Genomic DNA, 115343 nt, shown 5'->3' on the forward strand with positions numbered 1-115343 from the left:
GAGTCGGTGGCTAAATTATTGATAGCCGGGGTTTGTTTGATTGGCATAGCGTTGTTCTGGGCCCAGTTTTTCCCGCTGGCAAAAAAATTATGGACAAGCACATTTACCCTGCTTACCATCGGTATCGATCTGGTGATCATCGGTGTGCTGATCTATGCCATCGAAATAAAGAACATTAAACGTGGTACCAATTTTTTCCTGGTTTTCGGCCGGAATTCCTTGGCCATATACCTGTTGTCGGAGCTGTTGTTTACCGTAATTTCGACTGTTTGGGTAAAGCCAAACCTCAGCTTTTACGACTGGGTGAACCAGGCATTTTATCAGCCGCTTTTCCCCGGGGCGTTTGGTACGTTAGTTTTTGCCCTGTGCTATATGATGCTTTGCTGGCTGGTAGGTTATGTAATGGATAAAAGAAAGATCTATATCAAAATATAAGTTTACGTATGTTTAAAATGCCCCTAGTAGCAAAAAAGATCGCCGGACTGCTGTTGCTATCACTTGTTTTAATTTCCAATACAAAAGCGCAAAACAAGTCGAATTTATCGTATGTAAATCCATTCATCGGCACTACCAAAAGCGGTGTACTCACGCATTGGGGTGGCGATGGTGGTACCTACCCAGGTGCGGTTGCACCGTCGGGTTTTATCCAGATTAGTCCAGAAACGCGGATTACCGGTGCAAGAGGGTATAATTATGTCGATTCAGCTATTTATTATTTCAGCTGTTTGGGGCATCATAGTGGTTTTCCCGAAGGCTCATCGGGTCGTTTGTTTGTTATGCCGGTTGGCGCAGATCAGGCTTTTGAACCAGGCGTATATAAAAATCGTTTTTCGCATCGGAATGAGATAGCACGACCAGGGTATTACCGGGTAAAATTTACCGATAATAACATTGTCACCGAAGCAAGCACTTCTACCAGAACAGGAATATTGCGTTTTACATTTCCCGCTAAAACAAAAGCACAGGTTTATATAGGGAATGCAGGCGATATTGCCATTGTTTCGGGAAAAGTCATACACGGCTTAGCGTTGAATACAGTGATCAATTTTAGCGAAGCTTTTACCGATAAAAAACCAGTAAGGGATGGTTATCTGTTTACTTTTAAAACCGCAGCCACCTCAAAGGTTATTGAGTTAAGGTTGAGCACGTCAACAGTGAATTTTAAGAGTGCTCAAAATAATATCAATAAGGAAATAGCTCAGCTCAGTTTTAAAGCCTTTGCCGCATGTACAGCCAGTGATTGGAGTAAACAATTATCTACCGTTGATATTACGGATAGCAGCGAAAACAATAAGACCGTCTTTTACACTGCTCTTTATCATTCGCTATTGATTCCCTGGGTAATTTCTGATGTGGATGGTAATTATCGTGGTGAAGATGGCGCTGTGCATCACACTTCAGGTAAGTTTGAGTATGGTGGATTTTCTCCCTGGGACACCTTCAGGTCATTGCATCCTTTGCTAAGCTTGCTGTATCCTGAAAAACAAAATGATATTATTTTATCCATGTTGGATATTTACAAGCAAACTGGTCATTTGCCTACAGAGAGTATGACGGGTAACCACGCTATCCCCATTATTGTGGACGCTTATTTAAAAGGTATTAACGGTTTTGACAAGACATTGGCTTATAAAGCTATGAAAAGCAATATCGTCGATTCTCCTTTTGTGCAAAAGGATATGAGCATCTATCACCGTTTAGGTTATGTGCCGTATACCAATTCAGAATCAGTTACGCGTACAGTAGAATATGCTTATGACGACTGGGCGCTATCACAGTACGCTAAAGAGGTGGCGCATAATGATGCAGATTACCGGCTTTTACAACAACGAGGGTTTAATTACCGCAACCTGTTTCATCCTGATGACTTGTTTATGCTGCCGCGATCAGGAAATGATTTTAAGTTGAACCCGGGAATGTCTGGTTACAAAGAAGGCGACAAGTGGGTATATTCCTATTTTGTACCTCACAATGCCAAGGACCTGGTTAACCTGATGGGGGGCAATAATGCCTTTGCCAATAGTTTAGATTCCGCTTTAAGGAATGATGTGATATTATTTGATAATGAAACGATTATACATGTTCCTTATTTGTTTAATGCAGCCGGTAGACCAGATCTTACGCAGGCATGGTGCAGAAACATCATGCTATCCCGATACAAAAATAGGCCCGATGGTTTACCCGGCAATGATGATTTGGGGGCAATGTCAAGCGCCTATGTATTTAATGCAATTGGGATATTTCCCGTAAATCCGGGCAAGGCAGCATATGCTATTGGCGCACCTTTGTTTCAATCTGCAACCCTGCATTTGGTAAATCATAAAGCATGGAAGATTGAGGCTAAAAATCAATCGGCAGTAAACAAATATGTAAGCTCATTAACGGTTAATGATAAGGCATACGAACAATTGGTTTTGCTCCATACAACTATCGCTAATGGTGGAGTAATGCAGTTTACGATGAACGAAAAGCTGCAAAAATGGCCTGCCGATAAAGATCCCATCATATTATCGGAGACTAAAACGGCATCAGATATAAAACTGACTGGCTATAGTTTGCAAAAAAACAGCGTAGAGCCGAATGCACAGTTATGGCTGCGGTTTACGGCGCAAAATAGGGGCTCTGCGGGTACAGAGAATATGAGGATATATGCTGATGGAAAGATCATCGCCAGCAAAAACTATCTTATTCCGCAGGGAAGCACTGTTACTGATTCTATCAGCTGCAGATTATACAGGTTAGGAAAAACAAGAGTGAGCCTGAATGAGGCAGGCGATAATATTGTTGAAGTTATTGAGCCAGGACAACCGGTACAACATCGTTTTGAAATATCGGGAATTGACACCAGGCCATTAATACACCGTGACAGCCAGCAGCAGATCAGTTACACAATTAAAAACCTGACTGGCAGGGATCAGTCCTTTTCTATCCCTGTAAAGTTGAACGACTCTCTTTTGTATACCGATCATGTGCAACTCGCTCCGGGGGAAAGTAGGATTCAGAATCATTATTTCAAAGATAAAGTAAATGGTGTTAAATATTTATCAATCAATAATATATCATCGATATATAAAGTATTTGATGATGATAAGGGTTCGCTGTTACTTGATCTTTCACTCGTTTCAAAAGATAATGATCAGCTTATTCCGGATCATTCAGGATTTAAGAACAATGCGCGTATTATTCAATCCAAATCCCTGGAAATTGGAAAAGGAAAAAGATTATTGTTGGGTGATGATCGCTTCGTAGAAGTGCCCAACGCACCGAGCCTGGATAAGCTGGAACAAACCATGACCATGATGACCTGGGTTTATCCCGAAGGAAAAGAAACCGGATTGGTAGATATGCTTACCAAAGGCGATACGCACGTTTTGCAAATGAACGATAACAAAACATTAACCTTTTTTGCCGGTGGCTGGGGGCGCGGTGATTGCACCGTAAGCGTTCCGGCAAACTGGAAACAAAACTGGCACCATATAGCCGGTGTTTGTAATGGTAATGTGCTGTTTCTCTATATCGATGGCAAACTGACAGGCACCTCAACAGTGGAAGGCCCTGTGAATCTGTCGGTAGCTAATAAATGGCAAATAGGGCGCAACGAAGAGTTTCCGTCAGAAAGAATATTTCATGGGTATATGGACGGGATCAAAGTTTTTGCCCAGCCGCTTTCAGCTGCGGAGATCCAGGAAATTTTTAGTAAGGAACAGAGCAATTATGAAAGCCAGCCTGGAAACTAAATCTATTTAAGCTGATACCGGGACTTCTGCTTGTTTTGACATATACTTTCTTAATTTCCTGATCGGGAAATAAGTAAAGATGATAGAATATGCAGCCGCCAGCGAACCGTCCAGATAGGCCATTATAGGTCCGTTGAATTTATAATGCGAAGGCAAACTTACTTGTGCTATTAGCATTACCGCTAAAACAATGAGCAATGTACCAACACCATTGATGATGGCTGTTTGCATGGCAAATTTATTCTTATTCAGATCATCGCTGATGGTTAAATCAAGCGCTCCCTGTTCAACCGCCAGTATCGTTTTCTTGAGGATGTCCAGACTAAGTATAAAGGGTAAAAATAACGACATGGGCAGCGTAAGTCGTGCCATGCTTTGTTCGCCTTCAAACAGATGCGTGTAGCCTAATTTAGCGAAGCTGGCATAGGCAATAATGGTATTGAAGAAAATATTAGGAATGATGTATTGCAGCAGTTTTTTTTGTACAAACCGTCGTAAAGTAGTTTTTTGTATTGGTTTTTCAGGCATGTGATAATTGCTGTAAATTGGCAAACATTAGTTCCATCGCGGCAGCTTTTATTTTTAAAGCTTCTGCCTCGTCAAGGAAATTATCGTTTGACATAAAGGTGAAATCCATCCTGTTTTTAAAAGTGGTTGCCACCAATGTATTCGGGTTGCGCCAGGGGAAAGCAACCGTTGGGCTATAAATAGTTTCTACTTCAAATGAGTTGTATTTCTCAGGAATAGTTAGTCTGCCCATGTTTGACAGGGTAACATCATGAGATCCATCTGTAGTTTTTAAAAAACCAATCATTCTTTTTACTGTTTTTTGCATGTATTCGCCCATCCATAACATTTCATAAGCGTTCATGGTTTCAATTTTGGCCGTCAGATCGGTTTTTATTTTACGTGCCTGTTCCCAAAAGCCTTTGTCTGGATTTTTATCAAGGGTAAGCTCCACAATGGGCGCGAAGGCAAACATGGTATCCGATTTTATGGCAGGGATGAAGCGCCTGATATCTACCGGACTGATCACCTTGCCACGGGCTTTAGCGCCTCTTACCTTCTGAAATGCCTGGAGAAAAGCCACACATAAAACCGCATGTACCGTTGTACCCGCATTTTTAGCAGTTTCGGCTATAGCGAGGGTTTGTTCTTCATCCAGTTTCCAGTGGATGGCATAGTTTCGGCCGGCTCCAAATTTGTTCCGGGTACGTTTAAGCAAAAAGAATAGTCTACCCAAAAATGAGTATATCCGGCCTTTGCGTTTGTTTTTGGCGATGTCAAAGCTTTCGGGCATTAATTCCTGTACCGAATTGAACGACGTATAAGCTTCCAATTCCTGTTCCGGCTTATCCAGTAAGCTCAGGATCTCACCAAGTAAAGCTGCACAGGTGCCTCCATCGCAAACACAATGCGGCATCACCAGTAAAAGCTCTGATACTAATGCCGATCTTAACCAAACTACCCTGGCTAATGGCACGTTGTCGGCATCAAATAATTTATACCATTCCGTTTCTGATTCTTTTAGCCAATCATCATCTGTAAGTCGCTCGGTGATGCGTACCGGGATCGACCGTACGTGCTCATTGGTAATAAAGTAGGGGCCGCCTTCCTGCTCTTCGTCTATGCGTACCCGTAACAGCGGGTGCTTTTGTTGAACTTTTGCCAGGGCAGTATGCAAGTTCTCGGGATTAATTCTCCCGGCTATTTTGACTGCAAATACACAATTAAGCGGCGTAGAGGCATCTACGTGCATAATTCTTTCCACCATCATTAGTTTTCTTTTCATGCTACGGCCACCGCTATGTTTCCAATCTGTTCTTTGATCATTGCTATTATTTTATCTTTTATAGCTAGAGCATCTTCATAAGGAATAAACCCTTCGCTGGCAATAAATGAAAAGTCCATCTGGCCGCGATAGGTGGAGGTTACCATGGTAGTGGTGTTACCCAGTGGACCGATCACAGCCGGACTGAATATAGTTTCCAGTTCAAACGAGCGGTATTGATGCGGGATGTCAATTTTTCCGAGATTAGAGAACATGCAGTCGTTAGTAGACTTTCCATTCTTTAATAAATTGGTGAAATTATCCATCGCGGAGTGTGCTGATTCCATCATCATCATGGTAGCATAGGGATCAAGCTTGGCCGATTTTTGGTCAACATCCTTTTGCATGGCTTTAATATTATCTAAAAAATCCAGACCTGCATGTGCCGAAACTACGATCATCAAACCAAATGCAAATAGCTGATCTTTTTTAATCTCCGGCGCAAATCTACGGATATCAACCGGGCAGGATACCTTATTATGCGCCTGGTCTTTTCTTACCTGCTTAAAGGCTTCCAATAATACTCCGCAAAGCATGGTATTCACCGTAATGCCTGCCGATTTGCAATAAGCGATCAGCTCTTTACTGGTTACTTCATCAAATTTCCAATGGATCAGATAATCCCTTTTCCGGTCGATGCCGTTTTTCTTTACCGGTATCAGCTTCAGTGCTACAGCAGCAAGGCCGCCAATTAACTTAGCTTTTAGCTGTTTTGTTTTGTTATTTAAAATAGCTGATGGAATAATATCTTCCACACCTTTTATCGGATCTTCTTTGCCGATATCAGCACCTGGATCATCCAAAAGTTGCAGCAATTCGGCTAATATGCTCATGGCCGAACCGCCATCGCATAAACAATGGTGGATGGTGATGATCATATCAGATATTGTCTCATCCTTTATCCATACCAGGCGTAAAAGAGGACCTTTAGCTGTATCAAATGGAGTAAGCAACTCCCTGTGCGATTCTATTTGCCAATCATTATCACTTAACCGGTTTACCGTTCTTACCGGGATATTAACCGGTTTTGTTTCATCAATAACAAACCAGGGCCTTTGTTTATCATCATCTTGCACAAAAGCATTTAACCAGGGATGTTTTTCCTGTATTTTTCCTAAGGCATATTGCAGGTCGGCCTCTGCAAAAACGCCGCGTAGTCTAAACGGTATAACGCCATTAAAAGGCAGCGTACCGTCGCCATGCAACATTCTTTCGCCGAATAGTAGTTTTCTTCTCATGCCACACTAAGTTCTTCTGTTGTTCCCGTTAATGTCGAAATAGTTTCCATCATTTTATCCTTAATAGCCATTGCGTCCTCATAAGTCAGGCTTCCTTCATTACTGATGAACGAAAAATCCATCTCTCCGCCATAAGTTGTTGTCGTAAACGCAGTGGCATGCCCTTCAGGTACCATCACTGATGGACTAAATATGGTTTCCACCTCAAAATGTTTATAATGTTGCTGAATGTCCAGCTTGCCCAGATTAGAAAACATACAATCCTTATTGGCTTTCTGGTTACGTAAAAATCTGATTATTTTACGCAATGACCCGTGTGCGGCTTCTAATAACATAATGAGCTTATACGGATCAAGTTTAGTCATTTTGTGTTCGATATCATTTTGCATGGCCCGTGCGTTACTGAAAAAATCAAGCCCCGGAAAAGCTGTTACCAGTATCATTAAAGGAAAGGCAAAGATGTTGTTCTTTTTTATCTGCGGGTTAAAATTGCGTATATCAACGGGGCACATGATCTTGTTAAGCGCTTTTTTAGGCAGAACCTGCTTAAAGGAATCTAAAAGAATAGCACACATAATAGTGTTTACCTTAATATTTTCGGTTTTGCAGCAGGTCAGTAAGGCTGAGCTTAATTCTTTATCAAGTCGCCAATGGATCAGGAAATCTCTTTTTTTCTCTACTGGTTTGTCTTTAGCTGGTATGAGCGACAAGGCTATGGAAGCCATACCAAACAGCAACTTGGCCATAAACTGGTGTATCTTATTATTCAGCATCGCCGGTGGAACAATATCGCCAATATCAGCTATAGGAACCTCGACAGCTATAGGAGCATCAGGATCATCCAAAAATTGTAAAAATTCTTCGAGCATAACCAATGCCGAACGGCCATCAAAAAGACAATGGTGCATCACCAGCAAAAGCTCTGAAACCGGTTTGCCCTTGATCCATACCAGGCGCATCAGCGGCTCCTGGTAACTGTTAAAGGGTACCGACCACTCTTTTACCGATTCTGTTTGCCAATCATCCTTATTTATACGTTCCATAATACGTATGGGGATATTAACCGGGCGTTCGTCATCAACTACAAACCAGGGCTCTCCGTTTTTGTCATTTTGTACCACTGCATTCAGCATGGCATGTGTTTTTTGCAAACTTACCAGCGCCAGCCGGATGTCTGTTTCTGAAAAATTACCGCGTACTCGTACCGGTAAAAGTGCGTTAAATACATAGTTCCCATCTCCATGCATAACGCGTTCGATCAAAAGTAACTTTCTTCTCATAGGCAATAAATAGGTCAAAGGTTTAGGTTGGTTGGTAGTTAGTTCAAAGGCGCCAGGACAGATTCTGCGGCGGCAAAATCTTCCAATAGCTGTACGGCCTTATCATTACCACCGGCGGCTACAAAGGTTTCATTTACCTTTATGGCAGCCTCCCGATATTTTGGATTTTGTAATAGCTCAAAAACGGTATCGCGCAGATCAGCTATACGCAAACGTTTGTACCGTATGCTTACACCTGCACCTGAATTCTCGATCAGTTTAGCGGTGTGAAAATGATCATACGCGATAGGGGTGATCAGCATAGGCAGTCCGTTGATAAACGTATCATTTACGGTGTTGAAACCACCATGGCAGATCACCGCATCCATATGCGGCATCAACTCTGTTTGAGGTACAAAACCGTTTACGATAAAGTTATCGGGCCATACCTCAAAAATATCAGGATTGGTGGCGGCTACTATGGTTACCGGCTGATCTGCAAAAGCGGTTATCAGTTTTTGGAAAAATTCTTTACGGATATCAACCAGTAACGTACCTAATGACACAAATACTTTTGGCGTTGTAGCCTTTGCCAGCCTTTCCCAATCAAAAGCGGCATTGTTGGGTCTGCCTTTTACAGGGCCAACAAATTTCATATGCGGTGATACTTCATCAAAGCCAGCGAAGGCCTGCGAAGTGAATACCATATTCAATTTATGTGAGTGAATAACGATCTCATCGCCATAAACACCAAACTCCTGCTGTAAGCCTTTTACCAGGTTTTGCTGCCATTCAAAAATTTTAGGCGCGCTGTTAGCGGTATCGCCCATCACATCCGGTGGTACAGGTGTGGTGGTTACCGATGGGATACCTTTGATGTGGGCACACAGAGCGCCTGCAAAGGTGATACAATCGTTAATGATCACATCGGGTTTCCAGGCATCCACAAAATTGCTTAGCCCCGGCATCATGATACGGGCAAAGGGTACATAAGTTTCTTCCAAAGCCAGTTTCATCACCTCCGGGCCCGAACAGGCCGGGCCATCATCCTGGCGTTTCAGGATACGGTTTATTTCATCCAGGTGCTCTTCTAACTCAGCCGCGGGATATATAAACTGTCCGCCAGCAGGGATATGTTTATCGGCGAGCGGTGTAATACCCAGCCATTTTACTTCATGACCGCGGGCAATAAGACTTGCACCAATACTTAATGTTGGACTGATATGCCCGAAAAATGGTGGAACAACAAATAAAAACTTTGCCATGGTAGATTGATGATATCGTTAGTTTTTTAATACTTCTAAACTTTGTTTTGACGCGATCTGTTCCAGCAGATCGGCCGCGGTTGCTGTGCCGCCAGCCTCCAGGAATGATTGTTTGATCACTTCTGCCGATTCTTTATAAGCAGGGTTATTCAACACGGTATTAACGGCTTCTTTCAAATGATGGGCCTTAAAGCGATTAAAATTTAAGCGCTCACCTGCACCAGTGCGCACCACGCGACCAGCCACATGTGATTGATCATAGGCAATAGGAATCACCACCATCGGTAAGCCATTTGACAGCGTTTCGCAAACGGTATTATGACCACCGTGACAAACTACAGCATCTAAATGAGGCAGCAGATCAAGCTGAGGTACATGGCGTTGCACAATAAAGTTGGCAGGCCATTGCTCAAACAGGTCGGGATCAGAAACCACCACTGCGGTAATATCCTCGTTACCAAAAGCTTCGATCACTTTGGTAAAGAAGCTCTTTTTATGCTCGTGGTCAAAAGTAGTGCCGATGCTGATCAGTATTTTAGGATTGTTGCTTTCTTTCAACTTATCCCAATCAAATGCTGTTTTGGTAGCCGGGCGATTGATCACCGGGCCGGTAAAACGGAAGTTTGGCGTTAGTTCCATATCGCCAAAAAAGGCCTGTGACGTTAATACCATGGTCAACAGGTCAGAACAAACTATGGGGGTTTCAGCTTCAACGCCAAATTCCCGCTGTAAACCTATAACCTGGTTCATTTCCCACTCATGCACTTTAGGCAGTTCCTCCATTACTTTGATAGCAGCAGGTGCAGTTACCGATGTGGCATAGGGCAGCCCTTTATTAGTAGCGGCAATAGCACCCGCGAACATTTGGTGATCGGTAATAACCAGGTCTGGTTCAAATTGGTCGAGCAAATGGATAATGCCATCATAGCTATGACGGTTAAGCGGGATCAATACTTCCTCGTACAGGAATTTAAGACTATCAATCCCGTAAACTATTTTTTTGGTGATGATATCCAGGTATTGTTCGCTTTCGCGTTTCTGTTCGTCGTTTTCGTCGTAACTGATGTGTAGCAGCTCGCCGCCTTCCGGAAGCCTGGCAGCCAATGATTCGTCGAGGGTTATCCAGCCAACTTGGTGGCCGCGTTCCAGTAAAACAGCGCCCATGCTTAAAGTAGGGTTGATATGCCCGGTTAAAGGAGGTACTATAAATACAAACTTCGCCATAGGTATAAGTTTTTCGCGGGTAAAGTTTAGTTCCTGAAAAATGTATTGATCATATTAGCGATCAATACAGGTTCTTGTATCGGTATGTTATGGTCACCAGGAACAGGGGTAAGTTCTGATGTTTTTATCTTCTCGTTCAGCTCTTTGCCGGTTTCCAGGCAGTTGGAATCCGCTCCGTAAAGCAACAGCGTATCCTTGTTCAAAAGTGATATCTCCTGCTCGTCCAAAAAATCTTTTTCGGCTATCATATCACTTTTGATACTGGTTTGGTAAAACAGGTATTCATACATGCGATGGTTACGTTCCATCTGACGTTTACCCATTTTTACTTTGGTAGTATCGGTGAAGTTCTCTACATAATGTTCCAAAAACTCGCGACTGTAATCGTCAATAATACCACGTGCTTTCTCATCCTTTGGATCTGGTGCTTCTATAACCACCAGCTTTTTTATTTTATCCGGAAAACGCAGCGCCATTTTCAGGGCGATCAATCCGCCAAAGCTATAGCCACCTAGATAAACTGAATCTAAATTCAAAGCTTCCATCAGGCCGTTCAGATCATCGGTCATGCTGTTGAGGTCGTAGCCGTGCAGGGTGCGTTCGCTCATACCATGGCTCTTCAGATCATACATCACCACGTGAAAATGCTCGGCCAAAATAGGGGCGATATTAAAATAATAAACAGACAGATTGCTGAACATACCATGAACCAACAACACGGTTTCGGCCGCGCCTTTGTTTAGCTCCTGGATATGCACATCCCTGTTATTTACTTTGATTACTGGCATTCGTAAATGTAATTGATGATCATACCTAAGTTCAGATTGATCAGTTGATCAAGATCCATGGATGACAGCCAGCCGGTAAAATCGATCTGGTCACCAAAATGGGCTTTAATTTTTTCGGAAAAAGACACAATCTCGATGCTGTCCATTTCAAGGTCTTTGGTGAACGAACTTTCGGTAGTGATATCCATTTCCTCCACAAATTCCTCACCTATAACTTCGGTGATGAATTGCTTCATCAGATCAAATATTTCTTCTTTGTTTAGTTTTCCTGTTGATGCTACTGTGTCCATCCGATTATGTAGTTTTTATGTTTTAATGTTTTGATATAAATGTCGTTGATGCGCAGTTCGTCGCCTTTGATCTCCTCAACCACGTAGGCTTTAGGATTGCCCTGCAGTCCTTTGCCCAGGTACTTGCCATAAGCCTCTTTGGCCACCCAGAAACGGGTTGCCCATTCGGCTTTATCCTTATCTTTTAACAGGGCTGTTTCTGCTTCGGTAAATACCATATCAAAAAAGCCAGTGCCTCGGTCTTCGATGGTTTCTATGTCGATACCTACAGGTTTATCATACTGGGCAATGCCCACGGCATCGGTACCTTTATGCGCAATGGATATGTGGATGCCATCAGCCAAACCGCCGCTTGGATAGGGTTTTCCCAGTTCATCCGCCTTTATTTCAAAGGTGATAGGGTAGCAGGCCTGTTGTTTTTGTTTATTAAGCAGATTACGCACGGCATCCTTTACCGCCACGCGACTGATCATCCAGATCTTGCGCTTGTTCGGCATTAGTGTATTGTGGTGTTTTTTCTCGTCCTGGTTGAAATAGCGTTTCAGGATAAAATCCCAGGATACCACGCGCGAGTAAGCCTGGTGGAACATAAATATACCCGGTGCTATTTCTTCCGATAAACGGTTATGCAATGGCGACATGGATACGTTCCACAGTGGTTCATCAATTTCCAACCGGCGGTTTTGCCAGCCCGAAATAATAGCCCAGATCTTGCCGTTACGTTTCATTACGAAATCGGCGGTGGCAAATTCATCATTTAGCTCGGTGAGTACGCAGGTACACTCAAACTGACCTTTCTGATCTTCCATCGGCTCAAAAAACTCGATCTCCTGAATTTTTACCGGGAACGCGATACGGTCTTTGGTCAGCGTTAATTGCAGCCATAAACCAAATAGTTGTCCGGCGTTATCCAGAAGGGAGCCTTTACCGGCATCGCCTTCAATAATACCGGTGATGCCTTTTTTGCCTACTGCTGTTAGGGAGCGAATACCCTGGTAACGCGGGCCATGAAACATGTGTGCATCATAGATCTGCTCGGCAGTACGTTGAATGTCCAGCAGTTCGCCTACATCAAAACGGCGTTCTGGTGCAGGGCTCAGTTCGCGAGCCAGTTGTACTTCGGCATTGGCAAATTTATCCAAGTCGAGATAAACACGTTGCTGATCTTTCCATTCGCCTTTAACGGTTTCGCGGAAAGGTTTCACTACGTTCATCCATTGGAACACCTTAATGTTCATGATCTTTTGCACCTGTTCGCCGGGTGATTGTTCAGCAGCTATTTCACCAAACATTTCAAATATCATGGTCATCGGTATCACCGGATCCATATCCTCAACGCAATGCCAGCCTTTTGGCTGACGCAGTAGGGAGTGATCTATCAGGTAAGGACAATTATCCAGACTTACATCCAACTGCTTCGAAAAAGGAACCCTTTTTGCAGGAGCATTAGTTGTTATTTGCGGCGGGGCTACAGGTGGTGGCGGTGCCTGGACAGGTATCGATGTTGTTGCTCTCGCTACAGGTTGTGCAGGTCTGTTCTGGAAAAGCTGTAGCATCTCGTTCTGTATGCTCACCATTTCGGCCACGTTTTCGCTAAAGGCCCGCATAATCGGATCGGCAACGTCAACCAGCATAGCTTCGTGATTTACCGGTACCTGTTGTTTAACCGGGGCAAGATTTTTAAGCCCGGTGAGGTTATGTACAATAGGTGAACCTAATTCCAGTTTGATACCTTTTGTTGTAGCGGGCGAAGAGGTCTTTTGATGACCCATAAAGTCCAACGCTACTTCTTTACCTTCCACAAACAAAGCCGCCAGTACCCTTTGCAGCTGGTTTAAGCCAGGGCGTGTAGGCACGTTTGATGCTATAGTACTAAAGCTTTGGCCTTTTAAAGTATCGTCAATAAAACCGATGAGGCCACCCGAGCCAACTTGTATAAAAACACGGGCGCCTTCACTATATAACTTTTCGGTAAGCTCACGGAAACGCACAGGCTTGATCAGGTGCTCGGCGCTCAGTTGCCTGATGGCTTCAAAACCTTCCGGATAAAGCTCCAATGTAGTAGCCGACCATAACGGTGTAGTCGTTTTGCGGAACTGCATGTTACGCATGCCGTCCAGTATCAGATCCAGTTTATCGGCCACAAAAGGGGAGTGGAATCCCGATTGAAATGGCAGTATCTGGTGAAATATCTGTTTCGCTTTTAATATCGGTACCAACTCATCCAACGCAGGTTTGCTGCCGCAAAGGATCACTTGTTGCGGGCAGTTATCGTTGGATAGGTATACATCTTTAATCCCGGCCATAATAGGCTCCAATTGATCGATACCGCAACCCACCGCTATAAAGCGCGAATCTTTTAGTTCGAATGTCTCCGGGTTCAATACATCCAGCAGTTCCAGTACGGAGCTTTCTTCGGCCAGTTCAGATGAACGTGCAGCCAGCCATTCGCCCAGGCTGTGCCCGGCGTTCATATCCGGTTTTACACCCAATTGTTTTAGGGCTGTATCCAGGATACTGCTTTTATTGAGTATGCCTAAGGCTTCACTCAAAAGGCCATCGGCTTTAGTGTCATTATCCGGTGCTATATTAAAATAATTGGCTACGGTAGTTACTTCACCACCTGCTAAACCGTCAAGGCCAGGAAATACAAAGGCTACCTTACCACCATCATTAAGCAGTGGAGCATTGGTATACCAGATATCCTGCTTGTTGCGCCATGGATTGTTTTTGGCGGCTATCTTGGTTGCTTTTTTTATTCTTTCGGGTGTTGGATCAAACAAGGCTATGCGGAAATTACCTTGTCCTTCGCTAAAATCTCCTGTTTCCAGGGCGGAGATCAATGCCTCGTGAGTTTCACGAGCCAACAACAATGCCTCGTCTTTTTTTGGAGCGTTAAAGCCTTCCAATACTACGTGTGCGTTGATACCACCAAAACCAAATGCGTTTACACCGGCAAATTTGGGCAAACCCGATGCCGACCAGCTACGGGATGCCTGCACCGGCGAAAACCGCGTTTTTTCCATCTGAGCCAATGGCGTTTCGCAATGCAGGGTTGGCGGCAAAGTATCATGATACAAAGCGAGGCAGGTTTTAATAAATCCCGCAATACCCGCGGCAGGCATGGCATGACCAATATTTGATTTTACCGAACCGATGCCTGCATTGGGCAGTTCGGGATGGTGACCAAAAAACTGGGCCAATGTTTGTAGTTCGGTTTTATCACCCAGCGGCGTGCCTGTACCGTGTGCTTCGATATAACCAATTTTATCTGTGGCTATACCTGCGTTTTCCCAAGCCTGCTCAATAGCTTTAAGCTGACCTTTTACCGCCGGACTCATCACGCTGGTGCCGCTGCCGTCGCTGCTTACACCAACGCCTTTGATCACGGCGTAAATTTTATCTTTATCGTTGATGGCATCTTCCAGGCGTTTTAATACCACAAAACCACAGCCTTCGCCAATGATCAGGCCATCGGCAGCTGCGTCAAAAGGTTTTATTTTTTCCTGGCGGGATAGTGCCCCCAGTTGCGAAAATATACTCCAGAATGCAGCATTTTGCCCGGTGTGTACACCACCGGCTATCACCATATCGCAACGACCACTGTTCAATTCCTGCACACCATGGTCAATAGCGATGAGCGAACTGGCACAAGCCGCGTCAAGCGTAAATGCCACGCCACCTAAATTTAAGCGGTTGGCCACAAGCGATGCTACCAGGTTGGGGATAAGCCCCATGGCGGTATCGGCGCTAAAACGCCCTTTACGCAACTGGAATTCCTGTTTTACTTTTTCTACTTCGGCATCGCCCAAACCGGGTAATATCTCTTTTAATAGCGAAGCGATCTGCTCACCGGTACGTACTATTTCAATGGCGCGGGTTGCACCGGGGCCGGTATAGTTACCTTTACCGATGATGATACCTGTTTTATCGAGCGTAACGTTTTTGGCAAATACGCCTGCATCTTCAAGAGCCTTGTATGCCAGATCGAGTGTTAGTAAATGATCTGGTTCTGTACCTTCAACAGCTACGGGGAGGATGCCAAAACGACGGGGATCAAACTCATAGTCGGGTATAAAGCCGCCGCGGTTACAGTAAAAACGATCTACAGCTGATGACTCTTTACTAAAATGCACCGGATCTATACGATCCGGTGGCACTATTTGAGTGGAATCAACTTTGTTAATTATATTTTGCCAGAAGGTTTCTACATCGCCCGCTCCCGGAAAAATGCATGACATCCCTATAACTGCTACATCGGTTTTCTTCATGTGTGGAATGGTTTGGCTGATGTATAATTACCAATTGTTGCCTGCCATAATTAATACCTGGCTTTCTTTGCCGTATTTTAATTCATTTAAAAATATCTCGCGACCATGTTGCAACGGTATCAACGCTATACCACGGCGTTCGTATTCTTTTTCAAGGGTTGGCGATACCATACCGGCACCTTTCCACGGGCCCCAGTTAATAGACATTACTTTACCATTGATGCGTTTGTTAAGCGCCCAGGCGTATTTGTCCAAAACGCTATTGGCAGCTGCATAATCTGTTTGTCCGCGGTTACCATAAACTGATGCAATGCTCGAGAACAGGATCACAAACTGTGTTTCGGGACGCAGCTGCTCTGCCAGGATACGCAATGGTTTCACTTTCGTGTCGAAAACACGGCCAAATGATTCAGGTGTTTTGCTTTGGAATAATTTATCTTCCAGTAAACCGGCACCGTGTACCACACCATCTATACGGCCATATATTTCATAAGTGTCATCAATAAAGCTGCTTAAACGTTGCTCGTCGCACAGGTCAAGTGATTTATATACTACGGTTGAACCACCTGCTTCCATTTGAGCGATGGTACGCATTACCTGGTTGTTTTTGTAAATGCGGGCCGTTTCCTGTTCAACTTCGGCAGGCTTTTTAATAGCCCCCTGTTTGATCACATAAGCGCGGATCTCATCTTTTGATTCCAGCGCATCTGCAGCGCTTTTAGCGGCTTTTCTTGGATCGGCAGAGCGGCCCACTAAGATGTAGGTACAAGGATAATCCTTAGCAAAATGAATCATCAGCTCGGAAGTAATACCCTGGGCTCCGCCAAATACGATCACTACCGATTTTTTATCCAGTTTAATATGTGACTCTTCCAAACCAGTGATCAACTGCGAAGGAATCAGCTCCATCACATGTCTTTGATGATCCTGATAAATCACTTCTGATGGTTTATCAGGGTTAAGGAGTTCTTTTAAAGTGATATCGGCTATTTCTTCCGCCGTCATCGGAGTGCCTAAGCTTACCACGCGGCATTTGGTGTCTTCGAACTCACGGTCGAGGCTTTTGAAAAAGCCTGGATAGCCCTGGTAACGTCTTAATAAGCTGATATCTTCAAATTCATTCAGATGCAACATGGTATCTGATATGATATAAACCCATTTTACGGTTTCAAAATCCAGTTTCTTGATCAATGCGAAATGGTCAATGATACCCACTGTTTTTTGTGAGGCAAACATATTGAGGATGATCAAACCCTGGTAGCCTTGTAGGTTTCCTCCGGCATATACAATGTCGGCTATTGCACCGCGTTGTTCCAGTAAATGTTTGATCTTGATGGCTTGTATGCCACCGTCGTCGGTGATGGCAAAGCGCTTACCTTTTATAACAGCATCTTCTGCGGTTGATGATTTAGTAGGGGTAAGCTCAAAACGCAGGCGTGATAATGTTTCATCAGTTGCTGTTTCTACGGCAGGCTCTTCTATGATCTTTTTGGCTTCGGTAACCAAACCGGTAGTTTCAGCTTCTATTTCAGCTATCCAGTTGGCCAAGCCGTTAAGCGTTTTAATAGCTGCCAGTTTTTCCATCATATCATCTGCTTGTTCATTAGCTTTGCCGAAGCCTATTTGCAACTTTAGGTCGCCAATGATCTCCATACGTTTGATAGAGTCGATACTCAGATCAGCTTCCATGTCCAGATCCATGCCCAGCATTTCCTGCGGATAGCCTGTTTTTTCGCTTACTACGGATAGTATTGCCGCTTTCAGATCCTCTAATGAAAATTTTGCCTTGGTGGTAGCCTGTACGTTTACTTCAATGTTAACTGTAGCAGGTGCGCTTGCAGTAGTTTGTGTCGTGTTTTCGTTTATCCAGCTTACCAAACCGCTTAAAGTTTTAATACCGGCCAGCTGCTCCATCATGGTATCTTCGCTTTTTTCGCTGTTACTAAACCCACCCAGTTCGGTGCGTAATGTACCGATGATCTCCACCCGTTTAATGGAGTCGATGCTCAGATCGGCTTCCAGGTCCATCTCCATACCCAGCATATCCTGCGGATAACCGGTTTTGTCGCTTACTACCTGTAGCAATACCTGTTTAACATCTTTTTGTACAGCGGCAACCGGTGCTGCAGCAGGTTGTGCTATAGCTTTTACTTCCTGTTTAACTTCAACAGGAGCTGCTACCGGGATAGATTGCTGAACATAGGCTTGTTGCTGGTATTGCTGCGGTGCCTGCTGGTAAGCCATCGGGCTACCTGGGTTTTGTCCTAAAAAGGACATCATTACATCTCTTTGTGCCTGTATCAGCATTTTCATGCTGTTCAGATATTCCTGCATCATCAATTCAGCACCTGAATTTACGATGGTGTGCGTTTCAGTTCGTACTTCGTTGTTTTTCATTTTAATAGGTTCAATGATAGGCAGGGCACCGTTTGCGGGCAGCTTTCCACTGGCAGGAATTGCTTGCTGACCATTTACGTACCAAACAGCAGCACTCTTTTTGTATAAAGCTGGTTCGTCCAGATTTAACAGTTTAGCGCCACGGCCTTCAAATAGTTTTTCGATATGGATGTTTCGGCCTGTAGCCATATAGTCGGCCAGCATGCAAAGCAGGTGGGTAAGTTTGTTGCGGCTGTTATCTTCTGCAAATAACAATACCTCGTCTTTACCCAGGCAGGCTTTAGTTAAGCCGGTTAATACTTTACCAGGGCCAACTTCAATAAATATCCGGGCACCTGCGGCGTACATTTGCTGTACTTCTTCTACAAATTTTACCGGTTTTACCAGGTGATCAGTCAGGCGTTCTTTTATTTCGTTTGCCTTAACAGGATATACTGCTGCGGTAGTGTTTGACCACACCGGTAAGCTCAGATCGTTAAAGTTTACGCCGGCAAGCACTTCGGTATACAGTTCTTTTGACCTGGCTACCAGGGGACTATGGAATGCGCAGGCAACTTCTAGTTTCCGGGCCGATATTTTTGCCGTTTTAAGTACCTCCATTAAATTTTGTATGGCAGGAGTAGTGCCTGCTAACACGCATTGTAACGGAGAGTTATAATTAACCGGGTAAATATCTTTTAATCCCGAAATGATCTTTTGTAATTCGTCCTGCGTAGCATTTACGGCTATCATGGCTCCGGCATCGCCATCAACAACGGCATCTAAAATAGATTGGGCACGTTTGGCGCTCAGTTTTACCAGTTCGTTTTCGTCAAAAGCACCGGCAAAACATAGTGCAGGTAATTCGCCGTAGCTGTGACCGGCAACCATATCGGGCTCAATGCCCATGGTTTTTAGGAAATTAGCTAAAGCCAGATCAACCATACCCAATAATGGTTGTGCCATACGGGTATCCTTAATGGCTTCTTTCTGTCCTTTGATTAACTCCGGATCGAAGGCTGCATTCGGGAACAATACTTTTTCATACTCAGGGTATTGTTTCAGCAAAGTGCGCATGGCCGGGAATACCACGAACAGGTCGCGAGCCATATTAATACGCTGGCTTCCCTGACCCGGGAACATGAACGCCACTTTACCTTCCTGTTTTTTAACAATATAAGTGTCCTTGCTTTCGATACCTGACAGGGCCAGTTCAACCTTCATCATCAGGTCGTCGGCGTTATCCGCTACAATACTCAGTTGTACGGGTTTTGCGTTGGTTGTCGCTAAACTAAAGGCAATGTCTCTCAGGTTGATATTGCCATTAATCTCCAGTAAAGCTTTTACTGAGTTTAGTTTTGTTTTGGCTTCATCGTAAGTATCACCACGGAAAACAAAAAGCTCCGAAGGCCATGAGGTTAATACCGGGTTTTCTGCCGATACGGGGTTGCTGCTTTCAATTACAGCATGGAAGTTGGTACCTCCAAAACCGAAAGCGCTTACACCTGCATAACGTTTATCATCCATCCATAAACCCGCTTCGGTATGGAAAGCGAATGGACTGGTTTCGGGATTATAAAACCCGTTTGGTGTTTTTAAATGTATGGTTGGTGGTTTTATACCATGATAAACTGCTAAAGAAGCTTTGATCAATCCGGCTAAACCAGCGGCGCATTTGGTGTGCCCGATCTGTGTTTTTACCGAACCGAGGTGTGTTTGGCCAGCAAGGGCGCCCGATTGGTTAAGCATATCAGTCAATGCGCTTAACTCGGTTTTGTCACCTACTACGGTTCCTGTACCATGTGCTTCAACCAACCCTAATAATGATGGGGTGATACCGGCTTGTTCATAAGCACGTTCCAATGCACGCACCTGACCGATCTTGCGCGGAGCGGTTAAGCCCAGCGCTTTGCCGTCGCTTGATCCGCCAACACCTTTGATCACCGCATAAACACGGTCACCATCGCGCAGGGCGTCTTCATGTCTTTTTAATACGATCATGGCCACACCTTCGCCTAAAGCTATACCATCAGCTTCGCCATCAAATGTAGCGCAACGGCCTTTGCGGGATAGGGCATGGGTGCTCGAGAACATCAGGTAATCATTGATACCATTGTGTAAATCGGCGCCACCGGCCAATACCATGTCTGATTTTTCCAAGAACAACTCCTGGCAAGCCAGATCAATAGCAGCTAATGACGACGCGCAAGCAGCATCTACTGTAAAGTTACGGCCACCAAAATCCATACGGTTGGTGATACGGCCAGAGATTACGTTGGCCAGGATACCCGGGAACGAATCCTCAGTAGTTTTTGGCAGGGCTGCGTCAACTTCTGCAGGGAGCTCGCCAAATACCTGTTTGTAATATCCTCTGAAACTATAGCTGTTAGCGAGGTCGTTACCACCTTCGGCACCGATAATCACAGAGATGTTATCACGATCAAAATTACCGCTGCCATAACCCGCATTCTCCATAGCTTGCTTGGCAACCAGCAAGGTTAACAACTGGGTTGGCTCAATGGCGGCCAATGATTGTGGTGGTATCCCAAATTCCAGTGGATCGAAATCGATCTTCGGAATAAAGCCGCCCCATTTGGAGTGCGACATATCGTCTGCGGTAGATGCAGGATCGTAATATAAGGCTTTATTCCAGCGCTCATCAGGCACTTCGGTAACACAATCTTTTCCTAAAATGATATTGCGCCAGTATTCTTCAATATTTTTTGCTTCAGGGAAGATACAGGCCATACCCACGATAGCCACATCAAGCGAGCGTTCGGTTGATTCTGGTGCTGCGGGTAAAGCGGCTTCCTGGATAAGTTGATAATTGTTTTCGGCAACATCCTGGTGCAGTTCCAGCAGGGAAATAACCTTGTTATGCATTACGGCCACCTGACCGATCATGTACATACCCAGGCTAAGCTGATCGGCTTCGTTGATGGTTACCAGTTCATCGCCGCGACGTTCAATGCCTTTGGCTGCAATGCGCAGCCTACCTACGTTAAGGCTTTCCAGTTTTTCCCAGATCTCTTTTTTATCGATACCGGCTTCCTGTAGTTTAGCTTTCTCTGTACTAAAGAAATCCGCGAATGCAGTGTTCAGGCAACGGGTCTCATGGCCCGGAGCTGTTTCCAGTAATACCGTATCTTTAGCCTGCAGCGCCTGTTCCTGAAATTTATCCTGAATGGCGCCAGTGATCACGGCTTCTTTAGTATATAAATAAGCGGTACCCATCAGCACACCTATTTTTACACCTTTGGCTGCTAATGGAGCTGCCATTACGGCGATAAAGGCCGTTGAAAATGCATCATGTATACCACCGGCAAAAAATACGCTGATCTCTTCGGGCTTGTCTTCTTTTAACAGGCGCTCAATTTGTTTTTCCCAAAGCACCATGCTGGATAGGGGGCCAACGTGACCACCGCACTCACGGCCTTCAAAAACAAAGCGACGGGCGCCTTCTTTCAAAAACATATCCAGCAGGGAAACTGAAGGGACATGTAAAAATGTTTTTATACCTGCTTTTTCAAGCGGTTTAGCCTGTGAGGGTCTTCCTCCTGCAATTAATACTACAGGTGGTTTTGCTTCCAGGATGTATTGCATTTGCTCGTCGCGCAGTTCCTGTGGCGCAAAACCGAGGATACCTACGCCCCAGGTTTTATTACCGGCGAGTTTCTTGGTATCCATCACCAGTTCCTTGGCGCGCGGGCCTTTTAATAATGACAGCGCAATGAATGATAAGGCGCCTGCTTCTGCAACAGCATCGGCAAAGGGAGCTACGTCGCTTACGCGGGTCATCGGGCCCTGGGCAATAGGGTAAGTGATATTGAGATCTTTGGCCAAAGCATTGTTTGGTCTGATCACGTTTAGGGCCCGTGCCTGGTTCAGGTGGCCATACATGGCTTCTTTGATACCAAATACAAGTTTGTTTAGTTTTTTGTAACGATTAACCAGATCGGTAGCCAGGGCAATGTCCTGACCCATCGGGATATAGCTTTTATCTACCTGGAGATCGTTGAAATAAGTTTTAAGATCATTATAGGTAGCATTCTCAGGCAGCGCGGGAGAGTTCGGACGAACCAGAACCCTGCAGTTGTCAATCAGTTTGGTTTCGGTACCGCTTAATTTGGTGCAAAGCTCTTTCAGCTCTTTTGGCGCAGAGCATTCCGGGAACAGAGCCAATTGACTATCGAGCACGATACCGGCTGCCCCTTGTGCGGATAATGCTGCCGCTGTATGTATACCAACACCACCTTGTACCCAAACCGGGATGTCTTTTACCTCCTGTATAACGCGCTGGAATAAGATGTATGATGATTCATAAGCCACATTACCGGCACCTTCGTTTCCTTTAATGATGATACCGGCAGCACCCTGGGCTTTAGCTTGTTTGGCAGAAGCCAGATCATTTACCTGATAAATAAGCTGAGTGTTTTTAGGTTGTTTGATCTTTACCCCGAATGGAGCTATGATCATGCTCACCTGCTCAGGGAGTTTGATATCGATGATGTCGGCTCCGGTAAAACAAACACCAAAATCGATTGAGCTACGGCTTACTAAGTTTTCAAGCGCTTCTTCGGCAAGGGTTTTATTGAGCCCGAGGCTCAATACAGGAAAAGCTCCCGCATGATGCAGATCAAGTGCAAGCGATACATCGGGTTTTTCGAAGGGGGTTAATCCAATTATTGCACGTTTTTTCATGATATAGGGTAGATAAAATGTTAAAATAGATGGCTATCTGCAAAAACTACCATACAAATCCCAGATGAGGATATAGAGAACACTAAATATTATGGCAGATGAAAATAATAAATCAATCTTATACTTTAATCAAAAAGTAATAATTTAACAACAAAGACATCTTAATCTTATTAATTATACAATAATACCACTATATTTTTATATTTATGCACAGTGAATACAATGAACAGAAAAAGAACAAAATGAAAAAATGGCCATTAAACATATGTTAACAAGCTAATATTATGCTGTTTATCATTGAGGTTAAATGATTTACTGTAAATAATAATGATAATTATTGGTTAAAAAATAGATTCTCTTGAGTTAAATATCTTTATAGAGTGTAGTTTTGATCAATTTGTTAATGTTTATTTAAAGCAGATTTTACTTTTGAATAATTGGCTTTGATTTTTAAAAATATCATATTAAAATATTGATATTCAGTTTTTTAAACTTGTGTAGGAAACTATTTATTCAACAAATGTTTGAGCATCAGGAGTTTCTGATATAAAGGCAGGTAAAGGTTTATAAAGGCTATTTGTGGTACTATTTGAAATTCATATTGCCTCTGGTGCTAAAAAAATAAACTAATGTGTAAGTATTTATTAAAATCCGATTAATGAAGAGGGATTTTAGAGCTATTAGCTCTGCTTTTTATTCTGATTTGGTGTTTTAAGTGATGTGGAATCGGGTTTTTATAATGGGCAAACTCCCCAATTCTGCTTCAGATCAAATATCCAGTAACAACAAAGGCCGCATTAAGCGGCCTTTGTTGTTACTGGATAGGAGGATTTGTTAGTTTACATCAAACCAAAGTTTGGTGGTGAGCACATCTGCACCCTGATCGGCTACGGCTGCTTTATAGCTTGTACCATTCAGTGTTTGCTCTGTTCCGGGGTAAATGAACCTTACCGGTATTTTACCATTCAGTGTGCCGGCAACAGCAGGCTGCAGCTGCGGGTAATCTAAACGGCGCCATTCGGCAAAGGCTTCCAGACCTTCGCCAAATAAGGCTATCCATTTTTGGTTACCTATAGACTTTTTATAATTAGAAGCATCATATTTAACCGCTGCCGAATTAATATAAGTGGCAATAGCGGCATTACTAATGCCATATTGCTGCAACGAAGCTGTAACTGCCTGCGTATAGAAATCTGCAGCGTTACCGGCTATAAAACCGCGTGCTACAGCTTCGGCCTGGTCAAACAATACCTCGGCATAACTGATGATCACTGCCGGAGCATGTGGTGCCCGGAAATAGGCTCCTGGTTTTGATGTTTTGGTAAAACCCAAACTGCTGGCATCACCAACCAGTAAACCATTGGGTATGCCCACATAAGTTTGCGGGGTGGCATCCTGGGTTGGAGTGGCATAAACAGGCAAACGCGGATCATTAAGCGCGAACAACTGATCAACTATAGTTTTACTGATCCGGTAATCATCGCGGGTATCAAACAAATTACTAATAGGGTTTTGGTTGGGCGAATCAACATAAACCAGTTGGGCTATCTCGCTGTTGGAACTGATATATCCGCTGCCTTCGGCCTGGATATCTGCCAATACCTGTTTTGCTTTATCAGGTTCACGATCGGCAATACGAAGTGCTATACGCAAGCGCAGCGAATTGGCGAACTTTTTCCAGGAAGTTATATTGCCACTGTATATCGCATCGCCTAAAATAGCCTTACCCGATGGATTAAGCGAGGTTTGTGCTGCTTTCAGATCATCAAGCAGGGCAAAATAAACGTCTCTTTGCGCATCATATGCCGGGGTAAGGTACTGGTCGATGTTGATAGATTGCTTATAAGGTACGTCGCCATACTGATCGGTCAACAAAGTAAATACCCATGAGCGTAATACCAAAGCAACACCTTTATAGTTGGGGTTGGCCTGGGCATCGGCCAGCTTAATAAGCTGGTTCAAGTTGATAACCCCTTTGGTATAAGCAGTTGCCCACAAACCTCCAAAAGAGGCATTGGTGAATATATAACGGTCTGGATCGGTGTATTGTATCTTGGCCCAGTGCTGCACAAAAAGCAGGCTGGAACCCATGTTGTCTTCAACGCCCCAATAGGTATCGGCCATATTTTTGATAACCCCTGTAAGCAGGTAATCAGGTTGTGGGTTTTGTGTAGCATTAGGATTCTGGTTTATTTTTACCAGCTCTTTTTTGCACGATGCCAGCGACAATAACAAGGCGCCGGATAATATGATGGATGTATATTTAAGTTTCATGATCATTAAAATTTAAGGTTAACATTAAAACCAATGTTGCGTACGGTTGGGAGAGTCAGATCTTCCAGACCTTGTCCGTTGCCTGTATTAAAAGCGGTTTCAGGGTCGATGTTTGGTGCATTTTTATGGATGATCAATAAGTTACGACCCACAACCGCGAAGGAGGCTCCCTGGAAACCAATACTTCTGGCCCATTTTTGCGGTACGGTATAGCCCAATTTTATTTCCCTTAATTTAATATAGGTAGCACTGTAAACAAATGGCTCGTCGGCATTGGTTAAGGATTTATAGTATGCTTGTGCCGGTAAAATGGTAGTGTTTTTACTGCCATCGGCCTTTACGCCATTGTAAATTATACCATCATTGTATACCGTTACGCCGGCTGGGGCATTGCCGTTTACCTGCACCGCGGTGCCTGATGTATTATTGCCCGGATAGTAATAGCTTATACCGCCATTAGCTGTACCACGGCCCGGCAGGGTAGATGCCAGGATGCCCGTATTGGTACCTGTTTGATTTGTTCCTGAGAAAATAGAACCACCAATGTGTGCATCTATCAAAACGCTTAAATTGATACCTTTATAAGTAAAGCTGTTATTGATGCTACCTAACCAGTTTGGTGTAAACTTGCCTAAGTATTGTATAGTGGGATTAATGGCAGGTGTTCCATCGGCATTTACAATTACCTGGCCGCTGGCATTACGCTGAAACGCGTTACCATAAATAGCGCCATAAGGTTGCCCAACCGCTGCCAGTACCTGTACAGTATTATCAGATCCTAAGATATAACTTTGCAGGCGACCTTCTTTATCCAGCGAAACCACTTTGCTCTTATTACGGGAGTAATTTACATTGATATCCCAGCTAAAATCTTTCAGTTTTACCGGTGTCAAACCTAATTGTACCTCTAAACCTTTGTTATTAATAGTACCGCCATTGATGAGTTTTTGATTATATCCCGTAGTTGGGCTCACATTAACTTTTAATATCTGGTTGTTACTATTGGTGTTGTAAACACTTGCATCTAAACGGATCCTGTCATTAAAAAAGCCCAGTTCAAAACCAGCTTCGGCCGAGGTGGTGGTTTCAGGCTTCAAATTAGGGTTCAGATCAACATTGTTTGCGCTTTGCTGCGGATTAGCATTAAATGGAGCAGTAAAATCATAAGTATTGATGAGCTGATACGGATCGGTCGCTTTGCCCACTTTTGACCATCCGCCGCGTAGTTTTAAGTAGCTTAATATATCGCTCTTAATATCCAGCGCTTCTGATAGCACCAAGCTACCATTAACAGAAGGATAAAAATAAGATAAGCTGGATGCCGGAAGGGTAGACGACCAGTCATTGCGGGCTGTAACGTTGATAAAAGCGTAATTTCTAAAACCGATTTGCCCCGAAGCAAAGTAGCTGTATGTTTTATATTTACTAAAAGTGTTTGATGATATGAGCGGATCACGGGAGTTGCTTAAAGTATACAAGCCGCTTACCGCTAATTTAGGCGCTTTCTGATCGTTATTCTCTAAGGAGTTGGCCCGGATGTTACCACCAATTAACGCGTCGAGCGAGAAATCGTCATTCAGCTTTTTGGTGTATTGCAACCTGCCTTCGGTATTGGTTTCAGAAAAATCATATGCATCTTCTTCGTATGAGCCGAATGGCGTACCATTGGTACCATAAGCTATCCTGATTTTACGGCGGTCATTATAATAATCGGTACCGGTACGGAAATTTGCCGACAGGCCATCGATAATTTTATAATTTAACTCCGCGCTACCAATAAAACGGTTGCGGGTTTGTCCCACTGTATTTTCATAAGCCTGGAAGTACGGGTTGCTGTAATAGCTGTTATTCCAGTTAAAAGTATTGCCATTGGCATCGCGGTAGTTTTTTAACTGGCTGATATCAACCTGACGACCAAACCAGGTAAACTGCAGCATGGTACTGGTAGCACGTTTGCCGCCGGCACCTGGTAAATTAGCGGCGTCATCCTTAATATAGTTGGCAATGGTTGTTAAAGTTAACTTGGGTGTAATTTTATAAGTGGCATTTAACAAGAATGAATTACGGCCTTGCTCGGTATTAGGAATTACGCCCGTTTGGTGCAGGTTGTTGTATGACAGTCGAAAATCATATTTATCGCCCGAACTGGCCAGTGATATACCATTATTAAGCGTAACACCAGTTAAAAAGAAATCTTTTACATTGTCAGGATGTGCTATAAAAGGTACGGGTGTGCCATTGGAGTTAAACTGTGGTATCAACTGACCATTCAAAGCCGGGCCCCAGCTTTCGTCAACACCATCATTAACGCCGCCGCCTTTACCATCCACATAGCTGAATTTACCATTGGAACCTTGTCCGTATTCGTTTTGATATTTAGGTAAACCCAATAAGTTGGAGAACGAAGTGTTGGAATTGATGGTAACACCCAGACCTTTGGCGCCTTTACCGGTTTTTGTTTTGATGAGGATAACACCGGCCGCGGCACGTGAACCATAAAGCGCTGCCGCGTTTGGCCCCTTGAGTACCGAAATGGATTCAATATCCTCGGAGTTAATATCCGAAATAGGGTTGGCAAAATCCCTTGAGCCACCTACACCTAATTGCTGGGTATTATCAACCGGCAAACCGTCAACCACAAACAGCGGTTGGTTATTTCCGGCTACTGAAGTTTCACCCCGGATAATGATACGTGATGATCCCATATCGCCCTGGCTGTTGGTTACGTTTACACCGGCTATTTTACCTGCCAGCGCATTTACCAGGTTGGTTTCCTTAGCTTCCGATATATCTTTTGATTTTAAACCCTGTACAGCATAACCCAGTGATTTTTTATCTTTTGAGATATTGAGCGCGGTTACCACAACCTCGTTCAAAGCGTTAGCCTGTTCATCCAGTATAATATGGAGCGATGTTTCGGTCCCGGTAACCGGTATTTCTTTAGTGGTAAAACCGATGTAAGTTATTCTGATCACATCATTCACTTTGGCGCTTAGGCTAAACCTGCCATCGCTGCTGGTTTGTACGCCGTTGGTTGTTCCTTTAACAGAAACACTTACGCCGGGTAAGGGGAGCCCGTCTGACTTGGCGGTCACCACCCCGCTTATTTTAACAGATTGCGCCGCAACCGTTTGGATGATGATAAAAGGCAATAGTATTGCCAGTAGTAGTTTGTAATTTTTAAACATGGTAATAGATTGTGAATGTTAACGATACCATACAGTATCCTGAAAATTAAAGGCTTAGCCATCCGCCGATCGGGTGATCAGGTGGTTTATGCCATTTCGTTAAACTGTAAAAGTTTTGATTGTTGGATTTTGCTGTGTTGTTGAAGATAAAAGCCTGACCGACCTAAACAACGCTGTAGTTTAACAGCAGCAACACTTGTTTTGCATAGATGACATAGGGGTAGAAGCAGATATTAAAGTGTAAATGTTCAAAATAGAAGTGTTGTTTAAAAGTATGTAATTTGTTTTCATGTGCTTTGTGATTGCTGGTTAAATCGATATAGCATGTTGTTATAGCAGAATCAGAGGATTCTTACTTTGTTATTTAGTTTACTGATGCCGTTTTATTGTTCACCAAAGCATCAACCGCTTTAACCATAGAAGCGAATTCCTGCTGATCATACAAGCGGGTGAGGTAAACGATGCGCCCATCACGATCGATCACCACATTACGGGTAACGCCGCTTTTCTTATTAGCAAACTTTCCAAAAATATTGGCTTCGGGATCAAGCGCCAGATCATAGGTAATCTTCATGTCCCGGTGAAATTTCTGTACTTTTTGCAGAGGCTCATCACGATCGACCCCAATTAATACCAGGCCTTTGTCTTTGTAAGCTTCCCAAATGTCTTTTTGTAAATGGGGCATTTCCTGGCGGCACACGCTGCACCAGCTGGCGGTAAATTGTAGTATCACTACTTTGCCGCGTAACTGTTTTAAGGTTGTTTTGGTACCGTTAGTGAGCACCAGTTCAAAATCATCCGGGGCCTGTTCGCCAACTTTTACCAGGTAACCACGGTCGATATTGGCAGAGTCAACAGCCTGAGCCGATTGCGCACGGGCTGCAATACCGGTAAACAGGAAGATAAAAACTATGAGTAAAAATTTGTTGTTCATTGAATTTATTAAATAGGGCCTGCTATAATTAAGCGAGCAATAAAAAAATAACATATTTCAATTAAACAGAAAGAATAGGAGAGGATAGCAGAACAGCCTATAGCTGTGAGTGTGTGGACATATCATTATCTTTTCTGCAAGTTATTGCAGATAGGAATTAGCACCTTTATAACAATCTGTACAGGTTGCTAAGACATCACAGGGCCTTTCCCTCAGTCTTTCTGGATAATTGGAAAATGAAATAAAGAACGATTTCGGGTGCAAACATATAAATAATTCTACTAATTCCATAGACTTTATATAAAATTGATAATTTTCGCTTATTTCTTACAATTTGGTGGCAAAAGGATAGGGGAGACTCCCCCCGGCATCGCTGCGCTCGCCGGCCCTCTCTTCGGCTTCGCCGGAAAGAGAGGGAAGAAATAGCAATCAAAACCATGTCATTGCGAGGAGGAACGACGAAGCAATCTCGTAGCTGTTTATACCGATAAGAACGCGATGAGATTGCCGCGCTGCGCTCGCAATGACATGGTTTTGATTTGGCGTATGATCGAGATTTTTGTTTGGTATGTCGTTACTGTCCCCTCAGGGTCTCTCACAGAGGACCCTGAGGTATAAAACTGGTTTAGAAACAACCTCAGGGGCATGGGAGAAGTCATCCTGAACTCGTTTCAGGATCCCACAGGACAGTTTAGCCAGCATGTTATAGCCCTTACTTGTGGGGTGCCGAAACAAGTTCGGCATGACTGGATTAATTTGCTCTATCCCCCAAATTAATATACCGTATATCAGGCAACGGCCCGGTTCTCTTGTTTAGGGAACCGGGCCGTTTTGTAAGGAGGAAACCAAATAAAAAACCGACCTTTTGGTATGTCGTTATTTGAATACCAATTATCTGCTACTTTTTAAAATTTTCAAAACCATTAAAAAGCGGATAGAAATTTGTTAAAATGGATTAGAATGAGATTTTTTCGATTGGCTTTTAGCCCTTTTTGCGCTGTTCTTGATCTGGAAAATGTTAAAATTCAAGATTTAAAAAGTTTTTGAAGCGAGGCATGCAATAAAACATGATCATCATCAAACAAAAAATCAGGAAAACGATTAAGTAAATATTTCAAACGTTTTTGAGAAATGTGATCTTAAAAATGAGAGATTTGTTTTGGATCTGTAAGCAGATCATTCACCAATTATACCTTCTGCAAACTATGCAATTAAAACGTAGCATTTATCTGTTAGGCTTACTAACTTTTGTTTACGCGGATAATTTCGCTCAAACCACAGCTCCTAAAAAACAACTGGATGAGGTTGATTACGTTGATCCGATAATTGGCACCTCTTTAAAAGGCTTTGCCAGGGATTTTGAGGCGGGCAATGGCGGTGGCGGTACTATGCCCTGCGTAAACGTACCCTTTGCCATGACCAATTTTGTAGCTCAAAGCCGTGAAAACAAAATGAGCTATATGGTTTACCACTACGAGGATAGCAAGGTTATTGGGTTCACGGCCACTCACCAGCCTACCGTTTGGATGGGTGATTACGGCTATGTTTCGGTGATGCCGCAAGTGGGTAAACTACGTGTTTTGCCCAAAGAGCGGGCGCTTACCTATAAACACACCGATGAAGTTGCCAAACCGTATTACTATTCGGTAAAGCTAAAGGCGACTGGCGCAGACAAGATCAAGGCCGAAATAGCGGGCGCCAATACCTCTGGCATGTTCCGGTTTACGTTCCCCAAGGCCGATCAGGCGCATATCATTATACAAGGTATCAACCTGAATCCCGAGCTTAAAGACTGGGCCAATGACTATACCGTGCGGTTAAAAAAGCTGAAAGGCTATGTACATGTAGATACCGTGAATAACGAAATAACAGGCTATAACCCCGACAGGCAATCGGCTCAGTTAGGTCCTGAGCTGAAGAATTTTAAGGGGTATTTTGTGATCAAATTTAACAAGCAGATCAAAAAATACGGAACCTGGGATAAACAGGTGATCAATAAAGGCAGTCATGAGCAGTACGGTACCCGCATGGGTGCATTCATATCATTCCGCACCAAGGCCAATGACGAGGTGCGGGTTGTGGTAGCCACTTCATTTATCAGTATTGACCAGGCCCGCGAAAACCTTAAAAAAGAGATCCCCGACTGGGATTTTGACCGGGTAGTGAAAAACACGCGCGACCAATGGCAACAGGCCTTAAAAGTTATACAGCTAAGCGGCGTGAGCAAAGATCAGCGGACGATATTTTATACCGCCTTATTTCATACTATGCTGTTTCCAAGACAATTTTCGGAGTATGGCAAATATTACAGTGCTTTTGACGATAAGGTGCATCATGGTACATCTTATAACGATTACTCCTTGTGGGATACCTTCAGGGCGCTGCACCCACTGTTAACGCTTACCCAGCCGCAGCGGGTTGACGGTATAGTGCAATCGCTGCTGCAGATGTACCAGGAGGGCGGCTGGATGCCCATGTGGCCAAATCCAACCTACACTAATATTATGATTGGTACCCACGGTGATGCTGTTGTGGCCGATGCCTATGTAAAAGGTTTCCGCGGATTTGATACTAAACTAGCCTACGATGCGCTGCATAAAGACTCATACGATGCTCCAGATGGCGATACCCACAAACGCTGGGGAGACCGTGATCTGTGGACAAGCTTTGAAGCCCGTGGCGGTCTCACCAACTATCACAAATTGGGATATGTACCAGTGGATAAAACACGGGAGTCAGTTTCGCGTACCATTGAGTATTCTATCGACGATTATTGCGTGGCCCAGGTAGCTAAAGGTTTAGGTAAGGATGATGATTATAAACAGTTGATGACCTGGAGCAAAAATTATGAGAACGTGTATAACAAAGCAACCGGTTTTATGGCTCCGCGTAATTCCGACGGGCATTTTTCGGCCCAGCCAGATTCGGGCTTTACCGAAGGTACCAAGTGGACCTATACTTTCGGTGCTATGCATGATATACCGGGGATGATCAAAATGATGGGCGGCGAAAAGGCTTTTGCCAATAAGCTGAGCCAAAATTTCAGCGGTGGCCACTACCGTGCCGATAACGAGCCTGGCCACCATTACCTGTACCTGTTCAATTACTGCGGCATGCCCTGGAGAACACAGGAACTGGTGCGCGAGCATACTTCAACACAAAATTTCAGGAATGCGGCTATCGGTATCAATGGAAATGACGATTGCGGGCAGACCTCGGCATGGTACATTTTTAACGTGATGGGCTTTTATCCGGTTGCTCCTGCATCAGGAGTTTACAGTATAGGCGCGCCGCAATTCCCGTATATGGTTTTGAATCTGCAGCACAATAAAAAGCTGATCATCAAGGCTACAGGTCTTTCGGCCAAGAATAAATATGTAAAAGAAGTAAGTTTTAACGGTATGCCAATAAAGGATTATACCATTTCGCATAAACAGATCAGCGAGGGCGGAACACTGGCCTTCACCATGACCGATAAACCGCAAAAACTATAAAACAGCGTAAGTTGGGTTGAAAAGTGGGTTTACATAATTTGTGATATGTTTTTTAATAACTGATTGATAATCAGATATATAAATTGATTTTTGCCCTGAAAAGTGTAAACCCATGTAAACCCACTTTTAATCAAATTACGCCTGTTTAATGAGCTTACTTAACGTGTGTTTGCTGCGGCAGGCAGTATTTGTGGTCAGTCGGCCGCCCGTGTAGAATCCCTGACTACCAGTTTGGATGGCAGGGTAATATTTTCTTTTTCCAACTGTATGGGCTTACCTGCCAGGTGACCAAACAGAAGCTCGGCGGCTTTGCGGCCCATATCGTATGCCGGTTGTAGGACCGTGGTAAGCGGCGGGTTTAAGATAGCCGCAGTGATCTGGTTAGTAAAACATACCACTTTGATATCATTAGGGATGTTCAGCTTCAATTCCTCACAAGCCAGGTAGGTGGTTGTTGCCAAATGTTCAACCGTGGCAATAATGCCATCGGGTTTTATTTTGGCGATGTGCTCTTTTAAAAAAGCAATGTTTTCCTGGTTGTACTTATTGGAACAGCTGATCACGTTTTGTTCCTGGTGTTTGATTTGATGCTCAGTAAGCGCCTTTTTGTAACCTCCTTCACGGGCCTGTAAAATAGAGGGGTAACCTTCGATGGTAACCAGTGAAATATTTTTACAACCCCTTTCAAGCAGGTGTTTGGTAGCCATGTAGGCGCTGTTAAAGTCGTCAGTTTTAATCTTGGCTGTAGGGATATCTTCACAAACCCGGTCGAAAAAAACGACAGGCACGCCAGCTTGTTGCAGGTCTTGTATATGTCTTATATCCTTGGTATTGCTGGCTACGGACATTAATACGCCATCCACACGGCCGCTGCTCAGGTCGGCAAACATTTGTGCTTCACGCTCGTAACTATCGTGGGTTAAATAGATGAGCGCATGATATTTTTCCTGCCCAACAATACTTTCAATGCCATTGATAGCCTGGCTAAAAAAGCTATCAGCGATCTCGGGTATGATAATAGCGATAGTATTACTTGATCGTTTCCGGAGGCTGCTGGCGTAAGGATTGGGTACATAGTGCAGCAATTTGGCGGTTTCTATAACCCTTTGTTTAGTTTCCTCACCAATGTCATGACTGTCCCTGAGTGCCTTTGATATAGTTGCAATAGATACATTTAACACTTTAGCTAGTGTTTTCATGTTTACTTTATTACTTTTTGCTTCGGCCATCGGGGTATTGGTATTTCGGAATTTTAACTATCTGTTAACTGATTTTTATCGCTAAACTATAAAAAAGTTTAGCAAGGTAATAAAATAGCGCTTAAAATATATGACGATAATACAGCTGTCAGTGATACAGTTTAAGTAAACGTTTAAGCAAATAAATACGGCATTTTTGATAAATCTGATTCTAAAAATGGACAAATTTGTATAACACAGCTATAAAAACCAGCTATAAAGGATTGTTTACCAATTATATTTCCTTTTAAATTATAACATCATGAGCAAGATAATCGGAACGCCTGAACAGGGGCCGCTAAATTCCATAGAAGAATGGGAAGATGATTTATTAGTTCGTTACCCCGATGCCGATGCCATAGCCGCCGGCAGGGATACGCAAGCATATCGTGACTACGAAGCTACCACAAAAGATAGTGTACGGGAGTTTTATCGCTTACAGCACATCAATCAAACCTATGAGTTTGTGTTGCAGAAAAAGCAGCAATACCTGGCGTTTGATAAACAAGAAATGACAGTTTGGGAAGCCTTTGATTTTTTAAATCAACTGGTTGACGACTCCGATCCGGATACCGATCTGGATCAGTTACAACACTTGCTGCAAACGTCAGAAGCTATCCGTGCAGATGGCCGCCCGGATTGGATGGTACTCACCGGCTTATTCCATGACCTGGGTAAAGTATTATGCCTTTTTGGCGAACCTCAATGGGCAGTGGTAGGCGATAGCTATCCGGTAGGATGCGCTTTTTCTGATAAGATCGTATACGCTCAGTATTTTGATCAGAATCCTGATTATCACGACCCTCGTTACAATACCAAATATGGTGTTTATGAACCAAATTGCGGTTTGGAGAACGTGCACATGACCTGGGGGCACGATGAGTACATTTACCATATCATGAAGCCTTATTTGCCAGAACAGGCCTTGTACATGCTTCGTTACCACTCATTTTATCCGCAGCACAGGGAAAATGCTTACAGTCATTTAATGACCCCACATGATCACCAGTTATTTAAATCGGTTGATCTGTTTAACCCATATGATCTTTATTCCAAGAGCCCCGTGCCACCGGATTGGAAAAAACTGCGCCCGTACTATGAAGATCTGGTTGCCAAATACTTACCGGCAACGCTGAAATTCTAACCGGGTTTTCTACAAATACCCCATTAGCATAACCGCTGGTGACATTATATCACCGGCGGTTATGTCAAATCATTTTATTTCATAGATTTGAAAAATTGAACCGGCCAAAAATTACCGGCCTAAATATCCTATTGCAAAAAAACTCATGCTGAAACACATTTCTACGGCCGATCTGTTGGTCTTTTTCTTCTATTTTATCATAGTTGCCAGTTACGGATACTACATTTATAATCGCCGTAAAAAAGAAACCAATAATAGCTCACACAGCTTTTTCCTGGCCGAAGGATCACTTACCTGGTGGGCCATAGGTGCCTCTATTATAGCCTCCAATATATCGGCAGAGCAGTTTATTGGGATGAGCGGCGATGGTTTTTTTGCCGGCATAGCCGTAGCTGTTTATGAATGGGTTGGCGCTGCCGCGTTGATCATTGTGGCCGTGTTTTTTATGCCGATTTATATCAAGAATAAGATATTTACCATGCCGCAGTTTCTGCAGGACAGGTATAACGGAGGGGTGGCGCTGGTCATGTCGATATTTTGGCTGCTTTTGTATGTGTTTATAAACCTTACTGCCATATTATACCTGGGTGCATTAGCTATCAACGGTTTATTAGGCGGTGAATATTTTCACCAGGTCATGATAGGGCTCGCCATATTCGGAGTTATTATTGCCCTGGGTGGTATGCAGGTGGTGGGTTATACCGATGTTATACAGGTAGGTGTGCTCATTATTGGTGGCTTAGCCATTACTTATTTATCATTAACTATCGTGAGTGAGAAATTTGGCTTCGGCACCAATGTGCTGACCGGTTTTAATTTACTATTGAAAAACGCGCCAGATCATTTCCATCTCATATTTAAAAAACCTACAGCAGGGGCCTCTACCGAAACCATAACCAAGTACCTGATTTTACCAGGTTTTGCTATGTATGTTTCGGGGCAATGGATCAGCAATTTAAATTATTGGGGTTGTAATCAATACATCACCCAAAGGGCTCTGGGCGCTAACATCACTACGGCGCGTACCGGTATTCTATTTGCCAGTTTACTAAAAATACTGATGCCGGTAATTGTAATGCTGCCGGGTATTGTCGCTTTTGTGTTGTATAAAAATGGTCATTTACCACAATTAGCAGGGGGTAAAGACGGTGCTTATTCAGCTATGTTATCCTTCCTGCCATCGGGTTTAAAAGGTTTGTCATTAGCAGTATTAACTGCGGCGATAGTAGCTTCGCTGGCTGGTAAAGTAAACAGTATAGCCACTATTTTTACGCTCGATATTTATAAAAAATACATCAAGAAAGACGCTAGCGAACGCCGAATGGTGTGGACAGGCAGAGCGGCTATATTAATGAGCTTGCTCACAGCCGTTATGTTTACCTGGAGCGACGTTTTAGGCATTAGCGGTGAGGGGGGATATACCTTTGTTCAGAAATACTCGGCCTTTGTAAGCCCGGGGGTACTAGCTACTTTCTTGTTGGGTATGTTCTGGAAAAGAACTACCGCGGTGGCCGCTATTGTAGGGATATTGGTAGGTATTACTTCTTCTATATTTTTTAACAGTTTTGCGGTTAAGTGGTTTGGGCCTGAAACGATATTGTATTCGGCATTTCATAATGCGAAGGGCGACTATGAGATACCATTCTTTATCTCCTTGAGCTGGTCGTTCCTGATTACTTGTATTACCATGGTAGCCATCAGTTTGAAAGGACAGGTGATCAATGCCAAAGCTATCACCATTGAAAGAACCATGTTTAAATTAAAACCTTCTTCCGTTATGCTGATAGCGGTGATATTGATATTGTTATCGGCTATTTACGTAAGGTTCTGGTAGGGGAGACAACAGTAGAAAAACGTCATTTCTTTTAGAGCCGAAGCATTGGACTGGAACTAAATTTGGCCAGGAAACCTTCTCAGGAGGCTGTCTCATAAATATGGGAACAGCCTCTTTTTCTTTGATGGTGATGGGGCTCGTTTTCGTATATGTGATTCTCAAAGCCCCGATTTAATTTATGAGACAATCTCTTTTAGTTTCCGACACGTTACCCTGTCTGGAGTAAGCTACTATCTAACGGAAAACCATGATTTGGTGTATTCAAACCATTTTCTTAGAAATACTTAGCTATCATATTATTATATTCGGCGCTTCAAATTCCAATAAATTTAATTGCGTTTAAGAACAAATAATTAACAATTGAAGATAATTTTATTTAAGCTTTATGAGATTTAAGAAACCATTAGATGTATTATTAAAAGAAGCTTCGGAAACGGGTGCAGGTACATTAAAGCGAACTTTAGGTAGTTTTAACCTGGTTACCATGGGAATTGGCGCGATAATAGGAGCCGGGTTATTTTCACTTACCGGGTTAGCTGCCGCCAATAACGCCGGACCCGCTGTTACCATATCATTTATTATAGGCGCCATTGGTTGTGCATTTGCAGGGTTATGTTATGCCGAATTTGCGAGTATGATCCCCATTGCAGGCTCGGCTTATACTTACTCTTATGCTACAATGGGCGAATTTACAGCCTGGATAATAGGATGGGATCTGGTGCTTGAGTATGCCTTAGGTGCCGCAACAGTGTCCATAAGCTGGTCGCAGTATTTAACCAAATTTTTGCATTTTTTCAACTTAGAAATACCTCCCCAGTTTACCCGGTCGCCCTGGGAAAGTGTCACGCTTGCTAATGGTACCGAGATTCATGGCATCATGAATCTTCCCGCTGTATTTATTATTGTATGCTTATCGCTATTACTGATTCGCGGTACGAGAGAGTCAGCCTTTGTCAATAATTTATTGGTTGTGCTTAAAGTTGCTGTGGTATTGGTTTTTATAGGTGTTGGCTGGGCCTTTATTAATCCGGCAAATCATACTCCCTACATTCCTGCAAATACCGGTAAATTCGGAGAGTTTGGCTGGTCTGGTGTGCTTCGGGGCGCCGGAGTGGTGTTTTTTGCCTTTATCGGCTTTGATGCAGTTTCAACCGCAGCCCAGGAAGCAAAAGATCCCAAACGCGGAATGCCGATAGGTATAATAGGCTCGCTGCTGGTATGTACCATATTATATGTGCTGTTTTCGCACGTCATGACGGGGGTTGCCAATTACAAGGAATTTAAAGATAGTGCTGCACCTGTTGCTGTAGCCATAGCCAAAACACCTTATGCCTGGTTACAGCAGTCTATTATAGTAGCCATATTGGCCGGTTATACCTCTGTAATTCTGGTGTTTTTGATGGGACAATCCCGCATATTTTACACCATGGCCAAGGATGGATTGATACCTAAAACATTTGCAACGGTTCACAAGAAGTTTCAAACTCCTTATAAATCAAATTTATTATTTGCTGTATTTGTAAGTTTATTTGCTGCATTTGTACCCGTAAGAGTAGTAGGTGAAATGGTATCTATAGGTACTTTATTTGCCTTTGTGCTGGTTTGTGTTGGGGTAATGGTTATGCGAAAATCAGATCCATCTACTCCGCGTCCTTTCAGAACGCCCTGGGTGCCTTTTGTTCCCATTGCCGGTATTATCATTTGTGTTTTAATGATGGTGTCGTTACCGCTTGATACCTGGATACGTTTAGCAGTTTGGATGCTGATTGGTTTAGTAATTTATTTTACTTACAGTAAAAAGCATTCAGTAATACGTAATGGTATTTTGAACAAGGGTAAAGAGCCTTTAAACCTCGATTAATAAAGATCAAAAAAGCATTAAAGCAAAAGGGCCTGTAAACATTTACAGGCCCTTTTACTTTTCACCAATATATTATTTACTGGTGTGATTCACTAGCTCGCGCCATTCTGTTAACTCCGGGATGCCCGGTTTGCGCTTACCAAACATTTGCAGTATCATTTCACCATCGGCATCATATAATTCAATAGAATTTACGTCGCCATCAGTTGAAGGTTTAACAACATGCCATACCTCGGCAACAAAATCTTCGCGCAGATGCAGGTTAAATTCCGGATCAAGTACATTGAACCATGGCCCCATAGGTACCAATTTGGTGATGTTACCACTGTGGATTTGGATGCAGCCTTTATTACCTACAAATATCATAACAGGTATTTGTTCGGCAGAGCATGTTTCGGCAATGGTTTGAAATGCTTGCAGATTCACCTTTTTAGCATATCCGGCAGGAGCCAGACGTAGCGCCTGAGTGCGGCTCAATTTAAACTTTCGCAATAAGCCAAAAAACTCATGGCTATCCTTCATGGCTATCCAGGCATCCTGAAACGCGGCGGTTTCAATAGCAGCATCGGGTAACTCTACGGTTGTGGTTTTTTGTGAGGCATCTACAGTAATTTCCTGGTTATCTGTATCCTGAAATTGTAATACCAGCTCATCATAGGCTGTTTTGTTGCTGGTATCGGTGAGATATATTTTATGTATGGCAACACCTTGCTTATCAAAAAACTGCAGGCTTTCGCGACCGTTTTCTTTTACTGCGAACCCAAAATGCCATTGTTGTAAAAACAAACGGAGGTCGATGTCTTCGCCCAATACTAAACCTGCGTGCGGAGTGAAAGAAATGTTTTGGTAAATGCCTTTTCGTTCGCTTACACAATATTCGTTCCGGGTAAGGGCCATTACATAACCCAAGCCGTTCACCTGTTGCAGGATGTTCTCAAAATCTTTTTTGAGTAAAGTTACGGTTTCACCAAGCCCTGTAGCCAGTAACTCAGCTTCACTTACCATCAGATCATCTGCTATTTCCCGGATGCGTCTTTTGGGATTGGCTAGTTTATATTCCTGATATCTCGTTTTTAATGTGTTAGTTAATGTTTCCATATTTATAGTTTTAAAGATGTTTTATTTTGTTCAAATGTTATTTCATGAGGCATAATGATCTGTTTTAAGGTAGACGGGTTAGTAAATACATCTGCCTCAATTTCAAATATTTCATAAACCGATTTGGAGTTTAATACTTCGGCAGGAGTACCATCATGCCATTTTCGGCCGCGTTTCATCATGATGATGCGATCGGCATATTGTGCGGCCAGGTTCATATCATGTAGCACGCTTACCACGATGAATTTCTTTTGCGCCATTGATCTTAAAATGGCCAGTGTTTGCTGCTGATATAATATATCCATACCTGCCACTGGTTCGTCCATCAGCAATAGGGCATGAGGCTGCTCCCATACCTGGGCCAGCGCTCGGGCCAGCTGTACACGCTGTTGCTCGCCGCCGGAGAGAGTAGGGTATGATCGTTCGGCAAATGTTTGTACCCCAGTAGCCTCCATGGCACTTTGTACAATGTGAATGTCATTTGCCGAAGGGGTATTCTGATAGTGCGGGTAACGCCCCATCATCACAATTTCCTTAACCAAAAAGGGCAAGCTCACCACATTTTGCTGAGTTAATACCGTTCGCTGATGGGCAAGCTCCATTGCTGTATACTTATTCAAGGCTCGTCCATGAAGAGATACCGTTCCGCTTTCGGGCTGATTGGTACCCGAGAGTATCTTTAGTAAAGTTGACTTACCCGCACCATTTGCACCCAGTATGGCCACCATTTCACCCGGCTTTATGCTGAAAGAAATATCCTTCAGTAACTTGGCTTGCCCAACGCAGTAGGTTATATTATTAACGGTCAGCATATTTAAATGAGACTTAATTTTCGTTTATCCCTGATGAGTATATACAAAAATACCGGTGCGCCAATCAGTGCAGTGATCACACCAATGGGTAATTCAATAGGCGCAATCAGGGTTCTGGATATGATGTCGGCCACAATTAGAGTCAGCGCTCCGAGTAAGGCTGATGCGGGGATAACATGTTTGTTATCAACACCCATTACCAAACGTATAATATGTGGTACTAACAGCCCCATGAAGTTGATGATGCCGGTAAGCGAAACCGAGGCCCCAATAGCCATGGTTGATAGCAGGATCACCCTGCGTTTGGTTTTGTTTACATCAAGCCCCAGATGACCGGCCTGCATTTCGCCCAGAGCAAAGGCATTAAGTGCCTTGCCTGATGATGGTAACAGGATAACCGGGATCAATACAAAAGGAGCCAGACAGGTTACCGTTTGCCAGGTAGCACCACCTAAGCTGCCTAACATCCAGAAGGTGATATTGCGTAATTGCTGCTCGCTGGCTAAATAAGTGATCAGCCCGGTGAGCGCACCCGCAAGCGCGTTGATAGCGATACCAGCCAGCAACATAGTGGCTACATTGGGTTTACCATTATGCTTCGATATCTGGTAAATAAGCAATGCCGTGAGGCCAGCACCAACAAATGCGCCAAATGCCAAAAGATAGTAACCAAAAAGATTACTTAAACTGGTTAATAAAGTAGCCTCCAAACCTATAATGGCTACGGCCATCAATGTTGCTCCGGCAGATATACCGATAAGTCCCGGTTCGGCCAGTGGATTCCGGAAAATGCCTTGTATTGCCGCCCCGGAAATACCTAGCGCTGCGCCAACCAGAATAGCCAGCAATAAGCGGGGGAGCCGTACAATAAAAATAATAACGTTGTGTTGTTCATTAACCTGCGACATATGATAAATGCCCAGTTTGTGCAGGATCAGCAAAAAAACTTCTCCGGCAGGGATATGTACCGCGCCTAACCCAACGGAAATAATGCCTGCAATTACGATACAGACAGATAAGATAATATATATGAGTCCCTTGGGCATGTACTTAAATAATTGGATACTAAATTTTGCTATGCAGTTGTAAAATGGCCTGATCAAGCCGGGTGCTGAAATTGATCAGCAAATCGGCATCCATTTGTACAATACGTTTGTTTTTACCGGCATTGGTTTGTGCCATACCCGGAATCTTCAGAATGCTTTCCATCCCGCCCAGGCTGCTAAACCCAAAGTCAAACATCAGGATGACATCGGGATTAGCTTCCACAAGCGCTTCGGTAGTGTAGGGCTTAAAATCGTTAAAAGAACTTACTGCATTTTTACCACCGGCAAGGCTAATGATAGCGTCGATATGCGTGTTTTTACCAGCCACCATCATCACACCAGGGCCACGAGCGTAAATGAATAGCACTTTGGTATTTTTAGGCTGCTGCTTTACCGATGTAAGCGCTTTAGTCACCTTATCCTTGGTTTGTTTAATCAATACATCGCCTTTTGCCGTTGCATTTACTGCCGCAGCAACATCTTTAATAAACTGATAGGTGCCGTCAATAGTAAAAAACTGCTTTATGCGCACCAGTTTGATACCCGCTGCATTAATTTGTGATTCAATTTCTTTGGATATCGAACCATCAGGAGCCAGTACAACATCCGGACTAAAGGATATCAGGCCCTCGGCTGATACAGAACGGTTTTTACTAACCTTGGGCAAAGTATTCACATAAGCAGGGTAGGTGCTGGTAACATCAACAGCAACAATGCTTTTACCCAAGCCAAGCGCATCTACAGTTTCGGTTAAAGCACCGTTCAGGGTGATGATACGCTTAGGTTGCGCCTGGGCTCTGTAACTAAATATAAATCCGGCTATGAATAGCAGGAGACAAAAAGATCTTTTCATGTGTTTATGCTTTACAATTAATTTCCCGGCTCAATAAAAGCGTATTTGAATGTATAATAGCCAGAATCGCCATCGCCATTCTTGTAATAGTTCAGTATCTCCACTTTAGCGTACTTGCCAGAGCTGGTATGTACAATAATAATACGGCCCGGTATGGGAGTGATACTGTGGTTGCTCATATCATAAGTGTACCAGCCATTATTGCTGCCCCAGGGTATGGCTTTTGTTTTCTGACTATCTTCCAGATATCCGTTTACAGGCGCCTTTTGAATTTTATCAAAAGAGGTGTCTTTTATAAGCTGGGCAGTTGTATTTCCCTTGCCGCTTGTACCACCGTTTACTAAGATCACCGTCCGGGCAAAAACCAGATCCCAGTCTTTACCGGTCGTATCCGCGTTTTCAACCCGTTGGCCTTTATCAAAGCTGAAATAGGTTTTCTGCTTAACTGCATCCAGATCATTTACCATTTTAAATTCTCCGGAGCTGGTTTGCGCCATTAAATGACCGCTATATAATAGTATAGTTAAAATCAGGATAAAAATGTTCCTGCGGGGCGTGTTGTTTTTCATAACACAAATGAACCTCTTATTTATAATTATTCCAAATAAGATGGTGCTTATTTATGAAATCAGGCTCATTACAATTTGAGGTTAATACCTTGGATTATAAGGTAGTGATATTTATTTAAATATCTGATTATTAACTACTATGATAGGTTTTATGTGGAATTAGGCTACTTATTTCGATCAACAATATGACTGCCTGATAAGATAATTACCGAAATAATAGTCCCAAAGTCGTAAAAAATAATCCCGATTCCGGTAACAAAGTATCAAATAAACTAAGCACTTTTGTCTTGTTCTTATTTAGACTGGTTAAAAATAAGAAACTCCTTAATGAAATACTTTTTACCACTATTTGTCATGCTGCTGCATTTAAACTATATAAAGGCCCAATCATTAACCGCCCAATTACAGGGTACGGTTACGGATGATAAGGGTAATGCGGTTGCAGGCGCAGCAATTACTATTATACAAACAGGACAGGGCAGTGCCACTAACGATAAAGGTCAATACGCCATAAACAATATTTTGCCTGGTGCTTATCATATCAGGATAAACGCTATCGGTTACCGGTCTACTATCATTAAAGCTACGCTAAAGACAAATGAACACCTGGTTTTACCCATCAGAATAGAAGCCGATGTTAATATACTGAATGAGGTAAACATCAACACCAAAAAATATAATCCTGATAACCTCATCGATTTACAGCGTACGCCGATGCCATCCATGGTAATCACACGCAAACAAATTGAGCAAATGGGCAGCAGGCGTTTGGACGAAGTGCTGAAAGAACAAACCGGTTTGGCCATTGTGAACGACATCGGTTCAGGGGCAAGGGCTATTGGTTTACAAATGCAGGGTTTCGATAGCGGTTATACCATGATACTGATTGACGGTCAGCCGATGACGGGCCGTAACTCGGGCAATTTCGATTTGTCGCGCATTACTGTGGCTAATATCGAAAGGATTGAGATCATCAAAGGAGCTTCTTCATGTTTATTTGGTAGCGATGCGATGGCTGGTGTAGTTAATATTGTAACTCGCCAGCACGTATCGCAAAGCCAGGGCATGGCCGGCGTGCGATATGGAACTTTCAATACAGTTGATGCCAACCTGGAAGGCGAAAGTCCCTTTGCCAACGGCAAAGGTTCAGGATATATCGCCGGAAATTATTACCGAACCGATGGCTTTAACGCCAATCCTTATCTATCAGAGGGCAAAACCGTACCTCCATATACCAGCTATACCCTACAAGGACGAGCAAAGTATATGCTGAGTACGGTTAACACCCTCAATTTTACCGGTAGGTTTGCATCGCGTCATTCGGTAAATGATAAATCGTATACAGGCAGTCCTACAAAAGACATATTAGACGAGAATGATCTAAATGGATCGGTTGTACTGAATACAAACCTAAGCAGTGGTTTGCGTATTAAATCGCAATACTACCTTACCCGTTATTCTACTGGTCAAAACATTACTGATCTTACTTCCAACCAGATCATACCAGGTAACAATTTCACACAATATCTGCACCGTGGCGAGGTACAGGCCTCAAAAATGTGGTTTAACTCCTTAACAGTTACCAGCGGTATTGGTACCCAGTATGAAACTATGGATAACGATGCTTACCTGGGTGGCAAACATCAGCAAAACTCTTTCTTTTACAGCCAGGGCGATTGGAAGGTATCTGATAAGGTAGGCATGATCGGTGGTTTTCGTGTAGAACACCATAGCCGTTACGGCAGCAGCATTACACCAAGCTTTGGTATTAATTATCAACCTGTAAAAATATTGGTGCTTAAAGCTGCCATAGCTACAGGATTCAAAACACCGGACTTCAGGCAGTTATATTTAGTGTTTACCAATTTTGCAGGTGGCGGTTATACCGTATTGGGCACCGAACAATTTGCGGCAGAGCTAAAAAAACTGCAGGATGCCGGCGAAATTTCGGCCGTTTTTCCAAATGCTTCCAAAGTAAGTAGCCTAAAACCAGAGCGTTCAGTGTCATACAGCGCGGGCTTTACACTTACACCTGCCGCCTCATTTAAGATTGATGTAAACGGTTTTTATAATAACGTTCATAATTTCATCAATACCGATCAGGTAGCATCCAAAAAAGGAGGTCAGCAAGTATTCTCTTACTTCAACATTGATAAGGCGTTTCTCTCTGGTTTGGATGTTGGTTTGAGTTGGATAGCTGCCAAGGGCTTCACCATTGCCGCCGGATACCAATTGCTTTATGCTAAGGATCGTGGGGTAATTGATTCGATTAAAGCAGGTACAGGCATTTATGCCAAAGTATACGACCCTAACCTGGGTACAGATCGTCGCTCTAAAGTTTCTGATTATTTCGGGTTAACCAATCGTTCGCGCCATATGGCCAATATCCGGTTCAGTTATGAATATGAGCCTAAGGGTATTACAGGTACGTTCAGGATAAACTATCGTGGTAAATATGGCTTTATGGAATCAAACCGGCCGAATGGTTTCCTGGATCCTTATGATACTTACGTTGCCGGCTTTTTTCTGTTCAATGCTTCGGTTCAGAAAACATTGCTCAATAAACACATGGCCGTACAGCTCACAGCTGATAATATACTCAACTATCGTGATATGCTAATGCCCGGTCAGCCCGGCAGAATGATATTGGCCGGATTAAACTACCGATTTTTTTAACAACAAAGATTTATGCAAATGATAAAATACAATTACTTCAAAACGCTCCTTTTCGCAATAGCTTCAACTTTATTGATCAGTTCCTGTACAAAAGAGCAAGTAAAACCACAGCTTCAGGATGGAAAAAGCACTGTAGTAAACGATCTGCCGGGCGATGTGGGCAAAACCATCAGCACCGGTTTCAGAACATTCTATTTCAGCTTTAGTACAAATGCCAAGGTAGATAGCAGTCAAAAGAAAACAGCATTGTGGGATATTTCTTTTGCTCGTGAATATAATTCTTATATAGGCATTAATAACGGTACAAATGATGCCAGTTATGGTTTTGGCGGAACTGGTAAAGGCAGCATGGTTGTGGTGAATAAAGCCTACGATCAGGTTACCGAAGCCCCTGCAGATGACGTATTTGCAAAATCATCCATCACGGCGACAGGTTGGGACAGTGGTAATGGCGATGCCACCGGTTGGTATTTCTACGATCTGAAAACCCACCTGGCTGTACCGGTTAAAAACCGCACTTATGTTTTGCGTACCGCTGATGGCAAATATGCCAAGCTGCAAATAGTAAGCATGTATAAAGGAGCGCCTGCCGTTGTAACCGATCTGAACTGGCCTGCACCATATTTTACCTTCAAGTATTATGTACAGCAGGATGGAAGCCGTAACCTGTCAACCAAAGATTAAACACATTTTACCATATATCAAATAATATATCAATCACATGTTATCACCAACGAATAATTTAAGAAAGTGGCTTTGCCTGCTTGCCATTACCGGTGTTTTGTTTACTGCTTGTTCTAAAAAAAACGATCCGGCACCAACGCCAGCGCCAGATCCAACGCCTGTAGCCCCGGGATCAGTATCATTTTATAAACTAACCAGGGTCGAAAATCTTTACGCTCCGGCTGATGACAATAACCCCGCGGCTACATTGCCGCCTTTATATTACAGCCTGGAAAATAAAACACAGATAACGGCCGATTTTGCAAAAACCGCATCGTGGGATATGGTATTTACAGGCACCTATAACATTTTTATAGGCAGCAATGGGGCAACAGATCATAAAACCGAGGGAGGGATACTCATTTTAAAACAGCCATTTGAACAGGTAACCGATGTGCCAAGCGATGATCAGTTCACTACTACAAAATCATTTGGGCTTGATGAGGCTGGAAACTTTGGCCAGGGTACAGGCTGGGCCTTGTATGATTTTAATGGTACCAAAATGGGTGACGGCAGTGCTTCAAAACAGCATGTTGTTTACGCTTTACCCGCCACACGAACGCTGATAGTTAGAACAGCAAAGGGAAATTATGCCAAAATCAAAATGATCAGCTGCTACAAAGATGCATTCACAGCCGACAAATGGTTTATTGATACCCCGCATATGTATTTCACTTTTGAGTATGTAATTGTACCCAAAGGCAGCAAGAAATTCGAAATCAAATAATAAGCCCAGGATAGATGAAACTTAAATTTATACATTTTCTTACGTTTATTGTATTAGCGGCGGCTTTTGTATCGTGCAAAAAAACGGAGGAACTGCCCGCCTTGCCTAAAAGCAGTATTATTACTTATAAAGTAGTTAACCTGCCAGATACGGTTATTTATGGGGCTGTTGATCAGTTAGATAAATCCATAACGGTTTACATACCCTATTTTTATAATCTAACGGTGATTGATCCGGAGATATCAGTTTCTGATGGTGCCAGTATAACAGAAAAAGTTGGGCCCTTTTTAATCAGTACAACTAATATAAAGTACACTGTAAAAGGAGCCGATGGAACCAGTACTACTTATACAGTTAAAGTGGTACAGCAAAATCCCCCATCGCTAACCATTAACTGGGCCGACGATCAGTATACAGAAACCAGTCCTGCTATGTATCTGCCAATTATTTTGGGCGATTTTCACAGCTCAAACAGTGGTGGGGTAAAAACTACTATTACGCACACTAAAACAGGCAAGGCGATCACCCTGCTTAACCCGGTTATTCAGCCTTCAGGTAATCTTTATAGTCTTAATGCCCAGATTCCTGCCGATGCAGATACAGGTTCTTATAATGTAAAAGTGGACTTTTTAGGGAATACCGCCACCTTAAAGAAGCCCTTGCATATAAAATATATACAACCGGCGGTGGTAATGACCTATCAGGAAGCTAAGCAAGGTGAAAACATTACATTTTTAGCCGACCAATCTGTTTTTATCAATCTAAAATCGGTCAAAGTAACGGTTAATAACAATACTTATGATCTCCCTGTGGTGAGTTATACACCGCAAACGATGATACTTAAAATACCAGACAATTTCCCGGTGGGCGACTATTTCTATACAGCCGCTTTCAGTTTTGAGTTTCAGGGATGGGACACTGTTAACAGGATCGGCATGTTGAATGTCCACCCCAAATAAATCAAGGTTATACTGCCTGGCGTACGAAGGCATTTAACATATATACAATTAATCAATTCACACTTTAATTACATTATCATGAAAATCAATTTCTTAAACGGATTAAAATCAGGTTTGGCAGTAGTTGCCATTGCAGTATTGGCGGTTTCTTGCTCAAAAGATAAAGGCGCGGCCCCTGCAAGTTCAGAAGCTGCCGCCAATTCCAAACTATCGGTTAATGCAGTACCCGTTAGTAATACTTATACTGTAACCGGCAGATATGGTAACCCGGCATCCGGACCGGCTGTTTATGGTTCGGTATATGTTAACCTTGCTAATGGGGCACAGGATACTACAGCTTCATTTCCTGGAGTAAATGCCATATTTACCGGCACCAACAATTCGGTGATACAAGTACCAAGCGGTTACACCCTTAAATTTTTATATAATACCAGCAAAACATTCGCTTCTTTAAAGATCAGTGATTTTGCAGCAGCGGCAGTAGCCAGTGTTGGTCGTAACACTTCAACTACCGCTACGCCAAATGGCTGGTACAATTATGTTATTCCTGCAGGTGTAACTCCAATTTCTGGTGTGTATTTACTGATCACTCCAACTACAGGTAACAGCTATGCACTGCAAATTACAGGAGCTGTTGGTCAGGGATCTGCAACCAGCAACAGAGGTGTTTACACTATTAAAACCGGTGTTATTAACAACCTTTAATTTAATCACTGGGCAAGCCAAATACGGCTTGCCCTTTTATCAAAACAGGGTTAGCCCTAATAAAATTTAACATTTGACTAATGATCTACTTTAAATTCCGCGCAGGCTTTATCAACGCTTATATTTTGGTGCTTACAATTGCCGCAGTATTAGCATTTTCATCCTGCAAAAAAGAATCTGTTAAATATCCGTATAATGATATAGAGCGGTTTACGATCAAAGACGCAAATGGCGCAGAGTTGAAGGCAAGTATTGAAAATAATAATATCATACTTTATTACCCCCCTTTTCAAACCGTTCCAGACTTTATAACCCCTGCTATAGTGGTATCAGAAAAGTCGGTAGTTGAGCCTGCTTCGGGCGCCAGGGTGGCGTTTAAAGATGGGGTCACTTTTAAAGTAAAAGCGCAGGACGGCAGCACTAAAACATATGTGCTTAAACGCTATATCAATGCGCCAGCACCGCAATTTGAAGCAAATACCGACGCTAAAATTGGCGATTATATACAGCTTACCGGTGAATTTATGATACCAGACACTAACCGTACAAAACTGTACCTGGTTGACAAGAACAATAAAGAAATTAAGGTACAGGGTTCAGCATTTGAAAACTTTACGGCATCGGGGCTCAACGCTTTATTACCCGCTACCATTGATACCGGTATTTATAAAATAAAATTGCTTACGGATGGACAACCGCTGATAAAAAATAATTTTCATATAGCTCCACCATTTTTGAAGATACTGATATCGCCAAACATGACAACAGTGAAGCGTGGTGCTGAACTTATTTTAGTAAGTTCCGATAACTCGCTGAAATACTATAAAAATAATATAGACAGGATGACTGTATATGTCGACCTGCGAAACTCAAAGGATGTTACTATAACAAGTGTAACGGATAGTGAGATCAGATTGCGCATCCCTGCCGATTTTCCATTGATAAATATTCAATACGCGGGGTTATATTTTAAAAACAACCCCGAAGTACTGTATATAAGCCAGGAAGGCAACGGGGTACAAGTAACGGAATAACACAACACCTACATATATCTATGAAAACATAGCCTGCATCCAATAGGGTGCGGGCTATAAAGTTAAATTATCACATGCACATCAAATCAAAAATAGAAGGTTTTGAAGATTGGTTGTTTATAGAAGAACTGCCCGACAGCTATAACGTACAAACGCCGCTGGCCGAAAAAAGTATGACCATTAAACGGCCACCGGTAAACCAGTTTTCAAATCATATGATTAGTTCAGGTGGTTTGTTCCTGATGAACGTGCATATGCAGTTTAATGAGCCAGCCAGCATCCTGTTTGAGATTGAAGGCGAAACCGTAACCTCGCAGTTTATATTTTATGAGCAAAAACAAGCTATGGATGATAAGCAGCGCACCAAAAAAATGCGGGGAGGGGCAAGGCATAATATTCGCTATATACCCTCGTTGTCTGGCAGGTATGAACTGCAGCCTGATGTGGTTTACAACTATTTTCTGATAGTGCTGTCAAAAGAATATTATTTTCATCTTATTAACCAGGATTCGTTGTTGCATGCCGATTTTGTACAGGAGATCAAGAACGGAAAATATACCTCCATATCGGCGCAGGACTTGTTAGTGTCGCACGAGATGAAGCAAACCATAAACGATATTGTAGAATGTAAACGTGCCGGCGAACTCAAACGTCTTCACACCGAATCAAAAATATTGGAGCTGCTGATGCTTCAGATGGAACAGCTGCAGAATGACCAGCACGATGAAGTACGAAAGTATACCAATCTGGAGCAGGAAAAGATAGAGCAGGCCCGTGATATTTTAGATCAGGATTTTGCAAACCCTCCGGTACTGCCGGTTTTATCAAGAATGGTATCCCTAAATGAGTTTAAACTAAAACGTGGTTTTAAAGCTTATTTCGGCACTACTATTTATGGTTATGTTACCAGGCTGAAGATGGAACGCGCCCGGCACCTGCTTGTTGATCAAAAAATGACTATCAGGGAAGTAACTTATGAGGTTGGTTTTAAGCATCAGTCGCACCTGTCAGAGGCCTTTAAAAAGTACTTCGGGATATTGCCAAGTGAAATAAGGAGTTAAAAAATAGTGCAGGTGCAGCAATTTAGTTTACCCTGACCGGCATACTATTGTTTCTTGTTGCATTATTTTTTACCATAATGGGGAATAATGTACACGCTTTTTGATTATTCCTGTATGTTGTATGGCTTCACGTATAGGTGGCATGAAAGGACTTTCCTATGGTCTGAATTTTGCCTTGATTAGCTCATATTCAGAAGCCTATGTCGATTGATTGTATAATTGTTGATGACGATGAAGGGGGGCTTTTCTACCTTCGGAGTCTTGTTGACAATACCTCGTTTTTAAAACTCTTATCATTTTATACCGATCCTGCCGAGGCTTTATTAGCTATAGAAAGCCAAATCCCAAAGCTTGTTTTTCTGGATATTCATATGCCCGGGTTCAATGGCCTTGAGTTGGCCCGTATTATCAATGAACGTATGGGTATTGATGCGCCCCGTATCATTTTCACTACTGGATTTGAGCATTTTGCCATAGAAGCTTATAAGGTAAATGCGCTTGATTATCTGCTTAAACCAATTGAATATGATGCTTTTGTGAGGGCAGTTTATAAGGCCAAAGCAGATATTGATAACGACAGGCAATTGCAGATCACTGCAGATTACACAGAACACGATTTTATTTTTTTACGGGTTGAGTATGAATTGGTAAAGATTTATTTGAAAAACATACTTTATATTGAAGGATTTAAGGATTATGTAAAGGTTTATGTAACCAATGCCGATGGCTATATAAAATCATTAACCACCATGAAAAACCTGGAAGAAAAATTAAAAACCGGGGCATTTATGAGGGTACATCGTTCTTTTATTGTGTCGTTGGATAAAATTGACAGTGTTACCAGAAGCACTATCCGGTTTGGAAAAATATTGATACCTGTTAGCGAACAATACCGTGAACCCTTTAAAAAGTTTATTGATAAGTGGTTTTAACTCTATCTCCTGGTTCTAAACTTTTGTCGACAAGATGTGGGTATCTGTCGAAACTATTTAACATTAGATTTAAAACTTATTTTATTTGATGCGGATTTGCAATATAACAATGCGTAGCTTTATAATAACTATGCACAGGTTATTATAATTGAACCAAAGTTGCAGTTTAGTTATTATATACCTGATCCTTTAACCTAATTTATAATTCACATGGAAACAAGCACTTTTTCAAAATTTTCTGCCGAATTTTTCGGTACACTCGTATTGGTTTTGATGGGCTGTGGCAGCGCGGTAATTGCCGGTGCCAATGGCTCAACTGGTGTTGGTTTGTTGGGTATTTCTTTTGCTTTTGGTTTATCGGTTGTGGCAATGGCTTATGCTATTGGTCATATATCAGGTTGCCATATTAATCCGGCCATTTCCATAGGTATGGTTGTTGCCGGCCGAATGAAAGCAAATGAAGCGGTTATTTACATTATTGCGCAGGTATTAGGCGCTATTGCCGGTGCTGGCATCTTATTGCTCATTGCATCCGGTAAAGATGGATATAGTGTAGCAGCTAATGGTTTAGGGCAAAACGGTTATGATGCTTTTTCGCCCGGTCATTACAATTTAGTATCTGGTTTTATTGCCGAAACTGTTTTTACCTTCATCTTTCTGCTGGTAATTTTTGGTTCAACATCTACCAAAAATATACATGGTGGTTTCGCCGGTCTGTCAATAGGTTTAAGCCTGGTGCTTATCCATATAGTTGGTATCATGGTTACCGGTGTATCGGTAAATCCGGCACGGAGTATTGGCCCGGCATTACTGGTAGGTGGGGCCGCCATTAGCCAGTTATGGTTATTTATTGTAGCACCTATACTAGGAGCCATATTAAGCGCTGCGGTGTGGCGTATTATATTGGAAAGAAAATAATATTACAAAGCACACAACCAGGTTAGCAGGTATATTCCTGTTTAACCTGGTTTTATAGCGTTACCTTTTTACCATGTGTATGAGTTATGCATGGCTTCATCATGCTCCTTTCTGATTTTCGTTTATGAGCTGTATTTTTATCTAATTATTTATATTTTAAACTTATTCTTACATTAGGTTAAAAATATACATCTCAAGGCTTTAATAAATGCTATTATTACCTTTAATTTTGCCAATTAAATATCGGCATCATAGTTGCTTAGCATTTAGCTTTAATGAAATCTACATATACTCAAAAAATCTCGAGGAAGATCATGCTGGCGTTTTTGGCATTGATCATTATCCTGGCTATCATCGCGCTTTTTGTACGTAATTCTATTTCCAATAAATTACAGGATCTTTCCAAATTAGCTCATGACGTTGAATACGATCAATCAAAACCACAGCAGGCCTTACTATTATTACACGAGGCCGAGGATGATTTCCAGGAGTCGTTATTAAGCACTGATGACGAAAAGAGCAAGGCTTATAAAATCAAGCTATCAGAAGCATTTAACCTGATTGATACCCTGCTTAAAGACCATGCTAATATGCCGGGTTTAAGCGAAGAACAACATCAAAAAGTGTTGTACTGGCACGCTAAAAAGTTAGAACTATCGGTTAAGTTATATGACCTTAAGCATAATTTTGATTCCCTGCTTACCGTTTATGCCGATTTTAATGAAGCTACCGGTAAAGAACCGGCCAGTATCAGTATCAATAACGGCCCCAGGAAAAAAAGTATTGAAAACAAAACCGACACTATAAAAAAAGATATTGTTGGCAAAAAGAAAGGCCTTTTTGGGCGAATCAAAGATGCTATCGTTAATAAAAACAGCAATACCTCTTCCAGTATTATTGTAGTTAATCATAGCCGGACAAATTTATTGGTTGATTCAGCAACCCGCAAGGTTGCTTACCGCGATAAAAAGAGTTATAATCAAAAGTTAAAACAGCTGCAGGAACGGAATATCAAACTGCTGGCCACACAAAAAGATTTAATATCGCTTAACATCCGTATCCGTAACGAACTGGAAAACATTATAAATGGTGTAAAGGATATCAATTATAACATCGCCAATGAGTTTAAGGGGATGACATTTAAAAGCTACCAGGAAACCACCCGGTTAATAAATAATTTTTACCTGGCGGCCCTTTTCCTGGTATTGATATTTGCCGCGTTGCTCATTGTATTTATACTTAAATTGGGAGTATCTGAAACCTTGCTGCGACAGGAAAATGAACGATCGGTTACTATTGCCCAGCAAAAGATGGATCTGCTGCAACACATGAGCCATGAAATCCGAAATCCACTCACAGCTATAAAAGGCTTTCTGTATATATTCAGCCAAACCAATCTGTCGCCCCGGCAAACGGATATGCTGGGCTCCATCAGGCTTTCGTCTGATATGCTGTTGCGCACATTGAATGATACGCTTGATGCCGCTAAAATGGAGAACAGCGAGTTTAAGATCAACCGTGATCCTTTCAATACCGATTTTGTATTGAAAGAGGTGATTGAAAGCATGGAGTTCAGCGCCACTAAAAAGAAGCTAAGTCTGGATTATCATTTTGAAGGCGATAAGAACGCCCTGGTTTTAGGCGATAGTTTCAGACTTAAGCAGGTGATGGTTAATTTGCTAAGCAATGCTATTAAGTATACTAATACAGGCGGTGTTACAGTAAAAGCTTCCCTGATATCGGTCAATAAGGAAAGCAGACTGGTTGTTGATATTACCGATACCGGTGCAGGTATCAGCCAGGAGCAGCAGGCCAATCTTTTCTCTAAATATTATCAAACCAGCTCGGCAAAAGGTCAAACCGGTACAGGGCTTGGGCTTTATATCTGTAAACAACTGGTTCAACTGCAAAACGGGCAAATCAGTGTAAAAAGTGTTGCCGGCAAAGGGAGCACATTTAGCTTTTATATACCTTATGAAGCCGGTAGTGTTGCCATTGACAAGCAAAAAATAGATGATCCGCTATCGTTACTCAATGGAATCAGTATCCTTGCTGTAGACGACAATGAGCTAAGTTTGATGTTCCTGAAAATGATGACCAGTAAGTGGAATATTAAATTTTACCAGGCTAATAATGGAGAAAGCGCCCTGGATACATTGGCCAAAGAAGCTATTACCGTTATATTAACCGATATTCAGATGCCTATGATGGATGGTCACGAACTTATTGCAGCTATCAGGCAATTAAAAGCTCCTTTAAATAAAGTACCGGTTATAGCAATCAGCGGTACTTCAAAACCATCGGATGCCGAGAAACTATCTAAAAAAGGATTTTCGGGTTTTGTGACCAAACCATTTGCCGAGGCTGAACTGGTAAGGCAGATCATCAGCGCGCTGAAATTGTAAATTTGGTTGGTATAAAGTAGTTAGTATCAAGTACCAAGACTTTGATTCAAAAACGTTATTTTCAATGGTCTTGATACTAACTACTTGATACTTGTCTCTAAAAGTCGTGGTATAAATTCCGGAAGCCGCTTTTTACCCCAAAGGTAACCAGGGTAGTTTTGTTATCATTCAAGGCATTTTTTTCTTGCCTGTATATACCACCTATTTCAATGCGCAGATTTGTTTTAGGGTTTACCAGAAACGATACGGTACCTTCGCCATAATAAAGTTGAGTGCTGATACCTTGTCCAATAGCCGGAGTTGGGTTAGGGTTAACCGGATATGGCTTGGTTAGTAACTTTCCGTTGTTGTCTGTGGCGTTAGCATCAAGTCCGTATTTACCATAATCAAGCTGACCCTGGAAATCGAACCGGCCGATAGAGTAGTTGACGATACCCAAAAACTCTCTGAAATTGGCTCCAAAAGGATGGGCAAGCGGATCGCCAAAAAAAGTATAATTATTAAGCGTATTGCTATTGGTATAAGTATATGGTTTTACGGTATTAAACTCAAAAAGATAATTTAACCGGTTAACCTTAAAAATATCGGCTCCGCGGATACCCAATTGTATACCATTAGTATTATCGAGGTTATTGCCCGAAAAGAAATTGTTGAATTTAAACTTATCAAGCAGTAATTGGCCATAAATGGCCGTTTTGTCAAATATCTTATACTTACCTGTAAAACCCATAAATACATTATCCTTGGGTGACCCTGACGATCCTAAGCCGCTGGAGAATACTAATGGATTGATAAAGTTTACATCAAAACCCCGTCTGTTTCCCTGATCATCCGCTTCAGGCGTAATCAGCGCGTTGAAGAAACCCAATGATACACGGTTACTTACATTCCAGTCTACATAATGAAACAGGGCCCATTTACGCCTGTTACTTCCCAATTCATCAAATTTAGGTGCTTTCAAATCTTCCAGATACGCCCAGGCCATCATATACTGCACACTTCCAAGGTTAGCGGTAAGTCTTAACAAGGGCATATTTGCAGCATAATCTGATAATAACAATGACCTATAGCCATCGCCTACAAACATTTTATCCTGACCCAAAGTAATGTTCAATTGCTTTATAGGCGTGTAAGAAGCTATGGCGGTAACGTACGACCAATCCTGCGAGTTACGGGCCTGGCCGATATAATTACGGGCATAAGCCTGACCTGGTATAAAACCATTGGCATTTACAACATCGTTATAATAAGTCGGAAATTTGCCCTGGTCTTCAAAGCCGCTGGTGTAAAACGAGAATTTGGTACCTACAGTACCTCCAAATTGAAAACCCCGCGAATTTAAATAGGTTGATCGTTTACCGGAAAAATCTCTTCCAAGTTGTAAATCTGCAATAACATCCCCGTAAAAAGTATAATCTTTAGTTTGTACGTCGAACAAATGCTCATTAAACAATTTGCGGCTAAACCATGTTTTACGTTGATCGCTTACACCTATATTCATCACAGAATCATAAGTGCGGTTGATGAGGCTATCAATCAAAAAAGGACGTAGGGACGTGTGAAAAGAGCTTTTTGTGCTATATATATCACCATTGAATTTTTGATAAAGCAGGTAGGATTGTGGCAGATAAACAGCTTGTGCATTACTAGTCTGAACCGAAAGGAGGAGTACCCCAGCTAACAAAAATAATTTTATTGATTGAAAGAAGTAGAGTTTTTGCATCGTTACAAAGTAAGCATTATTTATATTAACATGAAAATTGGATAAGCTTATTGACTAAGGAAATAATACCTTATTTGTTTTTACAAAATAACATAATTAATAATTGAGCTTTGATTTTTTGACTAAAGATTATTGTGGCAGGAATTTTTTAACAGGGCCTTAATTACCCCAAATATATGATCGGGCGGTAGCGTTACAAAGATCAGATACAAGAGGGGCAAAGAAAGAATTCTTACTCTTTGCGCTCAAAACCTTTACGCTATTGATTGTAAAAGTTAATTTATGTTAAATTTGGTAGCGCGGAATTGTTTTTTTTAAATAAGCTATAAAAATCATGATATTTGCGCGCGCTAAAAACCCATACTATATATTAAATGCAATACAAAAAAATCAATAATCTTTTAGGCTGGCTTTGCTTTGTTATAGCTTCTGTGACCTACATTTTAACATTGGAGCCCTCCGTAAGTTTTTGGGATTGCGGCGAATTTATTTCATGCGCCTACCGTTTACAGGTAGCCCATCAGCCTGGTTACCCTGTTTTTGCCATGTTGGGTAAATTATTTTCGTTGTTATCATTCGGCGACAATACCAAGGTGCCTTATTTTACCAATTTAGGTTCGGCGGTAGCTAGTGGAGCTACGATCATGTTCCTGTTTTGGACGATAACCGCCCTGGCCAAAAAAATGCTTTTGAATAAACGCGATGATGTAGTTGAGCAATCAAACCTGATTCTGATTATGGGAGCAGGCCTGGTTGGTGCGTTGGCTTTTACCTATACCGATACCTTTTGGTTTTCGGCGGTCGAAACCATCGTATTTGCCCTGTCATCACTGTGTACCGCTATTGTATTTTGGGCCATATTAAAGTGGGATGCCCATGCCGATGAAAAAGGAGCCGATAAATGGCTGGTTTTTATAGCTTATGTTATAGGCTTATCTATTGGTATCCACTTGCTTAACTTATTAACCATTCCGGCTATAGCCATGGTGTACTTCTTCCGCAGGAGTAAAAATATTACCGTTAAAAATGGCATCCTGGCATTTTTAGCAGGTGTAGTTATCCTGGGGCTGGTACAATACGGTATTAGGGGATATACTATAAAGTTTGCAGCCTATTTTGACCTTTTCTTTGTAAACTCACTGGGCTTAGGTTTTGGCACCGGCGCATTTTTCTTTATATTACTTATTGTTGTGGCGCTTGTAGGCGGTATTATATATAGTATCCGCGCTAAAAAGCCAACGCTTAACCTGGCTTTATTATGTGTGGCCTTTATTTACTTTGGCTATGCTGCTTTTGCCTATATACCTATCAGGGCTACTGCAAACCCCGATCTGAATAACTCGCACCCAGACAATGCCTTTACACTTTACGGTTACTTAAATCGTATCCAATACGGCGAAACCCCTTTATTGAGCGGCCCATATTATGATGCTACCGTTACCGATCAGAAAGAAGGCAGCATCATTTATCGTAAAGGAAAAACGCAATATGAAAATGCCGGTAAAAAGATCGAGACCGAATACAGCCATACTACGCCATTCCCGCGTATGTACAGTACCGAACCCAATGATGTTCAGTTCTATAAAGAGTGGTTGCGTATTCCTGATGGCCAGGCGCCGGGCTTTGGTGATAACCTGAAATTTATGGCCACCTGGCAAATGTACCAGATGTACTGGCGTTATTTTCTTTGGAACTTTGTAGGTCGTACTAATGATGCCGACGGCCAAACCAGTATGGTGGGTGTCGACGGTAACTGGACTACGGGTCTTTTTGATAAAAACTTACCCAAATCGGTAACCAAAGGAACAACCTATACACCGCTATATGCCCTTCCGCTCCTTATTGGTTTAATAGGTGCTTTTTATCACCTTAACCGTAAAAAGAAGGATGCGCTTATTGTATTGCTTTTATTCTTCTTTACGGGGCTTGCTATTGTGCTGTATGTTAATCAGCCATCCATACAGCCGCGTGAGCGTGATTATTCATACGTGGGTTCCTTTTATGCCTTTGCCATTTGGATAGGGCTGGGCGTTATTGCCATTGCCGAATTTGCCCGTAAATACATCAATGCCAATACAGCTGCTATAGGATCAACTGTTATCTGTTTATTGTTAGCGCCGGTATTGCTGGCCAGCAAAGAATGGAAAAATCATGACCGTTCCACCAAATGGACTGCGCATGATATGGCTTATAACTACCTGATATCGTGCCCTCCAAATGCCATATTATTTACTTATGGCGATAATGATACCTATTCGTTATGGTATGATCAGGAGGTAGAAGGTATCCGTCCGGATGTGCGTATAGTTAACCTGAGCTTGTTTACCGGCGATTGGTACATCCGTCAGATGCAGGGAAAAATGAATCAATCAGAACCATTGCCTATCACCATGCCTTATGATAAATATAAGGAAGGAGTGAGGGATGTTATTTATTATAACGACCAGAAAATAGCCGGTCCGGTAGAAGTAAAAGAGGTATTTGATTTTATATCCTCAGATAACCGGGCTGCGCAGGTGCAATATCAAAGCGGCGACTGGGGTAACTATTTACCAACCAAAAACTTTAAAATCACTATTGATCCTGATGAGGTCATTAAAAATGGTGTAGTTACAGCCGATCAAAAAGATAAGCTGGCTAAAGTGATGGACTGGAAATTCACATCAAACTACGTTACTAAAGATAACCTGGCGATGCTGGATATTTTGGCCCATAACCATTGGAAAAGACCCATTTGCTTTACCACTACCATTGGTAACGACAACCTGATTGGTTTACAGCCTTATTTATATAAAGAGGGCTTTACCTACCACCTGATCCCTTTTCAAAAAGACACCACCAAACGCGATCAGTTAGGCAAAACCAATACCATGGTGATGTATAACAACATCATGAACAAATTTAAATTCGGCAACTTTAAAAATGCCCGTTATCTGGATCATGAGTCAACATCGATGTTTTACCCGGTAATGGCTTCTACGTTTATCGATCTGATACAAAACCTGATGCAGGAAGGTCATAACGATCTGGCTTTGAAAGCCCTGCATAAATATGATCAGGAAATGCCCGATATTACACCGTATATTGATGTAGCCGGTCGTAAATTATTCCTGGCTCAACTGGCATTTCAGCTTAATGACGTAGTTTTAGGCAAAAGGCTTACCAATAGCATTGATGATTACGTTACCGATCAGTTGGATTACAACTATCATCTGCTGGGTGATAATTCAAGCAGTGTAAATATGCGCGACGTGCAGATCAGCTTACAATTGCTAAACGGCATAGCCGATTTTACCAAGGAAAATAAACAAACCGATATCAATAAAAAGGTATCGGCCCAATTGAATGATTATATGAAAAAGTTTGCCCCTATCTTAGGCAGCGGGCAATAATCCATTTTCAAGCTATAAAAAGAAGCCATCTCATTTTGTGGGATGGCTTTTTTATTTTCCACCGTGATCAGGTGTTTTATATGGCTATTTATTTTAGTATATTTGTGAGTACAACGGCCTTGTTTTCTTTTACCAGAAAGCAAGGCCGTTTTGTTAAGAGATAAAACGGTACAAAAATAGATTGTTTGGTTTGTAATTATTTTATTTTCAAATGTTTAATACTTTTTAAACTTTTCAAAACACATCAAAACCGTGCTGGAATTTGTTAAAAAGTGTTAAAATGAAGGTTTTTCGAACGATTTTCAGCAGTTTTTTCCTCGTTTTCGGATCGAAAAATGTTAAAATTTAAGGTTTAAAAAGTTTTCAAACCGGTACATCAAATAATATCTGAGGAACATTTAATAGCCTGCCGGAAATATTAAATTTTAAAATAAATTTGATTACTTTAACCATAAAAAGCTATCATGAAATTTCAACAGTTGTTAGAAGAGGTAAAACATGAGGTCATATCATATTTTGATGAGCATCATGATCCCGAACTTGCATACCATAATCTTAAACATACAAAAGACGTAGTTGCTGCTGCTACCCAGATTGCCAATCATTATCAACTGTCTGACGAGGATTTCTTTATAGTACTATCAGCAGCGTGGTTTCATGACACCGGTTACTTTGTTGATAAGAGTAACCATGAGGTAAAAAGCAGCGAGAATGCAACCCATTTTCTGAAAAAGCAAAAAGTAGATAACGCGGTGATTGATAAGGTAAATGCCTGTATTATGGCTACCGAAATGCCGCAGAAACCAACCAATTTACTTGAAGAAATTTTGTGTGATGCCGATCTGTTTCACCTGGGAACCGATGATTTCAGGGAAAAAAGCAAAATGATGCGCAAAGAGCTGGAAGCCTGCAGGCACATAGAAATTAATAAGGATACCTGGCGGGCAGGCAATATTGAGCTATTACAATCGCATCATTATTTTACTGATTATTGCCGCTTGTTATTGAATAACCAGAAGCAAAAAAACCTGGACAGATTAATGGAAAAACAAACCGACGTGGAAGAAAAAGCCGAAAAAAAGGAAAAATCTGAAGGTGAAAAAGCAACTGAAATTGACCATGTTGAAGCAGCAGTTGCTAAAGAAGAGCAAGATCATCACGATAAAAAACATAAAAGCGATAAACCCGAAAGAGGTATCGAAACCATGTTTCGTATAAGCTCGGCAAACCACCAACGTTTGAGTGATATGGCTGATAATAAGGCTCATATTATGATCACGGTTAACTCCATCATCTTGTCGGCCATTATTAGTTTGGTATTGCGTAAGCTGGATGAACACTCCAACCTGTTGATCCCTACGTTTATGCTGCTTTCGGTAAGCTTAACTACCATGATATTCTCTATCTTATCTACGCGGCCATCAATACCCCAGGGTGTTTTTTCGCCCGAGGATATCGAGAAAAAGACGGTCAACCTACTTTTCTTTGGTAATTTTTACCGGATGTCGCTAAATGATTACAGCGATGGCATGGTAAAAATGATGGATGATAAAGATTTTTTATACGGTAGTCTTATCCGCGATAATTATTCACAGGGTGTTGTGCTGGGCAAAAAATACCGGCTGTTGCGGGTTTCCTATAATGTATTCATGTTCGGTCTCATTATTTCGGTAGTCGCGTTCCTGATCTCATCATTGATATAATCTGCAAAACAAAACATCTGCTTTTATGGATCATTATTCATTTTTTGACAGGGATCTGAGTTGGTTGCTATTTAACGGGCGCATCTTATTGGAGGCTGAAAAGGAAGATCTGCCTCTGATGGAAAGAGTGAATTTTCTTTCAATATTTTCTTCAAACCTGGATGAGTTTTACCGGGTAAGGATGCCTGTTATATTGGCTGTTAATAAACTGGCTAAAGGTGCCGCACACGAAAAAGAAGACGTTTTACTGGAGGCCCAGCAACTGATTGAGAGGCAGCAGCAAAAGTTTGGTGAGGTATTTACTGGCAGGTTGATACCTTTGCTCAAACAAAATAAGGTAAACCTGTTGTTCAATGAGCCACTTCCAGAAGTGATTCAGGATAAAGTAACCGACTACTTTTTTAGCCAGGTGATGGCCTTCCTGCAACCTGTTGATCTTTCCGAAACCGGTAAAAAATTCTTTCCCGAAAATAATCGTTTATATTTCCTAATTACGCAGGAGATAGAGGACAAAAAGGAAAAGACAATATTGCTTAATATACCTTCTAATCAGCTGCCCCGTTTTTATAGCTTATCGGCAGATGATCAGCAGTATATCATATTTCTGGATGATATTATCAGGTATAATCTTGATAGACTATTTACCAATGAGGCTGTAAGCGGTTGCTATAGCTTTAAAATAACCCGTGATGCCGAACTTGATCTGAAAGATGAGTATCATGGCGACCTCTCTGAGCAGATCGAAAAACAGTTGCTCAAAAGAGATATGGGTATGGCCACCCGGTTTTTACACCAGCCTGGCATCCCGTTGCGTACGTTACATTCCATAACCGAAAAGCTGGGCTTGCAGGGTTCTAGCGTAGTAGAGGGAGGCGTATACCATAATTTGAAGGATCTGATGGGACTGCCCGTAAATTTACCTGCTTTGCGTTATACCCGATGGCCTCCAATCGTTAATACGGGTTTGATAGGTAAAGAGTCTTTATTTGATCATATTGCAGATCATGACCATATCTTTCATGCACCTTATCAATCGTACAACAGTATACTGCGTTTTTTTAATGAGGCAGCCATTGATAAGGACGTGCAGGAAATATCAGTAACCCTGTACCGTGTAGCCAGTGATTCCCGCATCGTGAACGCGCTTATCAGCGCGGCTTGCAATGGCAAAAAGGTGAAGGTAATGGTGGAGCTCAAGGCCCGCTTCGACGAAGCCAATAATATCAAATGGGCCAAAAAAATGAAGGCCGCCGGTGTCGAGATCATTTATAGCGATAAGGCATTAAAGGTACACGCCAAAATCGCTTTGATCAAAAGATTGGTCAACGGTCGCATAAAATATGCCGGGCTGCTGGCCACTGGTAACTTTAATGAAAGCACCGCAGCTTTTTATACCGATCATATTTTGATGACAGCCAATCCGGCTCTGCTACGTGAAATGGAACTGCTGTTTATGTTCCTGGGTAAAAAGGCCAAAACGTCCGAAGGGTATCCTATCGATTTTAAGCATTTGCTGGTTGCCCAGTTTAACTTACAGCAACGCTTTATCGAGCTGATTGACCGGGAGATAGGCAACGTAAAAAAAGGTTTAAAAGGAGCTATCACCATCAAACTGAATAATCTGGAAGAGCGCATACTGATCTCCAAATTATATGAGGCATCACAGGCCGGTGTGAAAATATCGCTCATTGTACGGAGTATTTGCTGTATTATACCTGGCGTTAAAGGGATGAGTGAGAACATTACCGTACGCCGTATTGTTGACAGATACCTGGAACACGGAAGGATATTTATTTTTCATAACAATAATGAACCAGAGGTTTTCCTGGGTTCGGCCGATTGGATGAACCGTAATATTTACCGGCGTATAGAAGTATGTTTCCCGGTTTATGACCCGGGTATCAGGGCTGAGATCATGCAGATCATCGATTTGCAGTTAAATGATAATGTACAGGCGGTAATGCTTAACGAAGAGCTGCAAAATATAAGCATCGAAAAACATGAACCCCTGATACAATCACAGCGGGATATTTACGGGTTTTTAAAGCATAAAACGGATGGAGAAGCTTAAAAATAACAACGTGAAGAGAAAGATTGTTGCTTTGATCATGATGGCAATTGGCAGCGTCGCGGTATTTTTAGGCATATCCTGCGCCAATAAACCAGAAGTGATAGCCAATCCCAAAGGCTATGATCTGAGCAAACCGGTAAAATATAACATGCACATTAATTTAACCGAGATCTCGGGCATTGCTTTCAGGCATGGTAAAAGTGATTCGTTATATGCCGAGGAGGATGAGAATGGCAATGTATATTATTTGAAATTAGGTGATAAAAAGGTAAGTGAAAGTCGTTTTGCCAAATCTGGCGATTATGAAGATATCGCCATTTGTAATAATTACATGATCATCTTAAGAAGCGACGGCACACTGTTTACTTTCCCGTTTAACCAGGTAAGGAATAAAGAAATTCAGGGGGTGAAAAAAATAAAGGATATGGTGCCAACGGGCGAGTACGAAGGAATGTATGCTGATGAAAAAACAAATCGCCTGTATATACTTTGTAAAAATTGCGATGACGATAAGCGTAAGGTAAGTAGTGGTTATATTTTACAACTGCAAAGTGATGGAACTACAAAACCGGCTGGTGGTTTTAGTATAAATGTAAAAACCATTGAGCAGCAGCTAACTGGTAAAAAGAAAGGCGCGTTTCGCCCATCGGCCCTGGCTAAAAATTTAAATACCAACGAATGGTATGTGCTTTCGTCGGTTAATAAAGTGCTGGTGGTTACCGATGCTTCCTGGAATGTTAAAAACGTTTATCCGCTGAAGCCCCAATTATTTAACCAGCCCGAGGGTATTGCATTTGATGACCATAACAATCTTTATATATCTAACGAAGGCGATCTGGTTACCGCAGGTAACGTATTGAAATTTAACTATACAAAGTAATTAATGATAAAAGACAAAAGGCTTTTCCTGTTTTTTATATGGCTGTTTGTCTTTATAAATCCTGGGCATAGTTTAGCACAAAATCTTGATGTTGATATTTTAAAAAGTATTAATCCAAGATATCCAACTTCTCTTTATTGGCGCAATACCAGTAATTCGGCATATTATGTTGCCGGTGCTGCATCATTTGGTACCTTAATTTATGGCTTTGCAAGCAATAACGCCACTATAAAACGTAATGCCAGCGAAACCTTTATCAATTTGGGTGCAAGTGTATTGATTACCCAACTTATAAAAGTAGGAGTTAACCGTACCCGTCCGGCTGACCGGTACCCAGATGAGATATTTGTTAATAGTCCCACCCATAATTATTCTTTCCCTTCGGGGCATACTAGTTTGGCCTTCGCAACGGCAACAACATTATCTATGCAGTATAAAAAATGGTATGTAACGGTTCCCGCCTATGCCTGGGCATCGTCAGTAGCTTATTCAAGGATGTATTTGGGTAAACATTATCCTACAGATGTGCTGGCCGGCGCAGCCGTAGGCATTGGTACAAGCTTAGCAGGGCATTGGTTTAATCAAAAGCTGTTTAAGCAGTACCAGAAACCCAAAAAATATGATTAGATTAATACTATGGTTTTGATAGTAAGGATAATACAGGTTGTTTAATTACAAATCTGTTACTTACAAAAGCTATTGTTAGTTATAACTTTGACATGGCAAATGCATTTTTGAGTGTTGAGACAAACAGGGCCCAACAAAAAGATGAATGTGCCAAACTAAAGGAAGATAGTACCCGTATCTTTCAACAGTTTTTAAATTTTTAACAGGGTAATTTTATAACAATAATGCACACTGAAGTTTTAAATATAAATAAGGATGACTGTTTTTTATGCCAGGTAGATACCTGCTTGTCATTTAATCCGTTTGTGGAGCATTTGAAGGAACGTATACAAACCGAAAAAACACTAAAAAGTGAGTTTTATAAGTATGTATTAAATAAATTTGAGACTGACACCTGTATAGATCTGGATATGCACCCCGAAGATGCCGAAAAGTACCGGGAAATGCTTGAGTTGATTTATAGTATACTTACTCCTCCCATTTTAAATGAAAAAGAGTTTTTTTGGGCCCTGAGTACACCCGTCCCCGAAAAAATATTCTTTAGTACAGATGCTTTTTTTGATTTTCACTCCAGTCACCATTCAGGCTTACACTCTGTAAATATGAGCCAGGGTGAGCTGTTTAGTCAACGACAGAAACGATTTATATACAACCTGATACTGGAGCGTTTATACGGCTTTTCAACGGTATCAAAAAATGAACTGGTATTTGCTTATTCTGATCCTGAAACCGGGCTTTCAAGATATTATAACATCCAGACCAACACTCAATTTGTAAATATAAAATTGCTTGGTGATCTGCCTAAAATCAATTTCGACACCATTGAACCTTATATCAATAATTACGAAGGAATAGAGGTTTTAGAAGATATATTGCCGCTTACCAATTTTAAGTTTGAGGGTTTTAGCGTGATAACCCTCACCGATATAACGCTACCTCATGCTATAGAGAGCATCCGTAATGAATTGGTTAATCATTCTAATAACGAAATTGATCAGTACGATTTGATCATCGACTCCTTAAAGACGCTTTCTGAAAACCCTGCTATTGAGTTTGGTTTATTGCCATTTTTAACGGTTAATAACAAACTTATATTTGATACCAATGAATGCTCACAAAGTGTGCTTATCTCATCGGCCAAGGAATTTAGTCTGGCCGAAGAAACATTTTATGCCATTACCGATGATTATAAGCTAAACCCGAAACCCGTATTTTTTAGATCACTGACGGACGAGAAGGTATCCAAACATCCTTTTCTTAATGTTTTAAGGCAGGCAGGTATTAAGTCGTATGGTATCTTCCCGGTTTATTACAATAAAGCGGTAGCGGGTATTATGGAAGTATATTCCTACCAGGAAATTGTGTTATATGAAAAGCTGTTGTCTAAATTGCAGGCAGCTATTCCATTAGTGGCTCAGTTGCTGCAAAATAGTATAGATCAGTTTACCTTCCGCATAGAAAGCATTATCAAAGATAAATTCACCTCGCTGCAACCTTCTGTTCAATGGAAATTTAATGAGGTAGCCTGGAACTATTTGCGGAAAAGTAACCGGAAAAAAAGAAATCAGGAAATAGAGACCATAGTTTTTGAGGATGTGTATCCTTTATTTGGTGCGGTTGATATTCGTAACTCCACTATCGAGCGTAATAGCGCTTTGCAGGAAGATCTGAAATCCCTGCTCACCATGATTATGGAGACGCTGACGATATTAAAAAAACATATTCATCTGACATTGACCGACAGGCTGATCTATAAATGTGAAGAGTGGCTGGAGAAAGTGAACGGGTTTATTACCACCAATGATGAGTTGATGCTTGATAGTTTTCTGAATGATGAAGTAAACCCCTTTCTTGATCATTTTCGGAAAAATTATCCTAATGAAAAAGAAGTGATCGACCGCTATTTTGATTCTCTGGGTCAGGAAAATGGCTTGTCTTATACTAACAGACGAAACCTGGAAGCTTCCATGCAACTCATCAATACTTCCATCAATCATTATCTGGAACAAGCGCAGGAAGAAGTACAGGGGTCATACCCGTGCTACTTTGAAAAGTTCCGGACGGATGGCGTCGAATACGATATTTATATAGGGCAATCCATTGCTCCCGAAAAGATGTTTGATGTATTGTATCTAAAAAATATACGTTTGTGGCAGCTTAAATCAATGGCCGAAATTGCCCGCCTCACTCATGGACTAACCGAACAGCTTTCCAGGCCATTACAAACTACACAGCTGATATTTATACACTCAAATCCTATCGACATCAGTTTCAGAAATGATGAAAGACGCTTTGATGTGGAAGGCGCCTATAATATCAGGTACGAGGTGGTCAAAAAACGCATCGATAAGGTTTTAATAGCCGGAACTATAGAACGACTAACCCAGCCCGGCAAAATTGCCATGGTTTATTTTAACCAGACAGAAGCAACCGAATACCTGGAGTACATTAAATACCTGCAGGAAGAGAATATACTGCTGGATGACCTGGAACAACTTGAGTTGGAAGAATTACAGGGTGTTACCGGTTTAAAAGCGCTTAGGGTAGGGGTTAATTGCGAAATAGCTTTAGAAAAATAAAACTATTTTGTAATATGCAATGGTTCAACTATTGCTAAACAAAACCATATCATGCGTTCTGCTAAAAACGTGTTTAAATTATTATTCCTGTTTTTAACGGGACTTGCCCTGTTACGTCCGCAAAGCTTAAAAGCGCAGGTAACAGGCGATAGTATAAAACTGGCTATTGAACCCACCTATAATGATGTAAGTAAAACCCACCGGTTTTTTCTGGGTGAAAATTACCGGAAGCTTTGGGCTGCACCGGTTAAATTACCCATATTTCATATTTCTACGGAAAAAGGCGGCCTGAAAATTTTGCAAAAGGGCGGAGGGCAGCAAACCAAGTCACTGCGTTTGCAGGATCCTACGGGGCAGCAATGGGTATTGCGTACCATTCAAAAATATCCTGAAAAAGGATTGCCGGCTGATCTCAGGCCTACTGTCGCTAAAGATATATTGCAGGATCAGGTATCGGCGGCGCATCCCTTTTCGGCCCTTACGGTACAGCCATTAGCCCAGGCGTTAGATGTTCCGCATTCTAACCCAAAAATAGTTTATGTGCCCGACGACCCCGCATTGGGTGATTACCGGAAGGACTTTGCCAACCAGGTTTTTTTATTTGAAGAGCGGGAACCCCTTGATGCCGACAAAACCGATAATACCCCAAAAGTGCAGCGAAAATTGCAGGAGGATAACGACAACCGGGTTGATGAAAAGACGGTTTTAAGGGCACGCCTGCTGGATATGCTCCTGGGCGATTGGGACAGACATGAGGATCAATGGCGCTGGGAAAAGATAGATGGCAAACACGAAACTGTTTATGAGCCCGTACCGCGCGACCGCGACCAGGTATATTACAAAACATCGGGCGTATTACCCTGGATAGTGGCCCATCAATGGTTAAAATCAAAATTCCAGGGTTATAGTAACGAAATCAGGGATATTAACGGTTGGAATTTTAATGCCAGGTATTTTGACCGCTACTTTTTAAACCAATTGAGTGAAGATGACTGGAAGGAGCAGATCAGCTTTGTACAATCAAAATTAACTGACGAATTGATCAACAAGGCTATGAAACTGATGCCCGATACCATTTATCAACTCTCGGGTAAGGAGATAGCCAGTAAGATGATAGCCCGTAGGAATGGGCTTGCCAAGCAGGCCCTGGAGTATTATCGTTTTATATCGCGCGAAGTAGAAATTCCGGCGAGTGATAAAACAGATCAATTCACTATCCATAATGAATCGAATGGCGATTTAACCGTAACGGTTAACAAGATCAAAAAAAATGGGAGTGTTGATAAAGTAACCTATCACCGTACATTTACACCCACGGTAACCCAAGAGGTTAGGCTGTATGGTTTTGCCGGTGATGACGTTTTTTCGGTTACCGGTAGCCGGCCTTCACCCATAAAAGTACGTATGGTTGGCGGAGATGGAATGGACAGTTTTGCGGTGAACGATAGTTTACATAATAAACGCAATCTATACATCTATGATCGTTCAGACCAACAGAATAAATTACCGCTGCCATCCCAGGCGAAAAATAAAACATCTACTGATTCTACGGTAAATAGCTACGATAAAACCAGCTATAAATTTGACCGATTTGAGCCTATTATTTTAGCTAATTATAGTAATGATATTGGGATATTGCTTATCGGAGGCTTTTCATATGAAAAACATGGTTTCCGGAAAGAGCCTTATTCTTTCAGGGAAGAGTTTTTAACCAATTATTCACTCGAACGGAAATCGTTATTATTTACTTATGTGGCAGAGTGGAAAAAGCTGATTGGTAATAATGATTTTGGCATTAATATATTATCGCGGGGGCCAAATAACCTCAGTAACTTTTTTGGAATAGGCAACAATACGGTTTTTGAAAATAAAGGAGATCATCAAATATCCTATTACCGTAACCGGTATGATTATGTTACCGGTGATGTTTCCTTACATCACACCTATGGTAACTGGCGCATAAGCGCGGGTATAGCCGGGCAGTTTTATAATAGTCAGGCATCAAACAACGATGAGCGTTTTTTGAATGACTATAACCAGGCCTATCCAAATGAAAAAGTATTCGGCACCAAGGTTTATGGAGGAGTAATAGCAAATGCGAAACTGGATACCCGTAACAAATTGATTATACCCACGCAGGGTGTCTTGTGGAATACAACCATAAGTGGGTTTTCTGGTGGTGGCTCAGGTAGCCGCAATACGTATGGACAGATCCTGTCTGAGTTTAGTTTTTATTTAAACCCTGATAGGGATTCCGTGCTGGTGATAGCTAACCGTACAGGCTTGGGTACAACAGTGGGTGACGCGGCATATTTTCAGTTGATGAAGCTGGGCGGCGCGCAAAACTTCCGTGGTTTCCATACCAACAGGTTTACTGGTAAAACCATTGCCTACAATAATCTGGAGCTCCGGTTAAAAGTGCTCGACTTTAGCTCATACCTGTTACCTGGCTCCTTGGGCATCATTGGCTTTAACGATGTAGGACGCGTTTGGCAACCAGGCGAATCCTCCAACCAGTGGCACGATGGCTATGGAGGCGGTATCTACCTGATACCGGCTCAATTAGTTTTGATTGAAGGGGTAGTTGGTTTCTCAAAAGAGGGAGCGTTGCCTTATATATCGATAGGGTTTAGATTTTAAATAGACGTTCTCAGACTTACGAAGTTTTTAAAACTTCGTAAGTCTTTCTTCCATCATTTTATAAAATACTAAGAGAATAAAAGCAGATAGTATTTGAGTTATATCAGCTATGAGTTGGCGCTTATTCCGTAATATTTATACAAAAGTGGGTTTACACATTTTTTGTATAAAATTCATTTAATTAATTGATTATAAAATATTTATATCGATATAAACCATGAAAAGTGTAAACCCATGTAAACCCACTTTTTGGGTAATAAAGTGATTTTAAAGTTTTGTAAGCATTTCTCCTAAAAGCTCAGAGTAAAAGAATATCTATCTGGTGTGCATGAACCATATTCACCACGGGCGACCATGCAAACACTGTAAACCGGCCATCCTGCGAAGCTACTAGAGCAATGGCATCTTTTTGATCGAATACAAATTGGGCAGCTGATAAATGTCGTGTTCCTCCATTTTGTGCCGGGTGAATGATCTGGGTAGAGCAACCAACTACGGGCTCTGTCACAATAATTTCCTCAACACGAACACTTTTGGATGATCGACCTATTTTAGCGCCAAAGGCCAGTAATTCATGTTTGTCGTTGATTACGGTGGCTCCGTCAATAGAAGTTAACCCACCAATGGTATCTACAGCCCGGCGCAGTTTTTCCTGCCAGGAGGTATGATATTTTTCGATGCCCTCATGTATCATCAGATCGGTAAGGCCAGAAAATGCAGGGGCTACCGGGTAGGATATTGGCGTAATGATTGATTCCATCCAATCGTCGTTACCGGAAGGAACTACCAGCAAGATTCCACCACGACGGTGTGCCTGCATGGAAGCTGCCAATTGTACCAGCACATTCACAGGGTCGTTCCAGGAGGATGGTAGCGTAAAGTCGAGCATGGAGGTGAGGATGGTGGGGCAGTCGGAAAGGGTTGAACCTTGTTCGTCTACTACTTTGATATCATCACCTTTTAATATAACTATGTTCAGAAATTTGCCAAAACCGTCAACCCTGCGGTGCTTGATCACCAACAGGCCCGGTTCTATCACTTCCAAAACAAAGCAATAAGCAGGTATAGCCAATGTGGTGCCCCAAACATAAAGTTCACCATCTTCTACCCATACGCCTAAATGTATACCTGGCTGCTGAACCGCAGAGGCAAACTTGGTAAGGATATTTGGTGCAAGCGGTATTTTATGGCCAAATAGCAAAGGCTGTCCAGCACTTTCGGGAGGCAGAAAAGCCAGCGTAAATTTTGGCGAATAGCCCTCTTCCCGGCGCAAACTTGCCCAAAAGGCTATATCAATTATATTTTCAATGGTACTAATATCAGGAGTAGGGGCGGCAACATTGGCATCAGCCTCGGTATTAACCAATGAATGAAAATATTTAAAATGTCTTTCAACCGAAGGTGCTACAACCCGGGCAGCTTTATAAGTAGGTTCAGAGGTCATGCTGCTGGTTTTCATTTTTTTCAATAGGATGTGCTTGTTGTGTTACCAAAAATAATGCTATTTACCTGCTGACACAAGCAAATAGGTCAAAATTGCAATTGAAGGATAATTCTGTTTAAGTAAAGTAATATATTAATTTTATAACAAAGGTGCATTGCCTTTATATAGATATTTGCTTGTTATGTATCAAACGCTTTTACAATATATTATTGATTACTCGTCAATGAAGGTTTCAGATCAGGAATTTGAAATGATACAGGCAGTTTTTAAACCAAAAAAACTGCGAAAAAGGCAATACCTGTTACAGGAAGGCGATATATGCAAATACCTTTCGTTCATTTGTAAAGGGGCCATGCGACAATATTCTGTAGATAACAAAGGCGTTGAGCATATTGTAAGATTTGGGATTGAACGCTGGTGGATGGCCGATTACGAAAGTTTTACTACAAAAACGCCCTGCAGTTATGATATTGATGCTGTTGAAGACACTGAGCTTTTACAGATCAGCAGCGAGCACCTGGATGAATTAAAGGCGAAGGTTCCGGCCATTGACGCCATGATCGAAAAGATGAATCAGCGGAGTTACGTGTCCCACCAAAAACGCATCCGCTCATCCATCAGTCAAACTGCTGAAGACAGGTTTAGCGAATTGATGAATACTTACCCCGAATTTCTGCAGCGCTTTCCTCAAAACATGGTTGCCTCTTACCTGGGCATTTCTCCCGAAACTTTAAGTCGCATCCGCAAACAAATGACTTTGAAGTAATGGTACCTCACTTATAAATTATCCCTACTTTTGCCACTTTAACACAGGTATGGATCAGCTTACAACTCCCGGGAAATTGAAATTACGAATGGCCTGCGGGGTATTCTTTTTTATTTCGGGGTTTGGATATTCATCATGGGCTTCACGCATACCATCCATACAGCAACAATTGCACCTTAATGAAGGACAGTTAGGGGCTGTATTGTTCGCTTTACCCATAGGCTTGATGCTTACCATACCAATAACTGCAAAAATGCTGAAGCATTTTAGTAGTCGGAGTATTATGCTGGTTGGTGCTATTGCTTTTAATGTTTTACTGTGCCTGCCTGGTTTTACGGCTTATATATGGCAACTGGTGGTATTACTCTTTTTCTTTGGTTCGGCTCGTAATATATTTAATCTGTCGGTAAATGCTCAGGCGGTGAGTGTACAAAGTTTTTATGACAGATCTATCATGGTTACATTCCATGGTATCTGGAGTATGGCTGGTTTTGCGGGCGCTGCTGTCGGATATTTGATGGTATCCTTTAATGTTGCTCCATCTTATCACTTATTATTTGTCGGGATTAGCATGATCATCATTACCTTGATCTTTTACCCCTATGCTTATTATGAAAAACCTGTTAATAAAATAAATCGGTCTGTTTTTACCTTGCCCGACAAACATCTGATCAAGTTTTCACTAATCTGCTTTGCATCTATGGCTTGTGAAAATACCATGTACGACTGGAGCGGCATCTATTTTCAAAAAGTGCTCCATGCCTCAAAACCGGCTGCAACGGCCGCATTTGTAGTATATATGGTATCCATGACCATTGGCCGGTTTACCGGCGATAAGCTGGTAGCATCTGCAGGTATAAAAAAAGTGCTCAGTTTTAGCGGTATTTTAATATTAACGGGTTTACTGTTTTCTGTCGTTTTGCCATATAATTATACGGTATATATAGGTTATGCGATGGTAGGGATGGGGGTATCATGTGTGGTACCGTTGGTATTTAGTATGGCTGGTAAATCACAAAGCATGAATACAGGTCAGGCATTGGCCGCTATATCAACGGTAGGTTATCTTGGCTTTTTGATTATACCACCTGCGGTAGGTTTTATAGCTCAGGCAGCAGGATTACGCTGGGCTTTTGGTATTGTGGCGGGTTTTGGCGCTTTGATCATTATTATGGTATCAAAGCTTAAATCACAAACCGAAGCCGTTGTTACAACTTAAACACTTGATAAATATCAAGACTATTTTCTGCTTTATATCATTTAACAGCTTTTGAGCTTAATTCACCTTTGCTATGTAAATATAAAACATAGCAATAATGAAAAAGATAGTTTTAGTAACCGGAACCAGCACCGGGTTCGGAAAGTTAATAACCCAGACATTATCAAAAGAAGGCCATACGGTAATAGCTGCGATGCGTGGGGTAAATGATAAGAACCTGGCCGCAGCTCAGGAACTGGCCGCCTTGCCCGGTGTTGATGTTGTTGAGCTTGACGTAACGAGTGATGCCTCTGTTCAGGAAGCATTTGAAAAAAGTTTAGCCAAATATGGCCATATTGATGTATTGGTAAACAATGCAGGTTTAGCCGGTTTTGGCGTAACCGAAGCCTATACGCTTGACCAGGTAAGGCGACTGTTCGAAGTGAATTTTTATGGTGTGCTGCGTACGTATAATGCGGTGTTGCCATCTATGCGGGCCCGTAAAGATGGATTGATCATTAATCTTTCAACGGGTGCCAGTGGTTTTACTTTGCCCTTCATGGTGCCTTATATGGCTTCTAAATTTGCCATGGAGGCCCTTACCGAAGGTTTTCAGCATGAGTTGAAAGATTATGGTATCGAAAACGTATCCATTCAAAGCGGTGTTTATCCAACCGAAATGAATACCGGTGTTAAACCTGGGGTTAATGCTGATAGGGAATATATTATAGCAGCTTACGGAAATGCAGCTACTAATGCATTCAACGCGATGGGGCAAGCACTATTTGGTAAAATGGCTGAGTTTAAAATGGATCCGCAAACCATAGCTGATGGTGTACTGGAATTGATCAACAAAGAAAAAGGTACACGACCTTTGCGCTTTCCGCTGGATGCTGTTGCACAGGGTACAGATCATGAGTTTGTAAAATCTCGTGCGGAGATCAAAGATAGGTGGGCTAAAAAATATGGATTTGAATTATAATTGTATCAAAATTAAGAGTCTGGCAAAAACGCCGGACTTTTAATTATCAAAAACCACCACAACATGAGCAATACAATAACCGAAACCAATACACTGTCGCTGCTGAATACAGCAGTTAAAGTGGCTATATCTAACTGGGAGCTGCAAAATACCCGCCTCAATACTTTATTAGATAAACTAACCGATGATCAATTGGCTGCCCAAACCGCTCCCGGTCGTAACAGCGGTGTATATCTGTTGGGACACCTTACCGGCGTAAGTGACGGTATGTTCACCTATCTGGAATTGGGCGACAGGCTACATCCTGAACTGGATGAACTGTTTTTGAGAAACCCCGAGGCTGCTGAGCTGCAAAGACCATCGATAGTGGACCTTAAAGCTTACTGGAATGATGTGAATGCTCAACTTAAACAAAAGATGGAAGCATTACCGGTAGAAGGTTGGTTTGCAAAACACAGCGCCATATCGGCAGATGATTTTGAGCGGGAGCCACATCGCAACAAACTGAATATTCTGATCAACCGTACTATTCACCAAGGTTATCATTTAGGACAATTAATTTACCTGTTGAGCAAACCAAACGTATAAAGCGTTTTACGTGACAATTCAATGAAATGAATTTGACAAAAGGATGGTAAATAAAAATTAGATCCTTTATACTTTTGCCTAACGCTGTTAAATGAATTAACAGCCGTTAAGAAAAACCGGGAATTGAAATAAAACCCGGTTGTTTTTGTAAAATCATTTAACACTGTTAAATAATTTAATTAAGTAAAAAAGTGGCAAGCAAAGAACGGATACAACGCTTAAAAGAAGAAACCAGAATCAATATTCTGGATGCTTCTCTCCAGATTGTGAAAGAGGAGGGATGGCAGGCTTTGAGCATGCGTAAAATTGCCGATGTGATTGAATATACTGCGCCCATTATATATGAATACTTTGCCAACAAAGAAGCTATCCTGTTAGAACTTACCCGAAAGGGGTATCTGATACTTACCCGTGACTTACAAGAGGTGAGAGCCAAATATGAATTGCCTGCAAAGCAACTGGAAGCCATGTGGTTGGCTTATTGGGACTTTGCAATGGAAAACAAAGAGCTTTACCAACTGATGTTTGGGGTAGAAATGAATTGCTGCTGTGATATGGTGGCAACACTCGAAGAATCAGAAGGGCCGTATAACGAATTCAGTCAGGCTATTATTGAACTCATGCACATCGAACACCCAACCAAGGATATGGTATGTTTAAAGTATTATACCTTTTGGTCTGTAGTACACGGATTGATATCAATCAACATCCTGCGCAGAGGTTATTCTGATGAGATGAACCAACAAGTATTAAAAGATGCTATTGGAACAATCATTAAATCAATAGAAAGGGCTTAAAATTTTGCCTGCATTAAAACAATGTTAAATAATTTAACACTGTTAAACATATAAAGTTTAAACATCTATCTATCAAACATATAAATACATACAATCATGGACATCAATTTTTACCTGTTACTCATTAACAGCATTAAGAAGCTTAAAACTGTTAAAACAAGCACAGCTTATCAGGAGTGTTAGCTGCAACAACAAGATCATATACACATGAACATAACTCAATCAACATATATGCAGACCGCAAGGTCATTTCAATCTCTATCATTTATCATCATCAAAAATTAATTATTTATGAAAAGTTTCATTTTAGCGCTTTTAGCACTTTCATTATATGGTTGCTCTTCAAAGCCTCAAACACAACAGGCTCCGCCGCCACCATCTTTACCCGTAGCCGCTGTTACGGCAGGCACACAAACTACTTACCAGGAATATCCTGCATCAATAGAAGGTATTGTTAATGTAGAGATACGTCCGCAGGTAAGCGGAACTTTAGATAAAGTTTTTGTTGACGAAGGTGCTTTTGTAAGCGCTGGTCAACCAATCTTTAAAATTAACGAGCAGCCTTATCGTGCAGCATTAAATAACGCAATTGCTGCTTTACATGCTGCCGAAGCAACTCAACTCAATTCACAACTGGAAATTGATAAGTTAACTCCATTAGTTGAAAACAAAGTAGTTTCTGACTATCAGTTAAAAACAGCTAAAGCAACCAATCAGGTTTCTAAAGCAAATATTGAACAGGCAAAGGCAAACATTGCAACTGCTCAGATCAATTTGGGTTATACTTTAATCAAAGCTCCGGTAAGTGGTTATATCGGTCGTTTACTTAAAAAACAAGGAAGTTTAGTTACACCAGCAGATGTTGATGCACTTACTCAACTATCAGATGTACACGACGTACGTGCTTATTTCTCATTAGGCGAAAAGGATTTTATCAACTTTAAAGAACAATATCCTGGTCAAACCTTAAGTGAGAAATTAAAACAATTACCATCAGTATCATTACTATTGGCAGACGGCACTGAATATGCCAAACAAGGTAAAATAGATATGATCGATGGTCAGTTTGATAAAAACACCGGTGCCATTACCGTACGTGCAAGTTTTGCTAACCCACAAGGTTTAATACGTTCAGGTAACACTGGTAAAGTTCGCTTAAGCCTGGAACATAAAGATGCTTTAATTATACCTGAATCAGCTACTGTTGATATGCAGGATAAAGTATTTGTATTTACCGTAGGTGATAGCAGCAAAGTGAAAAAAGCAGCTATTACTATTGTTGGTAAAAACGGCGACAATTATCTGGTTAAAGACGGCGTAAAAGTAGGCGACCAGATCGTGTTAAGCGGTGTTGATAAATTACAAGAGGGTATGGTAATCCAACCTCAAAAAGCTACAGGTAAAGTAGCTGACGCCGCTGTAACAAAAAAATAATACATACACTTAAACTTTAAAGTCATGTTTCAGAAATTTATAGAAAGACCAGTACTATCAACAGTTATCTCCATATTATTGGTGATAGTTGGTGTACTTGGTTTAACAAAACTGCCCTTAGAGCGGTTCCCAAATATCGCGCCTCCGTCGGTATTGGTATCTGCTGTATACCCGGGCGCTAATGCCGAGACTATTTTACGTTCCGTGACTCCGTCATTGGAAGAGGCTATCAATGGTGTGGAAAACATGACCTACATGACCTCCACAGCCAGTAATGACGGTACACTGGGTATCACAGTTTACTTTCAACAAGGTACCAACCCCGATCAGGCGGCTGTGAACGTTCAAAACCGTGTTTCGCAAGCAACAAGCCAGTTACCGGCAGAGGTTGTACAATATGGTATAACCACTACCAAACAGCAAAATAGCTTTATTGGAGCTATGGGTATTTACTCAGAAGATCCAAAAAAATATGATGCGACCTTTGTAAATAACTATGCGCAGATCAATATTATCCCTGAGATTAAACGTATCCCAGGTGTAGGTTCTGCCAGTGTATTTGGTGGTATTAAGGATTACTCCATGCGTGTTTGGTTAAATCCAACTCAATTGGCTACTTACAAAATCACGCCTGCCGAAGTAATGGCCGCTATACAGGACAAAAACCTGGAGGCTGCGCCTGGTAGATTAGGTGAGCGTAGCAATGAAGCATTTGAATATGTAATTAAATATAAAGGTAAACTTACCACTCCAGAAGAATATCAGAATATTGCTATCCGTGCAAATGCAGATGGTTCTGTGTTGCGTTTAAAAGATGTAGCGCGTGTTGAACTGGGCGCTTATAGCTATAGCAGTGTAAACCGCTTAAACGGATACGAAGGTATTACTATTGGTATTATACAATTGTCTGGTTCAAACGCCAACGAAATCCAGATTGCCATTGATAAGTTGATGGTGAAATTATCAAAGGATTTCCCGGTAGGTATCAAATACAATCAGTTTTATCGTACCAAAACCGATCTTGATGAGTCAATTGACCAGGTGGAGCATACATTAGTGGAAGCATTTATCCTGGTATTTATCGTGGTATTTATATTCCTGCAAGATTTCAGGTCTACATTAATCCCGGCCATAGCGGTTCCGGTGGCCATTATTGGTACTTTCTTCTTCATGAACTTATTTGGTTTCTCTGTTAATTTGTTAACCTTGTTCGCGCTTGTGTTGGCCATCGGTATTGTGGTGGATGACGCGATTGTGGTGGTGGAAGCGGTGCATGCCAAAATGGAGGATAATCCAAAGCTTACCCCAAAAGAGGCGACTACCGAGGCCATGCACGAAATTAGCGGTGCCATTATATCTATTACATTGGTTATGGCGGCGGTGTTTTTACCGGTTAGTTTCATGACAGGTTCAACAGGTATATTCTACAGGCAGTTTGCATTAACAATGTCTATAGCCATCATTATTTCGGCTGTTAACGCTTTAACTTTAAGTCCAGCCCTGGCTGCTTTATTTTTAAAGAATAAGCATACTGCCGATGGTCATGAGGCGCCTAAAAAAGGCTTTGTTGAGAAATTTTACGCTGGCTTTAACGGTGGGTTTAATTATATGACCACCAGGTACGTTGGGGCCTTAAAGATCCTTATTCGTAATAAATGGATCAGTATGATTGGGCTGGCAATAATAGTTGTTGCTACGGTTTACTTGGTAAACAGAACAAAAACAGGCTTTATTCCAACTGAGGATCAGGGTTTCGTGGCTATCGCGGTTTCAACACCATCCGGAACTTCATTAGCCAATACCAGTAAAATAATCAATCAGGCCGAAAAAGAGCTGAGAGCTTTACCATCAGCAAGATTTGTGATGGCATTGTCTGGCTTTAACTTTTTAACGCTATCAAACAGCCCATCAGCAGGTCAGATCTTCCTGTTGTTAAAACCTAATAAAGATAGGGGTGCCGTTAAGAATATTGATGATATACAAAATATAATAAGAGGTAAATTAGGCGCCATACCAAGCGGTACCTTCTTCGTGTTCAGCTTTCCAACTGTTCCCGGATTTAGTAACGTAGAAGCTTTGGACGTACAGCTTCAGGATAGAACCAATGGCCGATTGGATAAATTTAGCGGCGTAGCCAATAACTTTATCGGCAAGCTAATGGCAAAACCAGCAGTTGCTTATGCCTTTACTTCCTATAAAGCCAATTACCCTCAATTACAATTAGAGGTTAATGATGAAAAGGCTAATCAATTAGGGGTAAGTGTCAGAGACATTCTGTCAACTATGCAGGCTTACTTTGGTACTGCGCAAGCATCGGACTTTAACCGCTTTGGTAAATACTACCGTGTGATTGTTCAGGCCGATATTGCCGACAGAACCGACCCTGCATCTATCGATCGTGTATTTGTTAAAAACAAAGCAGGAGAAACTGTGCCAATTAATACTTTGGTTAAACTAACCCGTGTTTATGGTTCAGAAACTGCTTCACGTTACAACTTGTTTAACTCTATAGAGGTTCAGGCCATTCCTAAACCAGGCTACAGTTCTGGTGATGCGATTAAGGCTATTGAAGAAACAGCTAAAGAAGAATTGCCAAATGGTTTTGCTTATGAATTCTCAGGCCAAACACGTGAGGAAATTTCTTCAGGTGGACAGTCGGCAGTAATATTTATGCTTTGTTTGATATTTGTATATTTCTTATTATCAGCACAGTATGAAAGTTACATCCTGCCATTAGCGGTAATACTTTCTATCCCTACAGGTATATTTGGTGTATTTGTGGTATTAGGTTTAACAGGTATTGAAAACAACATCTATGTACAGGTAGCCCTGATCATGCTCATCGGTTTGTTGGCCAAGAACGCCATCCTTATTGTGGAATATGCGGTACAGCGACGAAGAGCAGGCCATACCCTGGTTGAATCGGCTATTGAGGCAGCCAGATTAAGGATAAGACCGATCATCATGACATCACTTGCTTTCGTGTTCGGTTTGTTCCCGATGAGTATTGCTACAGGTCCGTCTGCACAAGGTAACCACTCTATAAGTATTGGTGCAGCAGGTGGTATGCTTTCAGGAGTAATCCTGGGTTTATTCATCATACCGGTACTGTTTGTGATATTCCAATACTTACAGGAAAAAGTTTCAGGAGCACCTAAAGCACCAGTAAATAACGGTGGTAAAGATGTTCATGTAACAGACTTTGAACTGGCTAAAAATTAATTTGAGTATATGTCAATGGTGAGTATCAGGTATCAATAATTTAAAAAAGTTGTATTTGAGATTGTTAATCAATCTTGATACTTGATACTCACTACTTGATACTGAAAAATGAAAATCACTAATTCAATAATTAATCGATGAAACCATATATAAAACCATACGCCTTACTAATACTGGCGGTTGCTTTCATAAGCGCCTGTAAAGTATCAAAGGATGTGGCTACCCCAAAAGCAGAGCTGCCTGCTAATTTCAGAAACGCAGCCAACACCAGCGATACCAGCAGCGTTGCTGATATTCAATGGAAAAGCTTTTTTACCGATGTTACATTGCAAAAACTGATTGATAGCGCTATCGCTAAAAACTACGATATGCAGATCGCTGTTAAAAACATCGAGGCATCACAGTTATTGTTTAAACAGGTAAAATGGAACTATGTTCCTCAGCTGGATTTAAATGTAACAGCTAATACTAACAGACCATCTGACAATAGTTTAAACGGTTTAAGTACAAAGTCCTTCCTGCGTACTAGCCATGTGGAAGATTACAACGCTAACCTGGCGCTGACTTGGGAGGCCGATATCTGGGGAAAGATCCGCAATCAAAGCAGATCAGCCCTGGCATCATACTTGCAAACAGCTGAAGCTAAAAAATTACTCCAGACTAATATTGTAGCCAGCGTATCACAAGGCTATTATAACTTGCTGATGCTGGATGATCAGTTGGCTATCGCACAAAAGAATGTAAAACTTAATGACAGCACTTTGCGCATTATCCGTTTACAATTTGATGCGGGCCAAACTACCCTGTTAGCGGTACAACAGGCAGAAGCGCAACGTTTGTCTGCTGCTCAATTAGTTCCGGGATTTGAACAGAATATTGCAATACAGGAGAATGCCATAAAAATATTAACCGGTTCACTTCCTGATAGGATTGAACGCACTGTTCGTTTAGAAGATGTAGCTATACCTGATAACTTGTCAGCCGGTGTACCATCTATTGTGGTAAGCCGTAGGCCGGATGTGAAAAGTGCGGAATTGGCCTTAACTATTGCCAATGCAAACGTAGGTATTGCACAAGCCAACATGTATCCATCGTTAACTATTACCGGTAGCGGTGGTTTGAATACCTTTAAAGCAAGCAACTGGTTTACTATCCCCGGTTCTTTGTTTGGTACCGTAGCGGGTGCGGTGGCTCAGCCATTGTTTCAGCACAGGCAGTTAAAAACCCAGTACAAAGTTGCATTGGTTGATCGCGAAAAGACTGTTTTACAGTTCAGACAATCTGTTTTAAACGCTGTTGGTGAAGTATCCGATGCTTTGGTAAAAATCGAAAAGCTGAAAACACAGCAGGCCATTATTGCTGACCGTGTGAGTACTTTACAAAAAGCTACCAGCAACGCTAATTTATTATTCAGAAACGGCCAGGCTACTTATTTAGAGGTGATCACTGCTCAAAGCAATGTATTGCAAAGCGAGCTTGATCTGGCAACCGTTCAAAATGCACGCTTAAACGCTGTATCAGATCTGTACCGCTCAGTAGGCGGCGGCTGGAAATAAAAATAACCCCACCCCATATATATGCAAAGAGGCGCTGTTATATAACAGCGCCTCTTTTTTATTTTAAAGCGGTTGTTTATAAGCCGGATACATTGAAATGCGTATAGCTTGTAAATCCTAAAAAGGTGTTGTCATTAGGGACTCCATTTGGTGGATTGATCTCTCTTAATGATTTTAGATTGGCCGTATTATATTGATTGTAAGCAACCTCTGTTCCCGGAAATACTGGACTATTAACGGTACAATAATTACAACCGGTAGATTGATTGTAAGCTCGCCTCATAAAATCGTATCCCGCGCTAATCCTGCTTGAATTGGCTGTCCAGATGGAACCATCGCCTTGAATTTCGGCAATCTGAGCAGCGTATGCCAGCGCAGTTAAGGTATATTGATAGTGCACACAATCTTGTCTGTCGCACAATTCAGGCAATGTACCGTCGCTTTGTATAACTATGGGCAGATAGTTTTTGATCATATCTTCGCCATTCTGAAAAACAGTAGCGCTGTTCAGAAACACACCGATAGCCATTTTTGCATACCCTGCCGAAGTGTCCCAATTATTATTATACGAGGTTGGTGTGTTGTTGATGTAGTTATTTTTAACCAAATTTAGGAAACTACTGAATTGGTTAATATCGGCAGCAGACCAACCTGCACCTACGCCATTAACTTTATAATATCTGATGATTTCGGCAGCAGCAACAAAGCTCGGTGTTGTCCAGGAAGCTTCCAAATCTGGCTGATTAGGATTGGTTGATGAATCTTTTAAGCCATAACCTTGAAAATTGTACGCCCAGCCATTCAGGATAGCTATAGTTTGCTGTGCATAGCTGGCTGTACCCGTTTTTGCCCAACGCAAAGCCGTTGCATAAGCTAATTCGGCATCTTTACGAATCTGATCTTTGGACGGAGTTGTAGCTCCGTTTGATCCTACCACCACTGTTGATGGAAATGAGGTAGGGTAAGAGTGGCTGTTAATGTAGTCCAACACTTTTTGGTACGAAGCTGTGCGGGTTGCATCACCTCCATTTACCTGGCCGCCAACCAGGTCTAAGCTGGCTTGCGTGTTTAATACGCCGGGATGCACAAAGGTAGTTACTGCCGATGTAGACAGCTTTCCGGAATTAGCAGCATTGTCGGATGCTGCATTTTCCGGATTTGATGACTTTTTACATTGGTACAAAAATGTACTTCCGGCAACCATGCCGATGGCGATCAGCATGGAGCTGATTTTCTTGTTTTTCATAATTTAAAATTTAGTATATGGTTTATTAAATGGTTTGCAAAAGCACATAAGAATCCTGTTCGGAAATTGCAGGGGCTCCGTTCAGTATTTTTATTAAAAAATTATTATTATCGGTAAATATTGGTGACTCAAATCTATATGATATATATGTTACAACAAGCTGTTGATGAGTGATTTATTTACGAAAACGTTTGCGTTTTAGCTATAAGAACATTGAATTTAAGGGTTGCTAAGTGTATCTGCAGGTATCAGGTTTAGGCTATAGTTAGTGTAATTATGGATAGAAAATATTATTAAATATGACTGAAAATATATAGGGTGAAGCTTCTTATAAGAATTGACAACTTAATTGTATAAACTCAAATTGTACTGTCAATTTTAACTTATTGCAAATAAATTACCCTGAAATAGCCATATTTTTGCTATCATAGCAGCACCCGCATTGATTTGAACTTTTATTGAATGAAATTTAAACTATTAGCAGCACTTCTCTTATTTTCTGTTTGCGTAAAAGCCCAAAACTTAAACATTATCCCACAACCACAATCGGTTAATAAGGGGACTGGTCAATTTTACTTGAATAATCGTACTACTATTGGCGCTAATGATACCGCATTACTGGCTCTGGTTACTTATTTTCAGAAAGAAGTATATAAAGCAAAAAATGTTGCTCTTGTACAAAATAGTACAGGCTCCGGAAGCATGGTTGACCTCGTATTAACTAATACATCATCAACAATAGGTGCTTACACTGTAAATATAGCTCCGGAGCATATCACTGTTTCTGCATCAAATAAAGAGGGTGTTTTTTATGGATTGATGTCGTTACTGCAGCTTATAAAAGATCAGCAGGTTGATAATGACAATAATTTATGTTTGCAAACTTGTAGAATAACTGATGCACCACGCTATCAGTGGCGTGGCCTCATGCTTGATGAATCAAGGCATTTTTTTGGCAAGCAAAAGGTAAAGCAACTGCTTGACTGGATGGCTTATTATAAATTGAATAAGTTTCACTGGCACCTAACTGATGTTCAAGGCTGGCGGATCGAGATCAAAAAATATCCTAAACTGGCAACCATAGGAGGTATAGGCAATTACAGCGATACATCTGCAGAGGCCAAATATTATACACAGGATGATATCCGCGAAATTGTAGCTTACGCAGCACAAAGGTTTATAACGGTAATACCAGAAATTGACATGCCGGGCCATGCCACGGCCGCGAATAAAGCTTATCCGGAATTTTCAGGTGGAAGTGTTGCCGGTTATCCCAACTTTACTTTCAACCCGGCCAATGAAAACACTTATCAATACCTGGCCGATATCATCAAAGAAACCAATTCATTATTCCCGGCACACATGATCCACCTGGGAGGTGATGAAGTTGCTTATGGTGTTAAGGCCTGGTCGTTGGATACGGCTATTGCCCGTATGATGCAAAAAAAGAATTTTGATGGTGTTAACCAGCTGGAGCAGTACTTTTTTAAACGGATGGCGGATACCGTTACCAGTCTGAACAGTAAAATACTGGCCTGGGATGAGGCTACCGGTGGAAATTTACCTCCGGATAAAACAATTATTTTTTGGTGGCGGCAAAACCTTCCCGGCCAGTTGCATCTGGCGCTTCAGAAAAATTACCAGGTGGTGCTTTGCCCTCGTTTACCGCTTTATTTTGATTTTTTACAAGATACAGGACTTGTAGCCGGCAGAAACTGGAATGGAGTAGTTAACAGGGTAACCGATGTTTATAATTTCCCCGACAGGCAAGTAGCAGCTGATGAATTAAATTCAAAACTTATTGTTGGCGTTCAAGCTAATATCTGGACAGAAAGAATAGAATCTGAAAAGCGTTTGGACTTTATGCTTTTCCCGCGCATAGCCGGGCTGGCCGAAGCGGCATGGACTTTACCAGAGCAGAAAAACGAGCTGGCTTTCACCGATAAATTAAAAGCCGACTTTAAAAATTACGATGCTGCCGGTGTTTACTATTATAACCCGTTTGAGCCATCTTCCCACCCGGAGGTTGTTGATTTTATACCTCGCTTTAAGGTGGTCAAAGCGCAATCATACGTTCGTCACACCTCAAAACGACGAGTGCACGGGAAATCGAATCATAAGAAACATGTAAGCGCCAAAAAGAGTCATAAAAACTCAAAAAAATCCCATAAAAAAAGGAAATAACCAATTGGTTATTTCCTTTTTTTATCTTTTTAAACCTATCTGTAAGTAGAAAGATGGGTTGTTTTTATAGTAAGCATAAATGATTTACCTACACTTATTTTAACATTTTTATCAAGCAATAAAGCTTTTACAGCCTCGTCGGTTCTGATAGCTTCGTACAGATCACGGGCTACTGGTGAGCCGCTGATGTTATTGGTCACCTTACCGTTTTCCATACTGATGTTAAAGGTATATCCTGTTTTGCTGCGGCCACCAGCCGATTCAAAATCTGTTATATTCAATTTAAACTGCTGATCCTCATTCAGGCTCTTTTTCAAATGCAAACGAATAACCGGCATATACCTTTGCCAGGTAGCTAAAAACTTTCTTTCTTCCATACTATGCTTTTATAAAAAATGAAACCCTTGTGAGGTATTATTCTACAAGGGCATTAAAACGATTATAAGAACAGGCAATATTTCCTGATCCTAATTATTGAAAATTATTGTTTGTTAAATTAAAGGTAACTGTGAGCTGCAGGCCCTCCATAATGTTACCGCATGATTTTTCAAAGCTAAGTAAATTAATGTGTAAAGGGGCTATGTTGTTCAATAAAGTTATATCGAAATGTTTCGTTAAAGATAAATGGTGCACCGCCGGGAGAAATATTATCCTGTAGAGGTAATATAGGGGCAAATGATCGTCTATTTAAGGCAGTTCATAAAAAGCAGCGGCATATTAATTAGTAATTTGCACATACAAATTTTGTTAACAGAAAATGAACCGCAGCTCTAAACTCAAAACATCCCTGACTTGCTTTTTAACCCTGCTTGCTTTTATTACTCAAGCTGCTCCTATAATTTATATTAACCAGGTTGCTTTTGATGTCCGGGGAGCAAAAAGTGCGGTTATCCGTAATGATATTAAATTGAGTGGTTTATCATTTAAGTTAATCAACTCATCAGGGAAATCTGTTTTTACAGGCACACTAAAAGGGCCCGAACAAATTAATGACTGGGTTAAGAATGCTTTTTTTTATCAGGCAGATTTTTCGTCTTTTAAACTAATTGGCAAATATAAGTTAAGTATTAGTGTAAACGGCAAGCCATACCTTTCTGATGATTTTGAGGTGAACGAGAACGCGCTTGCGGTGAATACGCTTCCATCCATCATTAGTTATTATAATAAGCAACGGGCCAATACGCCAACGGAGCTTGATGTAGATAAAGCCGTGATTCTTTATGGCAGCAACAAAACCGCGGATGTACGCGGAGGATGGTGTGATGCATCTGGCGATGTGAGTAAATATTTTTCGCACCTGGCTTATGCTAATTATCTGTCGCCTCAGCAAATTCCGCTGGTTACCTGGTCAATGGTAAATGCGGTGCAAACTATACCGGGTTTACTGCATCAGCTTCATGCCGATGATAGCATGACTACTGAGGCTTTATGGGGAGCTGATTACATCATGCGTTCGCTGTCAAAAGAAGGTTATTTTTATATGACTGTTTTTAGCTACTTCAGTAAAGATCCCAAAGCACGCCGGATAGTAGGACTAAGGGCTAATAGCGTTACAACAGACGAATACCAATGTGCTTTTCGCGAAGGCGGAGGGATGGGTATAGCTGCATTGGCCCGTATCTCTACTTTAAAAAAAGACGGTGATTATAAATCGACCGAGTACCTTACGGCGGCCAAACGTGCTTACGCTCATCTGCTTATTAATAACACCAAATATGATGATGACGGTAAGGAAAATATCATTGACGATTACTGTGCTTTAATGGCTGCTACCGAACTCTGGATAGCAACCGACAGCTCATTTTATCAGGATGAAGCCCGCAACCGTGCAAAAAACATCGAAAAACGGATGAGTCCAGCCGGTTATTTTATCAGCAATGATCAGGGGCGTCCGTTCTGGCACGCATCTGACGCCGGTTTACCTGTTATTGCCTTGTGCAGGTATTTGAGCAAGGAGAAAGTGCAGAAGGAAAAAACAGCAGCGTTAGGAGTGATCAAAAAAACGCTTGATTATAATCTGCGGGTAACCAATGAGGTCAGTAATCCGTTTGGCTACGCCCGGCAAACCTTTCGCCTCGGCAATCAGATAAAGGATGGCTTTTTTATCCCCCATGAAAATGAAACCGGCTGGTGGTGGCAAGGTGAAAATGCCCGGTTGGGATCATTGGCTACAGCTGCTATAGTAGGAGGTCGCCTGGTTTACCCGCAAAAAGGCGGCTGGGGTGTAAAAAAAGATCTGGCCGTTTATGCATCCGATCAGTTATCATGGATACTGGGCTGTAACCCATATTCTATGTGCTTTATGTACCAGTTTGGCAAAAACAACGTGCCTTACATGAGTTCAAGTTTTGGACATGGATCGGGTAAAGGTGGCATATCCAATGGTATCACCGGTAAAGAAGGCAACCCGGATGGTAGCGGTATTGATTTTAAAACCGAGGATAAGGGTAACGAATGGCGATGGACAGAACAATGGTTGCCTCATGCGGCATGGTTTCTGCAGGCTATCACTGCTATGGCTCAACCCCAGTAACAATTAAGCAAGATTTTTAATTTATTCATCATTTCTTTATCTTAGCGCCATTAGCCAGGATTAATCAACCATGTGCTAAATATCTGCAAAGCTCAACCAATCATGTGCTTTATTATGCTATAATGCGACCGTTTTAAGTCGCACAAAAATCGATATTATGCTGATAGCTATAATGAAGGCCTGTATTTTTCTATGTATTCTGATATTGCCATTCCGGGGTCCTTCCAGGCGACGTGAAAATACACCAGACAAATCTCAAAGCGTTAAAATATTTTCAAAATATGGTGTGAACGAGTCTGGTAACCTGGAAATGATGGAAACGGATGATCATACCGGAACTACTTAAAATATATCTCTCAAGCGCCCGTTAGAGCGCTTGAGAGATAAAGGTTATTTTTTACTTTTTTTGGATAGGGCGAGGATCTCGTTCTGCATCATTCTTTCTGATATGATCTTTCTGATAAGTTCAACTGGTAAGGCTTCGCCCGGTGCAAAATGTAGTGTAGAACCAGATACCCGGATCTCTTTGAGCTCATCTGTCATTGATTTTACTAGACCAGGGCTCATGGTGTAAAAGCTACAGTATTTTTTATTTACACCGATGCCTACCAACATGTAATGATACTTGTAACAAGGCAGCTGATAGCTGATCACTTCTGTTGCCTGCGGAACAGTTGTTAATATAATATGCCTCAACTCCTCCAGCGTGGGCCTGAATGATGCGGGCTGCTGTGCAATATATTCATCGGTATTGCGTGGCGGCGGAAAATCTGAACCTCTCATAGCAGATAAATATACCAAATTGATAATTAACCTTGTGCGTAGGCCTCTTTTAATACGTTAAGGTCAATTTTAACCATCTGCATCATAGCCATCATCACGTTGCTGGCCTTTTTGGTGTTTTTATCTTTTAGCATCGCCTCAATTTCTATAGGGCTTACCTGCCATGACAGGCCAAACTTGTCTTTAAGCCAGCCACATTGATTCTCTTTCCCGCCATCGGCTAATAGGGCATTCCAATAAAAATCAATCTCTTCCTGTGTTTTACAGGTAATAGATAATGATATAGCTTCGGTGAATGGAAATCCAGGGCCACCATTCAATATCATAAACTCCTGTCCGTCCAGTTCAAAGCGGGCAACCAGTATGTCGCCGGCTAATTGCGGATGTGCTTCACCATAACGAGTGATATCTGAAACTTTTGAGTTTTTAAAAATCGAGGTATAAAAATCGAGGGCCTCCTGAACTTTACCGTTGAACCAAAGGCATGGGATGATCTTTTGCATAATGTATTCTCCTTAATTTGTTTTAATATGATTTGCTGTTAACTTGTTTTGTTAATACCAAAGTTACCTGAAGCTATCCTGTAAAAAAGGGGGTGAATGTGACAATATGCGGGGGCGATTGCGTATTGATAGGAATGACTTAAAAAGAAAAAGGCGATCTGTTTACAGACCGCCTTTTATATGTCGAAAAAGAATTTTCCTTTAAAGATTATACCACTTAGGAGTTTTTTGATTTTTCTCCGGCGAATGGTAAAGTTGAAATAAAGATAACCATGCCGACACCAAAAGTAATAAACCCGCCATAAACAACGCCGGCAGAAGCCTGAACTCCGCTGATAGAATCAGCAGGGTTAAACGCGTGGTTTGGCGTGAAAATAAAGAAACCACCTATTATTAAGATACCTATTGTTGTGATTAAAAGCCCTAATATTCTTTTCATGTTTTTGATGTGAAACTGTAATGCAGCAAATGTATAAACTTTAATGCAATCAACAAATAACCCTTATACCTAAATATGGGTATTTTGATGAATAATTGTACAAAATGGATGTTTGTTTTATAATTTTAGTTTAATCTATCAATTTAATTCCCCCCATTTTAACAAATCTTAAACCTTATGAAAAAGTACAATCTATTACTTAGCTTGATGACCGCTTTAGGTATAATAGTTATTTTAAATGCTAATGCACAAACCAGTGAGCCAGGAAGTAATGACAATAAGAGTGTTAAATTAGCTATCAGTTCCCCTTTTGATTTTGTGCCGGGCGACTCAGTAATCTTTGTTGAAAATTTCTCCAAAATACCGGATGGTTCAACCACGCCCGCGTTTAAAACTAATGGCTCAGCTACAGTTGTTAGCGTACAAGGTAAGGATGGTAAGTGGCTAGCCCTTGCCGATAATGCTACTTATAAATTAAGTAAACAAATTTTTTACCCTAAACATTTTTCGGTTGAGTTTGATGTACTGGCCGTTGCTGATCAAAGCAAAGATATTTACCCTGTGCCCATTGGCTTTGTTAAAGATAATGGTATAAAACAATATAATGATGGTGAAGGGGCTTACATCGATTTAAAATACTATAATGGTGAAGAGGTAGATGTTAATAGCTTGTTTACAAATAAGTTTTTGAATACTCAGTTCGATCTACCATCTTATGCTAACCGGGCAATGCATGTATCCATTATTGTGAATGGCGACAGAATGGTGGTTTATTTAGATAAAACAAAGCTGGCTGATACGCAGGCATTTTTACCTGGGAGTGCCAAAAATTTATACATCAGCGGACCAATGCAATATCATAATGGATCTAAGGTATTGGTGAGCAATTTTAAGATTGCAAAATTTAAAAGAAGATAGAAAATAACAAAAAGCCCCGCACATTGTACGTGGCTTTTTGTTTACTTCGGAATTTATTTAGGCAGGTCCTTCATGAATTCCAGAATATCGGCACCAATTTCCTGGGCATGGGTTTCCAGGGCAAAATGACCGGTATCATAAAATTTTACCTTGGCGTTCGGGTTATCTCTTTTATAAGCTTCGGCGCCGGCGGGTAAAAAGAAGGGGTCATTTTTGCCCCATACAGCCAGGAACTTTGGTTTTTTATCCCTAAAATAGGCCTGAAATTTGGGGTACAAGAGTACATTACTTTTGTAATCAACCATCAGGTCTACCTGAATTTCCACATGGCCTGGCAGATCAAGAATATGTTTATCTAATGCATAAGCTTCCGGTTCGATCAGTGATTTATCGGTCACGCCTGTTTCATACTGGAATTTCACCATATCCAGCGATACAAAACTTTTCAAAGCATCGCGGTTCTCCTGTGATGGATCGTTCCATGCTTTCTGTATCGGGTTCCATGCGGTGCTTAATCCTTCCTCGTAGGCATTACCGTTTTGTGATATGATGCCCGTTATTTTTTCGGGGTTGGCCAATGCCAAACGAAGGCCAGTAGGGGCGCCGTAATCAAAAATATAAACCGCAAAGCGTTTGAGCTTTAAATTATCAATAAAGCCTTGCATCGCAAGCGCCAGGTTATCAAAAGTATAACTGTATACTTTATGATCGGGAGCATCCGAAAAACCAAAGCCCGGAAGATCGGGAGCAATTACATGATATTGGGTGGCCAATATTGGTATCAGTTTACGAAACATAAATGATGATGTGGGATATCCGTGCAATAACAGGATAACCGGTGCGTCTTTAGGGCCCGATTCACGGTAAAAAATATTCAGATCATTTACCTTAACATTGTTGTAATGGATGGTTGTAGTTTTCATTTGATTGTTTTTTGTAGAATTTATTTGTTGGGCACATGCGGATGAAATTCCGGCAAGGAAAAGCAGTAATATAAACTGCCATTTTGTTTGTTTGATTGATTTCATAGATCAAATTTATATCGTACATTTGATTATAAAAAACGATTAATAATAATATAAAAAATCATAAAAAGTGATTTATGAATAGTAATGATCTTAAAATATTTGAAGCGGTGGCCACTCACGGTAATTTTACCAAGGCTGCCGAAGCGATGTTCACGGTACAGTCAAACGTCACAGCGCGGATAAAAAGCCTGGAAGAAGAATTTGATGTGCAGCTATTTAAAAGAACATCGCGTACGGTAGAACTGACAGCAGCGGGAGAGATATTTATACAGTATTGTAAAAGGCTAAACCATCTGACCGAGACCCTAAAACAGGAGTTATCCAATGCTCATCAACTTTCCGGCTCGCTTAAAATTGGATGTATTGAAACCACCATGGCGCTTAAAGTACCTGGGCTGATACAAAAATTTACCGATGAATATCCCGATGTTACCCTGAGTTTCCGGGCCGATAACTCCAATAATCTGATCAACGATGTATTGAATTATAAGCTCGATGCCGCCTTTGTTGCTTCCCCGGTTATAGCGCCGGAATTGGGGGTACATCTCGTAAAAGAAGAAAAGCTTGCTATCGCGACCGCCGCAAACTATCCCGATCTGCAGGAGTATGTAAAAAAAGGACAGGTTAAAATTGTTGTTTTTGACGTTGGCTGCAGTTATCGCCCCAAATTGGAAGACTGGCTAAAAAAGCAGGGGATCTTTAATTACCAATGCACCGTGCTGAATACGCTGGAGGGCATAGTGAATTTTGTGGAAGCGGGAGTAGGTATAACCATCATGCCCGAAGATCTGTTTAGCCAGATGTATTATAACCGGAAATTAAAAACATATCCCATTGAAGGCGAACAGGGCGTACTGACCACGTTGATCACGTACAGAAAAGATTTGCCGCAATCAAATGCTATGAAAGTGTTTATGGGGTTGTTTTGATCATGAATAACCGGGTTCATTTTTATAAATTTGGTCATCCTGCTAACGGGCTGTTGATTTTCCCTATGATTTTAAAAAAAATACGCGCGCGTGCTATCACTTTAAGTTTTATAATTTTTAATACGATAACAGCTTACGCTCAAATAAGCGCGCCGCCAGTTGAACCTGGCGTATCGCTGGCATTGGCCCGATACAGGCGCTCGGTGATCAGCGATATTCAATATACCCTTAATTTTGATATCCCTGCCGATAAAACTAAAGGTATTGAGGCAAAGGAATCAATCAGCCTGGTTTTAAAACATATCGATCAGCCTTTGCAGCTTGATCTGAAACAAGCCGCGGGCAAAGTGCATGCTATACAGGTAAATAACAAACAGATTCCTGTGAAACTGGAGCAGGAACATTTACTGATATCGCCCGGATTTCTGCGTACGGGTAAAAATATCATTTCCCTTCAGTTTACTACCGGCGATCAATCACTAAATCGTAACGACGATTATTTGTACGCCCTGTTTGTACCGGATAGAGCCCGAACAGTTTTTGCCTGTTTTGATCAGCCCGACCTGAAGGCTAACTATCTGCTTACGCTCCAGGTGCCTTTCGGATGGAAAGCATTGGCCAATGGAGCTATCGCCGATTCTGTAAGTCGGGGTGGGAGAACAACCTACAGATTTAATAAGTCGGACAAGTTGAGTACTTATTTATTTTCATTCGCCGCCGGCAAATTCAACGCTGTAAAGCAGCTTATTGGTGGCAGGAAAGCTGAGTTTTTATACCGTGAAACAGATACCACCAAAATCAAATTAAGCATAGCCCCAACGTTTACTGCGCATAAAGACGCCATTGACTTTTTGCAACAGTGGACCGGTATCCCATTCCCATTTCAGAAAATAGGCTTTATAGCTATACCCGATTTTCAGTTTGGTGGTATGGAGCATCCAGGCGAAGTGCAGTATAAAGCTTCAGCGGTGTTTCTGGATGATGGAGCCACCAAAGATATGATCATATCCCGGTCGAACCTGTTCTCGCATGAAACTGCGCATATGTGGTTTGGTGATATGGTAACCATGCAATGGTTTAACGATGTGTGGATGAAAGAGGTGTTTGCCAATTTTATGGCCGATAAAATAACCGAAAAACTGATGGGCAGCGAAACTTTTGATCTGAAATTCTTACAGGATCATTACCCGGCGGCTTATAGTATCGATCGTACACAAGGCGCCAATCCCATACGGCAGGAACTGGATAATTTGAAAGATGCCGGTTCGCTATATGGTAATATCATTTATCATAAAGCTCCCATCATGATGCAGCAGCTGGAGCTGCTGATGGGAAAAGAAAAATTCAGACAGGGGATACAGGAGTATCTGAAAAAATACGCTTATGGCAACGCTACCTGGAATGATTTGATTGCTATCCTGAGCAAACACACTACAACAGATCTTTATGCATGGAATAAAGTATGGGTAAACCAACCCGGCCGACCGGTATTTGACGAAAAGGTAAGTTATACCGGAAATAAGATCAGTGATTTTAAGATAACCCAGCACCCGGAATTTGGGGCTATGCGGGTTTGGCCGCAATCGTTCAGTGTAACTATGGTATATCCATCCTATACTAAAAATATAGTAGTGAATATGAAAGGCGCCAGTATCGATCTGAAAGAAGCCCTGGGCCTTGATAAACCATTATACATGGTATTTAATTCAAATGGGATAGGGTATGGTTTGTTCCCGGTAGATAAGGGAAGCACCGATAGTTTATTCCGGATCAATAATCCATTACAAAGGGCCTCACTTTATATTTCGGCTTATGAAAACATGCTGGCAGGCCGGTACTTTAAACCACAGGAATTGCTGAGCATCCTTTCGAAAGGATTAACTTTAGAAAAGGAAGAAACCAATTTGAGATTGCTAACCGGTTATATCGGCAATATATACTGGGAGTTTATCACGCCCGCAGATCGTAATGCTATGGCTGCTGAATTGGAGGATGGTTTATGGTTGGCATTGCAGCAGCAGGAAAAACCCAATAATAAAAAAGTGCTTTTTAGGGCGTACCAGGATGTGTACTTAACAGATGCAGCCAAAAAGAACATCTATACCATCTGGCAACTGCAAAAACCACCATTAGGGGTCAAATTAAATGAGGATGATTACACCTCGCTGGCACTGAGTATAGCATTAAAAAGCGATTCGGCGACAGGTGTATTGCAGATGCAGGAAACAAGAATAGCCAATGCCGATCGTAAAAAACGACTAGAGTTTTTAATGCCGGCTTTGTCAGTAAATGAACAGGAGAGGGACGCTTTTTTTAATAGTCTGCAAAATATAAAGAACCGGCAAAAAGAAGCCTGGGTAACCACGGCATTAGTTTATTTGCATCATCCCTTAAGACAAAAAACATCAGAGAAATATCTCCCTAAAAGCCTGGAAATGATAGAGGAAATACAGAAAACCGGTGATATCTTCTTCCCCCAATCATGGTTGCAGGCGGTGTTCGGTTACTATCAGGATAAGGAGGCAGCCAAGGTTGTTAGTGATTTTTTAAATGCGCACCCTCGTTACAATCCAAAACTTAAAGCCAAAATACTGCAGAATACGGATAACCTGTTCAGGGCGCAAAAATTGTTATGATTGACCTGGTGAGGTGTTCTTTTTAATGGTATTATTGCGAATAAACAGGAATGACATCAAAGCACCTAAAAAAGCAAGCAAAGCGGATAGCTGCATCACACGGGAATAAACACTAATAAAACCTGAACGATACAGCTTTTTGATAGCCTGCTGGTCATGAGTATGGAAGCCAGCCGGTACTTTGGCATCGCCCAGGTTGGTGGCTTGTGCCATCACCGTTTGTTTTTGTTTTTCATTTAAGGGGATGTGCTGAATGTCCTGCTGCAAGGCCCCGGTAAAAAGCAGAACGGCCAAAGCTCCTAAAATAGCATTGGCGAAAACATTGGCAATACGCGAAAGCGCATTGTTCACCCCAGAAGCGGTTCCCGAAAAATGATCACTTACCGAACCCATAACAGCAGCCGTAAGTGGCGCCACCGTGAATGACATGCCGGTGCCGAAAATAATAATGCCCGGGAAAAAGGTGGTCCAATAATCTGCGGGGCCATGGGTTTGTCCAACAAAAGATAGAATGAACAAGCCAATACCGGCAGTTGCCGGGCCGCATATCAGTAATAATCTGGGGCCGTGTTTGTCTGCAATTCCCCCCGCAAAACGGGCCATCCCAATCATCAATATAGTAAAAGGCAGAAAAGTAAGGCCCGATTGCAGTTGGCTGTAGCCCTGTGCCTGTACCAGGTTGAGCGAAAGAAACAACATAGCAGCGCTAAGCCCTGCATACAGGAAAAAAGTAAGCAGGTTAACCCCGCTAAAAGTCATATTTTTAAATAATGTTAAGGGCATCATAGGATGCTTGCTTTTACTTTCGATAAAGATAAAAGCAGCCAACAGTACCGCACCCAAGGTTAATGAAGTATAAACCTGCCAATTCCCAAAACCCATTGCCGGTGCCCTCAAAAAGCCAAAGGTAAGTGAAGCCAGACCAAGTGCTATGGAGATAGCCCCCGGGAAATCAATGGCATGATCGGTATCTTCACTCCGGCTTTCCTTTACTTTAAACCACAGGATCAAAAGAGCTGCAACACCTATCGGTACATTAATGAAAAATATATAGCGCCACAAACCGGCATCGCCAAAAGCCCCTCCCAAAATAGGGCCGCCTAAGGTAACCACTGTAGTAAAGGCCGACCAAGTACCGATGGCTTTACCCCGCTCTTTTTCATTAATGGAAGAGGAGATCAGGGATAAGCTCCCAGGTATCATCAGTGAGCCGCCAATACCCTGCAGCATGCGGAATGCGATAAGCAGTTTTACATCGGGAGCAAAGCCGCAGGTTGCCGAGCCTGCAATAAAAATAAAGATCCCGGCCATGAAAATCTTTTTCCGGCCCAGTTTATCGCCAAGTGCACCGCCAATCATGATTAGCGCGGCCAGCATCAAAAGATAAGCATTCAGTATCCAAAAAAGATCGGTACCGCTGGCATTTAAACTTTTTTGCAGTGAGGGTAACACTACATTTAGTGCAGTGCTATCAATAAAGGCCATAGCCGAAGCCATGATGGAGGAAACCATGATCCATTTACCGGCAGAACTGCCTAGTGCTACTGTTGCCATAAAATAGGTTAATGTATACGTAAATGTAGCAAACAGTAAGCACAAAAGGATGTAATAAGTGGTGGTGGGATGATTACTTAACAGTAGTAACACATCGAGTGATAGCTATCCTACAAAGGATGCCAAAGGGTGTCATGCTGAGCGCCGTCGAAGCATGGTGGGTAGCCTCTGCGCTCTACCCTTCGACGGCGCTCAGGGTGACAGTCCCTTTTTTATTTTAGTAGTATTCTTTCGTTATGTCTTTTCATCGGCTATTACTCACTTAACTACCCATTCATGTATCCCGGACGAATTGTCTACGGGTAATTGGATTTCCATTCTTAAAGCAATAGTGTTGACCGGTTCAAATGTTATCGTGTTAAAGGCGTCTTTGCTGATAGTGTACGGAATGGTGTTTTTTACAGGTACCCATTGACCATCTTTCAGGTAAAGTATTTTGTACGATGCCGGTATACGGCAACCACCCCAGGGGCCATCATCAAACCAGTAAACTTTTGATTCGCTCACCGTGTGCGCGGTGTCAAAATTATATTGAACATATTCGCTGGTGTTTTTGGCAGGCCACCAATGCAGGTAGGGATAACTGGCATCCTTGGAGTCGGCTGGTTCATATTGATCCTGAATAGCCGCATACATTTTTGTGTTTTTTAATGATGATGTTACCTTACTGGTACTTGCTATGGTGGGCGCAGGTTTGGGACGTGCTGCCGAAGCTTCGTAAGGAATCCATACGGTCATTTCGCTTGGTCCGCGGTTTGCCCAGGCGTAGTAGGGTATAGCTTTTACCTGCTGGTTGGTTTCAAGCAGTTGATCGCTGTTTGTTTGGCGTTTGGTGCTTTTGCCCGCCGCACTTATCACATCAACACCATTGAGCAGATCGGCATGGTAATTTGCATTGGCGATGGCGTTTGTATCAACCATAATGTTTTGTACCAGGCTGTCTTTATTATCCGGCCCTTCCAAACAGTACACAACCGGCCCGCGTTCAAAGGCAAAACGATTCCTGTCATCCTTAATCAAGGGGTTGGCCAATACCTTTTCTGTTTTCATTGGCAATAAAAGAGAAACCTGATCGCCTTTTTTCCAGGTTCGTTTTAACACGGCATAGCCTTTTTCGGTAACAAATGATTGCGGTTTACCGTTGATGGATAGCATCACCGGCAATACTTTTTTATCCATAAAAGTATACAGGTTACCCGGTACCGGTTGCTGTTTGGCCCAGCCCGGTATGCGTACCCTTAAAGTAAACTCAAAGGCTTTCTCCGGGTTAACCGTGATATCAACTTTACCTTTCCAGGGATAGTCTGTAGTTTGTATAATATTTACATTGCCCGATGTCAGTTTGATACTGCTGGAATTACCCATAAATAGATTGATATACAGGTTGTTTTTGTTTTTTGCATACACATAACCCGGCAGCGATGGTAAAAAGCGGGTCATATTGCTGATACAGCAGGCGCAGCTGATCCATGCACTACGCTCGTGCTGCGACATGGATGCCAGCGGATTAGGATAAAAAAAACGGTCGCCGCTTAAAGAAACACCAGAAAGCAGGCCATTGTAAAGTGTTCTTTCCAATACGTCGATATATTTCGAATCGCCATGCAGCAAAAACATCCTGCTGTTCCAGTATACATTGCCAATGGCCGCACAGGTTTCGGCATAGGCCGACATATTCGGGAGTTGGTAAGCATCGCCAAAAGCTTCTCCGTCAGCGTTGGCTCCTATGCCACCTGTGAGGTATAATTTTTTGTTAACCACATCTCCCCATATATCATCAATAGCGGTTAAATATTTAGTATCGCCGGTTAGGGCAGCAATATCTGCCATGCCGGTATACATGTAGGCTGCTCTTACGGCATGCCCTTCGGCTTCGTGCTGATCGACTACTTTTTTATTGGCCTGGTTGTATACCTCGCCTTTAGGGCCGCGCACATCCAGGAAAAATTTAGCCAGATCGAGATATTGCTTGTTGCCGGTAACCCGGTACATTTTTGATAGACCAATTTCTACTATCTGGTGACCTGGATACTCTTCCAGTTTACCCGGGCCGAAAACTTTAACCAGCAGATCGGCATTTTTTATGGCGATGTTAAGCAGACTGCGTTTCCCGGTAGCCAGGTAATGGGCAACAGCAGCCTCGTACAAGTGCCCGCAATTATACAGTTCATGGCTCAGCACCTGCTCTTGTTCCCAACGTTTGGTGCCTATCCATTTATTGGGATGTTTGGCATTGATGCTGCGGAAGGTGTACAGGTAGCCATCAGGTTCCTGCGCGTCGCCAATGATGCTGATCAGGCTATCAATATATTTATCCAGTTGAGGGTTAGCTTTATTTTGCATGGAGTATGAAGCTCCTTCAATAGCTTTATACACATCGGTATCATCAAATGGATATTCGGTTACCTTATCGCCGTCGAGCTTTTTGGCGGCTCTTAAAAAGTTATCCATACGTCCGTTTGCCTTGCATTGTGCCAAAACATAGGGTATAGTTACATTAGCATTCACATCCATTTTGGGCCGCCAGAAATGATCATTCACGTGCACACTGGTGAAGGCCACGGGTTGTATAGGATAATCCTTTTGTTGTGAAATAGCCGGGTGTGAAAATGCTATAGTGAATAATGATAACACGCAGGCCGCTTTCCTTTTCTTGATCATACGCTTGAGTTTACAGATATGCACAGTAAAGCTACAGGTACGTACAGAAATATTATAGATGATAATTTGCAGGGTGATAACCGGATTTTACCCCATTTTGCTGTCAGTATATTGCTCACATATATTTAGTATATTTGTAGGTAACGGCCCGCTTGTATGATAAAAATACAAGCGGGCCGTTCTGGTTAAGTCCAAAAGAGAACAAAAATAGCCTGTTTTTGAGTTAGTTATTTGATAGTCAATTGTTTAATACTTTTTAAAGTTTTAAAAACTCATCAAAACCGCGCTGTAATTTGTTAAAAAGTGTTAAAATGATGTTTTTTCGATCAATTTTAGGCCCTTTTTGCCCCGTTTTTGACCGGAAATTTGTTAAAATTTAAGGTTTAAAAAGTTTTTTGCATCATGATTTATCACGGTGTAGATATTAAAATTGGTTTATAGGATAAAATATGGTTAGTACCTGTTAAATTACTGACTTATTCATATGGCATGTCGGTCTAATTTTGTAAAAAACATTTAGAAATGATAGCATTTGATTGGAAAGGTGTATTTCCTGCTGTAACTACCAAGTTTACTGATAACGACGAACTGGATTTTAAAGCTTTTGATATCAACTTAAACGCTCAACTGGAAGCCGGTGTTGATGGTTTTATACTAGGCGGATCTTTAGGTGAAGCAAGTGTACTAAGCGATCAGGAAAAATATGACCTGCTTGCCCACACCGTGGATTTTGTGGATGGTAAAGTACCTGTGATACTCAATATCGCGGAGCAAACAACCAAAGCGGCCGTTATCTGCGCACAAAAAGCGTTGGACAATGGCGCTGATGGCTTAATGCTATTGCCGCCAATGCGTTACAACAGTGAAGAACGTGAAACCATAACTTATATCAGTACCATTGCCAAAAGCACGCCGCTACCGATCATGATATACAATAATCCTGTTGATTACAAGGTAGAAATCACGCTGGATATGTTTGAGCAGCTTGCCGCCTACCAAAACATACAGGCAGTAAAGGAATCAACCCGTAACGTGTCAAACGTAACCCGTATGATCAATCGCTTTGGTGACAGGTTTAAAATATTAACAGGTGTTGATCCTTTGGCAATGGAAAGCCTGGTTATGGGCGCAGATGGTTGGGTAGCCGGATTGGTTGATGCTTTCCCCAGGGAAACGGTGGCCATTTATCGTTTGGTTAAGGCTAAAAGATATGATGAGGCATTGGCTATTTACCGCTGGTTTTTACCGGTGCTGGAATTGGATATTCACCCTAAGCTGGTACAATACATTAAACTGGCAGAAGTAGCTACGGGCATAGGTACCGAAAATGTGCGTGCCCCGCGTTTACCTTTAGTAGGTGCTGAGCGCGAAAAAGTTCAAAAGATCATCAGCGACGCGCTTGCTGTCCGTCCGGTATTGCCAGTAGGCAGCTGGGGCAAACTAAGCGAGGTTGCGTTATAATACAACATATGGCCAGTAAAACTTTTTTCTGTATAGATGCACATACCTGCGGCAACCCGGTGAGGTTAGTAGCTGGAGGTGGCCCGACCCTGAAAGGCAACAATATGAGCCAAAAACGCCAACATTTTTTGAAGGAGTATGACTGGATCAGGACGGGCTTAATGTTTGAGCCCCGGGGGCATGATATGATGTCGGGAAGCATTCTTTATCCACCTCATGATCCTGAAAACGATGTGGCGGTTTTGTTTATTGAAACCAGCGGATGTTTACCTATGTGCGGTCATGGCACTATCGGAACTATTACTATAGCTGTAGAAGAGGGCTTGATACAACCTAAAGTGCCTGGTATTATACGTATGGAAGCACCTGCGGGCCTGGTTTTAATTGAATATAAACAGGAGGGCAAAAAGGTTACCTCGGTAAAGCTCAAAAACGTAGCTGCATATCTTGCAGCAACAGATCTGCAGGTAGAGTGCCCGGACCTGGGTATGCTCACTATCGATGTATCCTACGGCGGAAATTACTATGCTATAGTTGATCCGCAGCCTAATTTCAGTGGCATCGAACATTATACCGCCGGGCAATTAGTGGCCTGGAGTCAGGTGCTACGCAAGCGCATTAATGAAAAATATGAATTCATTCATCCGCAGGATCCCACTATAAATACCTGTACCCATATCCTTTGGGCCGGGGCTACCTTATCTGATGATGCCACAGCCAGAAATGCCGTATTTTATGGCGATAAAGCTATAGATAGATCACCCTGCGGTACGGGCACATCTGCCCGTATGGCGCAATGGTACGCCAAAGGAAAGCTACAGGTTGGTGAGTCATTTATACATGAAAGTATCATAGGTAGTAAATTTACGGGCAGGGTAGAAGAGGTCGTTAAGATCAATGATATAGATGCCATTATCCCAAGTGTGGAAGGTTGGGCCAAAGTTTACGGCTACAATACCATCAAGATAGACGATGACGATCCCTACGCACACGGATTCCAGGTGATATAATCGGTTTTATTTTCTAAAATCAAATATTTCAATAGTTCAAAATACAATTATGGCTAAAGTGCTGATTATTGGCGGTGGGATCGTTGGCTTAAGTTCCGCTTATTATTTACATAAAGCCGGGCATCAGGTTACCGTGATTGATAAAGGGGATATGACTGACAGTTGTTCCTACGGAAATGCCGGAATGATTGTACCGAGTCATTTTATACCTCTGGCAACGCCGGGTATGGTGAGCCAGGGTATCCGCTGGATGTTTAGCAGTAAAAGCCCGTTTTATGTGAAACCATCATTAAATCCGGAGCTAATATCATGGGGGCTTCAGTTTTTAAAAAAAGCGAATGCCGAGCATGTAGAAAAGTCGGCTATACCTTTAACAGAGCTTTCATTACTTAGTAAGAAGCTTTATCAAGAGCTGAGTAAGGAGCCCGGTTTTGAATTTGACCTGGTTGAAAAGGGTATCCTGATGTTTTATAAAACCGAAAAAGCAGGTGAAGAAGAAGCCCACATGGCTGAAAAGGGTAGGCAGCTTGGTCTGGATATGAAAGTACTTAGTCCCGCCGATTGCTTGAAGCTTCAACCCAAACTTAACCTGGATGTATTAGGAGCAGTGCATTATGGTTGCGATGCCCACCTTTCGCCCAATAAGCTCATGGCTGCTTTATTAAAATATCTACGGGCTGCGGGTGTTAATTTAATTACTAATAAAGAAGTCACAAAAATAGAAACCTCAAATGGGAAAATAAGTCGTGTATGGTCATTCGGGGAAGAATTTACGGCCGATGAATATGTGGTAGCAGGTGGCTCATGGTCGCCTTCAATAGGGAAATTGTTAGGGTTGAAAATTTTGCTGATGCCGGGTAAGGGTTACTCTTTTAATGTTCAGGATAATGCCGGAATGATGCAAATTCCAGCATTGCTGGCCGAAGCCAGGGTGGCTATTACGCCCATGAACGGTGGCTTACGTTACGGCGGGACGATGGAGCTTGACCGAATCAATAACCGGGTAAATATGAACAGGGTAAAAGGTATAGTAGAATCTGTACCGAAATACTTTCCCGGGATTAAACCAGCTATTCCGCAGCAAAAAGATATATGGTTTGGTTTCAGGCCATCATCTGCCGATGGATTGCCTTATATAGGTAGAAGTAATAAATACTCCAACCTTATTATAGCCACCGGGCATGGCATGATGGGTTTAAGTTTAGGTGCTGCAACAGGTTTATTGGTAACCGAAGTTATTTCGGGCAAATCAACATCAATCAATATCACTGAGTTTGCTCCTGACAGATAGAATAGATTCCCAATTTTATACTTTTATCGGAAAAACATTTAAATCATAAATTTATAATTGTTCTATAAACAATTATAAATTTATGATTTAAATACGTATTCTTGTGTTTTTTAAAATTGTATTTTTAACAATAAAAACAAACTAAATATCAACTTTGCAAAGCTATTTTTAGTGGCCTATCACAATAAATTAGCAAATAATAACCAGATATTATCCTGTTATTCTAGATTATTAGCTTTTTAAGTTAAGTAAATGTAAATTCAGGAAGAATTAACTCATATCAAGATGAAAGTTTTACAATTTACCATCCCGTTGCCGCATGATAAAAGTGTGATAGTGGAAAAAGTTTGTTTACCTCATCATTATCCATATTTGCACCGGCATAAAGAAATCCAGATCACCTGGATACGGCAAGGTGAGGGAACTTTAATAGCCGGAAACAATATGCATGATTATTCGGCTGGAGATGTGTTTTTTTTGGGATCAAATTTACCGCATCTATTTAAAAGCAATCCTGAGTATTTTGCAAATAATACCAATAAACAAGTAGAAGCTTTAACCATATTTTTTGATCCGGAAGGTACCCTGGCCTCTTTTTTTGATCTGCCGGAGATGACTCAGGGCAGGATATTTATGCAGCAGCACCAGCAAGGATTTAAAATTCCAGATGGCAGTGCTGATGAGATATCACAAATAATGACTACTTTAAAAGCTGCTTCAGGGTCTGATCAGTTGGTACAATTTTTATACTTGCTTAAGGGATTAACCAACTTAAAAGAAAAACTAGATCCGTTATCAACTTACGGTAATCTCCCCGGTATTACCGAAAATGAGGGTATACGTATTGGGAAAATTTACAATTTTATTATGCGGCATTACAGCGATCCCATTACGCTGGAAGATGTAGCCAAAGTAGCTTATATGACGCCTGAATCATTTTGCCGCTATTTTAAAAAACACACAGGTCATACTTTTATTTCATTTTTGAATGAGATCAGAATCAACGAAGCTTGTAAAAGATTGATTGCTCATAAATTTGAAAGTATCAACTCTATCGCTTATAAATGCGGATTTAACAGTATTACCAATTTTAACCGGGTATTTAAATTTGTTATTGGCAGCTCCCCGCGAGGCTATCTGGATACTTACAATAATAATTTAGTAAACCTGAACAGGGTTGCCAGTTAAAAACATAAAAGGAAATTTGTGTTTTCTGAAAAGACAGACAAGGATAGTGAGTACTTTAGCTATTGTTACATTAGCCTAAACCATTATAACGCTATTCTGTAACCTGTTTTAATGAAAAATATAATCACCAAAGTTTTTGGAATATCTGTTCTGACAGTATTAATATGTGTTTGCATGCTAAGCTCTTCACGGAGCCAGATCAAACAAGAGCCAACACCCCGGATTGTTAATATTGTCAATTTTATACGTTTATTGGAACCCCGCGATGCAGCAATTACAGAAGATGTGTTGTATCAGACTGTAGTGAAGCAGGTAGAAATCATGAAAAAGTATAAACTCGGCGGTACTTTTTTATTGCAATATGACGCTCTTATCGACCCAAGATATCAAAAACTACTGAAAGCCTTACCCCGCGATTCTTTTGAGATAGGAGCTTGGTGGGAAATTCCTCAGCCACAGGTAGAAAAAGCAGGATTGAAATGGCGCGGGCGATATCCCTGGGACTGGCGCGCCAATATTGGTTTCTCTACCGGTTACACACCTGCGGAACGAGAAAAGTTGATCGACGTATATATGGCAGAGTTTAAGCGAATTTTTGGATACTATCCCAAATCGGTTGGATCCTGGTTTATTGACAGCTATAGCTTGAATTACATGTATCAGAAGTACCACATTGTGGCTTCCAGCAATTGCAAGGATCAATACGGTACAGACGGTTACACTCTTTGGGGCGGCTATTGGAACCAGGCTTATTATCCGAGTAAGATCAATTCTTACATGCCTGCACAAAACGAAAAAAATCAGATTCCGGTACCGATCTTCCGGATGCTTGGATCCGATCCTATACGCCAATACGATAACGGCCTTGGGACAACCCGGCAAGGGGTGGTAACACTGGAACCTGTTTATAAATTTGGTGGCGGCGATTCTACGTGGGTAAACTGGTTCTTAAAATCGTTTACGGAGGATAAATGTCTTGGGTTTAATTATACACAGGCTGGGCAGGAAAATTCTTTTACCTGGGATGCTATGGCCAAAGGTTTTGAAATTCAAATGCCTTTGCTGGCAAAGCTAAGAGACGAGCATAAGATCAGGGTGGAAACCATGGAAGCATCTGGGCGCTGGTTTAAAGAGAAATATAAAGTTACGCCGGCTACTTCATTTGCAGTAAGTAAAGATATAGAGGGAAGTGATTTAAAAACTGTGTGGTTCAACAGTCGTTTTTACCGGATCAACCTGTTATGGGAAAACGGCAATCTCCGTGTCCGTGATCTTCACCTTTTTGATGAAAGTTTTCCTTCTGTTTACACCAATGAGGTAGCAACATCTAACGAATGCTCCTTTTTTACCTTACCTGTTATAGATGGTTATATTTGGAGTAAGCCGAATCAATTAGCTGGGTTAAGGTTAAAGGCAATAATTGATGGCCAGGAAGTATTGGTGAAAGGAAAAGATCCGGTATATAGTCAAACCGGGCCCGGCCACTTACACGTGTCCTGGCCGTTAATCTCTGTTAAGGGCTCTTTTGAAATGGATATGAATGAAAAGGAATTGAAAATGAGTTTAGTTAGCGACAATGCCTATAACTGGTATTTTGATATGACAACTGCTACGGATGCAAAGTTACCTTTTGAAAAAATCACTGATAATCAGATCGCATGTAGTTTTGAAGGAATGGATTATGTTTTTAAACCCATCAAAGGTAGTTTTTCAGAACCGGGGAATGGGATCTTGTTCCGGTTAAAACCAATAATGAATACTATCCAGTTTGATCTTTCCGCCATCAAAAAGCTTTAAACCTTAACAATTTATGTTTATCAAAAAGGTACATACTTTTTTTATTTATGCCCTATTCCTTTTTGCGTTTAGGAGTAGCATGGCGAAAACGACCATTGAGGGTGATAAATCGATCACTATAACCAGTTCTCATATATCGATGGTAGTTAACTATGGGAACGAGGCTAGTATTGTTTCACTTATAGTTAATGGGCAGAAGGTGGTTAGCGGAGCTAGTGGAGCTTTTACATCGGTTAAGGTGGGTAGTAATACTTATTCTTCCCTGCAGTTGAAAGGTAAACCCTTATTATCAAGTATCCCAAGCGGTATCCAAATCAGCGGAATTAGTTATGGGGGTAAAGGATTGACTATCAATGAAAATTGGATATTCCTGAAACAGAAAGAAGGGATTAAATGGCGTGTTGAAAGATCTTTTTCCAAAGCGGTGCAGGTTGAAGAAGCAGCAATGCCTGTTATTAATTTTGATCATATCAATACCTGGGAGGGCGCTTATCAAGGTTATGGTGGTATTGCCTGGTTTTACCTGTTTAATGAAAAACTATGCACTTATGGCGTTCACACCCGGTCTTCGAGTTTCTGGAACAGTAAAACCGGCAACGGGCTAAATATTACGGTTGATGCACCTGGTAAAGAGGTGGCAATGAAGTATACCCGCACCAACGAAGACAAATTGGCCTATACGGTTACTACTTCTGATCAGGAAATGTTACCCCGCTCAGATAGCGGAACCAACAGGCGGCGGTTTATCCGAAAAAGTACGGATGTTTGGGCACCATTTAGTATAGCCGGTGGCAAAAGCACGCAGAGTTTAACATTCAGTTATTTTGACTATCAGGAAAAATATGGAAGGGGTAAACTTACGGGTATAAATGCCGGTCAGGTGAATGCCGTATTGGGTACAATTGCCCGTATTGGTGTTATTGATTCCCTCCATTTTGGTGGAAATAGCTGGGCAACGCCCTATGGCCCAATCTGTCTGCACGAACAATATATCGGTCAGCTAGATTTAGGTATTAACGATCCTGGCTATTTGAATGGCTATAAAAGCTGTCTTGATTTTTATCGGGATCACGCCATAAAACCAGATGGACGGGTTTATCCGCGCTGGGCTTACACCAATGAAGACGCGATGCCTGGTCAATGGAACAAAGATGGTTTCTACGAGGCACAATGGGGGATATTGATGGATTCGAACCCGGATTTTGTAACCAATGTGGCCGAATTATATGACATGACCGGCGATCAGAAATGGGTGAAAACACACCAGCTTTCCTGCGAAAAGGCTTTGGACTGGATACTGAAAAGAGATAGTAACGGTAATGGTTTGGTTGAAATGATGACTGATTTTACAGGGCAAAAACGAAGCAGCGACTGGATAGATATCATTTGGGCATCCTATGAAAATGCCTTTGTAAACGCCAAACTTTATCATGCCCTGGTAAAATGGGCCGCGGTAGAGCGTTTGCTGCACAATACCGTTAAAGCTGGTCAATACGAAGCTTTTGCTGTTAAACTCAAAGCCAGTTTCAATAAACCAACCAATGAAGGTGGTTTTTGGGATGAAGAAAAGAAATGCTACGTTCACTGGCGCGATAAGGATAATACCATACATGGCCGTAATATGATTACGCCGGTTAATTTTATGGCTATTGCCTATGGTATTTGCGAAGATCATGCCCGTCAAAAACTTATCCTGGATAATATAGAGGCACAAATGCAGCGGGAGAAACTTTTCTTTTGGCCATTAGCCATGACTTCTTATACTCCGGCTGAAGGGAAAGAATATCAATATCCTTTTCCTGAATATGAAAACGGCGACCTGTTTTTATCCTGGGGAGCTTTGGGGGTTAAAGCTTATGCCAGTTATGATCCTGCTATAGCAGTTAAATACGTGAAAAATGTATTGGAGCAATATGGTAAAGATGGATTGGCCTACCAGCGATATGGCCGTTTGAAACAGGATGGCAGGGGTGATGATATTTTATCAGGCAATAGTTTATCCATCGTCGGTTTGTATCAGGCTATATATGGTGTAAATCCCCTCTACAATCGCTTTTATCTCGATCCGCATATCACACCGGAACTGGCAGGTACCGAACTCAAATACAATTTCAGGGGGCAGCGCTTAACTATAAACCTTGATAATGATAGTTATTCCATATCCAACAAAACATTTAAAGTAATCAGCCCTAAAAACTTTGGTTTTAACGCGACTGCTAATCAATTATCTTACTTTAATGGCAGTAGTTCTTACGTGGCTTTGCAAGTTACCACAGATAATCCCTTGACTTTAAAACTAAATAACTGGGGGCAAAATAAAATAGAATGGGAGCAAAGCATAAACAAATCATCCACTAAGCCCCTGGCTTATCAGATCAGTCAGCTAAGCCCCAATACTCATTACAGTATCTCTGTTAATGGGCGTCTTTTACAAAAAGCAAGCAGCAATAGCAAAGGAGAATTATTGGTACATTACAAGCCACTGCACTTGAAGGAGAAAGTTAATATTGATGTGGAGTAGTGAATCGTTACTAACACGAGCTGTCGGTCAGATTATTGACAGAGACTAGCCTGTGTTTGAAATTTTAGGTATTCCAGTGGCGTTTTTCCGGTATAGCCTTTAAAATCTTTTAGAAAATGGTTTGAATCGTAATACCCGTTTGATATGGCAATTTGCATCAAATTGACATCCTTGCTAGCAACCAGTTCGAGGTACGCATGCATAAAACGTTGGAGTTGAATGTACTCTTTTGGTAGAAGTCCAATATGCTGCACAAAACTCCTTTCCAGCCATTTATAGTTCACGCCGGCATCATGGGTTACATTCTTTACGGTGCTTTTTCCGTTTATTTTGTGAATATAATTCAATGTTTTATGTAAGGTTTCAGGGGCGCCCATCTTCGTAAAAGAATACTGAACATATGTACTTACAAATGCTACCTTTTCTTCAATAGATTTGAATTGGAAAAAATTCTTTATGCTGAAGTTATTGTTACTGGCGATATATTCAAATGAGGCAACTGGATTATATCTAAAATATAGAGCATCTAAACCAAACAACTGGTAAAAAGCACCTGGATAGAAACGAACTATAAAAATCTGATCGGTATTATAATGGTATTTAACATAAACATTCTTAATAGAGCCGGCACTTGCCCAAGCCGCTTTAATTTCAAATGTCCCATTTTGCCCTGTTACTTCTACTGTGTCTTCACGACCTGGTAAAAATACAAGTACTGGAAACCCATCATTAAAAATAAGATGTGTATTATCCTTTGGATCTCTGGCGAAAACATAAAATCCCTCAATAACAGATTCAAGCTCTGTTGATGGACTAATTTTATAACCATCAGCATTAAATTCCCCTAATTGTATCTTTTTCAGATAATTTATCGGCATGCAGCAAATTTACGGGAAAATGTTAACCGCCGCAGAATAATACCATGTCTAATATTTACTATGAGCACAATTTAATGACATCTAACTTTGCGTTTATGGTTGTAAAAACGGAAGAAGAGCTGCAAGGTATAAAGAATGTGAGTGAAGCTGTTGCACTTACCTTACAAAAAATGAAGGCGTATACGCAGATAGGTATGTCTACAAAAAACATAGATGAATACGGAAGACAACTATTGGAGGTTCTTGGTGCGAAATCTGCTCCATTCAAAACATATGGTTTTCCTGGTTATAGCTGCATCAGCGTTAACAAAGAGTTTGCTCATGGTATCCCTTCTGACAAGGTCATTCTGAAAAATGGAGATATTATTAATATCGATGTATCCGCAGAATTAAATGGCTTTTGGTCTGACAACGGATGCTCATTTATTGTAGGAGAAGATATACAGGGTGTACAACATTTAATAGATACCTCCAAAGAAATATTATTGGATGCGATTTCTCAAATAAGTGGAGGAATAAGGATTTCTGATATTGGAAAACTGATAGAAACTAAGGCCAAAAAGGCAGGATATACCGTTATCCGAGATTTAGGTGGTCATGGAGTTGGATTAAGTTTACACGAAGAGCCTAGTGGGATAATGAATTATTACGATCGTTTTGATAAAATCAGGCGATTTAGAAAGGATTCTGTTGTTGCTATTGAAACATTTATTTCCACCAGGTCTGCATTTATTGAGACAGCCTCAGATGGTTGGGCTTTTGTAGGTAATAAAGGTGGATTTGTAGCTCAGCATGAACATACTATATTGGTAACAGCTGGCAAACCAATAATTTTAACAGCAGCAAATGGAATATAGATTTGTTATCTCCTTGGTAATGAAGTCTCATTAGAAAATCACCAAAACAAAAAATCTTTAACACCTTTTATTGTTCTTGAGCGTTTAAAAAGGTACTAATTGCGATATAAATTAGAAACACCATATGAATTTGAATAATAAAACAATACTGGAAAAGGCAAACGCCGCTATTACAGAAGGCGATCATGAAGGTTTTCTGTCTTTTTGTACCGAGGATACGGAGTGGATATTTGTAGGTGACAAGACCTTAAAAGGGAAAGAGGCGGTTCGACAGTATATGGCAATCGCATACATGGAGGCACCAAAGTTCATAGTTGAAAACTTAATTGCCGAAGGGGAGTTTGTTACAGCACTCGGCAAAATCAGTATGAAGAATGAAGAGGGGAAAATGGTCGATTATTTATACTGTGATGTCTGGCGATTTCACAATGGAAAAATGGCCGAATTAAAGGCTTTCGTTATCGAGAATGTGTTGAAGTGAGAATTTCGGAGAGATTCTGCCTATGATCAGTGTTATCAATTATTTTACACTGATTTTTTAGTTTAGTAAAAAGCAACTGCTCAGACTAAACTGGTGTGCAAATTTGTAACTCTTTTAAACCTTCATGCTGTTTAATGATCTTAGTTTTAGTTAAAAAGCTATTAAAATTAATCGGCACTTATGAAACTCCTTATCATGCTTCTTGTCTCATTAGCTTTATGCTTACCGGCAATTGCTCAATCGTCTGTTAAGAATGCAAAAAAGGATACTGTCAATCAGGAATATCTTATCCAGTATGATCCTGGTATATTACGGGTAAAAGGTAATTCGTTGCCCATCGGTATCATAACCACATCTAATAAAGGGCAAAGATCACAAACAGAAGGTTTTTCAAATGGTACTGATAGTTGGTCGAAATATAAAATAGATGTAGATAGTGGCAGTTACTCAAATGGAAAAATTAAAATCAAAGGCAGCGGAAGTCAATACAAAAAGGGAGACTCAATAACGGTCAATGTCTATACAAAAAAATGGTTTTTAGGTGGAAGAGGTAAGTGGTTATTCACTCAGAAAATTCCGTACAATTACGAAACAAGTATACAAATCTTAACCACAGGGAATTTTTCGAAAGCGCCGGGCGACCATGTAATGTTTGGTGTCCGGAAATACTTTGATAATAAAATGTTTGTTGATAAGTGGGCACCTGTAAAGAAGAATCTGAAAGATTTTGGGTTCCAATTTAACGGTGTACATATCTCGAAGTCAAAAAGCGATTTGAAAATTGATAACGATCCAACCAAAATCAGCAACGATAAAATACAACTGACTGCCTTATTAGCTAAGAACACTACAATAACTGATACACTTAATTTTTTGCTTGATTATATTGCAAATTACCAGTGTATTATACGATCAAACGGAAGAGGACAAGATTTAAATATTACTGCAGATATTTATCACGACTCTATCATCAACGCACAATTGTTAAAAATCAGGGTAAATAATGATGTTTATCATAAAACCTATAATTACTGGGTTAATACAAATGGAGGTTCAATAGCTATTTCAAGTATTGGCGCAAACGGAAGTGATGGATTAAATGGTACAGATGGTCTTGCCGGTGCATCAGGATCGCCGGGAACAGTTTCGGTTAACGTAGAAACCACAACCAATAGTGATGGAACAACTACCACTACTACCAATACGGTAACTGGCGCGGGTGGAGATGGTGGAAATGGGCAGGACGGCGGAAACGGTCAGGATGGAGATGCAGGAGGTAACGGCGGAAATATTATTGTTAATTACTCACCAGCGGTAACGCCCTTCCTTAGTTTGATTAAAGTAAGTAGTATACCTGGCAAAGGCGGATCCGGAGGCAGGGGAGGACAAGGCGGTGCAGGCGGAACTGGTGGCAGCGGAAATCCGAATGGGAATAATGGGCTTAAGGGGCAGGATGGTCGTTCCGGGTGGGATGGGCCAGATGGACAGATGGGAACCGTGACTTTCAGAATGTTTAATCCATAATACTAAGTGTTAAAATTATATGTCTTTCGTTTATCTTTGCGTGTAATTCAATATTCCATACTGTGATCAATGTAAATAACATTTCCGTTTCATTTGGCGGAACCACGCTTTTTAGTGATGTAACCTTCTCTATAAATGAGAATGACAAGATAGCCCTGATGGGTAAAAATGGTGCAGGAAAATCTACTATCCTCAAGATCATTGCTGATGTAGCCAAACCTACTACCGGTAGCGTAACCGGCCCTAAAGATGCGGTAATAGCGTATCTGCCACAGCATTTACTTACCCAGGATAAAGTTACCGTTTTTGAAGAAACCATGAAAGCATTTGAAGAGGCGAATCAAATGCAAAAGGAGCTTGATGAGGTAAACGAGCAGCTTAATATTCGTACTGATTACGAAAGCGATGATTATATGAAGTTGATTGAGCGCGTATCAGAACTGAGCGAAAAAGTTTATACAATAGAAGAAACCAATTATGACGCAGAAGTAGAAAAGGTACTCAAAGGCCTGGGATTTGAGCGCAAGGACTTTGGTCGGCAAACTTCCGAGTTTTCTGGTGGTTGGCGAATGCGTATTGAGTTAGCTAAAATTTTGTTAAAAAAGCCGGATCTTATTTTATTGGATGAGCCCACCAATCACATGGATATCGAGAGTATACAATGGTTAGAAGATTTTCTGATCAACTCGGCAAAGGCGGTAATGGTAATCTCGCACGATCGTGCTTTTGTAGATAATATTACCAATCGTACCATCGAAGTTACCATGGGCAGAATATACGATTATAAAGCCAAGTACACTCATTATCTGCAGTTACGAGCCGATCGCCGCGTGCATCAATTGAAAGCCTATGAGGAGCAGCAACGGTTTATTGCAGATAATCAGGAGTTCATAGACCGCTTTAGGGGGACTTACTCCAAAACTTTGCAGGTGCAGTCTCGGGTAAAAATGCTGGAGAAGCTTGAAATTATCGAGATAGATGAAGTAGATACTTCGGCATTACGGTTGAAATTTCCACCTTCACCACGTTCGGGGCAATATCCGGTAATGGTAGAGGATCTGACCAAAACCTACGGCGATCATGTTGTATTCAAAAACGCATCTATGGTGATCGAACGAGGAGAAAAGGTAGCTTTTGTGGGTAAAAACGGCGAAGGTAAATCAACCATGATCAAAGCCATCATGAACGAGATCGATTTTGAAGGAAGTTTGAAAGTGGGTCACAATTCCAAGATCGGATATTTTGCCCAGAACCAGGCTGCATTACTGGATGGGAATTTAACCGTATTTGAAACCATTGACCAAATCCCGTTAAGCGATGGCACAGTTAAAATCAAGGATCTTTTAGGCGCGTTTATGTTTAGCGGTGATGATACCACCAAAAAAGTTAAGGTTCTTTCCGGAGGAGAGAAAACTCGTTTAGCCATGATCAAGTTATTATTAGAGCCTGTAAATTTGTTAATACTGGATGAGCCCACCAATCATTTGGACATGAAAACTAAAGACATCATTAAAGATGCGCTGAGGGATTTTGATGGCACTTTGATACTGGTATCTCACGACCGGGATTTCTTAGACGGGTTAGTGAAAAAAGTATTTGAGTTTGGTAATAAACGAGTACGCGAGCACTTTGAGGATATCAAAGGATTTTTGGCCTACAAAAAAATGGATAGCTTAAAAGAGATCGAACAAAGTTAAAAAGGTACTTGGGCATATTATCTAACTTATTCAAGCATGTTTTGCAGGTAAGCGACTGAGCTTATCGTATGTTGCAATTCTAAGACATAATGCTGCGATTACTTTAGCAAGATCGGCGTTTCTCTGCTCGCTAAGATATGCTTCATTGCATTTATTA

The 115343-nt window shown here is 41.6% G+C and carries 77 protein-coding genes and 1 riboswitch (1 of these 78 only partly in view); of the genes, 47 read left to right on the plus strand and 30 right to left on the minus strand.

From position 1 onward, the window contains the following. Positions 1 to 435, plus strand: partial view of an acyltransferase family protein gene (locus G7092_RS02905; protein WP_166086007.1) — the end only. The gene continues 693 nt to the left of window position 1, outside the view; only the last 435 of its 1128 coding nucleotides appear in the window; the start codon falls outside the window, past its left edge; the stop codon is at positions 433 to 435. Between the two features lie 17 nt (positions 436 to 452). Further along, positions 453 to 3737, plus strand: a complete 3285-nt coding sequence (locus tag G7092_RS02910) for a GH92 family glycosyl hydrolase (protein WP_166086009.1) — start codon at positions 453 to 455, stop codon at positions 3735 to 3737. A 6-nt stretch (positions 3738 to 3743) separates the two neighbouring features. Here the strand turns inward: G7092_RS02910 and G7092_RS02915 are convergent, their stop codons facing one another. From G7092_RS02915 to G7092_RS02975, 13 genes are all read right to left on the minus strand, one after another. Then, a complete protein-coding gene (locus G7092_RS02915; protein ID WP_166086011.1) occupies positions 3744 to 4265 on the minus strand; it encodes a hypothetical protein in 522 nt (173 codons plus the stop codon). After that, positions 4258 to 5529 (minus strand): phthiocerol/phthiodiolone dimycocerosyl transferase family protein, encoded by a 1272-nt coding sequence (locus G7092_RS02920; RefSeq protein WP_166086013.1) that lies wholly within the window; start codon positions 5527 to 5529, stop codon positions 4258 to 4260. The genes G7092_RS02915 and G7092_RS02920 overlap by 8 nt, the downstream gene beginning before the upstream one ends. Further along, positions 5526 to 6806, minus strand: coding sequence for a condensation domain-containing protein (locus tag G7092_RS02925; RefSeq protein ID WP_166086015.1), 1281 nt, complete (start codon positions 6804 to 6806; stop codon positions 5526 to 5528). Before G7092_RS02925 ends, G7092_RS02920 begins: the two co-directional genes overlap by 4 nt. After that, positions 6803 to 8086 carry a condensation domain-containing protein gene (locus G7092_RS02930; protein ID WP_166086017.1) on the minus strand — a complete coding sequence of 428 codons (1284 nt, stop codon included), beginning with the start codon at positions 8084 to 8086 and terminating at the stop codon, positions 6803 to 6805. Before G7092_RS02930 ends, G7092_RS02925 begins: the two co-directional genes overlap by 4 nt. Positions 8087 to 8124: 38 nt before the next feature. Beyond that, complete coding sequence (locus tag G7092_RS02935) at positions 8125 to 9330, minus strand: glycosyltransferase (RefSeq protein ID WP_166086019.1); 1206 nt, start codon at positions 9328 to 9330, stop codon at positions 8125 to 8127. 18 nt (positions 9331 to 9348) lie between these two features. Continuing rightward, entirely contained in the window at positions 9349 to 10554 is a 1206-nt protein-coding gene (locus G7092_RS02940; protein WP_166086021.1) for a glycosyltransferase, read from the minus strand. 26 nt (positions 10555 to 10580) lie between these two features. Continuing rightward, complete coding sequence (locus G7092_RS02945; RefSeq protein ID WP_166086023.1) at positions 10581 to 11342, minus strand: alpha/beta fold hydrolase; 762 nt, start codon at positions 11340 to 11342, stop codon at positions 10581 to 10583. Then, positions 11333 to 11632, minus strand: a complete 300-nt coding sequence (locus tag G7092_RS02950; protein WP_166086025.1) for an acyl carrier protein — start codon at positions 11630 to 11632, stop codon at positions 11333 to 11335. The genes G7092_RS02945 and G7092_RS02950 overlap by 10 nt, the downstream gene beginning before the upstream one ends. Then, positions 11620 to 15903 (minus strand): type I polyketide synthase, encoded by a 4284-nt coding sequence (locus G7092_RS02955; protein ID WP_166086026.1) that lies wholly within the window; start codon positions 15901 to 15903, stop codon positions 11620 to 11622. The genes G7092_RS02950 and G7092_RS02955 overlap by 13 nt, the downstream gene beginning before the upstream one ends. 27 nt (positions 15904 to 15930) lie before the next feature. Continuing rightward, positions 15931 to 22980: a type I polyketide synthase gene (locus G7092_RS02960; RefSeq protein WP_202985207.1), complete on the minus strand. Its 7050-nt coding sequence runs from the start codon at positions 22978 to 22980 to the stop codon at positions 15931 to 15933. An 834-nt stretch (positions 22981 to 23814) separates the two neighbouring features. Continuing rightward, positions 23815 to 25254, minus strand: a complete 1440-nt coding sequence (locus tag G7092_RS02965; RefSeq protein WP_202985208.1) for a SusD/RagB family nutrient-binding outer membrane lipoprotein — start codon at positions 25252 to 25254, stop codon at positions 23815 to 23817. Between the two features lie 5 nt (positions 25255 to 25259). Beyond that, entirely contained in the window at positions 25260 to 28442 is a 3183-nt protein-coding gene (locus G7092_RS02970) for a SusC/RagA family TonB-linked outer membrane protein (protein WP_166086031.1), read from the minus strand. Positions 28443 to 28806: 364 nt separating this feature from the next. After that, positions 28807 to 29376, minus strand: coding sequence for a TlpA family protein disulfide reductase (locus G7092_RS02975; protein ID WP_166086033.1), 570 nt, complete (start codon positions 29374 to 29376; stop codon positions 28807 to 28809). Between the two features lie 122 nt (positions 29377 to 29498). Then, positions 29499 to 29608: riboswitch (SAM riboswitch) on the minus strand. A 973-nt stretch (positions 29609 to 30581) separates the two neighbouring features. On the opposite strand from G7092_RS02975, the gene G7092_RS02980 reads away from it, so the two are divergent. Then, positions 30582 to 32870 (plus strand): GH92 family glycosyl hydrolase, encoded by a 2289-nt coding sequence (locus tag G7092_RS02980; RefSeq protein WP_166086035.1) that lies wholly within the window; start codon positions 30582 to 30584, stop codon positions 32868 to 32870. Positions 32871 to 33064: 194 nt separating this feature from the next. Here the strand turns inward: G7092_RS02980 and G7092_RS02985 are convergent, their stop codons facing one another. Then, positions 33065 to 34099: a LacI family DNA-binding transcriptional regulator gene (locus tag G7092_RS02985; RefSeq protein WP_166086037.1), complete on the minus strand. Its 1035-nt coding sequence runs from the start codon at positions 34097 to 34099 to the stop codon at positions 33065 to 33067. 271 nt (positions 34100 to 34370) lie between these two features. On the opposite strand from G7092_RS02985, the gene G7092_RS02990 reads away from it, so the two are divergent. The 3 genes from G7092_RS02990 to G7092_RS03000 all read left to right on the plus strand — a co-directional run bounded on the left by G7092_RS02990 (position 34371) and on the right by G7092_RS03000 (position 38947). Next, a complete protein-coding gene (locus G7092_RS02990) occupies positions 34371 to 35252 on the plus strand; it encodes an inositol oxygenase family protein (protein WP_166086039.1) in 882 nt (293 codons plus the stop codon). Positions 35253 to 35397: 145 nt separating this feature from the next. Next, the gene (locus tag G7092_RS02995) at positions 35398 to 37086 is read left to right on the plus strand and encodes a sodium:solute symporter family transporter (RefSeq protein ID WP_202985209.1); all 1689 of its coding nucleotides are present in this window, start codon (positions 35398 to 35400) and stop codon (positions 37084 to 37086) included. 385 nt (positions 37087 to 37471) lie between these two features. Next, complete coding sequence (locus G7092_RS03000; protein ID WP_166086041.1) at positions 37472 to 38947, plus strand: amino acid permease; 1476 nt, start codon at positions 37472 to 37474, stop codon at positions 38945 to 38947. A 72-nt stretch (positions 38948 to 39019) separates the two neighbouring features. Here G7092_RS03000 and G7092_RS03005 read toward each other — a convergent pair whose 3' ends face one another. From G7092_RS03005 to G7092_RS03025, 5 genes are read right to left on the minus strand one after another with little or no spacing between them, the layout of a single operon-like run. Then, positions 39020 to 40045 (minus strand): hemin-degrading factor, encoded by a 1026-nt coding sequence (locus tag G7092_RS03005; RefSeq protein WP_166086043.1) that lies wholly within the window; start codon positions 40043 to 40045, stop codon positions 39020 to 39022. A 2-nt stretch (positions 40046 to 40047) separates the two neighbouring features. Further along, positions 40048 to 40857 carry a heme ABC transporter ATP-binding protein gene (locus tag G7092_RS03010; protein WP_166086045.1) on the minus strand — a complete coding sequence of 270 codons (810 nt, stop codon included), beginning with the start codon at positions 40855 to 40857 and terminating at the stop codon, positions 40048 to 40050. 2 nt (positions 40858 to 40859) lie between these two features. Beyond that, a complete protein-coding gene (locus tag G7092_RS03015; protein WP_166086047.1) occupies positions 40860 to 41903 on the minus strand; it encodes a FecCD family ABC transporter permease in 1044 nt (347 codons plus the stop codon). A gap of 19 nt (positions 41904 to 41922) precedes the next feature. Then, positions 41923 to 42756 (minus strand): heme/hemin ABC transporter substrate-binding protein, encoded by an 834-nt coding sequence (locus G7092_RS03020; protein WP_166086049.1) that lies wholly within the window; start codon positions 42754 to 42756, stop codon positions 41923 to 41925. Positions 42757 to 42773: 17 nt separating this feature from the next. Further along, positions 42774 to 43325 carry an HmuY family protein gene (locus G7092_RS03025; protein WP_166086051.1) on the minus strand — a complete coding sequence of 184 codons (552 nt, stop codon included), beginning with the start codon at positions 43323 to 43325 and terminating at the stop codon, positions 42774 to 42776. 327 nt (positions 43326 to 43652) lie between these two features. Between G7092_RS03025 and G7092_RS03030 the strand changes: the two genes are divergently transcribed. The 10 genes from G7092_RS03030 to G7092_RS03075 all read left to right on the plus strand — a co-directional run bounded on the left by G7092_RS03030 (position 43653) and on the right by G7092_RS03075 (position 55465). Then, the gene (locus tag G7092_RS03030) at positions 43653 to 46001 is read left to right on the plus strand and encodes a TonB-dependent receptor (protein ID WP_166086053.1); all 2349 of its coding nucleotides are present in this window, start codon (positions 43653 to 43655) and stop codon (positions 45999 to 46001) included. Positions 46002 to 46019: 18 nt separating this feature from the next. Next, positions 46020 to 46685: an HmuY family protein gene (locus G7092_RS03035; protein ID WP_166086054.1), complete on the plus strand. Its 666-nt coding sequence runs from the start codon at positions 46020 to 46022 to the stop codon at positions 46683 to 46685. A 37-nt stretch (positions 46686 to 46722) separates the two neighbouring features. Continuing rightward, the gene (locus G7092_RS03040; protein ID WP_166086057.1) at positions 46723 to 47451 is read left to right on the plus strand and encodes an HmuY family protein; all 729 of its coding nucleotides are present in this window, start codon (positions 46723 to 46725) and stop codon (positions 47449 to 47451) included. Positions 47452 to 47465: 14 nt separating this feature from the next. Then, on the plus strand, positions 47466 to 48410 hold the full coding sequence (locus G7092_RS03045; protein WP_166086059.1) for an SGBP N-terminal domain-containing protein: 945 nt from the start codon (positions 47466 to 47468) through the stop codon (positions 48408 to 48410). Between the two features lie 78 nt (positions 48411 to 48488). Next, positions 48489 to 49115, plus strand: coding sequence for a hypothetical protein (locus G7092_RS03050; protein ID WP_166086061.1), 627 nt, complete (start codon positions 48489 to 48491; stop codon positions 49113 to 49115). A gap of 80 nt (positions 49116 to 49195) precedes the next feature. Beyond that, positions 49196 to 50149 carry an SGBP N-terminal domain-containing protein gene (locus tag G7092_RS03055; RefSeq protein ID WP_166086063.1) on the plus strand — a complete coding sequence of 318 codons (954 nt, stop codon included), beginning with the start codon at positions 49196 to 49198 and terminating at the stop codon, positions 50147 to 50149. Positions 50150 to 50223: 74 nt separating this feature from the next. Then, entirely contained in the window at positions 50224 to 51210 is a 987-nt protein-coding gene (locus G7092_RS03060; protein WP_166086065.1) for a helix-turn-helix transcriptional regulator, read from the plus strand. A gap of 200 nt (positions 51211 to 51410) precedes the next feature. After that, entirely contained in the window at positions 51411 to 52142 is a 732-nt protein-coding gene (locus G7092_RS03065) for a LytR/AlgR family response regulator transcription factor (RefSeq protein WP_166086068.1), read from the plus strand. Positions 52143 to 52352: 210 nt separating this feature from the next. Next, positions 52353 to 53060: an aquaporin Z gene (gene aqpZ / locus G7092_RS03070; protein ID WP_166086070.1), complete on the plus strand. Its 708-nt coding sequence runs from the start codon at positions 52353 to 52355 to the stop codon at positions 53058 to 53060. A gap of 275 nt (positions 53061 to 53335) precedes the next feature. Continuing rightward, entirely contained in the window at positions 53336 to 55465 is a 2130-nt protein-coding gene (locus G7092_RS03075) for a hybrid sensor histidine kinase/response regulator (protein WP_166086073.1), read from the plus strand. 97 nt (positions 55466 to 55562) lie between these two features. On the opposite strand, the gene G7092_RS03080 is transcribed toward G7092_RS03075, so the two are convergent. Beyond that, positions 55563 to 57188 carry a capsule assembly Wzi family protein gene (locus tag G7092_RS03080; protein ID WP_166086075.1) on the minus strand — a complete coding sequence of 542 codons (1626 nt, stop codon included), beginning with the start codon at positions 57186 to 57188 and terminating at the stop codon, positions 55563 to 55565. A 374-nt stretch (positions 57189 to 57562) separates the two neighbouring features. On the opposite strand from G7092_RS03080, the gene G7092_RS03085 reads away from it, so the two are divergent. From G7092_RS03085 to G7092_RS03115, 7 genes are all read left to right on the plus strand, one after another. Continuing rightward, a complete protein-coding gene (locus G7092_RS03085) occupies positions 57563 to 60580 on the plus strand; it encodes a glycosyltransferase family 117 protein (RefSeq protein WP_166086077.1) in 3018 nt (1005 codons plus the stop codon). A 464-nt stretch (positions 60581 to 61044) separates the two neighbouring features. Next, positions 61045 to 62283, plus strand: coding sequence for a Pycsar system effector family protein (locus G7092_RS03090; protein ID WP_166086079.1), 1239 nt, complete (start codon positions 61045 to 61047; stop codon positions 62281 to 62283). Positions 62284 to 62308: 25 nt separating this feature from the next. Beyond that, complete coding sequence (gene ppk1, locus G7092_RS03095) at positions 62309 to 64354, plus strand: polyphosphate kinase 1 (protein WP_166086081.1); 2046 nt, start codon at positions 62309 to 62311, stop codon at positions 64352 to 64354. Positions 64355 to 64364: 10 nt separating this feature from the next. Continuing rightward, positions 64365 to 65234 carry an SdiA-regulated domain-containing protein gene (locus G7092_RS03100; RefSeq protein ID WP_317169982.1) on the plus strand — a complete coding sequence of 290 codons (870 nt, stop codon included), beginning with the start codon at positions 64365 to 64367 and terminating at the stop codon, positions 65232 to 65234. A 3-nt stretch (positions 65235 to 65237) separates the two neighbouring features. Further along, the gene (locus tag G7092_RS03105) at positions 65238 to 65861 is read left to right on the plus strand and encodes a phosphatase PAP2 family protein (RefSeq protein WP_166086083.1); all 624 of its coding nucleotides are present in this window, start codon (positions 65238 to 65240) and stop codon (positions 65859 to 65861) included. Between the two features lie 224 nt (positions 65862 to 66085). Beyond that, positions 66086 to 68440 (plus strand): GAF domain-containing protein, encoded by a 2355-nt coding sequence (locus tag G7092_RS03110; protein WP_166086085.1) that lies wholly within the window; start codon positions 66086 to 66088, stop codon positions 68438 to 68440. A 51-nt stretch (positions 68441 to 68491) separates the two neighbouring features. After that, complete coding sequence (locus tag G7092_RS03115) at positions 68492 to 71080, plus strand: BamA/TamA family outer membrane protein (protein ID WP_166086087.1); 2589 nt, start codon at positions 68492 to 68494, stop codon at positions 71078 to 71080. A 298-nt stretch (positions 71081 to 71378) separates the two neighbouring features. On the opposite strand, the gene G7092_RS03120 is transcribed toward G7092_RS03115, so the two are convergent. Further along, positions 71379 to 72539, minus strand: a complete 1161-nt coding sequence (locus tag G7092_RS03120; RefSeq protein ID WP_235953766.1) for a putative sensor domain DACNV-containing protein — start codon at positions 72537 to 72539, stop codon at positions 71379 to 71381. Between the two features lie 208 nt (positions 72540 to 72747). Between G7092_RS03120 and G7092_RS03125 the strand changes: the two genes are divergently transcribed. The 8 genes from G7092_RS03125 (at position 72748) to G7092_RS03160 (ending at position 83067) form a co-directional block, all read left to right on the plus strand. Continuing rightward, on the plus strand, positions 72748 to 73290 hold the full coding sequence (locus G7092_RS03125) for a Crp/Fnr family transcriptional regulator (RefSeq protein WP_235953767.1): 543 nt from the start codon (positions 72748 to 72750) through the stop codon (positions 73288 to 73290). Positions 73291 to 73339: 49 nt separating this feature from the next. Further along, the gene (locus G7092_RS03130) at positions 73340 to 74509 is read left to right on the plus strand and encodes an MFS transporter (RefSeq protein ID WP_166086091.1); all 1170 of its coding nucleotides are present in this window, start codon (positions 73340 to 73342) and stop codon (positions 74507 to 74509) included. 97 nt (positions 74510 to 74606) lie between these two features. Beyond that, positions 74607 to 75470 (plus strand): SDR family oxidoreductase, encoded by an 864-nt coding sequence (locus G7092_RS03135; RefSeq protein ID WP_166086093.1) that lies wholly within the window; start codon positions 74607 to 74609, stop codon positions 75468 to 75470. A gap of 63 nt (positions 75471 to 75533) precedes the next feature. After that, on the plus strand, positions 75534 to 76058 hold the full coding sequence (locus tag G7092_RS03140) for a DinB family protein (RefSeq protein ID WP_166086095.1): 525 nt from the start codon (positions 75534 to 75536) through the stop codon (positions 76056 to 76058). A 191-nt stretch (positions 76059 to 76249) separates the two neighbouring features. Further along, entirely contained in the window at positions 76250 to 76855 is a 606-nt protein-coding gene (locus G7092_RS03145) for a TetR/AcrR family transcriptional regulator (RefSeq protein ID WP_166086097.1), read from the plus strand. A gap of 291 nt (positions 76856 to 77146) precedes the next feature. Further along, positions 77147 to 78289, plus strand: coding sequence for an efflux RND transporter periplasmic adaptor subunit (locus tag G7092_RS03150; RefSeq protein ID WP_166086099.1), 1143 nt, complete (start codon positions 77147 to 77149; stop codon positions 78287 to 78289). A gap of 24 nt (positions 78290 to 78313) precedes the next feature. Further along, entirely contained in the window at positions 78314 to 81511 is a 3198-nt protein-coding gene (locus G7092_RS03155; protein WP_166086101.1) for an efflux RND transporter permease subunit, read from the plus strand. Between the two features lie 137 nt (positions 81512 to 81648). Then, entirely contained in the window at positions 81649 to 83067 is a 1419-nt protein-coding gene (locus G7092_RS03160) for an efflux transporter outer membrane subunit (RefSeq protein ID WP_166086103.1), read from the plus strand. Positions 83068 to 83143: 76 nt separating this feature from the next. On the opposite strand, the gene G7092_RS03165 is transcribed toward G7092_RS03160, so the two are convergent. Next, entirely contained in the window at positions 83144 to 84313 is a 1170-nt protein-coding gene (locus G7092_RS03165; protein WP_166086106.1) for an alginate lyase family protein, read from the minus strand. 462 nt (positions 84314 to 84775) lie between these two features. On the opposite strand from G7092_RS03165, the gene G7092_RS03170 reads away from it, so the two are divergent. Continuing rightward, positions 84776 to 86497 carry a beta-N-acetylhexosaminidase gene (locus G7092_RS03170; RefSeq protein ID WP_166086108.1) on the plus strand — a complete coding sequence of 574 codons (1722 nt, stop codon included), beginning with the start codon at positions 84776 to 84778 and terminating at the stop codon, positions 86495 to 86497. A gap of 35 nt (positions 86498 to 86532) precedes the next feature. Here G7092_RS03170 and G7092_RS03175 read toward each other — a convergent pair whose 3' ends face one another. After that, the gene (locus G7092_RS03175; RefSeq protein WP_076369346.1) at positions 86533 to 86874 is read right to left on the minus strand and encodes a hypothetical protein; all 342 of its coding nucleotides are present in this window, start codon (positions 86872 to 86874) and stop codon (positions 86533 to 86535) included. 380 nt (positions 86875 to 87254) lie between these two features. Here G7092_RS03175 and G7092_RS03180 point away from each other — a divergent pair, with 380 nt between their 5' ends. Both G7092_RS03180 and G7092_RS03185 read left to right on the plus strand, forming a co-directional pair. Further along, the gene (locus G7092_RS03180) at positions 87255 to 89030 is read left to right on the plus strand and encodes a glycoside hydrolase family 9 protein (protein ID WP_166086110.1); all 1776 of its coding nucleotides are present in this window, start codon (positions 87255 to 87257) and stop codon (positions 89028 to 89030) included. Positions 89031 to 89187: 157 nt separating this feature from the next. Next, positions 89188 to 89376 (plus strand): hypothetical protein, encoded by a 189-nt coding sequence (locus G7092_RS03185; protein ID WP_166086112.1) that lies wholly within the window; start codon positions 89188 to 89190, stop codon positions 89374 to 89376. 44 nt (positions 89377 to 89420) lie between these two features. Here the strand turns inward: G7092_RS03185 and G7092_RS03190 are convergent, their stop codons facing one another. The 3 genes from G7092_RS03190 to G7092_RS03200 all read right to left on the minus strand — a co-directional run bounded on the left by G7092_RS03190 (position 89421) and on the right by G7092_RS03200 (position 90755). Next, positions 89421 to 89813 carry an iron chaperone gene (locus G7092_RS03190; RefSeq protein WP_166086114.1) on the minus strand — a complete coding sequence of 131 codons (393 nt, stop codon included), beginning with the start codon at positions 89811 to 89813 and terminating at the stop codon, positions 89421 to 89423. A gap of 26 nt (positions 89814 to 89839) precedes the next feature. Beyond that, positions 89840 to 90316 carry a VOC family protein gene (locus G7092_RS03195; RefSeq protein WP_166086117.1) on the minus strand — a complete coding sequence of 159 codons (477 nt, stop codon included), beginning with the start codon at positions 90314 to 90316 and terminating at the stop codon, positions 89840 to 89842. A gap of 217 nt (positions 90317 to 90533) precedes the next feature. Next, complete coding sequence (locus G7092_RS03200) at positions 90534 to 90755, minus strand: hypothetical protein (RefSeq protein WP_166086119.1); 222 nt, start codon at positions 90753 to 90755, stop codon at positions 90534 to 90536. Positions 90756 to 90932: 177 nt separating this feature from the next. On the opposite strand from G7092_RS03200, the gene G7092_RS03205 reads away from it, so the two are divergent. After that, entirely contained in the window at positions 90933 to 91673 is a 741-nt protein-coding gene (locus G7092_RS03205; protein WP_166086121.1) for a hypothetical protein, read from the plus strand. 53 nt (positions 91674 to 91726) lie between these two features. Here the strand turns inward: G7092_RS03205 and G7092_RS03210 are convergent, their stop codons facing one another. Continuing rightward, entirely contained in the window at positions 91727 to 92596 is an 870-nt protein-coding gene (locus G7092_RS03210; protein WP_166086123.1) for an alpha/beta fold hydrolase, read from the minus strand. A gap of 179 nt (positions 92597 to 92775) precedes the next feature. Between G7092_RS03210 and G7092_RS03215 the strand changes: the two genes are divergently transcribed. Both G7092_RS03215 and G7092_RS03220 read left to right on the plus strand, forming a co-directional pair. Then, positions 92776 to 93630 carry a LysR family transcriptional regulator gene (locus G7092_RS03215; protein WP_166086125.1) on the plus strand — a complete coding sequence of 285 codons (855 nt, stop codon included), beginning with the start codon at positions 92776 to 92778 and terminating at the stop codon, positions 93628 to 93630. 2 nt (positions 93631 to 93632) lie between these two features. Continuing rightward, positions 93633 to 96266 carry a M1 family metallopeptidase gene (locus G7092_RS03220; protein WP_235953768.1) on the plus strand — a complete coding sequence of 878 codons (2634 nt, stop codon included), beginning with the start codon at positions 93633 to 93635 and terminating at the stop codon, positions 96264 to 96266. Here G7092_RS03220 and G7092_RS03225 read toward each other — a convergent pair. Continuing rightward, positions 96261 to 97820 carry an MFS transporter gene (locus tag G7092_RS03225; RefSeq protein WP_166086127.1) on the minus strand — a complete coding sequence of 520 codons (1560 nt, stop codon included), beginning with the start codon at positions 97818 to 97820 and terminating at the stop codon, positions 96261 to 96263. The two genes, G7092_RS03220 and G7092_RS03225, sit on opposite strands and share 6 nt — an antisense overlap. A 258-nt stretch (positions 97821 to 98078) precedes the next feature. Then, positions 98079 to 100481: a glycoside hydrolase family 127 protein gene (locus G7092_RS03230; protein ID WP_166086129.1), complete on the minus strand. Its 2403-nt coding sequence runs from the start codon at positions 100479 to 100481 to the stop codon at positions 98079 to 98081. 522 nt (positions 100482 to 101003) lie between these two features. Here G7092_RS03230 and G7092_RS03235 point away from each other — a divergent pair. The 6 genes from G7092_RS03235 (at position 101004) to G7092_RS03260 (ending at position 109749) form a co-directional block, all read left to right on the plus strand. Continuing rightward, positions 101004 to 101942, plus strand: a complete 939-nt coding sequence (locus G7092_RS03235; RefSeq protein ID WP_166086131.1) for a dihydrodipicolinate synthase family protein — start codon at positions 101004 to 101006, stop codon at positions 101940 to 101942. Positions 101943 to 101950: 8 nt separating this feature from the next. Continuing rightward, positions 101951 to 102952 (plus strand): 4-hydroxyproline epimerase, encoded by a 1002-nt coding sequence (locus G7092_RS03240; RefSeq protein WP_166086134.1) that lies wholly within the window; start codon positions 101951 to 101953, stop codon positions 102950 to 102952. Between the two features lie 46 nt (positions 102953 to 102998). Beyond that, positions 102999 to 104243 (plus strand): FAD-dependent oxidoreductase, encoded by a 1245-nt coding sequence (locus tag G7092_RS03245; protein WP_317169999.1) that lies wholly within the window; start codon positions 102999 to 103001, stop codon positions 104241 to 104243. Between the two features lie 285 nt (positions 104244 to 104528). After that, on the plus strand, positions 104529 to 105431 hold the full coding sequence (locus G7092_RS03250; RefSeq protein ID WP_166086138.1) for an AraC family transcriptional regulator: 903 nt from the start codon (positions 104529 to 104531) through the stop codon (positions 105429 to 105431). A 174-nt stretch (positions 105432 to 105605) separates the two neighbouring features. Beyond that, positions 105606 to 107228, plus strand: a complete 1623-nt coding sequence (locus G7092_RS03255) for a DUF3863 domain-containing protein (protein WP_202985210.1) — start codon at positions 105606 to 105608, stop codon at positions 107226 to 107228. A 79-nt stretch (positions 107229 to 107307) separates the two neighbouring features. Continuing rightward, a complete protein-coding gene (locus G7092_RS03260) occupies positions 107308 to 109749 on the plus strand; it encodes a glucosidase family protein (RefSeq protein ID WP_166086140.1) in 2442 nt (813 codons plus the stop codon). A 32-nt stretch (positions 109750 to 109781) separates the two neighbouring features. Here G7092_RS03260 and G7092_RS03265 read toward each other — a convergent pair whose 3' ends face one another. Then, complete coding sequence (locus G7092_RS03265; RefSeq protein ID WP_166086142.1) at positions 109782 to 110627, minus strand: helix-turn-helix domain-containing protein; 846 nt, start codon at positions 110625 to 110627, stop codon at positions 109782 to 109784. 44 nt (positions 110628 to 110671) lie between these two features. Between G7092_RS03265 and map the strand changes: the two genes are divergently transcribed. From map to G7092_RS03285, 4 genes are all read left to right on the plus strand, one after another. Continuing rightward, positions 110672 to 111484, plus strand: coding sequence for a type I methionyl aminopeptidase (gene map / locus G7092_RS03270; protein WP_438861460.1), 813 nt, complete (start codon positions 110672 to 110674; stop codon positions 111482 to 111484). A 124-nt stretch (positions 111485 to 111608) separates the two neighbouring features. Then, on the plus strand, positions 111609 to 111965 hold the full coding sequence (locus tag G7092_RS03275; protein WP_166086144.1) for a nuclear transport factor 2 family protein: 357 nt from the start codon (positions 111609 to 111611) through the stop codon (positions 111963 to 111965). A gap of 180 nt (positions 111966 to 112145) precedes the next feature. Further along, positions 112146 to 113489 (plus strand): hypothetical protein, encoded by a 1344-nt coding sequence (locus G7092_RS03280; protein WP_166086146.1) that lies wholly within the window; start codon positions 112146 to 112148, stop codon positions 113487 to 113489. Positions 113490 to 113551: 62 nt separating this feature from the next. Continuing rightward, positions 113552 to 115186: an ABC-F family ATP-binding cassette domain-containing protein gene (locus tag G7092_RS03285; RefSeq protein ID WP_166086148.1), complete on the plus strand. Its 1635-nt coding sequence runs from the start codon at positions 113552 to 113554 to the stop codon at positions 115184 to 115186. Positions 115187 to 115343 lie beyond the last annotated feature (157 nt).

It is taken from the genome of Mucilaginibacter inviolabilis, assembly GCF_011089895.1.
Classification (GTDB): Bacteria; Bacteroidota; Bacteroidia; order Sphingobacteriales; family Sphingobacteriaceae; genus Mucilaginibacter; species Mucilaginibacter inviolabilis.

Bases quoted from the DNA above. Each gene is read 5' to 3' on its own strand.
- G7092_RS02910 (WP_166086009.1), top strand. From the start codon at position 453: ATGCCCCTAGTAGCAAAAAAGATCGCCGGACTGCTGTTGCTATCACTT.
- G7092_RS02915 (WP_166086011.1), bottom strand. From the start codon at position 4,265: ATGCCTGAAAAACCAATACAAAAAACTACTTTACGACGGTTTGTACAA.
- G7092_RS02920 (WP_166086013.1), bottom strand. From the start codon at position 5,529: ATGAAAAGAAAACTAATGATGGTGGAAAGAATTATGCACGTAGATGCC.
- G7092_RS02925 (WP_166086015.1), bottom strand. From the start codon at position 6,806: ATGAGAAGAAAACTACTATTCGGCGAAAGAATGTTGCATGGCGACGGT.
- G7092_RS02930 (WP_166086017.1), bottom strand. From the start codon at position 8,086: ATGAGAAGAAAGTTACTTTTGATCGAACGCGTTATGCATGGAGATGGG.
- G7092_RS02935 (WP_166086019.1), bottom strand. From the start codon at position 9,330: ATGGCAAAGTTTTTATTTGTTGTTCCACCATTTTTCGGGCATATCAGT.
- G7092_RS02940 (WP_166086021.1), bottom strand. From the start codon at position 10,554: ATGGCGAAGTTTGTATTTATAGTACCTCCTTTAACCGGGCATATCAAC.
- G7092_RS02945 (WP_166086023.1), bottom strand. From the start codon at position 11,342: ATGCCAGTAATCAAAGTAAATAACAGGGATGTGCATATCCAGGAGCTA.
- G7092_RS02950 (WP_166086025.1), bottom strand. From the start codon at position 11,632: ATGGACACAGTAGCATCAACAGGAAAACTAAACAAAGAAGAAATATTT.
- G7092_RS02955 (WP_166086026.1), bottom strand. From the start codon at position 15,903: ATGAAGAAAACCGATGTAGCAGTTATAGGGATGTCATGCATTTTTCCG.
- G7092_RS02960 (WP_202985207.1), bottom strand. From the start codon at position 22,980: ATGAAAAAACGTGCAATAATTGGATTAACCCCCTTCGAAAAACCCGAT.
- G7092_RS02965 (WP_202985208.1), bottom strand. From the start codon at position 25,254: ATGAAACTTAAATATACATCCATCATATTATCCGGCGCCTTGTTATTG.
- G7092_RS02970 (WP_166086031.1), bottom strand. From the start codon at position 28,442: ATGTTTAAAAATTACAAACTACTACTGGCAATACTATTGCCTTTTATC.
- G7092_RS02975 (WP_166086033.1), bottom strand. From the start codon at position 29,376: ATGAACAACAAATTTTTACTCATAGTTTTTATCTTCCTGTTTACCGGT.
- G7092_RS02980 (WP_166086035.1), top strand. From the start codon at position 30,582: ATGCAATTAAAACGTAGCATTTATCTGTTAGGCTTACTAACTTTTGTT.
- G7092_RS02985 (WP_166086037.1), bottom strand. From the start codon at position 34,099: ATGGCCGAAGCAAAAAGTAATAAAGTAAACATGAAAACACTAGCTAAA.
- G7092_RS02990 (WP_166086039.1), top strand. From the start codon at position 34,371: ATGAGCAAGATAATCGGAACGCCTGAACAGGGGCCGCTAAATTCCATA.
- G7092_RS02995 (WP_202985209.1), top strand. From the start codon at position 35,398: ATGCTGAAACACATTTCTACGGCCGATCTGTTGGTCTTTTTCTTCTAT.
- G7092_RS03000 (WP_166086041.1), top strand. From the start codon at position 37,472: ATGAGATTTAAGAAACCATTAGATGTATTATTAAAAGAAGCTTCGGAA.
- G7092_RS03005 (WP_166086043.1), bottom strand. From the start codon at position 40,045: ATGGAAACATTAACTAACACATTAAAAACGAGATATCAGGAATATAAA.
- G7092_RS03010 (WP_166086045.1), bottom strand. From the start codon at position 40,857: ATGCTGACCGTTAATAATATAACCTACTGCGTTGGGCAAGCCAAGTTA.
- G7092_RS03015 (WP_166086047.1), bottom strand. From the start codon at position 41,903: ATGCCCAAGGGACTCATATATATTATCTTATCTGTCTGTATCGTAATT.
- G7092_RS03020 (WP_166086049.1), bottom strand. From the start codon at position 42,756: ATGAAAAGATCTTTTTGTCTCCTGCTATTCATAGCCGGATTTATATTT.
- G7092_RS03025 (WP_166086051.1), bottom strand. From the start codon at position 43,325: ATGAAAAACAACACGCCCCGCAGGAACATTTTTATCCTGATTTTAACT.
- G7092_RS03030 (WP_166086053.1), top strand. From the start codon at position 43,653: ATGAAATACTTTTTACCACTATTTGTCATGCTGCTGCATTTAAACTAT.
- G7092_RS03035 (WP_166086054.1), top strand. From the start codon at position 46,020: ATGATAAAATACAATTACTTCAAAACGCTCCTTTTCGCAATAGCTTCA.
- G7092_RS03040 (WP_166086057.1), top strand. From the start codon at position 46,723: ATGTTATCACCAACGAATAATTTAAGAAAGTGGCTTTGCCTGCTTGCC.
- G7092_RS03045 (WP_166086059.1), top strand. From the start codon at position 47,466: ATGAAACTTAAATTTATACATTTTCTTACGTTTATTGTATTAGCGGCG.
- G7092_RS03050 (WP_166086061.1), top strand. From the start codon at position 48,489: ATGAAAATCAATTTCTTAAACGGATTAAAATCAGGTTTGGCAGTAGTT.
- G7092_RS03055 (WP_166086063.1), top strand. From the start codon at position 49,196: ATGATCTACTTTAAATTCCGCGCAGGCTTTATCAACGCTTATATTTTG.
- G7092_RS03060 (WP_166086065.1), top strand. From the start codon at position 50,224: ATGCACATCAAATCAAAAATAGAAGGTTTTGAAGATTGGTTGTTTATA.
- G7092_RS03065 (WP_166086068.1), top strand. From the start codon at position 51,411: ATGTCGATTGATTGTATAATTGTTGATGACGATGAAGGGGGGCTTTTC.
- aqpZ (WP_166086070.1), top strand. From the start codon at position 52,353: ATGGAAACAAGCACTTTTTCAAAATTTTCTGCCGAATTTTTCGGTACA.
- G7092_RS03075 (WP_166086073.1), top strand. From the start codon at position 53,336: ATGAAATCTACATATACTCAAAAAATCTCGAGGAAGATCATGCTGGCG.
- G7092_RS03080 (WP_166086075.1), bottom strand. From the start codon at position 57,188: ATGCAAAAACTCTACTTCTTTCAATCAATAAAATTATTTTTGTTAGCT.
- G7092_RS03085 (WP_166086077.1), top strand. From the start codon at position 57,563: ATGCAATACAAAAAAATCAATAATCTTTTAGGCTGGCTTTGCTTTGTT.
- G7092_RS03090 (WP_166086079.1), top strand. From the start codon at position 61,045: ATGAAATTTCAACAGTTGTTAGAAGAGGTAAAACATGAGGTCATATCA.
- ppk1 (WP_166086081.1), top strand. From the start codon at position 62,309: ATGGATCATTATTCATTTTTTGACAGGGATCTGAGTTGGTTGCTATTT.
- G7092_RS03105 (WP_166086083.1), top strand. From the start codon at position 65,238: ATGATAAAAGACAAAAGGCTTTTCCTGTTTTTTATATGGCTGTTTGTC.
- G7092_RS03110 (WP_166086085.1), top strand. From the start codon at position 66,086: ATGCACACTGAAGTTTTAAATATAAATAAGGATGACTGTTTTTTATGC.
- G7092_RS03115 (WP_166086087.1), top strand. From the start codon at position 68,492: ATGCGTTCTGCTAAAAACGTGTTTAAATTATTATTCCTGTTTTTAACG.
- G7092_RS03120 (WP_235953766.1), bottom strand. From the start codon at position 72,539: ATGAAAACCAGCAGCATGACCTCTGAACCTACTTATAAAGCTGCCCGG.
- G7092_RS03125 (WP_235953767.1), top strand. From the start codon at position 72,748: ATGAAGGTTTCAGATCAGGAATTTGAAATGATACAGGCAGTTTTTAAA.
- G7092_RS03130 (WP_166086091.1), top strand. From the start codon at position 73,340: ATGGATCAGCTTACAACTCCCGGGAAATTGAAATTACGAATGGCCTGC.
- G7092_RS03135 (WP_166086093.1), top strand. From the start codon at position 74,607: ATGAAAAAGATAGTTTTAGTAACCGGAACCAGCACCGGGTTCGGAAAG.
- G7092_RS03140 (WP_166086095.1), top strand. From the start codon at position 75,534: ATGAGCAATACAATAACCGAAACCAATACACTGTCGCTGCTGAATACA.
- G7092_RS03150 (WP_166086099.1), top strand. From the start codon at position 77,147: ATGAAAAGTTTCATTTTAGCGCTTTTAGCACTTTCATTATATGGTTGC.
- G7092_RS03155 (WP_166086101.1), top strand. From the start codon at position 78,314: ATGTTTCAGAAATTTATAGAAAGACCAGTACTATCAACAGTTATCTCC.
- G7092_RS03160 (WP_166086103.1), top strand. From the start codon at position 81,649: ATGAAACCATATATAAAACCATACGCCTTACTAATACTGGCGGTTGCT.
- G7092_RS03165 (WP_166086106.1), bottom strand. From the start codon at position 84,313: ATGAAAAACAAGAAAATCAGCTCCATGCTGATCGCCATCGGCATGGTT.
- G7092_RS03170 (WP_166086108.1), top strand. From the start codon at position 84,776: ATGAAATTTAAACTATTAGCAGCACTTCTCTTATTTTCTGTTTGCGTA.
- G7092_RS03175 (WP_076369346.1), bottom strand. From the start codon at position 86,874: ATGGAAGAAAGAAAGTTTTTAGCTACCTGGCAAAGGTATATGCCGGTT.
- G7092_RS03180 (WP_166086110.1), top strand. From the start codon at position 87,255: ATGAACCGCAGCTCTAAACTCAAAACATCCCTGACTTGCTTTTTAACC.
- G7092_RS03185 (WP_166086112.1), top strand. From the start codon at position 89,188: ATGCTGATAGCTATAATGAAGGCCTGTATTTTTCTATGTATTCTGATA.
- G7092_RS03190 (WP_166086114.1), bottom strand. From the start codon at position 89,813: ATGAGAGGTTCAGATTTTCCGCCGCCACGCAATACCGATGAATATATT.
- G7092_RS03195 (WP_166086117.1), bottom strand. From the start codon at position 90,316: ATGCAAAAGATCATCCCATGCCTTTGGTTCAACGGTAAAGTTCAGGAG.
- G7092_RS03200 (WP_166086119.1), bottom strand. From the start codon at position 90,755: ATGAAAAGAATATTAGGGCTTTTAATCACAACAATAGGTATCTTAATA.
- G7092_RS03205 (WP_166086121.1), top strand. From the start codon at position 90,933: ATGAAAAAGTACAATCTATTACTTAGCTTGATGACCGCTTTAGGTATA.
- G7092_RS03210 (WP_166086123.1), bottom strand. From the start codon at position 92,596: ATGAAAACTACAACCATCCATTACAACAATGTTAAGGTAAATGATCTG.
- G7092_RS03215 (WP_166086125.1), top strand. From the start codon at position 92,776: ATGAATAGTAATGATCTTAAAATATTTGAAGCGGTGGCCACTCACGGT.
- G7092_RS03220 (WP_235953768.1), top strand. From the start codon at position 93,633: ATGAATAACCGGGTTCATTTTTATAAATTTGGTCATCCTGCTAACGGG.
- G7092_RS03225 (WP_166086127.1), bottom strand. From the start codon at position 97,820: ATGGCAACAGTAGCACTAGGCAGTTCTGCCGGTAAATGGATCATGGTT.
- G7092_RS03230 (WP_166086129.1), bottom strand. From the start codon at position 100,481: ATGATCAAGAAAAGGAAAGCGGCCTGCGTGTTATCATTATTCACTATA.
- G7092_RS03235 (WP_166086131.1), top strand. From the start codon at position 101,004: ATGATAGCATTTGATTGGAAAGGTGTATTTCCTGCTGTAACTACCAAG.
- G7092_RS03240 (WP_166086134.1), top strand. From the start codon at position 101,951: ATGGCCAGTAAAACTTTTTTCTGTATAGATGCACATACCTGCGGCAAC.
- G7092_RS03250 (WP_166086138.1), top strand. From the start codon at position 104,529: ATGAAAGTTTTACAATTTACCATCCCGTTGCCGCATGATAAAAGTGTG.
- G7092_RS03255 (WP_202985210.1), top strand. From the start codon at position 105,606: ATGCTAAGCTCTTCACGGAGCCAGATCAAACAAGAGCCAACACCCCGG.
- G7092_RS03260 (WP_166086140.1), top strand. From the start codon at position 107,308: ATGGCGAAAACGACCATTGAGGGTGATAAATCGATCACTATAACCAGT.
- G7092_RS03265 (WP_166086142.1), bottom strand. From the start codon at position 110,627: ATGCCGATAAATTATCTGAAAAAGATACAATTAGGGGAATTTAATGCT.
- map (WP_438861460.1), top strand. From the start codon at position 110,672: ATGTCTAATATTTACTATGAGCACAATTTAATGACATCTAACTTTGCG.
- G7092_RS03275 (WP_166086144.1), top strand. From the start codon at position 111,609: ATGAATTTGAATAATAAAACAATACTGGAAAAGGCAAACGCCGCTATT.
- G7092_RS03280 (WP_166086146.1), top strand. From the start codon at position 112,146: ATGAAACTCCTTATCATGCTTCTTGTCTCATTAGCTTTATGCTTACCG.